Genomic DNA, 99823 nt, shown 5'->3' on the forward strand with positions numbered 1-99823 from the left:
TAAGCTATTGGGACAGCCCCCTGCTGCGTTCTTGCCGCCATTAGGCTGCCAGCTTGAGGCCAACAACGGATCCGATAATGAGGGTGATGAAGAAGATCCGGAGCATGGTTTTCGGCTCGCCGTACAGAACCATGCCTAGAACCGCCCCGCCGGTAGCGCCGATACCCGTCCAAATCGCGTAAGCGATACTCATCTCGAGAGTTTGCATGGCAAAGGACAGGCAGGCAAAGCTCATGCCGAAGCCAATTAGCAGGAGTGCAATGTTTTTTACGCTTTTCTTCGCGTTGACCTTGTTCATCATAACGACGCCCAGCATTTCGAACAGACCCGCGCAGATTAATGCCAACCAGTTCATTTGGTGGATGCTCCTTTCTTCTCGCCCGCATTGGCGTGCTCCGGCGTAATAAGCTTCAGACCGATAATGCCAATTAAAAGAAGGGCGATAAACAACAATTTAGCCGCATGAAGCGGATGCCCAAAAAAGACGGATTCCGAAATAACCGTACCGGTTGTGCCTAATCCTACAAAAACCGCATATACCGTGCCGACAGGAAGCTCGCCGCTTGCTTTGATAAGCAGGGCGAAGCTGAGCGCAATCGCAATAAACGTCCCCGTCCAGCTCCAGACATGGTCCGCATGCTTGAGCCCGGTGACCCACATGACTTCAAATACGGCAGCAACATACACTTGCAACCATTGCTTTTTCATGAAAATCCTTCCCCCTTACACGTGATGTAATATTTAAAAAGACAAAAATAAAACCCGGGAGTACACTGCTGGCGCAGGCGACTCCCAGGTTTTTATCCTTCCGTGATCACAGCTATCGCTGTGCGTTTTCCCTCGGACCAGACCCAAGCAACTCGCTTAGCGGAACCCTAGAAAACCACTAACCCGTATTATACACACTTCCTTCAGAAGATCAAGGTCAGGAAACGGATAAAAAATGGCGGTACCCACGCGGAGGGAGCTTTCAGTCGCGCCAGGACTGAGCTCGCTTCCGGTGCAGGCACCGCCAACATGAAACTGCGGATTACGGCTGAATCAAAAGCTTATCAGGAATGCTCGGCGTCGAATGAAGCCGCAAGCTCCTTGGCGCGTGCTTCATCGTTGCTGCGTACATGAAGCCGTTTCAAGGAGCCATCCAGGGTAACCTTTGATTTTAACCCGTTTGTTTTGAAATACGCATGAAGCCTGTCGATTTCATCAGCCCGGGATCCGGCTTCAGTCCGGAAGGCAGTCCATCGGTTCCACCACAGCACCATCCCTAACACACCTCCTTCGCCTGCTGATTCGCCATTCCGTACATATGTATTCGCCTCTCCCATCATCATGACAGGTTTGTTGGGAACATCCCGCTAATTTATCGTTAGCGCCTTCATTGTTCATGGCGGAAGATCAATGGTAAAATAGGGGAGCTGAGAAGCAGCATTTTAGAATGAGGGAGGAGAAGAGTTGTGAGCAAATTTACATCCATTACGCAAACCACGGAATTGAACAACGGAATTCGGATGCCTTGGCTTGGTTTTGGCGTATTCAAAACAAAGGAAGGCGCAGAGGTTGAGCAAGCGGTTACGGATGCCCTTGAGGCAGGCTACCGCAGCATCGATACGGCGGCGATCTACGGTAATGAAGAGGGCGTAGGCAACGCGATTGCCGCAAGCGGTCTAAAGCGTGAGGAGCTGTTCGTTACGACAAAGGTATGGAACAGCAGCCAAGGCTTCGAGAGCACGCTGAAGGCCTTCGAGGAAAGCCGCCGCAAGCTGAAGCTGGACGTTATCGATTTGTATCTCGTTCACTGGCCGGTGGCCGGTAAATACAAGGATACTTATCGCGCTTTGGAGAAGCTGTACAAGGAAGGGCATGTGCGGGCGATTGGCGTCAGCAACTTCCTGATTCCTCATTTGGACGATCTGCTTGGCAGCTGCGAGGTGGTGCCTGCGGTGAACCAGGTGGAGTTCCAGCCTTATCTGACTCAACCTGAGCTGCAAAGCTATTGCAAGGAGCGGGGCATTCAGCTTGAAGCTTGGAGTCCGCTGCTTCAGGGCAATCTCGATGTCCCTCTTCTGCAGGAGATCGGACAAGCTCACGGCAAATCGGCCGCGCAGGTTATATTGCGCTGGGATTTGCAATGCGGCGTCGTCACCATTCCGAAATCGGTTACGAAGAGCCGAATTATCGAGAACGCGGATATATTCGACTTCGAGCTGACCGCCGAAGAGGTGGAGAAGATCAACGGCCTCAATATCGGCCGCCGCTATGGATCGGACCCCATGAATTTCAATTTCTAACCAACAAGCATTGCGAATAAGGGGGATGCCGCCGTCGCACCCTATGACTGTGTCGGAAATCGGGCGGCCTTGCTATTGACATTGTTAACTGTAATTGATATTATTACAGTACTAAACAGGGAGGCCGTTCACATTGAACAGCGAATTTACGATTGCCGTACACAGTCTCGTTTATTTAGCCTATCTGCCCGAGCGGATGGCAAGCAGTGAGATGATCGCCGACAACGTAGGCACGCACTCCGCGCGCGTCCGCAAAGTCATGAGCGGATTGCGCAAAAGCGGCTTTGTCGATACACGAGAAGGCGCTGGAGGCGGCTACAGGCTTACAATTGATCCAGATGTCGTTACGCTTGGCGATGTATACCGCGTCATGGCGCAGGGCTCGTTTATCCCGAGCTGGTGCTCGGGTGATCCGGGCATGGATTGCGTCGTTGGCTCGAATATGAACCAGGTGATGTTCGGGATCTTCTGTACAGCCGAGAAGCAGCTGGAAGGCTACTTCAGCGGCATCACGATTTCCGATGTACTGAAGCAGATTCATGCTTGTGGTTGCGATTAGGCTACAATAAGACGGTACGTGGCGGAGTTCCCTTATCATATTATTTTGGAGAGGATGATTGACAATGGCAGTAGCATTGACAAAAGATAACTTTGCAACTAGCGTGGAAAACGGCGTTTCTCTGGTAGACTTCTGGGCACCTTGGTGCGGACCTTGCAAAATGCAGCTCCCTATCGTGGAAGAGCTCGCAACTGAACTGGAAGGCCAAGCTACAATCGCGAAAATCAACGTTGACGAAGAGCCGGAATTGGCTTCCCAATTCGGCGTAATGAGCATTCCTACGCTGATCCTGTTCAAAGACGGTCAACCCGTTGACAAAATGGTAGGCGTACAAAGCAAAGACGCTCTGAAAGCAAAAATCTCCGGCCAACTGTAAGAATTGGCTAAATAGCATGAAAAGCCAGGGATCTGCGCATAACGCAGGTTTCTGGCTTTTTTTCGTCTTCTCAATGCGGCAAGGCGCCTCTTCAGGAAGGCGCGCGACCAACTTTTTGTATGCGCGGTAACAAATGGTGCTTGCTGATAAAAAACTTGGCGGACAGCTCGCCCAGCGTAACGTTCTCGGCGATCCGTTCGTTTAAATACGCAAGGATTGGTGCAATCGATTTGGCGGCAGCAAAATCCCGCAAAGCGTCGTGATGCCGCTGAAGTAGCCGGCCATTCTGAAGACGCTTGAGCAGACGAACGCCAAGTACCTGCTTGTGGAGCAGTTCGAATGCCTGCAAACCGGCTATAACAATCTGGCCGCGCTTGGCTGCCGCTAGGAGGCAGGGAGCAGAAGTCTGTCCGGCTGGAGAGTTGAAATAACGGATAGCGGCATTCATGCGCATAGAGTCTACTGGACAAGCGGAGCGATAAGCTCCGCTTGTTTTTTCGTGGAATGGATAACATGAAAATATTGGGTTGGGACGCAACTTCCGGCGAAGCTGCCGCGTCTATTTAGCTGATTAACAAGAATGGAAAAGCATAGGAGGTTCGTTATGGTGATGAATCATCGCAAGAAGCTGGTTGCGCTGGCAACGGCGGTTATGCTGACGAGCAGTCTTCCAGCCGCGGCTTTTGCCGAAAGCGCTGACAAACCGGCAGCTTCGGCCGTATCGGCATCGGGAGATGCTGCCGGATCGGACGGAAGCGCGGTTGCTCCCGTTAATGTGAAGGTAACGAAGGAAAAAGCGGAATCGCTCGCCCGGCAGACGGTAAGCATCCCGAAGGAATACGCGCTGCAGGGGGCTTCGCTTTCGTCCGATACGCTGGCTGGCGGCAAACGCAGCGTATGGAGTCTCGATTTCGTGTACAAGGTCAACGGCAAAAACAAGGGCAGCATCCATGTAAGGCTGAATGCGGATACCGGTCAGCTTCTTGATTACGGCACCTACCTAGACAATCCAAGCGCCAAGCCTACTTACCCGCTCAAGGTCGAACGGGAGGCCGCGCAGAAAATTGCTTATTCCTTCTTGTCGGAGGTAGCGCCAACCTACAAGGATCAAGTGAAATTCAATCCGGAATACGGGGCGCAGCAGCTGCCTCCTCTGACCGGAGAAGTGCGCCATTCGCTGAGATTTGACCGTGTTGTCAATGATATCCCATACGTGGATAACTATATTGAACTGGATGTCGACAGCGATGGGCATGTTTTGCGTTACAATCTGCAATGGGATGATACAATCCAGTTTCCGAAAGTCGATGCCAAGCTTACGGCCGATGAAGCAAAGAAAAAACTCATGGAACAGGCGAAGCCGGAGCTGCGCTACATTATTCCTTATAATCCGCAGGGGTCAAGCAAGCCGATGCTGAGCTACGATATGGGGGCTTTTGCGATTGATGCGGTGACCGGCAAAGAGGTTCAGAGCGGATACATCGGTCCCGGTCAGGTATCGGGAACGCCGGTAGCGGATAAACCGCTGGGCGAGGCTCCCGGAGCGGTGAATCTGACCGAAGAGCAGGCGAAGCAAGCCGTGCTGGCCGCCTTCCCTATTCCTTCAAACGCGGTGTACGGCGGCGCCAGCTATTACGAGAACGCGGATGATGCCACCGGTGCGACGGTTGCAAGCTGGAGACTCGAATGGGAACTGAAGAACGGGAAGGACACCATTGGTTCCGCTTCGGCATTAATAAACAGCCGGACAGGATTTATCAGCAGCTTCTATTCCTATCCGAACAACCAGAATGTCGGCGCGAAGCCTGCCCTGTCCTATGACCAGGCGGAAGCCAAAGCCATTGAAGCGGTGAGAAAACAGCTCCCTTGGGCGGCCGATGAGCTGTATATCGTAAAGCGCGATAAGTCGCAGTACGATCCGGATAAAGTGCCGTATATCGATACGTATTATTTCAGCTTCGTTCACAAGATTAACGGCGCAACGGCCGATTACGATAACGTGAACGTATCCATTGACTCGAATACGGGCGCGGTGCGCAGCTACGATGCGGGCATCAACCCGTATAAATACCCGGAAACGGCGCCTAAAGTCATTACGCCGGCGCAAGCCATCGAGAAGTGGATGACCTACTACCGGACGGAGCTGACTTATTATTTGACGCAAAATTATGTGTATCAGGGCCAGCCGATTCCGGTGGAGAAATATAAATTGATGCTGGCCTCGGGCGAGATCAAGCCAACGGATGTGGAATCCAACACCGATGCCCAGCTGATCTACCGGTTAGTTCCCCGCCAGCTGGATGAATCCATCTTCCTGGATGCAGAATCGGGCAATTGGAAAAACCGCGAGACCGGAGACGTTACCCAGCTGGAGAAGCCGAAGGCTACCGATATTGACGGGCACTGGGCACAGCGCCAGCTGGAGTTGATGGTGGCTTACAAAGCGCTTGACGTGAAGGACGGCAAGGTCCGTCCGAACGAAATCGTGACCCGCGGCGAGCTGATCAAAATGCTTGTACTGGCCATGAACAGCGGTCGCCCGCCGGTATTGTACGAGGGTTCCGCCGATTCTTCGGCGTCCGCATCGTTTGCCGATGTCGGCACGAAAAACCAATATTACGCATACGTCGAAAGCGCGCTGCAGCAAAATCTGATCGACATCGGCGACGGCTCGTTTAATCCGGACGGCAAGGTGGACCGCGAAGAGATGGCGGAGCTGATTGTCCGCGCGCTTGGGTACAACTCCCTCGCCAATTACGATAATCTGTTCAACGTCAGCTTCAAGGATGCGGACAAGACGGAGAAGAAGGGCCAGGCGGCGATTGTTGTCGGTCTCAAAATCATGACGCTGTCGGGCGGCAACTTCCAGCCGGCGAAGCAGGTGTCGAGAGCCGAAGCCTCGGCAGCCTTCTTCCGCTTCCTGCAGACAAGGGCGGAGCTTCAGGAGGCGCCGCTGCGCAATTAAAGCAAGGCCAATAAGAAGCCCCCGTTTGGTTCGCTGCCGCGGCAGCCTCCAAGCGGGGGCTTTATGTTTCGATTAGTCCGTTTTTTTGTTCTTGGAGGAGAAGTTCGTAACGGACTTCGCATCCTCGATCGTATCGTTGACAAATGCCATATCTTGGTTCTTTGCCTTCATGGCCGTTGTGCCTTTATAATTGCCTTTGTGGCTTTGATTTTCCATTGTGTCGTTTTCACCTCCTGGTCCTTTGTTAGTATGGGCGCGGGGAGGGTTTGGCATGCAATCGCGTTAGACAACATAAGGGGTGCAGAAAAATGGTTAAGAAGTCAGCAATATACAAGTATCTGGTGTTCGTTTTGTTTCTCTTGTTCACCATGCTTGTCGTTTACGCAAGCAACGAATTTCTAATCCGCAACGGAGATCCGGATGTAACGGCCAAGTTCCTGTTTGTTTTGTTCGCCATTACCTTTGGCTTTGGAGCAAGTCTACATCTAATCGGCAAAGGCGAGTTCGGGTTTCGCGTGAAGGAAACGCAGTTCACGTTAATGCTGTCGATCGTCATCGTGGTCTTGAACTATGTGGCGGCCGTCAATTACGGCAATCTGTACACCGGGGCGGAAGGCGCGTACGGTACGTTTAGCCGGATTGTGCTGGATGACAAGAACGAAGCGATTTTTAATGTCCTTGCCGGTTATTTATTCGGTTTATCCTTCTATAAAAAATAACGCAGCCATGCATGAGGCGAACAGCCTTTGCAGCCGGCTCCTTCTACATATGCTGATGGCATGAATCTATGTGCCGGACGGTGAAGTGATTCGTGCAGACGAGCATGATCCTGATGACGCTGCCGCTTGCGAGGTTCAAGAGCCGCGATCCGATGTACGTGATTGCGGTGTGCCGGAAGAAGCGGACGCGACCAAAGCGGAATAAAGGCGGCAACGCCCCATTTTTGGAAGAACTGTCTACCTTGTACTAGGGCTTTTATTGTAAGCGGGCATCGGGTATAATGACGTGAGATTGTTACTTCGGAAAATGGGGTGTCTTATTTCATGGCTTTGAAAGCAGGTGTCGTGGGTCTGCCGAACGTCGGCAAGTCCACTTTATTTAATGCAATTACGCAAGCAGGCGCGGAATCCGCGAACTATCCGTTCTGTACGATCGACCCGAACGTTGGCGTGGTAGAGGTGCCGGACTACCGTCTGGACAAACTGACGGAGCTCGTGCAGCCGAACAAGACGGTTCCCACCGCGTTCGAATTCGTTGATATTGCCGGCCTTGTGGCAGGCGCAAGCAAAGGCGAAGGCCTTGGCAACAAGTTCCTTGCCCATATCCGCGAGGTAGACGCGATCGTTCACGTCGTGCGCTGCTTCGAGGACGAGAACATCACGCACGTAAACGGCAAGGTGGATCCGCTTGGCGATATCCAGACCATCAACCTTGAGCTGATTCTGGCGGACATCGAGTCCGTCGAGAAAAAAATCGAGCGTTCCCGCAAAAACCTCAAAGGCGGCGACAAAAAAATCGCCCAGGAGGTTGAAGTGCTGGAACGCGTCAAGGAAGCTCTATACAACGACCAGCCTGCGCGCAGCGTAGAGCTGTCCGACGACGAGAAGCTGATTATCCGCGATCTTCACCTGCTCACGATGAAGCCGGTGCTGTATGCGGCAAACGTAGCCGAGTCGGAAGTTGCGGATACGGATAATAACAAGTTCGTGCAAGCGGTGCGTGAATTCGCAGCTGCCGAGGGAGCGCAAGTGGTGCCAATCAGCGCGAAGGTGGAAGAAGAGATCGCTGAGCTGGAAGGCGAGGACAAAGCGATGTTCCTCGAAGAGCTGGGCCTGCAGGAATCCGGTCTTAACCGTCTGATCAACGCGGCGTACAAGCTGCTTGGCCTGTATACGTACTTTACGGCCGGCGTGCAGGAGGTTCGTGCCTGGACAATCCGCAAAGGCATGAAGGCCCCGCAAGCGGCCGGCGTTATCCATACCGACTTCGAGCGCGGCTTCATTCGCGCCGAGGTGGTGTCGTTCGAGGACCTGGCTGCCGCCGGTACGATGAACGCGGCGAAAGAAAGAGGCCAGCTGCGCCTTGAAGGCAAAGAATACGTGGTACAGGACGGCGACGTGATGCACTTCCGTTTCAACGTTTAATAGCAGCGGGAAAAAGCGGTATTGTTCTCATTGGGAGGGCAATACCGTTTTGTTCTGTTTCTGCGGGGAATGCCTTTTGCCCATGCCGTAGCTCTATCGAGTCATGCGGAAAGGGACTTGCGGTCGTACAATGGGAAGGAAGCTAAAGAATAGGAGTATGGTGTGATGACAGCAAATCTACATACGTTACCGAAACGAATTCTGGCAGCCCTCATGCTGCTTGTTGTATTGGCATTGACGCTTGCGCCGCAGGCTTTCGCGCATGCGACGCTGGAGAAGACGGTTCCTGCCGCGAACGTGAAGCTTGCCGAGTCGCCGCCTTTTGTAGAGCTATCGTTTAACGAGGCGGTCGAGCCAGGGGCGGGTTCCCTGGAAGTCGTCGATTCGAAGTCCAGCCCGATAAAGACCGGGGACCTTGTTCTGGAGAACGGCGGAACAACCCTGAAGGCCGCTCTTCCCAAGCTTGGAGACGGCGTTTATTCGGTCTCTTACCATATCATTTCCGAGGATGGCCATCCGGTCAGCGGCACTTACGCGTTTGTTGTTGGCAATCCGCCCGACTGGAAGGACGGAGAGACGTTTGCGGTTCAGGCAAACAGCTCGAAAGGGATGCAGCAAAACGTGCTGTACGCCGTGCGGGTGCTATATTATGCCGCGCTCTTGCTGGCGACGGGCATCGCTTTATGGTCGGTCTTTATCCGTAAGCCAAGCGATTCGCTGCAGTCGGCCTTCAAGCGATTGTCCGTGATCGGGATGCGGGCGCTTTTGCTTACGGTACTGGTTCATATTTTCCTGCAGGTCAACGATTTGATGAAAGGCCAGCCGATCTCCTCCTGGGGCTCGCTGTTTACGAATACGACTACCGGACGGGCATGGCTCGAGCTGATTGCGCTGGTTCTGCTTGGTTTCGTAGCCCAGCGGTTCAAAGAGAAGTTCGTCAGTCTGTTGTGGGTCGTTCTGCTGCTTGGCGTGGAAAGCTTGATTGGCCATGCGGCGGCCAACGACCAGAAGGTGCTGACGATTGCCTTTGATTTTATCCACTTGATTGCCTCCGCGGTCTGGGCTGGCGGTCTGGCCGTGCTTTTGTACGTCTGGTATGCGGACCGGAAGGAAGCAGGACGCTTTGGCGCAAGCTTCTCGCGAGGCGCTCTGATTGCCCTTGTCGTGCTCGTCATCAGCGGGGTTACGATGACGCTGCTGTTCTTGCCGAAGCTGTCGTATTTGTGGCTGACTACATGGGGCGGACTGCTCACGGTAAAAGTCGTTCTTGTGGCCGCGGTGCTTGTGACGGGTACTTTGCTGCGTCTGCGGATGAAAAAAAGCGGCTTCCCGGCCGGAAGCCTGCTGAAGGCGGATGCCGTTATGATGGCTTGCATCGTGGCGATTGCAGCCGTGTTTACTTATATGAGCCCGCTGCCGCCAAACGAGCCGTATAACTTCCACCAGATGGGCGAGGACATGCACGTTACGTTTAACGTATCGCCTAACGTACCCGGCGGCGACAATACGATTTCCCTTCACGTCTGGCTGCCGGAGGCTTCGGGGGCGCCTAAATCCGTTATTCTGCGCCTGCATTCGGACAGCAAGAAAGACGCCCCTATCGACATTCCGCTGGTCAAGGACGACAGCCAGCCTAACGATGCTTTCCCGGGCTATCTCAGCGCGTCCTATGAAGCAACCGGTCCGTTCTTGCCTTACGCCTCCAAATGGACCGCCGAGATCCGCGTGATGGATCAAGACGATAATGAGCTCGTGCGGGAAACAAAGTTCCGGAATTATTAGTACGGACCGACACATAATAGTCATATCCGGGTAGCCCTTTCGAGTCATGTCAAGCATCACGCGCGGGTTATATACTCATGTCAGAGAAGCGCGCGACAGGCTTATGATGATCCGAAAGGGAGATGTGTGAGATGAAGAAGCAGATCAAAAAATGGGCAATAGCGGGCACGATGGCCGTATGCCTTATGATGTTCGCGGGCGTGGCAAGCGCCCACGTGACGGTTCAGCCGCCATCCGTGCCGGCTAATTCGTATCAGGTATTCGCGGTACGCGTGCCTAGCGAAGAGAAAGGCTTCAACACCGTTAAGGTTCAGGTTAAAGTGGCTGACGGCGCGGTGATTTCCCGCGTAGAGCCCAAGCCGGGCTGGACCAGCGAGCTTGAAAAGGATGCCAACGGCGTTGTAACGGGCATTACCTGGACGGCTGCGGAAGGCGGCGGCCTGAGCGAAACGGAATTTACGGAATTCCGCATGAGCGGCAAAGTAAACGAGGACGCAACCCGGCTTGTGTGGAAGGCATACCAGACCTACAGCGACAACAAGGTTGTCGAGTGGGTAGGGGCGGACGGCTCGGATAAACCGGCTTCCGTAACAACGGTAACGGCGGCTGTCGCGGAAGGCGACGGACACGGCCATGATGCCGGCGCCGCGGCAGACGCCAGCGATTCGAAGGACTCGGATTCCGCGCTTCCGCTCACGCTGTCGATTATAGCGGTTGTGCTTGGTTTGGCTGCCGTTGTGCTGGCGGCTAGAAAAAACAAGAAATAAGCATAGTGAAGGGGCTCCGTTTTCCTTAGGGAAGACGCGGAGCCCCTTTCGGGCGAGTTAGGCAAATACACCAGTCGAAAACGCGGGCCCGTTGTGCTATAATGGGTGATACAATAAAGGGAAATCATAGAGGTGAATCATTGTGTTGGACCGTTTACAAGCGCTCGCAGACCGTTACGAGAAGTTAAGTGAACTGTTGTGCGATCCGGATGTAGCCAGTGATCCGAAGCGCCTGCGGGAATATTCCAAGGAGCAATCGGATTTACAAGAGGCTTATGAAGCCTTCACAGAATATAAGCAAGTGTCGGAGCAGCTGAATGACGCCAAGATTATGCAAGGCGAGAAGCTCGATGACGAAATGCGCGAGATGGTTAAGATGGAGATCGAAGAGCTGTCCGAGCGCAAGGCGGCTTTGGACGAGAAGATCCGTATCGTTCTTCTGCCGAAGGACCCTAACGACGACAAGAACGTTATCGTCGAGATCCGCGGCGCGGCAGGCGGGGACGAAGCGGCATTGTTCGCTTCCGATCTGTACCGCATGTACACGAAATACGCGGATGCTCAGGGCTGGCGCGTAGAGCTCATGGACCTCTCCGAGAACGATCTCGGCGGCTTTAAAGAGGTTATCTTCATGATCAACGGTAAGGGTGCCTACAGCAAAATGAAATACGAAAGCGGCGCTCACCGCGTTCAGCGTATTCCGGTAACGGAATCGGGCGGCCGTATTCATACGTCGACTTCGACGGTATCGGTTATGCCGGAGGTCGAAGAGGTCGAGGTGGAAATTCTCGATAAGGATATCCGGATCGATACGTTCTGCTCCAGCGGCGCAGGCGGTCAGTCCGTTAATACGACGAAGTCGGCGGTTCGCGTGCTTCACGTGCCGACCGGCATTATGGCGACCTGCCAAGACGGCAAATCGCAGAACGAGAACAAAGCGAAGGCGCTGCAAGTATTGCGTGCCCGCATCTACGATATCCGCCGCCAGGAGGAAGAAGCGAAGTACGCTGGCGAGCGCAAGCTGAAGGTTGGCACGGGCGACCGAAGCGAGCGTATCCGCACGTATAACTTCCCGCAAAGCCGCGTTACGGACCATCGTATCGGCCTGACGCTGCACAAGCTGGATTCGGTTATGAACGGCGACATGGAAGAGATCGTATCGTCGCTGACGATTGCCGAGCAGGCGGAATTGCTGGAGAGAGAGCTTAACTAAGACCTTCGAGTCCAAAGACTCCCAAGGAAGGGAAGCTAGAGAGATGAACGTTCATAAAGACGAAGAGGTGTTTTTTGCACCGTCGTTTACCATTAGGGAAGCCTGCATGCAGGCTTCTTCGTTTTTGGCGGGGCTTGGCGTTATGGAGCCGCGCTCCAACGTAGAGCGGCTGCTGATGCATGTGCTTGGCATCGAGCGGTCAGCGATGCTGCGCGACCTCGGCGAGCCCTTTCCGGCGGAACACGCCGCGGAATGGGTCGAGCTGATCCGCCGCAAGGCGGCGGGCGAGCCGGTGCAGTATATCATCGGCGAGGAATGGTTCTACGGCCGGCCGTTTACGGTTACGCCGGCCACGCTTATTCCGCGGCCGGAGACGGAGCTGCTCGTCGAGGCCGTGCTTGAGGCGGCCGATAGGCTGTGGCCGCCGGACGGGGCTGAGGCGCCGACGGTGGTTGACGTCGGCACCGGCACCGGCGCCATCGGCGTGACGCTTGCTTCGCAGCGTCCCGGATGGCGCGTAAGCGCGTCCGATCTGTCGCCGGACGCGCTTGAGGTCGCCCGCGCGAACGCGGTCCGCCATGAGGCGGCGGGCCGCATGGCGTTCGTGCAGGGCGACCTGCTGGCACCGTTTGCGAAGCGCGGCGCCGCAGGGGCACCCGATGCGGAGGACATCCGCATCGATGTGCTTGTGTCCAATCCGCCGTATATTCCGGCGGATGATCTGGCGGGCCTCCAGCCCGAGGTGCGCGATTACGAGCCGCGCCTCGCGCTGGACGGCGGGGCGGACGGGCTGGATCCGTACCGCCGCATGGTGGAGCAGCTGCCGTCGCTTGCGCAGCTGCCGCGTATTGTCGCCTTTGAGCTTGGCATGGGTCAAGCCCATGACGTTGCCGCGCTGCTGCGGGATGTCGGCGAGTGGGACGACATCCGGATCATTACCGACTACGGCGGCATCGAGCGCCATGTCATCGCCGTCCGCACAGCAAAGTAATTCTTCAAACACGCTGCAGGTGCATCATCCGATGCCGGCGGCGTGTTTTTATTTACCCGGATATCCCTCGCTGCGACACGGAAAAACCGTGTTACAGCTACCCCTTACCTTTGCTCCTCCACGTTACATTTCCCTCCTCATGCACAGGCCACTGTGTTTATGAAAACAACTCTATCATTTTCATTTCTTCTGCTAGGTTTATAGAGCCGGGAACGCGGACATAATGACGGATAGATACGTTCCGGAACGCAAGCTGACGCACCGACGGGTGCGATCGAGAGGAGCTTGTGTTATGATGAACCGCACTAATTCCCTTTTTTATTTCCGTAAATCTTATGCTTTGTTGATTATCGTTTTGTTTGTTCTTGTGATGAGCTGGGAGCAGCAGCGTACGGATGCGGCTGTGGTCGATACGATTATTCCGCAGGATTCCATTCGTCTGCGCATCCTGGCCAATTCGGACTCCCCTGCCGACCAGGCCGTAAAGCGCGTTGTCCGCGATGCCGTGGTGAAAGCGATGGACAATTGGGTGGCGGGTCCGCAAACCATTGAAGAAGCGCGCCAAATGGTGCTTGATCATATGGACGAAATCGAAGGTATCGTCGCCGACGTGCTGGCAAGCCGCGGGTTCGATTATAATTACCATGCAGAGCTTGGACAGGTGCCGTTCCCGACCAAAATGTACAGCAACGAAGTGTATCCTGCAGGCAACTATGAAGCTCTCCTGATTACGCTTGGCGAAGGCAAAGGCCAAAACTGGTGGTGCGTGCTTTTTCCGCCGCTGTGCTTCATTGACGCCGCAACAGGCGAAGCCGTTGCAGCCGATCCGGACGCCGACGCTGCAAAGGCGGAGACGGTAAAAGCCGCTTCCGCTGATCATAAAGAAAACGAAAAGGTTGAAAAAGCCTCTGACGGCAAGGAAGGCAAATCCGAAGCCTCCGTTCAAAAGCCGCAAGACGAGAACAAGCAAGGCGAAGCGCCGCAAGCAAAGTTTTTCCTGCTGGAAATCATTGAGCAATTCATCAATTGGCTGAAAAGCCTGTTCTAATGCAAGTTCCGCGCGGCGGTTCTTCAAAGGCGCATAGTCGCCCGGTGAAGGGCCGCCGCTCTGCAATTCGGAAGGTATATGCTATAATGGGGGCAGTTAGATGATGAATGATTACTTTGTATAGCAGGGATTGAAGGATAGAGATGATAACAACGAAGGTTTGGCGAGTTGCGGAGGCGGCTTCCGCCGATGCGCTGGCCGGCCAACTGGAGGAAGCGGCTGCGCTGCTGCGGGACGGAGAGCTGGTTGCTTTTCCGACCGAAACGGTATACGGACTAGGCGCCGATGCCCGCAACACAAAGGCGGTCGAAGGCATATTCAAGGCAAAAGGCAGGCCGTCGGATAATCCTCTTATCGTGCATATCGCGGATGAGAATCAGCTGGAGGAGCTTGTGCTGCCTTATCCGGAGCTTGCCCGCCGTCTGATGAGCGAGCTGTGGCCGGGTCCGCTAACGATTGTGCTCCCGGTACGCCCCGAGGCTGTTTCTCCGCTTGTTACGGCGGGGCTGGCCACCGTCGGCATCCGGATGCCGGATCATCCGGCCGCGCTTGCCCTCATTCGGCAATCCGGCTGTCCGGTGGCAGCTCCCAGCGCGAACCGCTCCGGCCGGCCCAGCCCCACGCTTGCAGCGCATGTGCTGGAGGATCTGGACGGGAAAATCAGCGGAATCGTAGACGGGGGCGCAACGGGCGTCGGACTGGAATCAACCGTTGTGGAGCTGCCCGATTCGAATACAATCCGTATTCTCCGTCCCGGGGGGATTACGGCCGAGCGGCTGCGGGCCGCAGCGCCGGAAGCGGTAATCGATGCGCCGTCGGCGGACAAAGCGGATGTATCCGAAGCCCCGCGCTCGCCTGGCATGAAATACACGCATTACGCGCCTGCGGGCGATCTTCGGATCGTACTGGGCGAGCCTTCGAATGCGGTAAGATATATTCAGGAACAGCTAGGCCGTTCAAAAACAATGTCTCAAAAGACAGGTGTTCTGACTTTCGACGAAAGAGCAAACGCTTATGATGCCGACCTGATTCTCAGTTACGGCAGCGAGCTGCATCCGGAGCAGGCGGCGCATAATCTGTATGCCGCGCTTCGCCAGTTTGACTCGGAAGGCGTGCAGCGCATATGGGCGGAAGGCTGCTCGGAAGAAGGAATCGGTCTTGCTCTTATGAACCGTCTGGCGAAGGCGGCCGGACATCAAATCGTCCGCGTATAGAATAGTATGTTTGTCCCCTTGTCCGCATATCTTGGTTAGGAATGGATGTGGACATGGGGGCGATAGCGTGACTGATGCAACTTTGCATGCCGGACAATTCGCGACACTGCTCATTATGGCGGTTGCGCTTGGCATGGATGCTTTTTCGTTAGGAATCGGAATCGGGCTGAAGGGGATTCGCCTGCGGGATGTGCTCCGGTTAAGCAGCATCATCGCATTATTCCATGTGCTAATGCCGCTTGGCGGCATCTATGCCGGACATTTCGTCAGCGGACTGCTTGGCCATGTGGCGACGGTGGCTGCGGGCGTGCTGCTGCTTTTGCTTGGCGGACACATGATTTACAGCTCGCTCAAAGGGGAATCGGTCCAAACGATGGACTACCGTTCCTCGGTCGGAACGTTCTTGTTTGCGTTCAGCGTCAGCATCGACTCCTTCTCCGTTGGCGTAACTTTGGGCATGTTCGAGGCCGATATTTTGCTGACGGTTTTATTGTTTGGTTTTTTCGGCGGCTTGATGTCCGTGCTGGGGCTGCTGCTTGGACGCCGGGTCAGCGAGAATCTGGGCGGCTACGGGGAGGCGCTTGGCGGGGCGATCCTGCTCGTTTTCGGTCTTTTATTTATATTCTAAAAATCAACAATGAAATCAGCTATACCAGAAAGGGGAATGCAGCATGACGCGCATCTTGTTTGTTTGTACCGGTAATACCTGCCGTTCGCCGATGGCGGAAGCCATGCTGAGGGCGATGGCGGAGCAAAAGGGGATTTCGGTCGAGGTCCGCTCCGCCGGCGTATCTACCATTGACGGTCTGCCGATCTCGTCGCATGCGGCTACGGCGCTGCGGGGCAAATCGGTCGAGCACCGCGGCTCGTCGCGCGCGTTAAGCGGCGAAGCCGTTGCTTGGGCGGATCTCATTCTAACGATGACAGCCGGACATAAACGCGGCTTGCTTAACTATTTCCCTGAAGCGGTGGATAAAGCGTATACGCTCAAGGAATACGTCAACCAGGACACGTCCGTTCAGGCAGACATCGAAGAACTCGAACGCCTGTATACGGAGATGCATATGAAGCAGGCGCTGGGTCAGCAGCTGTCGGCCGCGGAGCGTTCCCGTCTGCTGGAGCTGGAGCGCAGGATCCCCAGCTTCGATATCGCCGATCCGTTCGGCGGGACGCTCGGCATGTACGAGAGCTGCGCCAAAGAAATCGAAGAGAGCCTGAAGGCCCTCCTTCAAATGCTTCAAAAGGGATGAAATTCCATGCCGGAATAAGGCTCGATTTATGCGTATATTTGATTGATTTTCATGGTTGAATAAGCTATCATGAAGGTAACAAAGACGGTTTCCGATGTAACTGGCGACGGAAGTGGGTAACCACGGTGGAGCATCGGAACATACGGCCGGTCGCCTGGGCAAAGAGCAGCATGCTAGTCATAGCATGTCATGCTCTTTTTTCGTCTTTTTGAGGATTTTAGGTATAATAAGTCCGTATGATTCGACAACTAGCAGGAGGGTTTTGCGTTGAAAATTGCAATTGGTGCAGATCATGCGGGTTACCGTCTGAAAGATGAAATTGTTCCGTTTCTTTTATCGCTTGGTCATGAAATTGAAGACTTGGGCTGCGACTGCAGCCAGTCGGTGGATTATCCCGATTACGCGCTGCCTGTGGCGGACAGAGTGGCCAGCGGCCAAGCTGACCGCGGCATTCTGATTTGCGGCACGGGTATCGGCATGTCAATCGCGGCGAATAAAGTTCCCGGTATCCGCTGCGCGCTGGTGCATGACATGTTTTCGGCACAAGCAACCCGCGAGCATAATGATACGAACGTGCTTGCGATGGGCGAGCGTATTATCGGCCCTGGTCTTGCGCAGGAAATTGTCCGCATCTGGATGGAGACGCCGTTCTCGGGTGGCGAGCGACATGTAGGGCGTGTCCGGAAAGTGAAGGAAATCGAGCAGCAGTATACGGTTCATCCTTAGGTCCATGCTTTCGAGGCGAGAATTATCATTAACCGCTTAATTAACAGGCTATCGGTGTAATTAATCCTGAAGCGCTAGATGTGATCATTCTTATCTTTGAGGAGGTATCTCGGCATGAACAATCAAAAGGAAACCATTACTATTGCGGCCGATGTGGAGACGATTGTGCGGGAGCTTGTCGCGGCAGGGGGACTTAGAGCCGGACAGCTGCTTGTCATCGGCACCAGCACAAGCGAGGTGCTTGGCCACCGGATCGGCACTTCGGGAACGGTCGAGACGGCCGCGCAGATTTATGCGGGCATTGAAGCGGTCCGTAAGGATGTAGGCTTTTATCCGGTTTACCAGTGCTGCGAGCATTTGAACCGGGCGCTTGTCCTCCCTCGCGAGGCGGCGGACAAGTATGGGCTGGATGAGGTTGCGGCCGTTCCCGTTCCGAAAGCGGGAGGATCCATGGCCGCTTATGCTTTCCGGCATTTGCCGAATGCCTGCTTGGTTGAAACGATTCAGGCGCATGCGGGAATCGATATCGGCGATACCTTTATCGGCATGCACCTGCGCCGGGTTGCGGTTCCGGTCAGACCGTCCATCCGGTCGATTGGCGCAGCCCATGTCACGATGGCTTTTTCGCGGCCTAAGCTGATCGGCGGAGCGCGAGCGGTATACACCTTGGAAGACAGCGGCCTGGCGTCAGAGCAGACGTCAGGAACTTGCGAATAATTATATTTAGGAGGCTTTTCACAATGGAAAACTTACGTAACCAAGATCCTGAAGTATTGAAGGCAATGGGCCTTGAGCTGCAGCGCCAACGCGACAACATCGAGCTGATCGCATCCGAGAACATCGTAAGCGAAGCGGTTCTGGAAGCTATGGGTTCGGTCCTGACGAATAAATATGCAGAAGGCTACCCCGGCAAACGCTTCTACGGCGGCTGCGAGCATGTGGACATTGTGGAAGACATCGCACGCGAGCGCGCGAAAGAAATCTTTGGCGCCGAGCACGCGAACGTTCAGCCTCACTCCGGCGCTCAAGCGAACATGGCGGTATACCTTGCCGTTCTCAAACCGGGCGACACGGTTCTTGGCATGAACCTGGCTCACGGCGGTCATTTGACGCACGGCAGCCCGGTTAACGCATCCGGTCTTTTGTACAACTTCGTTGCTTACGGCGTAGAAGAAGATACATTTACGATCAACTATGAAGAAGTTCGCAAAGCGGCCTTCAAACACCGTCCTCGTCTGATCGTTGCCGGCGCGAGCGCATACCCGCGTACAATCGATTTCGAGAAGCTTGGCCAAATCGCTCAAGACGTAGGCGCGTTGTTCATGGTGGATATGGCTCATATCGCGGGTCTTGTTGCAGCCGGTCTGCATCCGAACCCGGTGCCTCATGCGCATTTCGTTACGACAACAACTCACAAAACGCTCCGCGGTCCTCGCGGCGGCATGATTCTTTGCCGTCAGCCTTGGGCAGCGGCAATCGATAAAGCGGTATTCCCTGGTTCGCAAGGCGGCCCTCTAATGCACATTATCGCAGCAAAAGCCGTTGCATTCGGCGAAGCCCTTCAACCATCGTTCAAGGAATACGCGCAAAAAGTGGTAAGCAACGCGAAAGTATTGTCCGAGACGCTGATCGCGGAAGGCATCAACATCGTTTCCGGCGGCACGGACAACCACTTGATGCTGATTGACACTCGGAGCCTGAACATTACGGGCCGCGACGCCGAGCATGTACTCGACTCCATCGGAATTACGGCGAATAAAAACGCGATTCCATTCGATCCAACAAGCCCGTTTGTAACAAGCGGTATCCGTCTCGGTACGCCGGCTGCTACTTCCCGCGGCATGGACGAGAAGGCCATGAAAACAATTGGCGAGATTATCGCTATGACGCTGAAGAGTCCGAAGGACGAAGCGGTCCTGGCTAAAGCCAAAGGCATGGTTCGCGACCTGACTGCTCAATTCCCGCTTTACCCGAACATGAAGTACTAAAAGCTATCTTTGCAGCATAAGAGGCTGTTCCCAAGGTCCAATTGACCGCTTGGGAACGGCCTCTTTCTTTTTTTTGCTGAGTTCATATGGGTTATTCGCGTTGGAGATATAGTAATTTCGCTATGCAAGTATAGAAGCAAAGGAATTGTTCGTTGTTTCACAGGTCTCTATGATTTGAATGAGGAGCATTTTCCGCGCGCGGTGGCCGCTTAGCCTTGATGTTATGAATAAGTTAAACCGATTGCAGCATGCTATGTAAGCGGGTTCCACGAAACTACAGATCTCGTCAAATTTCGACAAATATAGAAATGTAATTTCTGGGGCGTGACAAATGATAATAAATTATGTATATTTGTTAATGGTATATTAATTAACATTACTTTTGTACTAATTTGGCCTGAACATTTGTAAAACAGGGTGGTTGAACATATGTTCATTGATAATTATTCAATGATTCGTATTAATTCTCGCAATGTTTAATTTATGTAATGTCAAATTATTACAATAGAAAGCAAGAGGAGAACATCCAGGGGAGGAAGTAAAATGTCGAAGAAGAAGTATGGCTTTACCATGATTTCCGTACTGCTTGCACTGGCTCTTGTAGCCGTCGGCTGTACACCTAAGCAAGAGTCCGGAAGCAGCGAAGGCTCTGTATTCCGCATGAACCTTGCCACTGAACCGCCGTCCCTTGACCCGGCTCAGGTACAGGACCAAGTGTCTGCAACTGTAGTAAACGGTTTGTTTGAAGGACTGACTCGTAAGAACGAGAAGGGCGAAGTTGAACCAGCTGTCGCTAAAGAGTGGAAAATCTCCGACGACGGCAAAACGTACACGTTCACCATTCGCGACGACGCGAAATGGAGCAACGGGGATCCGGTAACTGCGGGTGACTTCGAATACGCTTGGAAGCGTGCTCTTGATCCTAACCTGAAACCGGCAGCATCCGCTTATGCTTACCAGCTGTACTACATCAAGAATGCGGAAGCTTACAACACGGCAGCTGACGGCGTAACAGCCGACGATGTTGGCGTTAAAGCCGTTGACGACCACACGCTGCAAGTTGAGCTGAACTCGCCAACTCCTTATTTCCTTGGTCTGATGTCCTTCACGGTCTTCTACCCGGTTCACAAATCGGCTAAAGAGAACGAGCAATGGGCTACAGACGTTTCGACTCTGGTTTCCAACGGTCCGTTCAAAATGAGCGATTGGAAAAAGAACAATTCCATTACAATCGCTAAGAACGACAACTACTACGCGAAAGACGACATCAAGCTCTCCAAGGTTGTCTTCTCTGAAGTTAACGACTCGAATACAGAGCTGAGCATGTATCAAACAGGCGAACTGGATTATGCAGGCATGCCTACTGGCCTGATCCCTAACGAACAATTCCCGACGCTGAAGCAAAACAATCCGGATGAGTTCAAAATCCAAGGCAGCGCATCGATCTATTACTACCTGTTCAATACAACGCAAAAGCCTTACGATAACGAAAAAATCCGTCAAGCGCTCTCGATGGCGATCAGCCGTCAAGATATCGTTGACAACGTAACAAAAGGCGAGCAAAAGCCTGCTTACGGTATCGTTCCTCCAGGTATCAAAGGCGAAAAAGAAGACTTCCGTACGGAGCATCCGGACAACTACTTCAAAGAAGACGTTGAGGAAGCGAAAAAACTGCTTGCCGAAGGTCTGAAAGAAGAAGGCCTGACTGCAATGCCAACGGTTAAAGTAACTTACAACACGAATGAGCTGCATCAAGCGGTTGCGGAAGCAATTGCCGAAATGTGGAGCAAAAACCTCGGCATCAAAACCGAAGTTAGCAAGCAAGAATGGGGCGTCTTCCTCGACAACCGTAACCACCTGAACTACGATGTGGCACGCGGCGGCTGGGGCGCTGACTACGATGATCCAATGACGTTCATCGACCTGTTCTCGTCGAAATCCGGTAACAACAACACTGGCTTTGCTAACAAAGAGTACGACGATCTGATCAAAGAAGCTTACAGCACGGACGACCAAGCTAAACGCATGGAAGCAATGTCCAAAGCTGAGTCGCTTGTAATCGGTACTCGCGCGATTATGCCGATCTACTACTACAGCACCGTTTATATGATCAAGCCTGGTTTCAAAGGCATCTTTATCGACTACAAAGGCGACATTGATTACAACCGCGGTTACTACGAAGCGAAGTAATTAAGGCTCGGCACGGATTGAGGGATATATGCGGCCAATGATAGCTGCATATATCCCCTTTCAATTTTTTAGTTTCGTTTGTTTAAGAATTTTAATTTTGAAAGCTTACGCTTTCGAAGTAATGAATCATCACAATGGCCCTAAACGCGGCTATTAGGGTGATAATTCATTTAAAGTCGATGCTTACGATGCAAGAATCATCACAAACAGCCATGGTAATGGCGCTTTGTGTGATCATTCTTTTTAGGAGGTGCCATGACGTTTGGTCCGCTATGTGCTTCAGAAGCTGTTGTTCATGATCGTATCGATCTTTGTGCTGGCCTCGGCCACTTTTTTTCTGATGAAGGCCATTCCAGGCAACCCGTTCCAAAGTGAGAAGAACATTCCTCCTGCCATTCAAGAGCGTTTGAATGAAGAGTATGGACTTAATGATCCGCTGGGCGTTCAATATTTGCATTATTTGAACAATCTGATTCACTTTAATCTCGGGATGTCCATGAAACAACAGTACGTTACTGTAGTTGATATTATTAAGACTGGTTTTATCTATTCCCTTCAAATCGGTGTCTTCGCCATTATTCTGGCGATTGCAGCCGGCGTGTTGTTCGGTCTGATTGCTGCGCTTAACCACCGCAAGTTTCTTGACGGCTTTACGATTTTGCTGGCCGTACTTGGTGTATCGATACCGAGTTTCGTTGTCGCTCCATTCTTGCAGTATGTATTTGGCGTCAAATTGCGCTGGTTCGACGTAGCCGGATTGAATGACCCGACGGACTTTATTATGCCGGTCATCGCCTTGTCTTTCCTGCCGGCCGCGTTTATCGCGCGACTTGTACGCTCCAGCATGCTGGAAGTGCTCAGCGCGGATTATATGAAAACCGCACGGGCGAAGGGCTTGTCCGGCCGCGTTATTCTGGTCCGCCACGCTTTGCGGAATGCTATTCTTCCGGTTGTCACGTACATTGGTCCGATGACGGCCAATATTATTACAGGTTCCGTGGTTATCGAACAAATCTTCGGCATCGGCGGTCTTGGCAAATTCTTCGTCAACAGTATTACCAACCGTGATTACACGCTTATTATGGGACTCACGCTGTTCTACGCCGTCATTTTGATGCTGGCGCGTTTCCTTACCGATATCGCTTACGGATTCGTAGATCCGCGCATAAAATTGACCAGCAGGAAGGGGGGCTAATCGATGAAGGAACAAGCTGTGCTGCAGCCTAATGATTTTGAAAAGCTGAGTCATGACGAGAAGCAAACGGAGACGGTTGTCCGCGAAAGCATTTCCGCTTGGAAGGATGCCTGGTTTCGTCTGAAGTCCAATCGCATGGCGATGATCAGCCTTTGGATATTAGCCCTTATCGTCCTGATGGCGATTTCCGGCCAAGCCATTGCTCATCATTTTACGGGCAACGATTTCTCCACGAATGACCTGAAGGCTACCAACCAGGCGCCATCCGGCAGTCATTGGTTCGGTACGGACGGCCTTGGCCGCGATATGTTCGCAAGAACATGGATGGGTGCGGGCATTTCGCTTCAGGTTGGTATTTATGCGGCAATCGTCGATTTGATTGTCGGCGTTATCATGGGCAGCATCATGGGTTACTTCGGCGGCAAAGTCGATGAAATTCTTAACCGTATCTGCGAAATTTTATATTCCATTCCGAGCTTGCTTGTCGTTATCCTGCTCATTGTCGTAATGGAACCAAGCATGTTCACTATTATCGTGGCTTTAAGTATTACGGGCTGGATCAACATGGCCTGGATCGTTCGCGGTCAAATTATGCAGCTCAAGAATCAAGAGTATGTTCTCGCTGCGCGCGCGCTTGGCGCAAACCCGGTTCGAATTATGTTCAAGCATCTTATCCCGAACGCGATGGGTCCGATTATCGTTACCATCACGATGACGGTTCCGAATGCGATCTTTGCGGAAGCATTCCTTAGCTTCCTTGGTCTTGGCGTTCAATCGCCGGCCGCGTCACTCGGTACTTTGATTAATGACGCCATCAAGGCGATGACTGTATATCCATGGCGTATGCTGTATCCCGCAATTTTGCTCAGCTTGACCATGCTTTGCTTTAATATTTTCGGTGACGGCTTGCGCGACGCACTTGATCCGAAGATGAAAAAGTAGGAGGTGCAACTATGGAACGTTTGCTCGAAGTGAATGATCTTCGTGTTAATTTCAAAGTTCGCGGCGGTACCGTTCAAGCGGTGCGCGGCGTTAACTTTCATATAAATAAAGGCGAAGCCGTGGCAATCGTTGGTGAGTCCGGCTGCGGTAAGTCCGTAACGGCGCAAACGCTGATGCGCCTTATCCCAAGCCCGCCCGCGATGACCAGCGGCTCGATTATGTTCAAAGGGCAAGAGATTTTGTCCAAGACGCCGAAAGAAATGGAAAGCATCCGCGGCAAAGAGATGGGCATGATCTTCCAGGATCCGATGACCTCTCTTAATCCAACGCTGACGATCGGCCGTCAAATCACGGAAGGCCTGATCAAGCACCAAGGCATGAGCTCTTCGGCTGCCCGCGCCCGTGCGATAGAGATGCTGAATCTCGTAGGCATTCCGAATCCGGCTGCGCGCTTTAACCAATACCCGCACGAGTTCTCCGGCGGTATGCGCCAGCGCGCGATGATCGCGATTGCCCTTGCGTGCAATCCTTCGCTTCTTATCGCGGACGAGCCGACTACGGCGCTCGACGTAACGATTCAGGCGCAAATCCTGCGCGTGATGAAGGACCTTCAGGAGCGAATGGGAACCTCCATTATCCTGATTACGCATGACCTTGGCGTCGTAGCGGATATTTGCGACCGCGTTATCGTTATGTATGCCGGTAAAGTAGTAGAGACCGGCACCAAGTGGGAAATCTTCAAAAATCCAAAGCATCCTTACACGAAAGGCCTGCTTCGCTCGGTGCCTCGTCTGGACCAGAAAAAAGACGAGCCGCTTATTCCGATCTTCGGCACTCCGCCGGATCTGATCAAGCCGCCTGCAGGCTGCAGCTTCTGCGCGCGCTGCGACGAAGCGATGCGCGTCTGCGTCGACAACGATCCGGAGCTTCTGCCGGTTGACGGCAACGAATCGCATAAATCGGCATGCTGGATGGCGCATCCATACGCGAAGCCCGCGAAAACGGAGGTGTCCGTATGAGCGAACCGTTAGTTAGGGTTAATAATCTGCGCAAGTTCTTCAACTTGGGCGGAGGCAATATTTTGAAGGCGGTCAACGAGATCGATTTCTCCATCGCGAAAGGCGAGACCGTTGGCGTCGTTGGCGAATCGGGCTGCGGCAAATCGACGGCCGGCCGTACGATTCTGCGTCTCTACGAGCCTACGAGCGGCAACGTTACGTTTAACGGCGAGGATATCTACAAGCTGAAAGGCGCTAAGCTGAAGCAAATGCGCCGCGATATGCAGATGATCTTCCAGGATCCTTACGCATCGTTGAATCCGCGGATGACGATTACCGACGTTATCGGCGAAGCGCTTGATATTCATGGACTTGCGGGAAGCCGCGCCGAGCGCAAGCGGAGGGTTGAGGATTTGCTGGATCTGGTAGGTCTGAATCCGGACCATGCAACCCGTTATCCGCACGAATTCTCCGGCGGTCAGCGCCAGCGGATCGGTATCGCCCGCGCTCTTGCGGTGGATCCGAAATTCATTATCGCGGACGAGCCGATCTCGGCGCTCGACGTGTCGATCCAGGCTCAGGTCGTAAACCTGATGCAGGATTTGCAGCGTAAAATGGGTCTGACTTATCTGTTCATCGCCCATGACCTGTCCATGGTTAAGCATATAAGCGACCGCGTCGCCGTTATGTATCTTGGCAAAATCGTCGAGCTTGCGGAGAGCGGCGAGCTGTATAACAGCCCTGCGCATCCGTATACGCGCGCGCTTCTGTCCGCCAATCCGATCCCGGATCCGGAGATCGAAGCCACCCGCGAGCGCATTGTGCTCGCCGGCGACCTGCCGAGCCCGATTAATCCGCCTGCGGGCTGCCAGTTCCACACCCGCTGCCCGATGGCAACGGATAAATGCAAAACCGTCGAACCTAAGCTTGTCGAAGTGAAAAAGGGGCATTATGCTTCCTGCCACTACGCATCGGTATAATTTTACAGGACGAAGCAGAGATTACATCTGTTTCGTCCTTTTTTGTAGGCAAACCGTCGTTAGATAGCCATAAAACTCTGGATGCATCGCAGGGGGCGGAGTGATATAATAAACGGGATTGTGTCCAAGACTATAGGAATAACTTATTCACACAGGAGGAATTACGCTCCATGAGCAAAGTGGTTATATGCGACCATCCATTGATTCAGCATAAGCTGACCTTTATTAGAAACAAAGATACCAATACGAAGGACTTTCGTGAACTGGTTGACGAGGTAGCCACTCTGATGGCTTACGAAATTACAAGAGACGTACCTCTTGATACCATTACGGTGGAGACGCCAGTCGCAACGACGGAAGCGAAAGTGGTGTCCGGACGCATGCTGGGGCTTATTCCGATTCTGCGCGCGGGACTTGGTATGGTTGAAGGGATGCTTAAGCTGATTCCGGCCGCAAAAGTGGGTCATATCGGACTTGTCCGCGACCACGAAACACTCCAGCCAACCGAATACTACATTAATTTGCCTACGGATGCGGCTAACCGCCAGCTGATTGTTATCGATCCGATGCTGGCTACCGGCGGCTCGGCGATCGCGGCCATCAACTCGCTGAAGAAACGCGGCTGCGACCAGATCAAGCTGATGTGCCTGATTGCCGCTCCGGAAGGGGTAAAAGCGGTGCAGGATGCGCATCCGGAAATCGATATTTACCTTGCTGCACTCGACGATGCTTTGAATGAGAAAGGCTATATCGTGCCGGGTCTCGGCGATGCCGGCGACCGTCTATTCGGTACGAATTAATAAGCGGCTACGAAGCATGAATAGTCACCAATCGCTCTGACTGAGCTCTTTAAGTAACCATTCATTAAGCGTATGCTTACGAAGCATGAATAGTCACCAATCGCTCTCGACTGAGCTCTTTAAGCAACCATTCATTTTAGGAGTGAAACGTTTTGTCTAAACTGAAAGTAATGACGATTTTTGGTACCCGTCCGGAAGCCGTTAAGATGGCTCCGCTTGTACTGGAATTGAATAAGCATGCCGATCAGATCGAATCGATCGTCTGCGTAACGGCGCAGCACCGCCAAATGCTCGACCAGGTGCTTGATTTCTTCGAAATTCAGCCGAACTATGATTTGAATGTGATGAAGGACCGCCAGACCCTGACCGAGACAACCGTACGCGTCCTGGAGGGCCTGGACCCTATTCTAACGGAAGCGAAGCCGGATATCGTGCTTGTGCATGGCGATACGCAGACGACGTTCCTGGCGAGCTATGCGTCCTTCCTGAAGCAGATTCAGGTTGGTCACGTTGAAGCCGGTCTCCGTACGTGGAACAAGCTGTCTCCCTATCCGGAAGAAATGAACCGCCAGTTGGCCGGCGTTCTGTCGGATGTGCATTTTGCTCCTACGGAATGGTCCGCAGGCAACCTGCGCAGGGAGAACAAGTCGGAAGCGTCGATTTACGTAACGGGCAATACCGCAACGGACGTTTTCCAATATACGGTGGATCCATCGTTCTCCCACCCGGTCATCGAATGGGCGAAGGGCAAGCGCATGATTCTGATGACTGCGCATCGCCGCGAAGCGCTGGGCGAGCCGCACCGCAACATTTTCCGCGCGGTTAAACGGATCGCTGACGAGCATGAAGACGTAGCCATCGTCTACGCCGTACACCCGAACCCGGCCGTGAGAGAGCCGGCTAACGAGATTCTTGGCAATCATCCGCGTATTCAATTAATCGAACCGCTTGACGTATTCGAATTCCATAATTTTTATCCTCATGCTTACATGATTATGACCGATTCCGGCGGCCTGCAGGAAGAAGCGCCATCGTTCGGCGTGCCTACCCTGGTACTTCGCGACACGACGGAACGTCCGGAAGGGATCGAAGCCGGAACGCTTGAGCTGGTCGGCACGGATGAAGAGACGGTATACAACCGTGCGCGCGCTCTTCTGAACGACGCAGTGCTGTACGAAAAAATGAGCAAATCTGCCAATCCTTACGGCGACGGACAAGCTTCTGTACGCATCGTGCAAGCGATTTTGCATCATTTTGGAAGAACAATCGTGCGGCCAGAACCGTTCACACAACGTTCATAGTTTTCGAAGCGGACAGCTGCTAGATAAGCAATGTACAGCATACAGTGGTACTGTACGGTTTGGAGCTCGGAAAATCCTTTATTTATAAGGATTTTCGGGCCGCTGTTCACTAAATGTTTGAATTTAAATGAATTGACAAAAGTTTAACAGCTTCGATAAAATAAATGAGAGTTTTGGAGTGATTCGCATGGATCCATCCAAAGAACAACCGTCCAAAGAAAATCAGAATAAGTCGGATCATGGCAGTTTCGGAGACGACCCTTGGAGAGCAATGGGATTGGTCGGCACTATTGGGGCCGATCTAGCCGCATGTCTGGGGCTTGGCTACTGGCTCGGTCATAAGGCCGATCTTGCAAACGGTACCGAATACTTTTCCATCATCGGATTGGTAGCGGGACTTGCAATTGGCATCATTACCGTTATATTCCTGATTCGGACGTTTGCGGGAGGCAAAGCGAAATAATGGACGATTTGTCGGCCCACTTGAAAGCCGTTACAAGAGTTACTTTCTTATTCATGTCCCTATGCTGTATTGCTTGGGCTGTGCTGCCCGAGTACGAGAGCTGGTGGGGCGGTCTGATGATCGGAGGAGCAGCTAGTCTAGTAAACGCAAGAATACTCGGCTGGAAGGTTGCGAAGATCGGAGCGAATGCCGCCGCGCAAGGTACGAAAAGGACGACTATCGGCTTTTTCACCCGGGCGTGCGTCGCGTTGTTGGCAGTTGTGATTGCGACACAAACATACACGTTTCAGCTTTCAGCGACTGTTGCCGGATTATTTGTCGCACAATTGGCAACACTCATACTGGGATTTTTGTCCAGAAGAAAGCTGATGGCGTCGAATCCTACCGATGAAAGGGGTGAAAATAACTAATGGATCATATTTCTCCTATCGTTCATGTAGCTGGAATCGAATTTGATTTGGCCGTAATCGCGATGATTTTGATCACTAGCATCATTGTCTTTGTGCTTGCGAGGCTCTCAGTGAGAAACATTTCGGTTACGAATCCGACGAAACTTCAGAACTTCCTGGAGTGGGTAATCGAATTCGTGCAGAACATTATCGGTACGTCTATGGACCTCAAGAAAGGCCGTCCGTATCTTATCCTCGGTCTCACCCTGATTATGTATATTTTTATCGGCGACATGCTTGGTCTGCCGCTGGGTATCGTTACTGAAGTGCATCACGGTGCGTCAATCTTCGGTATGAACCTTGATTTGGGCGGGGAAGAAGAAGCGCATATCGCTTGGTGGAAATCACCGACTGCCGACGTTGCGGTTACAGGCGCGTTGACGCTGATCGTTATCCTGCTGACGCATATCGAGGGTCTTCGTCTCAACACGAAGCATTACCTGAAGCACTACGTAGAACCGCATTGGCTCTTCCTGCCTCTGTCCCTGATCAAAGAAGTATCGAAGCCGTTGTCGCTTGCTTTGCGTCTATACGGTAACATCTTCGCGGGCGAGGTCATGATTGCCGTAATCCTCGGCATGGGCATTTGGGGTATCCCGGCGCTTGTCGTATGGCAAGGTTTCAGCGTATTCGTAGGTGCAATACAAGCATTCGTATTCTGTATGCTTACGATGGTTTACATGTCGCAAGCAATTGTGCATGAAGAGCATGGCGAGCAGCATTAAAGGCTTCAAACCGGCGGAATACCGGCGGTCAATATAAAAAACTAATTTGTATGAAAATTGAGGAGGATTTTTCTAATGGGAGCATTGGCATTAGTTGCAGCAGCAATTGTATTCGGTTTGGGCGCACTTGGCGCAGGTATTGGTAACGGTCTGATCGTAGGTCGCACAGTTGAGGGTATTTCCCGTCAACCAGAACTTCGCGGTACTCTTCAAACAACAATGTTTATCGGTGTCGCGCTCGTCGAAGCACTTCCAGTTATCACACTGGTACTCGCGTTCATCTTCTTGGGTAAATCCTAATATCACAAGCATACACATGGCGGGGAGTGTGGCTTTGCCTCCACGCCTTCCTTTTTGTTCGGCCCTGTAGGAGCCGGCAGCAATTGATTTTTGCATGAATGAAATTGTTTTAAGCTATAGAAGGGAGTGACGTTTTTTGCATATCGTATGGTCGAGTCTTGTCATCCAGCTAGTTGCGTTCCTGATCCTTCTGTACTTGCTGAAACGCTACGCATTTGGTCCGTTGCTGAGCGTAATGGAACAACGCAGACAGTATGTTGCAGAGCAAATCGCTAATGCGGAAACTAGCAAGAAAGAAGCTGAACAGCAGCTGGAGCAACAAAAACAAGCACTTCAAGAAGCTCGTAAAGAAGCTTACGACATTATTGAGCAAGCAAAAGTTACTAGCACGAAACAAGCCGAAGAAATTATTCAAGTTGCGAAATCCGAATCCACTCGTCTGAAAGACGATGCGGTTAAAGATATCGAGAGCGAGAAAAACAAAGCGGTTGCAGCACTTCGCGAAGAGGTTGGCGGTATTTCCGTCAAAATCGCGTCGAAGATTATCGAAAAGCAAGTGGACGAGAAATCCCAGGAGCAGTTGGTTAACCAATACCTGAAAGAAGTTGGAAGCAAATGAGCCGGGATATCGTCGTAGCGAAGCGCTACGCTAAAGCACTGTTTGAGCTTGCTAGCGAGCAAGGCATCGTATCGGAAACAGAAGAACAGTTAAAGGTAATTGTTCAAAGCCTGGAAAATGACGCTGATGCCCGCAAATTCCTGGAGCTTCCTAGCATCGAGCCGGAAAAGAAAATCGCCGTGCTGAAAGGCGCGTTTGGCGATCATGTTTCGGCGCTTGTCCTTCATACGCTTGAACTTATTCTTGTCCGCGGCCGCCAAGAGCTGATCCCTGACGTATACGAAGCGTATACAAAGATCGCCGGCGAAGCGCTGGGTCAGGCGCACGCAGTCGTGTATACGGCGCATTCCTTGTCCGGCGAAGAGCTGGCTGAGGTTGAAGCAAGCTTCGGCAAGCTGAGCGGCAAGAAAATTATCGCGGAACAAATCGTTAACCCGGCATTGCTCGGCGGCGTGCAAGTACGCATCGGCGATCGTCTGTACGACGGCAGCCTCTCCGGCAAGCTGGAACGTTTACAAAAATCGTTTAAAATCTAATGCATGTAGATAGGGGTGAACGAATTGAGTATCAGACCTGATGAAATCAGCACGCTGATTAAACAACAGATCGAACAATATAAATCCGAAATTCAAGTCGTTGACGTCGGCACTGTTATTAGTGTCGGTGACGGTATCGCCCGCGTACACGGCCTGGAGAATGCGATGCAGGGAGAACTGCTCGAATTCGCTAACGGCGTTGTAGGTATGGCGCTCAACTTGGAAGAAAGCAACGTGGGTGTCGTTATCCTCGGTCCTTACACGGATATCCGTGAAGGCGACCAAGTAAAACGCACGGGCCGCATCATGGAAGTGCCGGTAGGCGAAGAGCTTCTGGGTCGCGTAGTTAACCCGCTGGGTCAGCCGCTTGACGGCAAAGGCCCGATCAACACCACTCAATTCCGTGCGATTGAATCCCCGGCTCCTGGCGTAATCGACCGTAAATCGGTACACGAGCCAATGCAAACGGGTATTAAAGCGATCGACGCGATGGTACCGGTAGGCCGCGGACAACGCGAGCTGATCATCGGTGACCGTCAAACGGGTAAAACCGCGATTGCGATCGACGCAATCATCAACCAAAAAGGCAACGGCGTGAAATGTATCTACGTTGCCGTAGGTCAAAAACAATCCACGGTAGCAGGCGTTGTGGAAACTCTCCGCAAGCATGGCGCTCTGGATTACACAATCGTCGTAACTGCCGGCGCATCCGACCCGGCTCCATTGCTCTTCCTGGCTCCTTATGCAGGCTGCTCGATGGGTGAGTACTTCATGTACAAAGGCGAGCACGTTCTCGTTATTTACGACGACTTGTCGAAACAAGCGGCTGCATACCGCGAATTGTCCCTGTTGCTCCGCCGTCCGCCAGGCCGGGAAGCATACCCAGGCGACGTATTCTACCTGCACTCCCGTTTGCTCGAGCGCGCAGCTAAGCTTAGCGACGCACTTGGCGGCGGCTCGCTGACGGCTCTGCCGTTCATCGAGACTCAAGCTTCCGACGTATCGGCTTACATTCCTACGAACGTAATCTCGATCACGGACGGACAAATCTTCCTGGAATCCGACCTGTTCTACGCCGGCCAACGTCCGGCGGTTAACGTAGGTATCTCCGTATCCCGCGTAGGCGGTTCCGCTCAGATCAAAGCAATGAAAAAGGTTGCCGGTACGCTCCGTCTGGACCTTGCGGCTTACCGCGAGCTTCAAGCGTTCTCGCAGTTCGGCTCCGATCTCGATAAATCGACACTCGCTCGTCTGAACCGCGGTGCTCGTACAATGGAAATTCTGAAGCAAGGCGTTAACCAGCCGATGCCGGTTGAGAAGCAAGTTATCTCGATCTACTCCGCGGTTAAGGGTCATCTGGACGATATTCCGGTTCAAGACATCCTGCGCTTCGAGAAAGAATTCCTGGCGTTCCTGGATTCCAGCCATCCGGAAATCGGCGAATCCATCCGTACAACGAAAGACCTCGTTGCAGACAACGAGAAAGCTCTCGTTGACGCGATCACGAAGTTCAAAAAAGGCTTTTCCGTTTCGGCTTAATAGCCTCTGAATAAAAGCCTTCGAATAAATGTCTCGCGCCCGTCCTTATGTACGGGCGCAGGCGCTTAACACCAGGCTTTGTTTATGCAATGAGGTAAGGCAGGCCGTTTGTATGGAAGGGGCTGCATGAGCCGCAAAGTTTACGTGCCGCTTTTGAACCTGTATCCTCACCGCGAGGTGGATGGTTCAAAGGATACAGGTTCAATGGCGGACAAGGTGAAATGCAGACTCTGGAATACAAACAACAGCTTGCCCGCACCCCACTGTATCGGCAAAGCAACAAAGGCGGGTGACAATGCAATGGCAAAAGGCATGCGCGACATTAAGCGCGAGATCAAAAGTAAACAAAACATGAAGCAAATCACGAAGGCGATGGAAATGGTTGCGGCTTCCAAGCTCAGAAGAGCGCAGGAGGCATCGACGAAAGCCCGTCCTTATTCGGATAAGCTGAAGGAAGTAGTAGCAAGCATCGCAGCAGGCACAAAAGGCGTGAAACACCCGATGCTCGAAACGCGTCCGGTGCAAAAAACGGGTTACCTCGTTATCACCTCCGACCGTGGTCTGGCAGGCGGCTACAATGCGAACATCCTTCGTAAAGTTACGCAAACGATTCGCGAGAAGCACAAATCGAATGATGAGTACGTGTTGTTCGTCATCGGACGTAAAGGCCGCGATTATTTCAAACGCCGCAACATGCCGATCGTCGAGGAAGTAATCGGTCTGTCCGATGCTCCTACGTTCGCGGACATCAAGTCGATCGCTTACAACGCGGTCAAAATGTTCTCTGAGGGTAAATACGATGAGCTGTACATCTACTACAACCAATTCGTAAACGCCATTACTCAGATCCCTACAGAACAACGTCTGCTTCCTTTGCAGGACGTAAGCAGCAACGGCCCGGTAACTTCGTACGAGTACGAGCCGTCTGCCGAAGGCGTTCTGGAAGTGCTGCTGCCTAAATACGCAGAGACGCTTATTTACAGCGCGCTGCTGGACGGCAAAGCATCCGAGCAAGGCGCTCGAATGACAGCCATGGGCAGTGCGACGAAGAATGCAAACAAAATGATTAACCAATTGACGCTGACCTATAACCGGGCTCGTCAGGCGGCAATCACGCAAGAGATCTCCGAGATCGTAGCCGGTGCAAACGCACAGGCTTAAGGAATATGCAGGAAACAAAGAAAGTACCAGGAGGGAAAACCATGAAAAAAGGACGCGTTGTATCCGTCATGGGTCCGGTCGTCGACTTGGAGTTCGAACGCGGCAACCTGCCGGAAATTTTGAACGCTGTCAAAATCGACCAGAAGGGCCAAGCAGGCGGCATCGATATTAATCTGACGCTTGAAGTAGCTGTTCACCTCGGTGACAACTTGGTTCGCGCTGTTGCGATGAGCACAACTGACGGTCTGGTTCGCGGCATGGAAGCTGTAGACACAGGCGCGCCAATCACTATCCCGGTTGGAGCACCAACACTCGGCCGCGTATTTAACGTACTGGGCGAGCCAATCGACCAAGCTGGTGACGCAACATCGGAAATCAACCTTCCGATCCACCGTCCGGCTCCGGCATTCGAAGAATTGTCCACGCAATCGGAAATTCTTGAAACTGGCATCAAAGTTATCGACTTGCTTGCTCCATACGCGAAAGGCGGTAAAATCGGCCTGTTCGGCGGTGCGGGCGTAGGTAAAACGGTAACGATCCAAGAGCTGATCAACAACATTGCGCAAGAGCATGGCGGTATCTCCGTATTCGCCGGCGTAGGCGAGCGTACTCGCGAAGGTAACGACCTTTACCACGAGATGAAGGATTCCGGCGTACTTCCGAAAACAGCGATGGTATTCGGACAAATGAACGAACCGCCAGGCGCACGTCAACGCGTAGCCCTGACGGGTCTGACAATGGCTGAATACTTCCGCGACGCCGAAGGCCGCGACGTGCTTCTGTTCGTCGACAACATCTTCCGCTTCACGCAAGCAGGCTCCGAGGTTTCGGCCCTTCTCGGCCGTATGCCTTCCGCGGTAGGTTACCAGCCAACGCTGGCAACCGAAATGGGTCAATTGCAAGAGCGTATCACATCGACCAAAAAAGGCTCGGTTACTTCGATCCAAGCGATCTACGTACCTGCCGATGACTATACGGACCCGGCTCCTGCAACAACGTTTGCTCACTTGGACGCTACAACTAACCTTGAGCGTAAAATCTCCGAGATGGGTATCTTCCCAGCGGTAGATCCACTTGCTTCGTCGTCCCGTATCCTGAACCCGGACATTCTGGGCGAAGAGCATTACAACGTAGCTCAAGGCGTTAAGAAAATTCTGCAACGCTATAAAGAGCTTCAAGATATCATCGCAATCCTTGGTATGGACGAGTTGACAGAGGAAGACAAGCTGACTGTATCGCGTGCGCGTCGCATTCAATTGTTCCTGTCGCAACCGTTCCACGTTGCCGAGCCGTTCACAGGTATCAAAGGTAAATACGTACCTGTTAAAGAATCCGTTCGCAGCTTCAAAGAAATTCTCGAGGGCAAACATGACGACCTTCCGGAAGAAGCTTTCCGGTATGTAGGTGTGATTGAAGAGGCCGTGGAGAAAGCCAAAACGCTGTAATAGCGAAAGGCGGGAGGAATCCACATGAGTACTTTTCTGGTTGAAATCGTAACTCCGGAGCGCAAGGTATACGCGGAGACGGCTAATATGGTCAGCGTTAAAGGGATCGCGGGCGAGCTCGGTATTTTGCCGAATCACATTCCGCTGGTAACACCGCTGCGTATTGCGCCGGTCAGCATTAAGCGCGACGGTAAAGTTGATGTTCTTGCTGTAGGCGGAGGCTTCATTGAAGTCCGTAAGGACAAAGTGGTCATCCTGGCCGAAAGCGCTGAGCTGGCTTCCGAAATCGATGTAAACCGTGCACAGGCTGCAAAACAGCGCGCTGAAGAGCGCCTGGCTGCCAAACGCGACGAAATCGACTTCAAACGCGCGGAGCTTGCTCTGCAGCGTGCATCGAACCGGATCAACGTTACAGAACGTTAAGAACTTAAAGCCGTTCAAATCTCATCTAAGGAGATTTGAACGGCTTTTTCTTTTCGACAATTGTTTTCTCTTGATTTGTCATAATGCCGACTTGCGTCTCATTGACTTCAATATAAGAATCTCTCACAATGGAGGAAATAAGATGAACGGTAGAGCAGGGGGACGCTGGCATGATTGATATACATACACACATATTGCCTGGCATTGACGATGGTGCCTCGGAGTGGGATTATTCCATTCAGATGGCCCGTGCTGCGGCCGCCGAAGGGATTACGGGGATTATTGCGACGCCTCACCATTACGACGGCAAATATAGCAATGACAAAGAAACCGTATTAGAGCTGGCAGCCGAGCTTAACAGCCGATTAAGCGAGCTGGCTATTCCGCTGAAGATTCAAACGGGACAGGAAATTCGGATTCATTCCGAGTTTCTGTCCAACTGGCAAAGCGGAAAGCTCCTCCCATTGGGCGATTCCTCTTACGTCCTGATAGAGATGCCTTCCTCGCAGATTCCCAAATCCATGGAGCAGGTCGTATACGAGCTACGCCTGTTAGGCATCCGTGCCGTCATAGCCCATCCGGAGCGTAATGCGGAGATCGTTCAGAATCCGGATCGCTTGGCCGAGCTCGTGGAGCTGGGGGCTTACGCTCAGGTGACAACCCATTCCTTGCTCGGAGGCTTCGGCAGGGGGATTGAGAAATCGGCTTGGACGCTCTGCAGGCGCGGGCTTATTCATATTGTTTCTTCCGATGCCCATCATCTGGAGTGGCGGAGCTTCCGCATGAAAGATGCTTACGAACGGATAGAGTCGGAGCTTGGGCCGGTATGGAGAAGGTATTTCGAGCGTAATGCGCAGGCGATCTGGAACGCGCGAGAGCTAACCGATCAGCCGACCCTTGTACAGCCGTCGGCAAAATCGGGAGGCTGGGGCAAGCTTAAATCCTTGTTCGGGAAATAATAGATTTAGCGGTAAAAGAGTGACCTGTCAAACATGATGAAATTATGATCATGTTGTGACAGGTCATTTTCTTAGTTGAAAAGATGGTCCATTTCTATTGACTTCATCATTGATAATCTTTATCATTGAGAAAGTAATCAATGAGAATGATAATCATTATGTGGGGGTTTAACAATGAAGCAAATGAAATGGACAGGTCTCATTCTTGCGGCCATGATGGTTTTCCTCGCTGCATGCGGAGGCGGCAACAACGCAGGCAATTCGGGCAACAACAAGCAAGAGTCCGAGCAAGCAAGCTCAAACGCAAATGCAAGCACAAATACAGCAGCTGACGATACGGCAGAGCGTACGATCAAGCATGCGCTTGGCGAAACCAAAATTTCCGGAACGCCGAAAAAGGTCGTTGTTCTGGAGTGGACCTATGCAGAGGATCTGATCGCGCTTGGCGTACAGCCTGCCGGCGTAGCGGACGTGAAGGGCTACGGGGAATGGTACGGCGCCATTGATCCAAAGCTGGATGCAGCGGTTGTTGATGTAGGTACGCGCCAAGAGCCAAGCATCGAGACGATTACCAGCCTTGATCCGGACCTGATCATCGGCGTAAGCTTCCGTCACGAAGCGATTTACGATCAGCTGTCGGCGATTGCGCCAACGCTTATTTTCAACCCGTACCCGGAAGAGGGCGGACTTGACCAATACAGCGAAATGGAGCAAACCTTCAGCGCAATTGCGGATGCTCTTGGCAAAAAAGCAGAAGGCGAGAAGGTGCTGGCCGATCTGCACAGCTATTACGACGAGTCCAAAGCGAAGCTGGCAAGCGCGGGCAAAGAGGGGCAAGAGGTTGTGTTTACGCAAGCTTGGACCAACGAAGGCGTAGCTACCTTCCGTCTGTTCACCGACAATTCGATGGCTATGGCGATTCTCGCGAAGATCGGTTTGAAAAACGCGCATCAGGACAGCACGTTCCAGCAATACGGCTATTCGGAAACGGATATCGAAGGTTTGACCAAGACGCCGGACGCAAGCGTGTTGTACACAACAAGCGCAACGGATACCGTATTCAGCGAGCTGCTTCCTAAGAACGAAGTGTATAAGAACCTGAACTTTGCGAAAGAAAACCGCGTGTATGACATGAAAGGCATCTGGCCGTTTGGCGGTCCTTTGTCCGCAAAACTTCTTGTAGAACGCACGCTTGAAGCGCTCAGCTAATGCATACGAACCTTCAAACGACAACGGAAACAAGGAAGGGCATCTGGAGCCCGCTGCTGTTATCAGCGGCGGGTCTTCTGCTGCTCCTTGCTTTGGCTTCCTACCACTTGACACTTGGGGAAGCCGCTATCCCGGTGAAGACGGTATGGCGGGCTATTTTCGAATCCACTCCCGTATTGGAGCATCAAATTTTGTGGACGGTCCGGCTGCCCCGCATGGTGATCGGCATTCTAACGGGCGGGGCGTTGGCCGTGGCCGGCGCGTTATTTCAAAATGTGACCCGCAACCCGCTCGCGTCTGCCGGTACGCTTGGCATTAACGCGGGGGCATTCCTAGCTCTGACCGTAGGGACAATTATGTTCCCGGGCCTAGCCATGGGTTTTCCTCTGCTTCTTACGTTCATTGGCGCGATTGCCGCTGCCGGTGCGGCTTTCGTGATGGCGGGAGGCACAAAGGCGTCCCCGGTAAGGCTTGCATTGTCCGGGATGATCGTTACGATGACCGCGGCGGCTTTTACGGGCGTGCTTCAGTTATTCCACGAGCAAAAGACGCAAGGCTTGTTCATGTGGGGCTCCGGCTCGCTTGTGCAAAATGACTGGGGAGGAGTCCAGCATGCCTGGCCTTGGATTCTTGGCTGCTTCCTGCTTGCTTTTCTGCTAGCCGGCAAATGGGAAATGATGGAGCTGGATGAAGACACGGTTACCTCTCTGGGGCAAAAGGTTGGACGGATCCGCCTTACGGGTCTTGGCATTGCCGTGCTGCTTGCGGCAGCTGCCGTCAGCGTGGTTGGTCCAATCGGTTTCGTTGGCTTGATAGCGCCGCATCTGATGCGGATGTTAGGGGCGAAACGACATGCGGTGCTGCTCCCGCTGTCTTTCCTATGGGGAGCGATTATCGTTATTGGATCGGATGCCATTGCGATGCATTTCAAATATTCTCTTGGACCGTTGCCTGCAGGCGCCGTAACCGCGCTTATTGGCGGGCCATGGCTCGCCTGGCTTGTCCTTCGCACGGTAAAAGGCCGTAAGGAAGGGGCGCCGCAGACAGGCACTTCGCCGGGACGTTCGGCTACGAAAGTACGGTTCGGCTGGTGGGTGGCGATTTTTTCGCTGCTGCTGGCTGCAAGCCTTATTGTCAGTCTTGCTTTCGGAAGCCTGCGCATTCCGGTAGCGGATGTCGTTAATGCCTTGTTGGGCCACGGGGCAGACAGTACGCAGCGTATCGTCGAGATGAGGATTCCTCGTACGCTGGTGGCCGCGCTTGCCGGTGCCACGCTTGCCGTAAGCGGTCTGCTGCTGCAGGGCGTCGTCCGGAACCCGCTGGCGGATCCGTCCATAATCGGCGTAACGGGCGGAGCTAGCGTCGGGGCTATGCTGATGCTTGCCGTATTTACGCAGGTATCGGTGCAATGGCTGCCCGCAGGCGCTTTTATTGGCGCGGTAGGCGCAGCGGTAATCGTGTTTCTGCTCGGGCGGAAGAGCTCCTTTAATCCGTCGGTTGTCGCCCTGATTGGTCTTGCCGTCTCTTCGATGGCCAGCGCAATCGTTCAGGTGCTCGTGATCCGCATGAAGCTGACGCTGGCATCGGCACTCGTATGGTTATCCGGTACGACTTATGCGCGCAACTGGGACGATTTCTGGCAGCTGGTGTTCTGGCCGATTGTCCTGCTGCCGGTCGCCTGGTATTTGGCCCGCAAGGTGGATGTTCTTCAATTCTCGGATGCAACCGTCACGAATCTGGGCCTTCGCGTAGACCGGACGCGTCTGGTTATCGGGGGAGTTGGCGTTGCCATGGCGGCGGCAGCTGTTGCGACGGTAGGCTCGATTGGCTTTATCGGACTCATCGCACCTCATATGACGCGCATGCTGGTTGGTCCGAAATACCGCAAGCTTGTTCCTTTAACGGCGTTGCTCGGTGCTTTGCTGCTGGTTCTCGCCGATACGGCGGGACGGTCGCTGCTGGCTCCAAAAGAGCTGCCGTCCGGACTGGTTGCGGCAGTAATAGGAGCGCCGTATTTTATGTATCTGATGTATCGTTCTGGAAGAAAATAGAAGGTTATGGCAGGAAGGCTGTCCTAGGGTTCGTTATATGAGCCTAAGGGCGGCCTTTTTTCGATGTATTTAGTGCTTATGTAACAAAAAAGTTTAAAAATTTATCTAAAAAGACGAAAAATACCTTACATATCTATCAAATTTTATCAAATCTTATGTTAGTATATATGACATAAATACTAGATGACCAGGATATGGGGGATGCACATGTTCGACTGGCTGGGTACAAAAAAAGGACTGCCGCTTTGGGTCTCATGGCGTTTGAATCATGGGATGAAGAAAGACGTTGAACAGATCTTCGAAGGCATTGCGGAGACGCGCAAGGAGCTGCTTACTTCTTGGGCGCATGAATATTGGGGCTATATCGAGCGGCTGGCGGAGCAGATTGCGGCGGGAGCCGCACACGGCAAACCGGTGCATCAGGAAGAACAGATGCATGCCGTTACCCGTCTGCTCGAACGTACATACGCGAGAGGAAATGACTGGACGGAGCTGTTCCTGCTTGATCGGGAAGGACAGGTTCTGGCTTCCACTTACGAGAAGCATCGAGGGGCCGTCTATGGCAGCGGCAGCTTGATTGCGCCGGGACTCGATTACGCATGGGCGGGAAGCGCGCCGCGGCCGTGCCTGTACGGACCTTACGGCGATCCGGTTACGTTAAGCCTTGGACCAAGATCCTCTTCTTTTCACGATAAAATGACCCTGCTCTTCCTCTATCCCCTAGTTGTGAACGGAGAATATGCGGGTACGCTTTGCGGAAGGGTGCCAAACGATGTGCTTGGGGATTTGATCCAGCGGGAATCCGGCCACGTTTATCCGGACTCGGGCGACAACTATATTTTTATGGCAAAGCCGCACCTGAATCAGCATATCGCGCTTGGGACCGCTTTGTCGCGGAGCCGCTTCGAGGACCGGACGTTTACGTTCGGCGAGAATCTGAAGGATGGGGTTTCGACGGACTGGGGAACGGTGTCGATTAAGGAGCATACGGAGCTGGAGATTATTTTCACGGATCCGGCTACGAATGAGCTTCATCCCGGGGTCCGCAGCACGATTGACAACGGAAGCAACCTATTCGTTGAATTCCCGGGTTATTCGGATTATCGTCATATCCCGGTTATCGGGAAAGGCGTAACGCTTCAGATGCCGCATTGTCCGGATATATGGGGGATGATGTGCGAGGGTGACCTGGAAGAGGTGTACCGGATTCGCAGTATCCGTTGGCGCTTCAGCAAGCTTCAGCTGTGGCAGACGCTCATTCAGACGGTGCTGACGATCGCGCTCGTGGCCGTTCTTGCCGGACGAGCTCCGGTATGGGTAACCGCGGCGGCGGCAGGCGCATGGACACTGGTGTACGGACAATTTGTCGCGGGCGCCGTGCAGCGGAAGGAATCCCGACGGGTCGTTCGCAACCTGCGCCGAATTAACCGGTTCATCCGCATTAACGCGGAGGGCAAAGGGGATTTGACCCAGCGTCTCGAGCCTGCCAAGTTCGATAACGATGAGACGAGAGAGCTTGCCAAATGGATTAACAATATGATCGATTCGATTGAGGGCATCATGCTGAAGGTGAAGCTGGCCGCATCGGACGTGCTCTCCAGCCAGAATATCATGAATGAATCGGCCGCCGTTACCGCGAAGTCGACGGAGCGGGTAAGCCGCAAGGTAGGCGACATGATCGGCAGCATCCGCAATCAGCTGAAGGATATTGACATGGCGAAGCATTCCGCCGACGAGATGAGAGACACACTGCGGCTCCTGGAGCTGCAGGCTGCCGAGCAGATTGCCGTGGCACAATCGGAGGTAGACCGGATCGGGGATAAAATGCAGCATATTTCCACGAAGGTCGGCGATACGAATGATACGATCCGCCGGTTTATGCATACGGTTGAAGAGATTCGCGGCGTTCTGCAGGTCATTGAGGAGATTTCGGCGCAAACGAATTTGCTTGCTTTGAACGCCTCCATCGAGGCGGCGCGCGTAGGCGAGCAGGGACGCGGTTTTGCCGTTGTGGCATCGGAAATCCGCAAGCTGGCGGATATGACCCGTCGTTCCACGGAGGAAGTGCATCAAATTACGCAGCAAATCTACGACGAAGCGAAGCAGGCTTACGCGTCGATGGACGAAGGAACAAAGGTCGTCGAGGAAGGCACGCAGCTGGTTGCGGCCGCAGCGAGCACGCTGCAGACGGCGCAAAGCGAGGATAGCCGGAAATCGCAGGTCGTAGACGAGGTGGTCAAACTGATGGAACGGATTGCCCTCGTCAGCATGGAGAACCGCAAGGTCTCCTCCGATGTGGAGGGCAAGGTGCAGGAGCTGATCGGTGAGATGGACAGCGTGCGCCAAACCTCGGAAAGCGTAGAGTCGATCACGAGGTTCCTGCAGCAGCTGGTTGGCCAGTTCAAGCTGACGGATTCGCGGTTGAGATAAGCGTTGGCGCAGGAAGGACGCCTGATGGGTGGCGTCTTCCTGCTTTTTTGCGTTTAGGGAGGGAAGTAATTGCTTAACGATGCGGACATCGTTAAGAGATTCCCATGCCGATAGCGGCTTTTGTATGAGGGAGTGCATTTGTTTAACTTTGGGATATCGTTAGGGGTGGCGAGCATAGGCTAATAGTGTGACAGGCGGGTATCGTGCTGACCGGGTGGCCGGCGGGTGTCTCGCGGTTCCCGGGAAGCCGCGCCGTTACGGGCTTGTCCGGCTCTTCGGGGAGGCGGAGCCGAACAACTCTTTCATAGACGGCCGTGGAAGCTTTTGTTATAATTGTGAGGAAAAATGACCAAGCGGCTGGTCCGCTTTGACGGAGGCGATGGTGTGGACAATTACGTCAACCAGTATGTCGTCGTGGCTATTTTTATTTTTCTCGGGATCTTGCTCCCGGCAGCGGCGCTGACCGTCGGAAGATTGCTCAGACCGCATAAGCCGAATGATCCGAAGCGAACAACCTACGAGAGCGGCAACGAGCCGGTTGGCGAAGGACAGGTACGCTTCAACATCCGGTATTACATCTTTGCGTTAATGTTTGTCATCTTTGATGTGGAAACCGTTTTCTTATACCCTTGGGCCGTCGCATATAATAAGCTCGGCCTTTTTGTGCTGGTTGAGATGTTCATTTTTGCGGCAATGCTGTTTATCGGACTTCTATATGCCTGGAAAAAGAAGGTGCTGAAATGGAATTCAGTTTAGAGTCGATATCGCTGGAAGAACGCAAGGAACTGGAACGCAATGTGTTTATGGGAACGCTGGAGCAGCTGAAGGCTTGGGCGCGGAGCAATTCGCTGTGGCCGCTCACCTTCGGTCTGGCCTGCTGCGCAATCGAGATGATGGGTACGGGCGCGTCCCATTACGATCTCGACCGGTTCGGAGTCATGTTCCGCACCTCGCCGCGCCAGTCGGATGTGATGATTGTCGCAGGCACCGTTACGAAAAAAATGGGCCCGCTGCTGCGACGGCTGTATGATCAGATGCCTGAGCCCAAATGGGTGATTGCAATGGGCTCCTGCGCGACGGCGGGTGGTCCCTACATCAAGTCGTATGCGGTGATGAAGGGAGTCGACCAAATCGTGCCCGTCGATGTGTACATACCAGGCTGTCCGCCCAACCCGGCGGCACTGATCTACGGCATTAACAAGCTGCAAGAAAAAATCCGTTACGAAGCGAAAACCGGGAAGCGGGTGACGGACCGATGAGCGAGGAGAAGAATGAAGGGAAAAAGCCGGAAGAAGCGAAGGTTGCTTCGGAGGCGAAGACAGAGCTGCCGACAGAGGTGCCGGAGTCGGCGGAAAATACAACCGTCTCGGCAGGTGGTGCAACGCTGGAGAAGGAGCCGGAAGCGGCAGGTGCAGGCGAGCCGACAGATGACGCAGCGCCGGAGGGCGCGGTGGATGCGGAGCGGGAGGCGAAGCTGAAGGCGGCGGCGGAAGCGCGCGCGGCGAGAGCGGCGGCGAAGGAAGCCGCGAACGCGGGCGGAGCAGCGCCGGAGGGCGCGGCGGATGCGGAGCGGGAAGCGAAGCTGAAGGCGGCGGCGGAAGCGCGCGCGGCGAGAGCGGCGGCCAAGGAAGCCGCAAACGCGGGCGGAGCAGCGCCGGAGGGCGCGGCGGATGCGGAGCGGGAAGCGAAGCTGAAGGCGGCGGCGGAAGCCCGCGCGGCGAGAGCGGCGGCGAAGGAAGCCGCGAATGCGGGCGGAGCAGCGCCGGATACGGCTGAGCCGGCGCCACCGCCGGAGCCGTCGCCGAAGCAGCCGGAGCTGGATGCGGCAGCGAGACTGATTCGCAGCCTCGTGCATGAAGAGGCGCTGGAGGATGCTTATATTAACGAGATGAGCCGGCATATGCCGACGATTATCGTGAAGAATGAGCATTGGGCTGCGACGGCCGAGCTGCTGAAGCGGCATGAAGAGCTTCATTTTACCTATTTGCGGAATGTCTCCGGCGTCGATTACGAGACGCATCTGGAGGTTGTCTATCACCTGGTTCATCTCGAAAGCCGGCGCGAGCTGGCGGTAAAGGTGAAGGCGGACCGCAGCGACCCTGCCATCGCTTCGGTGACGCCCGTCTGGGCCACCGCGAATTGGAACGAACGCGAAATCTATGATCTGTTAGGAGTAACATTCCCGGGCCATCCCGATCTGCGCCGCATTATGATGTCCGACGACTGGGTCGGCCATCCGCTGCGCAAAGATTATGAGCCGCTCGATTCGGAGGTGTAGCTGCAGCGTGATTCGTACCGAAGAACTTCTATTAAATGTCGGTCCCCAGCATCCCAGCACGCATGGCGTATTCCGTATCGTTGTCAAACTCGACGGCGAAGTCATCACGGAAGCAACCCCGGTAATGGGGTATTTGCACCGCGGTACCGAGAAGCTGGCCGAGCAATTGAATTATACGCAAATTATTCCTTATACCGACCGGATGGATTATGTGTCTGCCATGACCAATAACTATGTGCTGGTTCATGCCGTCGAGACGATGATGGGGCTTGAAGTCCCGGAGCGCGCGGAGTTTATGCGACTTATTGTCATGGAGCTGCAGCGGGTTGCGAGCCACCTTGTCTGGTGGGGCACTTATCTGCTCGACATCGGGGCGATGAGCCCGTTCCTGTACGCCTTCCGTGATCGCGAGATCATTATTAATTTATTTAATGAACTGTGCGGAGCCCGTTTGACTTACAATTATATGAGGGTTGGCGGAGTGAAATGGGATGCGCCGCCGGGCTGGCTGGATAAAGTGCGGGATTTCATTCCGTACATGCACGGCAAGCTGCGGGAATACGACAAGCTGGTAAGCGGCAACGAGATTTTCCTCGCCCGGATCAAAGGCATTGGACGATACGACGCGGAAACGGCGATCGACTATGGTCTGTCCGGCGCCAACCTGCGCTGTACCGGCGTAGACTGGGATTTGCGCAAAGCGGAGCCGTACAGTTTGTATAACCGCTTCGAATTCGATGTGCCGCTTGGCAAAAACGGAGATTGCTACGATCGTTACGTCATCCGGCTGGAGGAGATTAAGCAGAGCCTCCGCATTCTCGAGCAAGCGCTTGAGCAAATGCCGTCCGGCGGAGAGACGATGGGCAAGGTACCCCGCGTTATCCGTCCTCCGGCGGGAGAAGTGTATGTCCGTATTGAATCACCCCGCGGGGAGATCGGCTGTCATATCGTCTCGAAAGGAAAAGCAGAGCCTTACCGCCTGAAGTTCCGGCGGCCGTCCTTTGTGAATCTGCAGATTTTGCCCAAGCTGCTGGTGGGAGAGACGATGACGAACCTGATTACGATCCTCGGCGGCGTCGACATTGTAGTCGGGGAGGTTGATTGCTGATGGGTGCATGGCTGCATGACTCGATGACCTGGGGCAATGCGGTTATTATTTTTCTATGGGGCGCGGTGTTTCTGTTTGTTGTGCTGGGCTTTGTTACCTACGCGATTTATTTCGAACGGAAGGTTATCGGGTGGATGCAGCTTCGGATCGGCCCGAACCGGGTTGGTCCGCTAGGCCTTCTGCAGACGGTGGCCGATATATTCAAGCTTCTCATTAAGGAAGACACGATTCCGCGCAAAGCCGACCGCCTCCTGTTTATTCTTGCCCCCATACTTTGCTACGTGCCGGCTTTTACGGTGCTCGCGGTCATCCCTTATACGGAAAAGCTATATTTTGCCGATCTGAACGTCGGCTTGCTCTATTACGCCGCCTTATCGGGTATCTCGACCCTGGCCATTGTGCTTGGGGGCTGGGCTTCGAACAATAAATACGCGCTTCTTGGCGGCATGCGCTCGGCAGCGCAAATGATCAGCTACGAGGTTCCGCTCGTGATCTCCGTCGTTGGCGTCATCCTGCTCAGCGGCAGTCTTAATCTGAGGGATATCGTGGCGGCGCAGTCCGGCGGGTGGTTCTGGGACTGGAACTTCATTCCGCAAATTATCGGCTTTGTTGTGTTCATGATTGCGGCGGTATCCGAGCTGAACCGTACGCCGTTTGACCTCCCCGAGGCCGAGTCGGAGCTTGTAGCCGGCTATCATGTGGAATACAGCGGCTTCCGTTTTGCGTTCTTTATGCTGTCGGAGTATGTCTACGTCTATGCGATTGCGGCTTTGACGACCGTGCTGTTCCTCGGCGGGTGGCACGCGCCGGCGCCGTTTCTTGATTTTGTGCCGGGAATCATCTGGTTCCTGCTCAAATTCGCGTTTATCGTGTTCTTCTTATTCTGGATCCGGGCGAGCTTCCCGCGTATCCGGGTTGATCAGCTGATGGGGCTGGGCTGGAAGGTGCTGCTGCCGGTATCGCTGCTGAACGTATTTCTGACGGCGGGTTATCTGGAGCTGTTCGTAAAATAAAGGGTTGCTTCGCAATTCTTTTTAGGAGGATCTAGCCATGAATGGACTTGTGCAAGGGCTTGGCGTGACGCTCAAATCAATGGTATCGAAAAAAGTGACAACATCTTATCCCGATGAGCCGATTCTTATGCCGGACCGGTTCCGCGGTATTCAGCATTTTATTCCGGACCTCTGTATCGTCTGCAACCAGTGCGCAAGAATCTGTCCGACCGACTGCATTACGCTGACCGGCAAGCCAAACCCCGACCCGGCCAAAAAAGGCAAAGTCATCGACACGTTTGATATCAATTTCGAAATTTGCATCTTATGCGATTTATGCACCGAGGTTTGCCCGACGGAAGCGATTGTGATGACCAATCATTTCGAGCTGTCCGCGTACAGCCGGGATGATCTGTTCAAGGATGTCGAGTGGCTGACCGACAATAACACGCTGGTCCGTCAGGATAACAACAACATCGGAGCTCCTGCGAAAGGAGGCGCCAAATAAGTTGTTCAACATTGATTTTAATGGCGAGTTCGCCGCTTTTTTTATCTTCTCGGCGATTATGATCATCGGAGCCGTCCTTATGGTCAGCCTTCAGAAGGTCGTGCATATGGTCATCTCCATGGCTGCGGTGTTTTTGGGCCTGGCCGGCATGTTTGTCCTGCTGGACGCGGAGTTCGTGGCTTTTGTCCAGGTGCTGATCTATGCGGGGGCCGTGTCCATTCTGATGATATTCGGCATTATGATGACCAATCATCAGAATAAACAGGCCGATCCGGTCAAGCCTCTCCATGAGACGCTTGCCGCTATAGCTGCGCTTTGCTTGTTCGGGATCCTGTTCTATGCCATACGGACGACGGATTTTCCCGATGCCCCGCCGCTGCAGGCGGCGGGGGATAATACGTCGAGCATTGGCCAGCTGCTGTATACGGGATACGTCGTGCCGTTCGAGCTGTTGTCCGTGCTGCTGACGGTTGCCTTTATCGGGGCGATTGCTATTGCGAAAAAGGGGGCGGATTAACATGCTTCCATCCTATCTGACGATGGCTGCGATCCTGTTTTGCATCGGGCTGTACGGAGCCCTGGTGAAACGGAATGCCGTAATTGTTCTGTTATCGATTGAACTTATGCTGAATGCGGTCAATTTGAATTTGGTCGCGTTCTCCAAATACGGGGTTGTTCCGTCCCTAACCGGCCAAGTATTCGCTTTGTTCACTATTACGGTGGCGGCAGCGGAGGCTGCCGTTGGGGTGGCGGTGCTGATCGCCCTGTTCCGCGCGAGAGGTACCGTTCACGTGGATGAATTCGACGAGATGAAGAGGTGATGTGACCCGTGGATCAATTAACGAAAGCAGCGTGGCTCATTCCGCTCTTCCCGTTTGCCGCCTTTCTTCTGCTGACGGCCCTCGGCAGGAGCTACCGGATTGCGGGCGTGCTGATCGGTTCGATTGGCTCGCTTGCGTCGCTGGTCATGTCCCTGCTTGTTTTTATCGAGAGACTAGGGCCAGACGCGGTTGATTACAGCGGCGACAGCTACAAATGGATTGGTCTTGGCGAGTATACGCTCAAGATCGGTTTCGAAATCACGAATCTGAATGCTCTTATGCTGGTTATCGTGACGGTAGTCAGCTTCCTCGTAAACGTGTATTCGGCCGGCTATATGAAAAAGGATGAACGGATCACCGTCTTCTACGGCTATGTCGCGCTCTTTACCTTTGCGATGCTGGGGCTGGTGCTGTCCGACAATATGCTGGTTTTCTATATGTTCTGGGAGCTTGTTGGCGTCTGCTCCTTCCTGCTGGTTGGCTTCTGGTATGCGAAGCCGGCAGCCCGGGCAGCGGCGAAAAAAGCGTTTATCGTGACCAGAATCGGCGACGCGGGGCTGCTGCTTGGCATTATCGTGCTGTTCTGGTATATGCCGGGCCATGCGCTTGATTTCAGCAGTATACATAACGTGTTTACCGAAGGGCAGTCCGGCACGATTACGATGACCATAACAACCTCGATTGCTCTGCTTCTATTCATGGGGGTTATCGGCAAGTCAGGCCAATTCCCGCTGCATGTATGGCTTCCGGACGCGATGGAGGGGCCAACGCCGATCAGCGCCTTGATCCATGCGGCGACGATGGTGGCGGCCGGCGTATTTCTCCTCGCGAGAACGTTTGATATCTTCGAGGCTTCCGCGGCCGCGATGCATACGGTCGCTTACTTCGGAGGATTTACGGCGATCTTCGCCGCAACCGTAGCGCTCGCGCAAAACGACATTAAACGGATTCTAGCCTACTCAACCATCAGCCAGCTCGGCTACATGGTTATGGCGATGGGGCTTGGCTCGATGACGGGCGGTATTTTCCACCTGTTCACGCATGCTTTCTTCAAGGCGCTATTGTTCCTCGCGGCCGGCAGCGTGATTCATGCGGTACATACCCAGAACATACACGAGATGGGCGGCCTTGGCTCCAAAATGCGAATCACGGCATGGACCTTTGCGATTGGGGCGTTGTCCTTATCCGGCATCCCGCCGTTCTCGGGCTTCTGGTCCAAGGATGCGATTCTGGCATCCGCGCTCGACGAAAATCCGTTCCTGTTTGCCGTCGGGCTGGCGGCGGCCTTTTGTACGGCTCTCTATATGTCGCGGTTATACTTTATCGTTTTTATGGGCAAATCCCGTCATCAGCAGCAGGCCGAGGTAAAGGAATCCTCAAAGGTAATGACGATACCGCTGGTGGTGCTGGCCGTTATTTCGATTGGAGCGGGCTTTATCGACACGCCTTGGAACGGTTGGCTGGGCAGCTGGCTGACGGACGGGGCGGAGGAGGCTCATGCAAGCGGCGCTGCGATTGTTGCTTCCATAGCCGTCGGGGTGCTTGGCATTTATGTAGGCTGGCTCATGTACGGGAAAGGCAGCATCGAGCGCGGCGCGACAGCATCCAAAATGCCGTGGCTCGTTCATCTGCTGAAGCGGCAATATTACGTTAACGAATTTTACAACGCCGTCATTGTAAAATCGGTACGCGCCTTGGGAAAAGGCTTGAATGCTTTTGACGAATACGTGGTCGGCGGCGCAGTCCGGCTGGTTGGTTTTACCGCCGGAGCGGGCGGACGGGCGCTGACCAGGCTGAACAACGGCCAGACGCAAACGTACGGCTTGACCGCCGTTATTGGTCTTATCATAATTATCGCCGCAATTGTTGGAAGGAGGTTTTGGTAAATGGCGGACCTGACCGATCTTCCGATTCTATCGATTATTCTCGCAGCCCCGCTTATCGGGCTTCTGGTTGTTCTTCTTCTGCCGAAGCACCGTAACCGGTGGCTGCAAACCGCAGCTATCGTGTTCACGTTGATCCCGCTGCTGCTGTCGCTTCTGTTATATGCCGATTACGACAAGCATCAGGGCGGCAACAACTTTGAGGAGACGGCTGCATGGGTAGAGGTTCCGTTAAACAAAGAGACGCAAGCCTCGAACGGGGTAACGAGCTATACGCTTTCGTTCCAGTATGACGTGGGCATCGACGGGTTGTCCTTGCCGCTTGTTATTCTTACGACGCTGATCACGGCGATGGCGGCTTTTGCTTCCGTTCATGTAAAAAAGCGATGGAAGGCGTTCTATGCCTGGTTCCTGCTCCTGGAGACGGGCGTGCTTGGCGTATTTATGGCGCGGGATTTATTCCTGTTCTTTATTTTCTTCGAAATTACGCTTATCGCGATGTACTTCCTGATCGGCATCTGGGGTTTCTTCAACCGGGAGCGGGCCGCGAATCAATTCGTTATCTATAACGGTCTTGGATCGGCTATCATGCTTATTGCCTTTATTCTTCTCGTTAATACGGCCGGCTTTCATATCGATCAAGATACGTCATCCTTTATTTACAGTGGCAGTTACGCGGATATTCTCCGCAATTTGTCCGATCCTTCGGCATGGGTGAACCTTGCTCCGGATCAGGCGGGCGGGATGAACCCGTTCCATATGTCGGCTTCGATGCACACGGTTATTTTCCTCCTGCTGGTGGTGGCGTTTGGCATCAAGCTCCCGATTCTGCCGTTCCACACCTGGATGCTCAAGGTTCACAGCGAGGCGCATCCGGCAATCGTCATGATTCACTCCGGCGTACTGCTCAAGATGGGGGCATACGGACTTATCCGGTTCGGCATTGTGCTATTCCCCGAGCAGGCGAAGGATTGGGCGGTCGTGCTGGCTTCTCTTGGTCTCGCCAATCTCCTGTACGGGGCGCTTGTCGCTTTCCGGCAGACGGATTTCAAGCTGGTTCTGGCGTATTCCTCGATCAGCCATATGGGGATCGTTCTGCTAGGCCTTGCGGCTTTTAACGAGATTGGCCTGCAGGGGGCGATGTTCCAGCTTGTCTCGCATGGATTGATCTCAGCGCTCCTCTTCCTGATTGTCGGCAGCCTATACGAGAGAACGAAGACGACAACCTTATCCGAGCTTGGCGGGCTGGCACGGTCGATGCCGTTTATCTCGGGTATCCTGTTAGCCGGAGGTCTTGCCTCCTTGGGCCTGCCGGGTCTGTCGGGCTTTGTAGGCGAGTTCCTGTCGCTGCTTGGGCTGTTCGACAGCCAGCCTTGGATTGCCGGCTTCTCGGTCATCGGCGTTATTCTGACCGCCGTATATATCCTGAGGGCTGTGCTCAAAACAACCTTTGGCCCTATTGAAGAGCGGTATCTCGCGGTCAAAGACGCAAGGTTGATCGAAGCCCTGCCGATGATTGTGCTGCTGGCGTTTATCCTGCTGCTGGGCTGTTATCCGTCCGTGCTGACGGATACGTTCCAATACAGCGTTGACGGTCTGTTCAAGCCGTTATTTTCGTTAAGGATGGGGGGATAAGCGATGACCGAATTTATACCGCTGACATGGCATGATACGCTGTATCTCGCTCCGGAGCTTATCCTTGCGGCAATGTTCCTTATCCTTATCGTAACGGACTTGATTCTTCCAGGTCGGACGAACCGCGCGGTTATCGGCTGGTTGTCCTTGGCGGGCTTGCTGCTGTCGCTTGCAGCCGTCATCTGGCGGGTGATCGATATGAATCCGTCCGGCGTATCGGCTGCGGAGGCAGCGGAAGCCGGTCAGGCCATATCGCTTCTCGGAGCCAGCTATCGGGTAGATGATTTCGGCAATCTGTTAAAGATTGTTTTTCTGATCGGAACGTCATTGGTGGTACTGTTGGGACTTGGCGCCACGCAAAGGGACGACGCGGTAACGGACAAAGCCGAATTCTACTATTTGCTGCTTCCCGCGGCGGCTGGGGCCATGATTATGGCCTCCTCCGGCAATCTCGTGACCTTGTACATAGGGCTTGAGCTGCTCAGCATTACGACTTATGTGCTTGTCGGCTTGCGGAAGCGTTCGTCGCTATCGGCCGAGGCAGCTTTCAAGTACGTGGTTACGGGCGGAATCGCCTCGGCCTTTGTCCTGTTCGGGATGTCCTATCTTTACGGCGTGACCGGCTCGGTAAGCCTGGCGGATTTCCCGACGGCGCTGCCGCAGGCCTTCGCGGATTATAAGGCGTTGGTCTACGTCGGGTTCTTCTTCCTGATTGCGGGCTTCGGAATCAAAATCGCAGCCGCTCCGTTCCATGTCTGGGCAGCGGATGTGTATCAAGGGGCGCCTACGCCGGTTTCGGCTTTCCTGGCGGTTATTGCGAAGGGTGCAGCGCTTGCGGCGGTATTCCGCTTCTTGTACAGCAGCGCGTTCTTCCTCTCGGGCGGTCCCGGGAAGCAAGCGGGTGACGATGTCTTCTTCGCCCTGCTGGTCATTGCCGCTGCCGCGATGATAGCCGGCACGTTCTCCGCTCTCCGGCAAAAGCAGGTGAAACGGCTGCTGGCCTTATCCGGCGTAGCCAATGCCGGGTACTTGCTTGTTCCGATTGCGATTTCGGTGACGATCATCCACAGCAATAACTTTTCGGAGTTTGTGTTTTATCTGGTAGCTTACCTGCTCATGAACGTAGGGGCATTTGCCGTTGTAACGGTTATCGCGAGCGCTGCGGGGCATGAAGAGCTGAAAGGCTTCTCGGGCCTCTATTACCGGGCGCCGTGGACAGCCGCGGCTATGCTGATCTTTATTCTGTCGCTGTCGGGCTTGCCGGTGACGGCCGGATTTTTCGGCAAGCTGTTCATCCTGCTCGGAGCGGCCAGCGTAAAGGCTTACTGGCTGGTTGCCATCATGGCGGTCAGCACCGTCGTTTCCTACTACTTCTACTTCGGCATTATCCGCCAGATGTTCATGCGGTCGAACGGCGAGGAAGAGGAGCCGGTTCATGTGCCGGCCGTCACGGGAGTCGTCATCTGGATCTGCGCGGCTGCAACGGTTGCCCTTGGCGTATTGCCGGGTCCGTTGATGAAATGGATAGACGCAGTGTTTACGATTCAGGCGGATTTGTTTGTGAAATAGTAATGAGGGGCCCAGCGGCTGGAGTGCCGCTGGGCTTTTTTTGCGTTGAGCTGTTGCTCCGCAGCTGGCGGTTATGAAACTGGGCTCTTCGCTTATGAAGCGGCATGCTCGAGTGGAATAAGACCCTACGGGTCTTTTATCGAGCTGGCAGGTGGGGAGTTGAGAGAGATAAATCCTTGGCCGAGCCTTATCTCAAAGGCAAGGCCTCCAAGGGACCTATCTCAAAGGGACAGGGTCCCCGGAGCGGAGCAGCTAAGTAGGGAGTTAAGGTCCCTTGGCGGAAGAGGCGGGAATGATGCGGAAAGGCGTGGGCTAGAGGGATTAAGGTCCCTGAGGGACCTTAAGAGGCAAGAAGTAGCTGGTTAGTTGAGGGTTAAGGTCCCTCAGGGACCTTAAGTAAAGCTGGAGAGGCGGGAATGATGCGGAAAGGCGTGGGGTTGGAGGGCTTAAGGTCCCTGAGGGACCTTAAGAGGTAGGAAGCAGCTGGCTAGTTGAGGGTTAAGGTCCCTCAGGGACCTTAAGTGAAGTTGAAGAGGCGGGAATGGTGCAGGATGGCGTGGGGTTGTAGGGGTTAAGGTCCCTCAGGGACCTTAAGTAGAATAGAGTAAGAGTAATGTGGCGGTTCGCCGAAAATGCGAGTTTAAGAGTGGAACGCCGAGATCGTGCTTGCCGAGGAATAATTCATTTTATCAGTATCTTTACAGGTAATTATCTTTTGCTAGAGACAGGAGAACGGGGGCCGGAAATCGAATGGTACTAGAAGATAAATAGAGACTATTAAACGGTCAATAGAGAAACGTGTGGCAAGAGCATGCGTATAATTTGAGACGGAGACAAATATACCGATAAAGGCAGAAACAGATGAGAAGAGATGCTCTCGGCAGCGTATTGAAAAGATCCCTCCCCGCGCTTCTCCTCGCGGGGATTCTCGCCTGCGGGGCGGCAATGCCCGCCGCCCCTGCAGGCCTTGCCCCGGCTGGGGCCGCTGCGGCGGGCAAAGCCGCCGCCGGCGCCCCCGCCGGGGCAAAAGAGGAGCCGCAAAGCTGGCTCCTCAAATGGCGCGAACCCGCGCAGGCGCATGAGCTGCGCGGGACGCGTGTGCTCCGCCGCCAGAGCAGCGAGGCGGCGGAGGTCTGGCTCGTCCAGCCCGCGGACAGCGGGGCGGACGCCAGCGCTTGGGCCGCCCGGCTGCTAAGCGAGCCGGGCGTGGAATACGTGCACCCGAATGAGCGGGTGCACGTCCTCGCCGCGGAGTCTGCCGCGGCGGATGATCCTGAAATCGGCAAGCAGACCTACCTGAAACAGATCGGCGCGCCGGAAGCCTGGAAAACCGTGCGGACGCAGACCGATCTGACGATTGCGATTGTCGATACGGGGATCGATCTGGATCACCCGGACCTGAAGAGAAATCTGGTGCCGGGCACCAACTTTGTGCAACCGAACAAACCGCCGGATGACGATAACGGCCACGGAACCGCGGTGGCTGGCGTTATCGCGGCAGCGGGCAATAACGGCTTAGGGATAAGCGGCATTCTATGGGGTGCCAAGCTGATGCCGATTAAAGCGCTTGACTCCCAGGGAGACGGCACGGAACGCGATCTCGGGGAGGGCATCCTATACGCGGTCCGCAACGGTGCCCGGATTGTTGTCATGTCGGTCGGCCTTAACCGTTACTCGCCTTATATGCTGGACATCGTCAATTACGCCGAAAGCAAAGGCGTGCTGCTTGTCGCAGCCGCCGGCAACGACGGGTTGACCCACGGGGATAAAGCGCAGGTCAAATACCCCGCTGCTTATCCGACCGTCCTTGGCGTCAGCGGAGTGAAGCCGGACAATACGCCGGATTCCCGTTCGAATCCCGGACCTGAAATTGATCTTGCGGCATCCTGGAATGTATATACTACCGCAATAGGTGGACGCTATAAAAGAGAAGAAGGGACGTCCATGGCGGCACCGCAGGTTGCGGCAGCGGCAGCATTGGTCTGGGCCCGTTATCCTTCGCTTGAGCCCTACCAGGTCAGGGAGCTTCTCCGCCAGTCCGCCAAGGATATCGGTGCGTCAGGCCTGGACGACAAATCCGGCTACGGTCTGCTGCAGGTGGATAAAGCCGTTACGATGACGGCGAAGTCCGATCGTTTCGAGCCCAACGGCACCCGCGCTAGCGCCAGGCCGCTGCCGGCAGGCAAACAAGCAACGGCCCTGCTCTCCAGCGGCAGCGATCTGGACTGGTATACGTTCGACGCTCCCTATGACGGCATCGTCACGCTGGATTTCGAAGAGCTGACCCCAGGCGGCAGCGCAACGCCGGCTGTCCGTTTATCGCATTACGCCGGCGACGCGCTGAAGGCATCCGCGGAGACCAAGCTGGGAAGCCGCGTGGTTGATTTTGCGGTGAAGAAAGGCAAGCAAGCCTTTCTTATTCAATATATGAACAAGGATATGGACCTGAAGCTGCCTTATCTGTTGACGGCAGCCTTCCGCATGGCCCCGGACAGCTACGAGCCTAACGACAAGCCGTACGAGGCGTCAACGCTTCAGCCGCGCAGCCAGAGCATCACAGGCTCCTTCGATCAGCTTGCCGACAGGGACTGGTATGCGGTGACCTTTACGCAAGGCGGCACGCTTAGTCTCCGGGTGACGACCAATACCGTGCGTATCGATCCCGAGCTTGCGGTTCAGCAGGCGGGCCAAGCGCTAATGTCTTACGACGACGAGCGGGAAGGCGAAGCCGAGCAGTCTCCCGTCCTGACCGTATCGCCGGGCAAATATTATATACGGGTGCACAATGCGATATCTTCCGAAGCGAGTCCCACCGTCGGGACCTATACGCTGAAGATGGACTACGTTCCGAAATACGCGGATCCTAATGAGCCGAACGACAAGTATTACGAGGCGCTGATGACGACCTCCGGCACGGAATACGTCGGGGTAATCGGCAGCGCAAGCGATGCGGACTGGTTCCAGATCCGCCTTGCGTCAACAAGCGTCGTAGACTTGAATTTGTTTAACGTTCCGGCAGGCAAAATGATGAAGCTGGAAGCATACGATAAGAAGCAGAAGCTGGTCTTTACTCAATTGACCGGACGAAGCGGATCGCTTCAAGCCGCGAATAAGGTTATGCAGCCTGGCGTTTACTACATAAAACTAACGGCCAACGGCGCTTTCGACAAGCAGTATTACCGATTCAAGGTTAAGTTCGATCCGCTCGTGGCCGGCTTCCGGGATATCGCCGGCCATTGGTCGAGGGACGCGATCGTGGAGATGAGCGAGCTCGGCATCGTAAGCGGCACCGGTCCTTACACTTTCGAACCAAACCGCCCGATTTCCCGAGCGGAAGCGGTGGCGATGGCGATCAAAGCCTATAAACCGGTCGTATACGGCATGCCTTCCGATGTCCGCTTCAAGGATCTGGATTACGGTCATTGGGCTTACGGGGCAATCGCCAGAGCGGTTCAGAAGGGATGGATCAAAGGATTCCCGGACGGAACCTTCCGTCCGAACCAGCCGGTAACAAGAGCCGAGATGGCGATGATTATCGGTTACGCGGATCAGGTAAAGCCCGTTGCGCCGCTGGGCAATCCGTTCAAGGATGTCTGGCGCGATCATTGGGCCGCACCGATGCTGAACGCACTGAAGCTGAAGGGGGTTATCAGCGGAACGGAGGATAACGTATACGAGCCGGGCAAAAAAGCAAGCCGGGCGGAGTTTACAACGATTTTATACCGGGTATATAGACAATAACCATCGATCAGACATATTGATGTAGAAGGGGAATTAAAACCAGATGGGTATCGATCAAATGGTGAACGATGCGCAAACCGCAACCGGGACCATCGCGTTATTTTCAATCGTCGTTAATTTATTCAGTATTGTATTCGTTTGGTATATCCTGCAGGAGATCAAGCTGGACGTATTTTTTAAGTTCCCGCGAAGTCCGAAGGCAAGGATGTTTCAGGTTGTCATGGCGGTCGTTATCGGTCATGGCTTCGCCGGTTTTATACTCGATTATTGGAACTGGACGAAGCTCCTGCGGTATTTTGTCGAATAACAACGATCAAAAAAGACAACAATGGATACTACAGGACGGTATGAAAATGACACGAGACTACGAACAACTGTATATAAAGCCCCGGATTCGGATTGAAAATGCTGCCCGCACGGCAACGGAGGGTGGTGCTTTCGACTCGGCACTAGCGGTTTTTTTAGTGCTTTTTGACGATCTTTCTGGTAATAATTTACCGCTTGTCGATTTGTGTAAATGAATGATAAGATGAAGGTTGGATAAAGCATGGAATTGTCATTTTCTTATACTAAAAATGGAACTAATGTTTGGAGAAATTCAGTTCGCGGAGGGAACTATAAGATGACCAAAATTATCGTCCGCGGAGGCCAGCGTCTATCGGGAACGGTCCGTGTCAGCGGTGCAAAAAATGCAGTACTTCCCATTTTGGCGGCCTCGTTATTAGCGGCGGAAGGAGACAGCGTCATCTGTGACGTTCCCCTCCTCGACGATGTAATGACCATTCAGAAAGTATTAGCTTCGTTAGGCGCAAAAATTACTTACAACAATGAGACGATGCAGATTTCTGCGGGGACGATTTCCTCCTTCGAGGCTCCATACGAGTTTGTTCGCAAGATGCGCGCATCCTTCCTCGTTATGGGTCCGCTGCTCGCCAGAATCGGCAAGGTTCGTATTTCGCTTCCGGGCGGCTGCGCGATTGGTACAAGACCAATTGACCAGCACCTGAAGGGCTTCGAAGCAATGGGAGCGGAGATTACGCTTGGACACGGCTTCATTGAAGCAAGTACTAAGACGCGTCTTAAAGGTGCGAAGATCTATCTGGATGTAGCCAGCGTCGGGGCAACGGAAAATATTATGATGGCCGCCGCTTTGGCGGAAGGCACAACAACGATCGAGAACGCGGCGAAGGAGCCCGAAATCGTTGATCTTGCCAATTATTTGAATGCCATGGGTGCCAAGGTTCGCGGTGCAGGTACGGGCGAGATCCGGATCGAAGGCGTTGACTGCATGCATGGCGTAACACATAACGTTATTCCCGACCGTGTGGAAGCAGGCACGTATATGATTGCTGCTGCAATCACGGGCGGAGACGTATTCGTGGAAAACGCGATTGGCGACCATTTGACGCCGGTCATCTCGAAGCTTCAGGAGATGGGCGTCGAAGTTACGGAATCGGATAACGGCATTCGTGTCCGTGCCCCTAAATCGCTCAAATCGGTGGATGTGAAAACATTGCCGCATCCGGGTTTCCCGACCGACATGCAGTCCCAGATGATGGCGCTCTTGCTTGTGTCGGAAGGAACCTCGGTCGTAACGGAGACGGTATTCGAGAACCGCTTCATGCATGTGGAGGAGTTCAAGAAGATGAGCGCGCAAATCAAGGTCGAGGGCCGTTCGGCATTCGTGACCGGAAACGTACCGCTCGTTGGCGCTAAAGTGTGCGCAACCGATCTTCGCGCCGGCGCTGCTCTGATCTGTGCGGGGCTTCGCGCAGACGGAGAGACGGAAGTATCCGGCATTTACCACGTAGACCGCGGATACGTAGACATTACAGGCAAGCTCGCCGCTCTTGGCGCGGATATCAGACGGGTTGAGCCTGAGGTTTCGGTTGCTGCCGTAGCCGCTGCTCCAGCGCCTGCCGCCGAGCTTGAGCCGGTTACCTCCTACAAGCGCGAGGCTGCTGTTTTGAAAGTACAGCCGACCTGGGCATAAAGGATAAGAATAGTAAAAAAGCTGTTTCCTCGCTAAGGAAGCAGCTTTTTTTGTGCATGTGTTCACTTTCACGATTAGCTCTATCAGCCTATGCCGATGTGCCGTTAGGCTTGTTCATGCTCCGTTCATTTTCCCGTGATATATTCGTCGGTAGATATGACCGATGGAGGGTGGAGTACAGTCAATGAAGAAGTGGACATTATGGCTTGGTATCATCATTATTCTTGCTGCCGCCGGCGGGGGCGCGTATTACTACTATTACATGCGCGACGATAAGGCAACAACCGAGACGCCGCTAGCGGTTACGGCAAGAGCAATCAAAGGCGATATTAAAACCTCGATTAGCGGTACGGGCTCGGTAGAGGCCAACTCGAGAGAGACGGTAACCGCAGGCAAGAGCGGCACCATCGCAACTCTTTCCTTCAAAGAAGGGGACAAAGTGAAGAAAGGGCAAGTGCTTGCCACTTTCGAGGACAACGATAATTACGATGATCAGATCGAATCGATCAACAAAAATATTACGAAAACGAAGGACCAGATCGCGGACAAGCAGGAAGAATACAAAGAAGCGATCGGTACCGAAAACGAGGAGCAGACGACAAAGTCCATCAAGGACGAGATTGATGATCTTCAATCCACGATTGATGACTATAACGACCAGCTTCAGGATATCTACGAAGATCAGGCGAAGGAAGTAAAACAGGTTATCGCTCCGATTGACGGCGAGGTGACAACCAGCGATATCAGCGTAGGCGACGAAGTGCAGTCCAACACCACGATCGCGGAGATAGTAGACTATACGCATCTTGAGTTTGTAACAAGCATTGACGAGCTTGATATTCCGCAGGTCAAGCTGAAACAAACTGCTCAAATTACGCTTAGCGCAATTACGGATCGTACCCTGGAGGCAACGGTATCCGAAATTGCGAAAGAGGGCACGTCTTCCAACGGGTCGGCATCCTACAGCGTAAGCTTGCTTCTGAATGACATTGACGGCGTTATGGTTGGTATGTCCGGCCAAGCGGATATCGTAACGGAGCAAAGCGCGGATGCCGTGCTAGTGCCGGTTAATGCGGTAGTTGAATTCGGCGGCAAATCCTATGTCCGCGTTCCTGGTACGGGAAGCGGAACAGGAACAGGCGCAGCGGGTTCGGGTACGGCGCCGAGCGGAACAACCGGACAGCAAGGCCAGCGCAGCCAAGGTGCGCAAGGCGCAACAAGCAATGAAGCGGCGGCTGCCGGCGGCTGGCAGGGCAGAGGCGGAGCTGGCGGCAACGGCGTAGGCAACGGCAGATTCCAAGGCGTCGGCGGCGGAGCCGCAACGGCCGAAGGCGGTCAAGGCACGGGGCGCAACATTGCGGCTGCAGACGGCGGCAATCAGAGCGGAACGGGAACGACTCCGGGAGGAGCGGCTTCAGGCGGAGGTGCTGCACCTGGAGGAGCGGCGCAAGGGACTGCTCCGGGCAGCAATGCTCAAGGAGGCACCGGCGCAGCCGGAGGCAGAGGAGGCAGCAAGCAGGGCGGAAGTGGCGCCTCGAATGGCCAAGGCGGAAGAAACGGCATGGCGAGCCAATTGAGGGAAAGCATTACGCTTGGCGGCCAATTGAAGGAAGTAACGGTGGGGATCAGCAACGAAACTTACGTCGAAATCAAATCCGGTCTCGCCGAAGGCGATCAGGTGCTTATTCCGGTCGCAACGGGCGCCCAAGGAATGGGCTCGTCTGCAACTCAGCAGCAACAGCAGCAGTTCGGCGGTTTCGGAGGCGGCTTTGGCGGCAGCTTCCCGGCAGGCGGCTTTGGCGGAGGCGGCTTCGGAGGCGGAGGCGGAAACGTAAGAACCTCGACGCGGGGAGCAACTGGCGGCGGCGGTGGTACGCGATGACCGGGCAATCCTCCTTAATTGAAATGAATGAGATCGTCAAGTATTACAAGATGGCCGGAGAGAAAATGACGGTCCTTCACAATATCTCGCTGACGGTTAACCATGGCGATTTTCTGGCCATTGTTGGCCCGTCCGGCTCGGGCAAGTCGACGCTGATGAATATCATCGGCTGTCTGGACGTACCGAATGAAGGAAGCTACAAGCTCGACGGCATGGAGGTGCGCGGACAAAGCGACAATAGGCTGACGGAGATGCGGAACAAAAAAATCGGGTTTATCTTTCAGGGGTATCATCTGCTGCCCAGGCTGACGGCACTCGAGAATTGCGAGCTTCCGCTCATCTACCGAGGGTTGTCGGCGAAGGAAAGACGCAGCCGTGCGATGGAAGCGCTGGAGCGCGTTGGACTTGGCGAGAGAATGGGTCACCGCCAGAACGAGCTGTCCGGCGGTCAGCAGCAGCGCGTAGCGATTGCGCGCGCGCTCGCTACCAATCCGCCGCTCCTGCTGGCGGACGAGCCGACGGGCGCGCTGGATTCCAAGACGGGCATGGAAGTGCTCGGCATGATGGAGGAGCTTAACCGTGCCGGACAGACCATTGTGTTGATTACGCATGACATGGAGGTCGCTCAGCGTGCGAGCCGTACGGTAATCATCCGGGATGGGGTGCTGACGGAGCAGAAAAGGAGGGACAGCCATGAAGATATCGCAGGGCCTCATAATGGCGGTCAAAAGCGTCTTATCGAACAAGCTTAGAACCATCCTTTCCATGCTCGGCATTCTGATTGGGGTTGCGACCGTTATTGCGCTTGTGGCCATGGGCAGGGCTTCATCCAACGAAGTGGCAAGCCAGGTGTCGACGCTTGGCAGCCCGGATTCGCTCTCGGTTACGATTACGGGACGCGGCACGGTCACCTCGTTATCTGTGGACGAGGCGCTCAAGCTTGGCGATTTGAATAACGTCAGCGGGGTTGCTCCTATTACAAGCACAACCGGCTATGCCAAATACGGCCGGACTCAAGTGTCCGTAAGCGTGGAGGGCATTACGCCGGAATACGAGGAAGTCAAAGACTTCAGCGTGCAGGACGGCCGGTACATTGCGGCTCCCGACATCAATAACAAGACGAAGGTAGCTCTTATCGGTACGCAGACCGCCCAGGATTTGTTCGAGGATGAGAGAGTGGATCCGGAGGATGCGGTGGGGCGCAAGATTACGATTAACGGCTATATCTTCACGATTGTAGGCCTGCTGGAATCCAAGGGCGACTCGCTGACAGGTTCCAATGACGAGAAGATTCTTATTCCGATCTCGACGGCCCAGAAAATTTTTCAGGTGAGCGGCGTAACCACGATTAATATGAAGGTTACGGACACCAAGCAAATGAGTTCGGTTGTGAGCGAGGTAGAGGCCAGCCTGTACGAGAAGTTTCGCGGCAACGAGAATGCCTACCGGGTTCTTAACCAGGAAGAAGCGATGAAGACGCTGAACTCCGTTAATGAAACGATGAACCGGCAGTTGATTTACGTGGCGGCCATCTCGCTTGTCGTCGGCGGAATCGGGATTATGAATATTATGCTTGTCTCCGTAACCGAGCGTACCCGGGAGATTGGCATACGGAAATCTCTCGGAGCGAAGAAGAGAGATATCTTATTCCAGTTTCTCGTAGAAGCCGTCGTCATAAGCGGTCTCGGCGGACTTCTCGGTATCCTTATCGGCAATATAGCCTCTTATATCATAGGCCAGGTGATGAAAACGCCAACGGAGGTGCCGATGAATACGATGCTTATGTCCTTTGGCTTCTCGGCCTTCGTAGGTGTCGTGTTCGGTTATCTGCCGGCCAACAAGGCAGCAAGTCTGCGTCCTGTAGATGCGCTTCGCCATGATTAAAAACAATAGAATATACGTCGTGCTTGAACGAGAACCGCGGGTTCTATCCTATTAATCAGGCTCATAGAATAAATCCATCAAGGCCGGCTTTAAGAGAGTCCGCTCTCTTAAAGCGGCTTATAGGCGGAGAGGAGATCTATGAGATACGTAATAGGCAGACCGAAACGGGCGATCAGGCGTCCCGGCAGCAAATGGCTGACCGTTGCATGCTGGGCAGCCTTCGGAATCGGAATCGCGATGAGTATGTCCGTATGGCTTGCGACTTCCGCATACCGGAACGCCGAAGCAAGCCGTACCGTACTTGACCGGTTCCAGGGAGAGAGCAGCGGCGTAACGTCTAGCAATAAGGCGTCTGCCGACGGGTTCGGGCAGGCGCCTTTGCCGTCACCGTCCGAAAAGCCGGCAACGGAAGCAGGCACCAAGGAAACGTATATTACGGTCTATTTAACAAAGGAGCAACGTACGGAGCGGGTTACGCTGGAAACTTACGTCAGGGGCGTGGTTGCAGGGGAAATGCCTGCCGATTTTGACCTCGAGGCGTTGAAGGCCCAGGCCATCGCCGCACGTACTTATATAGTGAGAAGGCTTGAGCTGGAGGATCACAGCGGCATGCCGGCGACGGGCGCGGCTTCCCGCGCGGATGTCACCGACACGATTGACCATCAAATCTATATTTCGCTCGATAAGCTGCGGGGTCTCTGGCCAAAGGATGAGCAGGAGTCGAGAATGGCGAAGCTGAATAAGGCGGTAACCGAGACTCGCGGGGAAGTGATCACCTATGAAGGCGAACCGATTCAGGCGGTATTTTTCTCCACGAGCAACGGGTATACGGAAAACTCGGAGCAATATTTTCGGGAAGAGCTTCCCTATCTTCGAAGCGTGGCAAGTCCTTGGGACAAACAAATTTCGCCCCGTTATCAGGAGACGGTAAAGCTTCAACTCTCTGATTTTTATGCAAGACTAGGGCTCGCGAGCAAGAAGAAGCCGTCTATACGAATATTGGACAAGACAGCGGGCAACCGGATCGCCGATATTCTGATAGACGGCAAGACGTATACCGGTCGGGAAGTGCGGGAAAAGCTTGGACTTGCCTCCTCAGAGTTTACCTGGAAGCTGGAAGGGGACGAGATTGCGATAACGACCTTCGGCTACGGGCATGGCGTAGGCATGAGCCAGTGGGGAGCCAACGGCATGGCCGAGGAAGGGAAAAGCGCGGAGCAGATCGTAACCTACTATTATACGGGGACGAAAGTCGAACAAGCTTCGAAGCTTGCGGCGAAATTTCAATAATCTCAAAAAATAGCAACCCCTCACGTATAAAGCTAGTTGTTCTGGCAACAATGGCTAGTGAGGTGATATCAAATGAATGAAAATCAAAACAAACCTAAGCAAGAATCTCCTAAAAACGTACTAGGAGAAGTATCTGCCGCTAAGTCTAGCAATGGCTTTAAAAAACTGCTGTCGAAGAAATGGGTAACCCCGGCAGCGTTCATGGCAGCCGCGGCAATCATCGTAGCCTTAATGTGGATCTACCAGGGTTCGGACAACACCAAGGAAACTTCAGCCACGACTTCCGAGCAAACAGAGACCGCTGTAGGCAATGAAGCCGCGAAGCCGGATGACCAAGCGCTCCAAGCGGAAAGAAAAGGCGAGAAACTGGAATGGCCGGTAGCAAACAAAGACAATCTGGATGAAGTGCTCCCTTACTATGATGTAAACGCAACGAGCGACGAGAAAGCGAAAGCCGTTATCCAAATCGGCGATAACACGCTGGCTCCTCACACCGGCGTTGACTTTGCGGATCCAAGCGATCAACCGTTCGACGTACTCGCTGCTCTCTCCGGTAAAGTAACCCGCGTTGAGAAGCATCCTACAAACGGCAACGTTGTAGAGATCAGCCACGGCGACGGTCTCGTAACGATTTACCAAAGCCTTAGCGACATCCAGGTGGCTGTAGGCGACGACGTGAAGCAAGGAACGAAGATCGCTGTGGCAGGCCGCAATGATCTCGAGAAGGATCTCGGCGTTCACCTTCACTTCAGCGTGCAGGAGAACGGCAAGTCGGTTAACCCGGCTTCCATCGTAGGCCAATCGCTTACGGAAGAAAAATAAGACTAAAGTCTCACAGGCAGGGGTGGAAACCCCTGCCTGTTTCGTTTTTTTATGAAAATTTTAGGCCAAACACGTCACTAAGGCTTGACCATAAAGAATATATACCCGTACCCCTCATATACTGTACCAAACTATCTCGAGTAGGGAGGCGGGAACGTGCATGATTACATCAAAGAACGAACCATTAAAATAGGTCGCTGCATTGTTGAAACCAAACATACGGTGCGTACGATCGCTAAAGAGTTCGGCGTTTCCAAGAGTACGGTCCACAAGGATTTGACCGAGCGTTTGCCGGAAATCAACCCCGACCTGGCGGACCAGGTGAAGCACATTCTCGAGTACCACAAGTCGATCCGTCATTTGAGGGGAGGAGAAGCCACAAAGATTAAATACAAGAAGACCAGCACGAAGAAACGGGAAGTTATCGCGGCTGGCAAAAGCTAAACAATTTTCGAGTTTTTGTGCGCATAAATAAGAGGAATTTTGTGGTTTTTGGCGAATAATGTACATCAGTATGTCCTATGTCGTGGGAACTATTCGTGAACGGGATGATTACATTATTCGTTGGAGGGCTATAGCCTTATGCTTAGCAAGGATATCGGTATTGACCTGGGTACGGCAAACGTATCCATTCATGTGAAAGGGAAGGGCGTTGTTCTCGACGAGCCTTCGGTAGTCGCGATTGAAAGCGATTCGAAACGGGTGCTCGCCGTTGGCGAGGAAGCGCACCGCATGGTTGGGCGTACGCCCGGCAACATCGTTGCCATCCGTCCGCTTCGCGACGGCGTAATTGCCGATTTCGAAATTACAGAAATTATGCTTAAGGCTTTTATCGACCGCGTTGAAGGCCGCAAATGGTTCAGCCGTCCGCGTATTCTGATCTGCGCTCCTACCAATATTACGTCGGTAGAGCAGAAAGCGATTCGCGAAGCGGCTGAACGGAGCGGCGCGAAGGAAGTATTTCTGGAGGAAGAGCCAAAGGCTGCCGCTATCGGGGCTGGGATGGACATATTCCAGCCTAGCGGCAACATGGTTGTAGACATTGGCGGCGGTACGACCGACGTGGCGGTTCTGTCGATGGGCGACGTGGTGACCTCATCCTCGATCAAAGTTGCGGGGGACAAGTTCGATGCCGCGATTATGAAATACATCAAGGATAAGTACCGTCTTCTGATCGGTGAGCGGACAAGCGAGGATATTAAGATCAAGATCGGTACGGTGTACGAGGAAGGACGGCATGACGAGATCGACATTCGCGGACGCGATATGGTGTCCGGTCTGCCGCTGACGATTACCATTCGTTCCGCGGAAGTGCGCGAAGCGCTGTGGGATCCGGTAATGTCCATTGTTGCCGCGGCAAAAATGGTGCTGGAGCGTACGCCGCCCGAATTGTCGGCCGATATTATCGACCGCGGCGTCATTCTGACCGGCGGCGGCGCGCTGCTGGACGGGCTGGATGCTCTGCTTGCGGACGAGCTTAAGGTTCCTGTTCTTATCGCGGAGGACCCGATGCATTGCGTCGTGAAGGGGACAGGCATTCTTCTTGATAATTTGGACAAGCTCGGCAAAAAAAGCCGGGCCTAATTTTGTGCGGGTAGGGCGCTGTGGGGGGCGTGCCGAAGCATAAATGAGTCGAAGGTCACAGAGAGGATCTATAACGGCGGCTCTGCGCGAAGCCGATATTATATATGAAGAGTTACGACTTTTTGAGAGCACGGCTTCGCAAGCGAACCGGCCGGGGAGGCGCCACATGTTAAGAGGTCTTTATACGGCTGCGGCGGGTATGACCGCGCAGCAGCGCAGACACGATACGATAACGAATAATATTACCAATATCAATACGCCGGGTTATAAGCAGACCTATGCGGTAACCCGTTCTTTTCCGGAGATGCTCCTGTCGCTGACCGGGGTGGACCAGAAAGACGAGAAACAGATCGGCAAGGTCAGCACCGGCGTATTTGCTGAAGAAAGCCTTGCGATTCACTTGCAGGGAGACCTGACGCAGACGGGCAAGTCGTCGGATTTTGCCCTTGTGTCCAATATCGATGTGCCGGGAATGGCTTTTGATGCCTCGGGCAAATACGTATCGCCGGACGGCGAAGTCACGTTCCAGCCTCAAGCGTTTTTTACGCTGCAGGACAAGAACGGCGAGATCCGCTATACGCGCGGAGGCTCCTTTACCTTGACCTCGGACGGCTTCCTGGTAGCCGGTGACGGATCGAATGTGCTCGGGACGGACGGCAACCCGATTCAGTTCCCTCCCGGCGTCAGTCTTGACGGCCTTACCTTGACGGGGGACCAGCGTTTCGTTGACGCGAAGACGGGAGCGGATTCGGGAAGACGGCTATTGCTGACCCGGATCGACAATCCCAACGAGCTGGCTCGCGAAGGAGACGGCAAATTCCGTCTGGCCGGCGATGCCCAGGATGCCCGCCCCGTTGCCGCGGGTGAACGCGTTGAGGTGCGGCAGGGTTACGTCGAGCGCTCCAACGTTGATGCCGCGCAATCCTCGGTAGACTTGATGGCCGCGCTGCGCGCTTACGAGGCGAACCAGAAGGTTATCCAGTTCTATGACGAAAGCTTGGATAAAGCGGTGAATCAGGTAGGCCGGGTATAACTCAGGCATACGAAGTGAGAATTACCACAAGCAGTTTTCAATGTTAAGCATTCTGTGTGGCAATTCTTTTTAGGAGGCATAACGAATTGAACAGCTCGATGATTAATGCCAGCGTATCGATGAATGCCCTGCAGCAAAAATTGGACATGCTGGCGGATAATATTGCGAATGTGAATACGGTAGGCTATAAACGTAAGGAAGCTACTTTCGAGGATTTGCTGAATAATACGAGGATGCAGCCGGACGCGTTCAATCAGCCCGGAAGACTGACTTCCCTCAACTTCAATCAAGGCTGGGGCTCCAGGCTTGCGATGATACAGCCGAACTTGCAGCAGGGAACGATCAAAACGACGGAAAAGGATACCGACCTTGCGATTGAAGGCGACGCTTTGTTCGAGGTTGCGGTTAACGCAAGCGGGGACCGCGCTTATACCCGTAACGGCTCGCTGCAGTTGACGGTTGCGGCAAACGGTGATACGATTTTGGCAACGCCGGAGGGATATCCGGTTGTTGCGAATACGCCGGCGGGCGAGGGACCCCTTGTCGTGCCAAGCGGTTATCATCTTCGGGTTAATCCGGACGGTACCGCGGAAGGCGTGGCTACTGACGGAAGCACGATTGAGCTTGGCTCCATCAAGCTTGTTCAAGCAACCCGTCCCGCGGCCTTAACGCTGGTTGCGGACAATTTGTACGAAATAGCCGACGGCATTAACGTGACAGACGTACTGCAGAACGTAACGCCAAACGGCGAGAATGGCATAGCGCTTCGTCAAGGCGCCCTAGAGCAATCGAATGTTAATCTGGGCGATGAGATGACGGAGCTTATTAATGTGCAGCGTGCTTACCAGATGGCCGCAAGAGCTTTAACGTCCAGCGACACCATGATGGGGTTAGCCAACAGCCTGCGCAAATAGATAGGGTGAGAGTATGACGGATGAACGGGCGGTTCTGACGCGGAGCGCGCCGAAAAATCAGGAGAAGCCGCCAGTTGAGGAGAAAAGCAAAGCGGTGGGCGGCGACCAATCCGAGAAAAAGCAGCGTTCCACAGGTGCGCGGATCACATTTTGGATTTTGCGCAAAAGCATTGTGCCGGTCATCATGGTCATTATGCTCATCACCGGTCTGTATGTCGGGTATGCGGTTGTAGGCAAGCAGCCGGGCAGCGATGTATTCCATTGGGAGACCTGGCAGCATATGTACGATCTGGTTTTCTCCGATACGTAGAACATGAATATTTATTAATGAAGGGCTGTTTCCGGAAGTCATTGTGTTATGGTGACTGGGAGCAGCTTTTTTTGGTTTCCCGCGGACGGTTGGTGCTGTTTTCATTTTCATATGGTAGTTGTATAATGATTGGGAACCTTGCATGGAAGAAACGGATAAAGGTAGAGGGGCGTGCGCGTTTGAATCTGCCGAATTTTTTAACGTCGCTGCGTTTTGCAATGATCCCTGTCTATGTCGCGATATTCGCGCAGGGACACATGATTTACGCCTTTCTGGTTGTCGTGGCAGCAGGCCTCACGGATATACTCGACGGGTATATTGCCCGGCGCACAGGGCAGGTAACGACAGTCGGCCAAATGCTCGATCCGCTCGCAGACAAGCTGATGTTCGTTTCCGTCATCTTATCGCTACTCCTTGCCGACCACATTTCGTGGGCAGCGGCAGCAGCGATCTTTTTGCGCGATTTGGGAATGATAGCCGGAGGCATGGTATTTCACTTTAAAGGGAAAAAGACCGTGCCGGCGAATTGGATGGGCAAACTGACAACGGTGTTGTTTTATATCGGCATCATGTTTGTATTTCTGGAAGCACCGTTTGCAGCAATGTACTTGTGGGCAGTTATTGCCTTCTCGTTCCTTACGGCGATCGTGTACATCATTTTGTTCCAGGCGCTGAACAAGCCGGGCTCGGGTCCGAACAAGACCATCGGGCCGGAGCAATAGGGAGCAGGCAGCAGGCACACAAAGAGGCTTGGCCCGTGGATTATCGATATCCGCCAGCCAAGCCCCCTTATCTTAACCTTCACAACCTGCAGTTTGATGAAGGGTACTACTAGTTTTCGTAATGTAAACGTATTTTATACCTGTTAAACCGTGAAAGGAGCGAATATTCATGCTCGACATTAACCAAATTCAAGAAATCATTCCTCACCGTCCGCCGTTTCTGCTCGTGGACCGCATTACGGAGGTAGAGCCGGGCGTCCGCGCCGTAGGCATCAAGAACGTAACGATGAACGAACCTCATTTCGTGGGACATTTCCCCGGATATCCGGTTATGCCGGGCGTACTGATTGTTGAGGCTCTTGCGCAAGTAGGCTCCGTTGCCATGTTGATGGTTGAAGCAAACCGCGGCAAGCTTGGCTTCTTCGCCGGCATTGACGGTTTCCGTTTCCGCGGTCAGGTGAAGCCGGGCGACACGCTTGAGCTGGAAGTGGAAATCACTCGCCTTAAAGGGCCGATCGGCAAAGGGAAAGCGACAGCGAAAGTGGACGGCCAAGTGGTTGCGGAAGGCGAGCTTATGTTTGCCTTGTCGGAGCGCTAAAACATAGCGGAAACCGAATTTTTTCTGGTGATAAAACCTACCTCTAAACGCGGTCGCTCATCTTGAAAGGGCCTCGATAGAGGTTTTCTCACCACAATATAGAATGAATAAGTTCCAGGATAGTGGAAATTGACATTCAATTTGGCGATAAAACCTACCTCTAAACGCGGTCGCTCATCTTGAAAAGGCCTCGATAGAGGTTTTCTCATAAAGAACTTTCTAATTAAAAAGGAGTGAGGCTGTTTAATGAATCAAAATGAAAAAGCAATGGAACGCTATCAGGCTTGGTTGATCGACGCGATTATCGATGAGGCTACGAAGGAAGAGCTTCGCGGTATCGAAGGACATGAAAAGGAGATTACGGACCGCTTCTACCGCGATCTGGAATTTGGAACAGGCGGCCTCCGCGGCGTCATGGGCGCGGGCACCAACCGTCTGAACGCTTATACCGTAGGCAAAGCTACGCAAGGTCTCGCGAACTGGCTGCTCTCCCTTACGGAAGGACAACCTTCCGCGGTAATCGCTCACGATTCGCGCAACAACTCGCCCGAGTTTGCGCTTGATTCCGCTCTCGTCCTTGCCGCTAACGGCGTAAAAACCTATCTGTTCCCGTCGCTTCGTCCAACGCCACAGCTCTCCTATGCGGTACGCGCGTTAGGTTGCTCCACGGGCATCGTCATCACGGCGAGCCACAACCCGCCGGAATATAACGGCTATAAAGCATACGGCGCGGACGGCTGCCAGCTGATCCCCGAAGACGCCGAGCAAGTTATCGCTTCGATCGGCCGGGTGACCGGTTTTGATCAAGTGAAAAGAATGAGCCGCGAGGACGCGGAAGCGCAAGGCCTTCTCGTATGGCTTGACGCGCAAGCAGACGAGCAATACACGGATACCGTTGTTGCGCAAAGCTTGAACAAAGAGCTGCTGCAAAGCGGCCTTGGCGAGAAATTCAAAGTCGTCTTTACGCCGCTTCATGGTTCGGGCAACCTGCCTGTCCGCGAGGTGCTGCGCAAAGCGGGCTTCAGCAATGTTCATATCGTAGCCGAGCAGGAGCAGCCTGACGGTTATTTCAGCACGGTCAAATCGCCGAATCCGGAAGAACGCGAAGCGTTTACGCTTGCAATCAAGCTTGCCCAAGAGATTGACGCGGACATTATTATGGGTACGGATCCCGATGCCGACCGCATGGGTGCGGTTGTCAAAAACAATAATGGCGAATATGTCGTCCTGACAGGCAATCAGTCGGGCGCCCTGATGATTGAATATGTGCTCAGTCAATTGAAGGAGCGCGGCCAGCTGCCGGCTAACGGCGTCGTAATCAAGACGATCGTTACCAGCGAGATGGGGGCCGATATCGCTCGTTCTTACGGCGCTGCCGTAGAGAATACGTTGACTGGCTTCAAATATATTGGCGAGAAAATGACTTCTTACGAGCAAACGGGCGAGCATGCTTTCCTGTTCGGCTATGAAGAAAGCTACGGTTATTTGACTGGCGACTATGCCCGCGACAAGGATGCGGTTGTTGCTTCGTTATTGATTTGCGAAGCGGCGGCATACTATAGCAGTCAAGGAAAAACGTTGTACGACGTTCTACTCGAGCTGTACGCCAAGCATGGCTTCTACCTCGAGGGCCTGGAGTCGCGTACGCTGAAGGGTCTTGACGGCGTGCAGCAAATTGCCGGCATTATGAATGACTGGCGCAACAATCCGCCTGCCGATATCAACGGGGTGAAGGTGGAGAAGGTGCTTGATTACCTCGGCGGACTTGACGGTCTTCGTCCGGAGAACGTACTGAAATACATGCTCGCCGACGGATCGTGGTTCTGCCTGCGTCCATCCGGCACGGAGCCTAAGATTAAAGTGTACTTCGCCGTTCGCGGAGAGTCCACGGAGCATGCGGCCGAGCTGCTTGGCAAGCTCCGCGGCGCCGTCATGGAACGCGTAGACAGCAAAGCGTAATCCGCGCGCCGGGTTATGACTGATCAGATAGGGATTACATTCGCAAGTGATTGAACGGAGGATTATTGTGCTTCAACGTTGGCAGCAATGGAACCGCAAAGCGATACTCTGGCTGTGGGTTATTGCAATTATTGGCGTGATCGCCGCAATGCCGATCGGTATGAATCGAATGAATATGGAAGCATCCTCGAAGTCCGTGGAATACGTATTCGATTATCGCGATCTGGTTGAAATCTCGGAATACCAGACGCGGCCGCAGCAGTTTATCGACGAGCAGCTTGAGAAAATGAAAGGCGCCGGCATTACGACAATGTCCCTGTACGAAAGCTCCCTGAAGGAGCTTTCCCAGGCCGGACGCCTGAAGTATTACAGCTCGAAGGATATCGCTCTGCTTCAAAGCAAGCTGGAGCCGGTAGGGCAGAACTTTACTTACATTCTGTTCAGCGGCCCGGAAGAAGAAGAAAAGATTGGACCGATCATCCGTCAGGCGATGGATCATGCCGGTGCCACATACCGCCCTTGGTCCTTTGACGGCCGCAACGGCCTTGTTGTTGAACTGCCGCTGCAATCCGTGCAGCTGCAGCCGATGGATTTTGACCCGATGACGCTTCAAACCCTGCATGACAAGGGCTTTCACATTCTGGCCCGTTTCTCGGACCGCGTGCTGCCTTACGATGAGGCCGCAACGGATGCGCAGCTGGCCCGTCTGAAGGAAGTCGGCGTAACGCGCGTATTGTTTGACGGCGCTACGGTGAAGGGCTATAAGGATCAACCTGTGCTCCACAGCCTCAATTCGTTCGCTGAATTGCTTAACAAATACGGCATGGGAATCGCAACGATCGAGAACTTGAAAAAACCTCAATCCGGCATAAATAAATTAGCATATATTACAAATTATAATATCGTGCGCTTGTATTCCCTGTCGGCTGAAGACGCTATCGGCAAATCGCCGGAGGTGCTTACCGACCGCTTCCTGCTTGCCGCGAAGGACCGCAACATTCGGATGTTCTTCCTGAATGCCGGCGTGCAGACAAGCCTGGAGAAATCGGCCGTCGTAAGCGGTCTTGATAATCTCTACATCACGATGAAGGGCAAAGACGGCCTGGTGCAGCGTTTGACCGATGCCGGCTTCTCGCCGAATCTGGCGCAGCCGTTTGACGTGAAGCATCCGTCTTATATCAAGCCGCTTAAGATGGTCGTAGCCGCTGGCGCGGTCGCTCTGATCGCGCTGCTGATAAACGTATTTATCCCGGGCACGCTGATTCCGCTTTATTTGATCGGTCTCGTGGGCGCGGCTGGCCTGTTCCAGATTAACAGTCCGCTTGCCGAGCAGGCGCTGGCGCTTGGAGCGGGCATCAGTGCCCCGACCCTTGCGCTAGTCTGGGTCATGAATCGCGTCTATGCCCGTACCGAGGGTAGTCTCCGCACGGTGGGCGGAGCTGCTTGGAATGGACGAGCCGGCGCTTCCGGCGAAGGCAAATGGGTGTTCGAGGGGCTGACAGCCCGCCGCCGCCTTGGCCTCGCGGTCACCTGGTTTATCGTAACCGCGCTGATTTCGCTGATGGCGGTACCGTTTGTATTCGGTCTTTTGAACAATATTACGTATAGCATGGTGCTGCAGCAGTTCCGCGGCGTCAGCCTGCTTCATTTGGCGCCTATCGGCCTTACGGCGATTTACGTGCTGCTCTATACCGGCAACTCTCCGGTACGCCGCATCCGCAAGTTTGCCAATATGCCGATTACGGTGTTTATGGTCGTTGCTCTCGTGGTAATTGCCGTAGTAGGCATGTATTACCTGTCGCGTACGGGCAACGAGGGCTCGGCTTCGTCGCTGGAGCTGACGTTCCGCAACTGGCTGGAGCAGACGTTCGGCGTTCGTCCGCGGAGCAAGGAATTCCTCTTGGCGCATCCGCTGCTCCTGGCCGGTCTGTTCCTGGCGCTTCGTTACCGCGCAGCGTGGGTGTTCATTATTGTAGGCTCGATCGGACAGCTGTCGATGGTCGATACGTTCGCTCACATTCATACGCCGCTGTACATTTCGATTATCCGCGTCTTCCTCGGTCTTGGTCTTGGGGCGATTATCGGTCTGATCTTGATCGGAGTGTGGCAAGTGGTGGAAGGGGTATGGCGTAAATGGTCACCGGGACTGATAAAAAAACTTTCCGAGTAGTGATCTCCGGCTATTACGGTTTTCGCAACAGCGGCGATGAAGCGGTCCTCCGCTCCATCCTGCTGGCGTTAGCCGAGCAGGGCGAGGCTAACGGTATTCGCATTCAGCCGGTCGTGCTGTCGGCCGACCCGGCTTGGACAAGCCGCATGTACGGCGTGGAAGCCGTCCGGAGGATGCATCCGAAGGACGTGCTGAACGCGCTCCGTGCAAGCGACGGGCTGATCAGCGGCGGCGGAAGCCTGCTGCAGGATGCCACAAGCGCCAAGACGATTCCGTATTACACCGGAATCATCAAGCTTGCCCAATGGCTTGGCAAGCCGACGTTTATTTATTCGCAAGGGATCGGGCCGGTAAACCGGCGCTGGATGGATCCGCTTATCCGCTCGAGCATGCGGAAAAGCGCTTATGTGTCGGTGCGGGACGCCGAATCCGCCGAGCTATTGAAGCGGATTGGCGTTGCGCCTGGCCGGATCGAGGTTGTACCCGATCCGGTAATGGGGCTGCCGCTGCCGGCTGGCGCGGCAGCGGGGCGGGCGCAAGCCGCCGATGATGCGGCGGCTGTGCCCGTGCTGGGCGTGTCCTTGCGGCATTGGCGCAAGGACGGCGCCGATCTTGGCCGCGCGGCAGACGCGCTGGCCGAGCTTGCCAGCCGCCGCCCGGTGCGGCTGCGGTTCCTTCCGTTCCATACGCCGGACGATGCGGAAGCATCGAAGCTGGTTATGGAACGGCTCAGCGGCAGGCTCGCCGAAGGAAGCTCGGCGGAGCTGGCCGCCTCTGGCGACGACCCCCAGCAAATGCTGCTGGAGGTAAGCCGCTGCGACGCGCTGTTCGGCATGCGCCTGCACGCGCTCATCTACGCGGCGAACCAGATGGTTCCGATGCTTGGCTTATCGTACGATCCGAAGATCGATCAGTTCCTTCACCGTCTTGGTCTAACGGCGGTCGGAACGACCGAACAGCTTGATCCGGCTGCCTTCGCGGACAGCGCCGAACGGCTGCTGGGCGACGCAAACGGCTGGAAAGAGAAGCATCGCGAAGCGATCGAACGATTAAGACAACAATCGCAGCAACCGGCGCAACAAATCGCGCAGTTATTGCGTCAAACCATATCGAGGTGATTTTCACTTGTCGAAACAAGTCCCAACGGTGCCGATTTACGGAATTCCATTCTCCAAGATGAGCATGGACGAGACGGTCAGTTATCTAACAGAAGCAATTGTACAGAAGCGCCAGACGCATGTCATTACGGCTAATCCGATTATGGTAATGTCGGCTGTGGAAAGCCAGGATTACTACAAAATGATGAGAAAAGCCGAGCTTATCGTACCGGACGGTGCGGGAGTCGTATGGGCGGCCAATTATGTTGGAACCCCGGTGACAGAACGCGTAACGGGCTTTGACCTGTTGCATCGTCTTATGCAAGAGGGCGAGAAACGGAAATGGACAGCTTATTTGCTTGGCACCTCGCAGGAAATTATTGAAGCGGCGGCCGAGAAGCTTCAGCTGCAATATCCGCAGGTTCGCATCGTAGGCTGCCGCAACGGCTACTTTGGCCCCGACCAGGACGCGGAAGTAATCGAAGCGGTTCGGCAGGCAGCACCGGATTTACTGTTTGTGGCAAGGGGTGCGGATACGCAGGAGCCTTGGATTGCCAAATATAAGAAGCAGCTTGGCGTCCCGCTTATTATGGGAGTTGGAGGAAGCTTCGATATTATTGCAGGCAAGCTGAAAAGAGCGCCAGTCTTGTTCCAGAAGCTGCGTTTGGAGTGGTTTTACCGGTTATTACAGGAGCCGAAAAGGCTGCCAAGAATGATGGTATTGCCGAAATTCGTCGTGAAAGTGGTTCGCGATAAAGAAAACGTCAAGAAACCACGCCCTACTACGTAATAACCTCCCAAAACCGTTGAAAATACGTGAAAACGGGATTTGGAGTTTCTTCTTCTGTCGGAGTATAATTCACTTCGGTAGAAAGAAAAAGGGGAGCTGCACAATATGCCAGCAGGCTTACTGTACACACTAGGATTTATCATATCTCTAATAATAGCTCTAGTTATGACACCGCTAGTTAAAAAATTCGCTTTCAAGGTTGGAGCGATCGATAAACCGAATCACCGCAAGGTACATACGCGGATTATGCCCCGTATGGGCGGTCTCGGGATCTACCTTGCATTCGCAGTCGGATTTCTCATTCTGATGCCGTTTATTCCGGACGGATTGCTGAACCACGAGGGAGAGAATCTGATCCGCGCCGTTCTGGTTGGCGGTACGATGATTATCCTCATCGGCGCGTTTGATGACCGCTTCGAGCTGTCGGCCAAGGTAAAGCTGGTTGCTCAAATCGCTGCGGCATGCGTAGTTGTGTTCGGCTTTGGCGTCAAGATCGACCTGCTGAACGTACCGTTTGGCGCAACGATGCAGCCGATCGAAGCATGGGTATCCATTCCAATTACGATTTTCTGGATTGTGGGCGTTACGAACGCAATCAACCTGATCGACGGTCTGGACGGGCTGGCAGGAGGAGTCTCCGCCATTGCGATCGGTACCATCCTCGTGATGGCGATCATCATGGGCAACGTGCCAATTATCTTGCTCAGCGTTCTGCTCTTGGGCGGTATCGTTGGATTCCTGTACTTCAACTTCCATCCGGCCAAAATCTTTATGGGCGACTCCGGCTCCTTGTTCCTGGGCTTCTGCCTGGCGATGCTGTCGATGACGAGCTTTAAGCAGATTACGATCGTATCGTTCGTAACTCCGCTGCTTATCATCGGTGTACCGCTGTCCGATACGTTCTTCGCGATCATTCGTCGTCTTGTGAACAAACGTCCGATCTTTGCGCCGGACAAAGGACATCTGCATCATTGTCTGCAAGAGCTTGGCTTCAGCCATCGCAAGACCGTTCTTATCATCTGGAGCGTGGCTGCGGTGTTCGGCGGATTTGCGGTTCTGCAATCGACCGTCGTGCAATCATCCTCCGCGAATTGGATTACATTTATCGTGATCTGTCTGGTCATCTTCAGCCTTCAGATTGGCGCAGAGCTTATCGGGATCGTGGACAAAACGCGCCGTCCGCTTATCAACTTCTTAAACCGCATGTTCCGTCCGAAGGTAGATGCGAGAAGCTCGAAATAATCGTTATTTTATTACATGTGTGCAAAAAGGTTGTTCCAAGCGGCAAACGAAAGTTTGCTGCCGGGACAACCTTTTTGCCGTTTTAGTGGATAAGGCTCTGCTCGGGTCTTATGGTCACCCCACAGGGTCCTATCTATTTGTACGAAGAATTTAGCCTAGTGATTGATAATCATTAAAATTTCTTTATAATTCCAATCTGCCAAATGAACTAACATTTTAGGGCCAGGGGACCGATAACAACAGTACAGAACTATTCTTCAACCGAAGACAGTGAGGGAGGAAATAAATCGGAACATACAGCTTACTTACAATCGGCCTCTAATTGCAATGTCAACCAGTTGGAACCGTCGATCGTTCAATTATTCATTAACGCTAACAGCCATTACATAAAGGAGGATCATCGTTTTGAAAAAGCTATTATCCCTTGTGCTGTCACTGGCGCTTCTAATTACGCTGCTGCCGCCGTTTAGTACACCGCACAAAGCATCTGCAGCGGGAACGTATTTTATGTTCAACAACGAGATGTATGCAGCTAAGGACGCACGCATGACTACCGATAAGTACGTCACACTGACAGGTACGATTAATAGTGTTGTAGGCAACTCGATTAGTTATAGTGTCTACAATATTAAGAGGAATGACCCGACTGAGGCTCCAGTCAAAAGTATTGAGAATCAGACCTCCAACATCAAGCTGACTGGCAACAATCTCACTGTGACTAACTTGGAGCTTTATCCGGGTCTGAACAAGATTACCTTTAAAGGGATTTATGGTACGTCAACCGTCACAGAATCCATTTACATCGAATATCGCGATAACCCGTTGTTATATGACTTGACTGCGAATATCCGCGGTGTTCAATATAGCATTCTGGAGGACGCAACAACGATTCTTCAATCTCCTATGTCGGAAGGCAAAGATAGTGAAGATATTTCAATCAGTGGTGTAGCGCCGAATGCAACGAAGGTTACTGTTGTCATGAATGGCAAGAGTTACGAATACCGGGTTTCCGACGCGGGAGATTATAAGTTTATCGCCTCTCCGCTCAATATCAAGGCGGGTAAAAACATTGTCACGATTCGTGTCTCGAATGATAGTCAGACCATTGAAACGACAAGAGAGCTTGCGTTTTATAACGGTAGTGTTACCTTTTACGATGTGAATTTGACGGACGGAACAAGTACGGCTGACCTTTCACAAGGACCGGATCTTTCCGTTGATACGGATAGTACTGATTCTTTAACACTTACAGGCAAAGCGATTGTTCCTGTGCAGCAGGTTTCGGATATAGCCGATGTTATATCGAAATTTATATTTGCACCTGACGCTCAATTTACTTCTACTCCGACGATTAAGGTTACTCGAACTACTCCGGATGCGGGAACATATAAACCATCGGATAAATTTATTACGGTCGAGTTCTCGTCGGACCTTGGAAGCATTAATGCTTTTACTGCAGAAAAAAATTATACCTTTAATCTGAAAGGATATAACGTCGTAAAGAAGCAGACCGAACAGTCCGATACGATGACGTTCAAGCTTCATAACAGTACCAATCCTTATATTTACGACGTCAATTATTTGAATGGATATACGTCCGATATGAGCACAAAGGCATCGCAGCTTCAGTCGCTTGTTGGCACGGATATCGAGAACGCTAATATTTTCGCGCTCCCGATGGGCGTTGAAGTTTTGATCGGCAACTATTCTTCGTTAAGCGGTTCTTATACGGGTATTATGAGCCTCGCAGACTCTTCGGGAGCTGTACAAACAGGTTCCTTCCGTCAGCTCGGCTTTGAACAAGTCGTTTACCGCAATGTTAATGGAGTATCGCGTCCGTTCCTTCGCGTATTTATGGAAATATCCAAGATGCCGTCCGCCGGTACGCAGAATCTGTATTTTAAATTAAAAAACGATACGGCTGGCATGAAGAAAGTAACGGTTAAGCTCCTTTATGGCCCTTTTGCGAAGTACGACAGTATTTATGATGGTTTAGTTGTTAAGTATGATACAACTTTGGGCGATGATGCAGGCAAAACCTTTTTGCTTAGTCAATTAGGTCAATTTGCAGGACAGTTCTCCAACGTAGCTAACGAGAGTGATATCGTATTTTCGAAACAGGCCACTTCGACCAAACCGCAAACTGTATATTTCTACTTAAATAATGTTGCAATCGGTTTGACTCAGGGTTCGTCTTTGTCTCAATTCAGAATAGATCCTGCAGACGAGGAGCTTGCATTTAATATTTTGAACAAGACAGGCGAGAATACGATTCGTATTGTATTCAACACCGCGAAGAACAATTACGAGAATACAGTCAAATTTAATATCGTGCCGACTAATTTGCCTACCATTCCGGCACCGAATACGGATGGGGTTTATCCGTACAGTATCAGCAGGACTGAACCTTTACCCAACGATCCGAACTTTACAAAGGTATCAAGCTTCTTCTCCACGAAGGAAGCTCAGATGAAGGTATATGGTACATTTGCCTTTCTTGACCTGGGCGAAAGACCTGATCTTATTCAGAGTAAAGTAACGGCTTTGGGAGGGTCGAGTACCAATTACATCTTGCAGATCAGCTCTCCGAATTTCAAAAGCGATATCGAATGGAATTTATCCAAGGAATTCACAGTGGTATCAAATGGCGTACGAATCCAAATCGTAAATCCAAGCACGCCAAGTCAAGATAATACAATACCGAATCTTCAAGTTTTCTATGATGTGAACGGCAAGTATTTCTACTTTATCCTGGACAATCAGGAAGTTCCGGATGATGGCAGTTCGCAGATTTATTTGATAACCGTATTTAATACCGGTAAAACCGGTCCTCGCGCGACGTATCGCCTGCAGGTGGATCCGATCGCTATTCCTTATACGGTACTCGCGCCAGTCTTGGAAGAGCGTAATCTGAATCAGAACTATGTGGATGTTATTATCACATCGCCTGGCGCGGAAACGATGACTATCAACAAGATCGCCGCGAAGAAAGTTAATTATTTGGATTATTCTAATGATCCGGTTAATCCGACGCCTATTGAATCGTTTAAGGTACGCGTAACGGGATTGAAAGAGAATAAGGAAACAGCTATCCCAATTGTCATTACGAGAGGTAAAGACAAGATTACCGATACGCTTAAAGTAAACTATCAGCCTGCTAATATTCCAGGAGCTCAGTACACGGAAACAATGGCGACTTCTCACAAGGCTTTTAATGGCAGCCTGGCGCTTACTTTTCCAAAGAATACAAAGCTGATCCGTCCTTCCTACAATTCGACGGCAAGCAACTCGAGTCAAATTTACAGCGGCAATCAGCTGCTGTTCGGTATTGCCAATCCAACTGACGGTATTGTCAATCGTTATGAATATCGGAAACAGCCGGCGGATTTCTGGCTGGAGAACCAAACGGGTAGCTATATTATGAGTAAGTATTTCTCGGAGCGGTTTATTAAAGTCAGCCCACTGTTCTGGATTGACGGTGGACAGGCTGATGATAACAGCACGCCTGGGTATGATCCGATTACGACAGGATTAGATCCTTATCCGTATCCGATGGTGCAGGGAGATCCGGATAAACAATTCTTTTTAAGACGTAATAATAGTAGAGAAGTGGTTCCTTCTCAGATTGGTTCATTAACATTGTCCTATGATCCGAGTATTGCGCAGGGAGCGGGTACAGCCGTAACCGTATTCCGTTACGATCCGGTAGAAGATTTGTGGGAGAATATCGGCGGCACAGTTGATGAGAAAAAACATACGATTAAAGTTCCATTCAGCAAATTTGGTTATTATGTGGTAAGCAAACTTACTTATGGCTACAACGATATTAATGATCATCCTTATGCCCGTGAAGCAATGGAAGCCATCTTCTCTAAGGGGATTATGAATGCTTCTGATCCAACCGGTATTTTTGGGGCTGATCAATATGTGACCCGCGGCGAATTTGCGCGAATGATTGTTAAGGCGCTCAACATTCCTCTGAATTATGCGGGGACTCAGCATTTTAGCGATGTGATCGTGGATACAAATATCAATCCCAAAGCACTTTATGATTATCGTTTTATTGAAACAGCAGCAAGAGCCGGTATCGTCAGAGGCACGCAACCTAAGAGCTTCCAGCCTGATTCGAGCTTGACACGTCAGGATGCTACGGTTATTCTTGCTAAGGCGCTTAACCTGAAGCTTGAGACCAATGCAGCCAAAGCGAAAGCAGCTTTGGATAAAGCTTTCAAAGATTCGGGAAATACAGATTACTACGCTATCCCATCCATTCTTGCCATTCAAAAGAAAGGCTTCATTCAGGGTTCGATGATCGATCCGAATGATAAGAAGGCGGGATATGTATTTGAACCAAGAGCAAGACTTCTGCGGAGTGACGCAGCAATCATAATGGCTAAAGTCATGGCGAGCAACAAAACATTGCCTGCTATTTACGCGAATTAATGGGGTAGAGCAGCTCGGCTCTTGCCGATCTGCTCTATTATTAATTTTTATTAATTGCTACTAATTTCTAAAGCAATATTTTCTATAGTAAGTTTATCCTTGGTAAATGTTTTGCAATGACGAGATTGATAGGCCAAGCTATACTAAGTACATACCTAGGGAAGGGTAGCAATACATAAACAACCGAATCGAAAAAAAACTCAGAACTTTTTTTGAACTGAGCGCAACTTTTTGAGCTACTGTGCGTTTAATTACATGACATTGCAAAAACGAGGCATGTAGTACCTTGGGACTACTATTCTTGCTCCAAGTGGAATGATTTCTCAACTTCCTCTTTACGCTGTGGGTAGCCCATTGTATAATGTTAAAGTGGTAGGTCTTCTCTAGTAATATATTTATATGGTTTTTTCGTAGGTTTACGAGTTTCTGCGACATGTTCTTACATAGGGTTGAAGCATGGAAGCAGACATCATTTATATTATTTTATTAATTTATGCTCTTAACTCGGGGAAGGGGGTGAATCGGCTATGAGAAAAACGAGCAATTCATTTTCTAAACAAAACTCTCAACAACCGAAGGCATTTAGAGGAGGAGAAAAAAAGGTTATGAAGAAAAGTTTACTTTCGCTGGCACTCGCTGGCTCCATGCTTTCCGCTTTGGCAGTTCCTGCATTTGCAGCTACTCCATCTGACGTAGTTGGCAAACCAGTACAATCCGCAGTTGAGCAACTGACTGCACTGGGTATCGTTCAAGGTTATGCTGACGGTACTTTTAAACCGGACAACACGATCACTCGTGCTGAGCTGGCTAAAATCGTTATCGTTGCAACTGGTAACGAAAGCTCCGCAAACCTGATGGCTAACACAGCTCCTGCGTTCAAAGACGTTAAAAAAGGCGCTTGGTACACAGGTTACATCAATGCTGCTGCAGCTAAAGGCTTCATCCAAGGCTACAACGGCAAATTCCGCCCTAACGACACTATCAAGTTCGAAGAAGTAACTGCGATCCTGGTTCGTGCTCTTGGATACCAAGACAAGTACCTGTCCGGCTCGTGGCCTTACAACGTGTTGCTTCAAGCTGACGAAGTTGGTCTGTTCGAAGGCGTTGATGCAGCAAACGGTACAAACGCTACTCGTGGCGTAGTTGCTGAACTGACATCCAACACTTTGGATAAACAACTGGTATCTTACAATGCAGACGGCGATCTTGGCTACCTGCTGGTTGATACTGACGGTGACGGCAAAGGCGACGCTGCTAAACTGTTCATCAGCAAACTCGGCGCGTTTGAACCAGCTAACGTATTGACAGCTGGCGCACTGAACTCCAGCGGCCAAATCAGCCTTGGTGGTAAAAGCGTTGCAACTGCAAAAGAATTCTTCGTTACTGGCGGCAAAAAACTGTCTGAACTGTTGGGTCATACAGTTAGCGTCCTGAAAAACAAAAACGGCGAAGTTATTGCGGTAACTGATGCTCAAGAAGCTGGTAAAATCGTTAACGCTTCAACAGATGTGGACACAATTACGCTTGGTAGCACAACTCCTGCAGTTCCTGCTGATCTTACATTTAAAGTAAACAACGGAGCTGCTACTTACACAGCTACTGCTGATGTGAAAGTGTTTGTGAACTCCGTTGAGCAAAACTTGCCTTATACATTCACTAATGACCAAGATGTTCAATTGCTCTTGAACAGCAAAGGCAACGTTCAAGCGATTCTCGTGAGCACTTGGAAATCTGACAATGTATTTAAAGAAGTAGTTTCCTACTCCACATACAGCAGAATCATCGGTAAAGACGGCTATTCCGTTAAAGTGGATGCTAACACAGCAATCACTCTTGACGGTAAAGCAGCTAAACTGGCTGATCTGAAAGAAAACGACATTGTTAACTATGTTGTTAACGGCGACACTGCTCTGCAAGTAGTTGCGACTCGCAACGTTGTAACTGGTAAACTGCAAGCTGTTGGTAATGACGGCAAAGGTAACGCAACTTACACAGTTAACGGCACAACTTACACTCAAGCTGGCACTCAAGTTTCAGCTCTGACTGCATCCGCAATCGGTACTGAATATGCGTTTAACCTGAACAAAGATGGTAAAGTGGTATACTACGCAACTACAACAGCAACAGCTGCTGCTAACTATGCAATCATCTTCACAGCTGATAACAAAGCTGACCATAGCGGCTACTCTGTAATTAACAATGGTGTAGTTGAAGGTGGCTACTATAAAGTAGTTTACTATTCTTTGAAAGATAACACTAAAGTTACTGCTTACACTAAAGATGAAGACTACACTGCTGGTACACTGGTACCTCTGAAAACAGATAGCAATGGTCTTTTGACTCTTAATGTAGGTGATAAAGATTCTAACAATGTTGCTATTGCTGATGACGTTGTAACTAGCCTGACTGGTACAGCTGTAACTGCAGTTGATTCGACTAAAGTAACTGCTGGTACAACATATCGTCTGGATAGCAGCACTGTTTACCTGAAATTGGGTGTGAACGCAACTACTCCAGCTGACTCTACAGTAACTGCTGCTACGGCTGCTGACGTAACTAAAGGTGCTACGATTGCTGTTCGTTCTAACGACACTGGCGTTGCTCAATACGTAATCGTTCTGGGCAGCGGCTCTGTAGACCAGTTGGCTCAAGCTCAAGGTCTGTTCATCAGCAAATCCTTGACTGCTACAACTACTAACGAAGCTGACAATGTTTACACTATTAAATTGAATGTTAATGGTGAAACTAAGTCGTTCAACGTAGACAAAGCAACATACCTGGCAACTTACGCTGATAACGATGTGGTTACTCTGACTGACGCTGCTACAGGCGCAGGCGCTGGAGACGGTAAATACGATGCTAAAGCAATCGCTACTGCTGTAGCTAAGACTCCGTATAAACCAGCTGTTGTAGATGATCCTGCAACTCCAGCAGACGAAACTGCACCTGCTGTTCCTGCAGATTTGTCGGTAACTGACATCAGCGGTAAAAAATTGAACTTCCTGGGTGCTCCATATGTTGTAACTGGTGCTACTCAAATCTTCATTAAGAAAACTGATGGTACTATTGCAACTACGAACTTTACCGATGTACTTGTTGCAGCAGATAACCTCGGTGTAGGTTCTGGTAAGTATGAAGTGAAACTTGCTGGTACTGGTACTTCTTACAACGGTAACAATGAAGCTGGCGTGATCCTGATCACTGCTCACTAATTGCTTCTTCGTAACCATCTAGAAAGCTGAGAGCTTTGCTCTCAGCTTTCTTTTTATTTTCTAGAGAATCGTTCATACATAGTTCATATAAACACGTTATAGTTACTTGTATAGGCGGATTCAGAATGCAGAGGGCGAAACATTTTTGAAAGTGCCGAAACTTATAGGATTCCATTCTCGTCTATTTAAGTAAATCTAATTATACGGAGTGAATGTGACAATGCGGAAAAGCTTTAAACGATCGACAATGCTCGTATCTCTCTTCGTCGCTTTTGTGATGCTTCTAAGTGCCATTCCGGTATCTTTCGCGGCTGCGACAACGGCATCATCGGTTAATAAGAAGGTGTACATATCAGGTAATTCCTATGTGCAGCTTACGGATGCCAGCTTGATCCCAAGTGTTAACGGCGCTACGGCCAGCTTCACATTTGAATTTTATAACGGAAGCAGTAGTCCTATTAATCTTGTCGATTACTGGGCACGATTGAAAACAAAAAGCGGCACAAAATATACTCTCACGCTGCTAGATAAAGCAAACAAAAAGACGGTTAGTCCAAAGTCGAGTACAACTCTTACTTTCTACAGTGCCGTAGGCTCGAAAGTGACAATGGATCAACTCATTCTTAACTTTGTGAAGTTTGACTTCTCTGTTTCCGGTTATGAGAAAACAATCGGTCAATTTACATTCCCTGCTGGCTACACAAATGACGTAAAGGCTGGTGGATATCGAGCGGTTAAAGTTGGCGGCTCCAGCGTGAACATGCGCGTGAATAAAACAACGGTAGGCAAGACAGTGGATAATTACTCGGTCAATCTAACTTATGTAGCACGTAATACAAGCCAATTTGGAGTTAACCTCCCAGAGTATAACTACTATATTAAAACTTCGGTAGGCCTTTATAAATTGACATTGAAAGATACGACAGATCAAAATCTGCTTTTGGCCCCCTCGGTACTTAATACAATTGAATTGACAGGATCTATCCCTAATACCGTACCGACATCCGGATGGAAATTCATTGTTACCCAAAAAGTAACGGCTGCTGATAATACGCAAGTTGAGTTGCCTGTCGTTTCTTTCGTAACACCAGTATCCGTTGGTAATACCAGCACTGGCACAGCAAAACAAACCTTTACGGATGCCAATGGCACTTATAACATTGAATTACAATCTGTACAACGCATGCCTTGGAATAATGAAGATAACGTAGTAGCTAAACTTGCAGTGAAGAATAGTGGTACGACATACCTGCCATTGCCTGATCTTACAGGTACCATGCAGCTTGATGACTCGATCACACTGACTAGCCAAACGGTTAAAAATGCCGGAGATATCAGCATCGCACCAGGCGCTACTACTACGATGACTTTCATAGGCAAACTGCAAACCGGATATAACTGGAAGAAGTTCGAGCTTCAATTAAACGAGAAATCCGGTAATGATACGGTCGAGGTAGCCGAGGTTACGAAGTCTGATATTACACCTATCTATTCGGTATCTTCAGGCAGCGTGTATACTCAAAAATCGATTGGATCTGAAATGAGCGTGAAAGTAACGGATGTGCGTACTTACAGTGGAGATACAAACGATCTTTATGCGGTATATCTTGATGTTACGAACAACCAGTCCAGAAGCAAAACAATGCCGCAATGGACGGGATACTTCAAATCGGCGAACGGTAATTATTACGACGTTACTTTTGTAAAAACAGCTACGACAGTCTCACCAGGCTATAAAGAGCAGGTTATTGCTTATACACAGCTTCCTTCGAATGTAAGCCGCGAAGGCCTACAACTGTTAATGGGTGAAGCTATCGACACAAATGGATTGCTGAAAGGTGCAACAGGAAATCCTACCGGTTATATCCGCGGCGTTTTGTTTGGTCTACCGGCCGAAACGGCAATCAATAGTAACAAAGGAATCAAGATTGGTCCATATACAGTAGATCTTACTCAATTCAGTATCTTTGTTCAAAATGAACTCAATGTTGTTATCAATCTGGCTAGCACAGTTAATCGAGATTACAACTATGATGGATTCACGCAATCCAAGCTGCAATACGAATTGGTATATGAGCCAACTGGCGATGTATTGTGGACGCAAAATGTTAGCCTGGAAGGCAAAGCAGATAACAGCCTGCAATGGAAAGTCGGCAATAACATGAACGAGATTACTCAAAAGCAAACCGAAAATAAATATTGGAGCAGCTATACTTTAAATGTGTATGAAGTGCTAAACGGCAACAAGAAAAAGCTGTTCTCCAAAGATGTGAAATTTGCTCCATCTTATAACTGGTTAGATGAAACGAACAACTAATCTAGTTTATGAGGAAATTTTAAAGTAAGAAATAACTGGTTAATCCCATTCAAATCTAGTATCTTAATAGAAGATACTAGATTTGTTTGTGTAATTTTGCGTAATTGCGTTATGAAAGGAGCTTGTCGAAATTGAAGAAGTATGCACTACGGATTGTACTCGCTGTTGTTCTTGTAGGAGCAGGCATTATTGCTGGGGTAAACTGGCCGACAACCCTTGAGGCGGAATCCAATGCGGCTGTGCCGGGTTCTGCCGATGATCCGGTCGTAACCAAGAGCTATGTGGATGAACAGATTGCCAAAGCTGGTGGTTCTAACGGAGGCGGAACAACGCAGCCGGAAACCGGCGGTGCAAGCGCGAAGCTTAACGTTGTATCTGTCCCTAACGGAAAAATCCTCATTGCGAACGAAGGTACGGAGGTTGTCGTGCGTTCAGGTAAAGCCGTTGTATATAGTACGGACGCTAATGGTATTGCGGATTTGACGGATGGCAAAGATTTAACGAACGGCAAATCGATCACGGCTAACCATCATATTTTGTTCCCGCGCGCAGGACGTGGTATTACTACTGCTCCTACCTATAAAGGTTCGTTGACTGTATTGGTACGCGGCAGCTACGTAATTCAATAAGCTTGGATGTTATAGAACATTTTACCCGTACAGTAAATAAGTTATACGCTTCAAACCGCCCGGAAGAACACACAATAAAGCCACGTTCCTAATTTAAATGGAGGTGTTCTTATTATGAATCGTCGTTCTTCCAACAGAGTGGTTGTACCGGAGTGTAAGGAAGCGCTGAATCAAATGAAGTATGAGCTTGCAGCGGAGCTTGGCTTATTTGCTTCTCATGGTGTGAGTGTTGGTGCTGACACAGAGTTTGCTGACGAGCTTGGCGGAGTAAGCGGCGGTACTCGGATCCAGTGGCGGGAAGTGACTAGCCGCGATGTCGGTTCGATCGGTGGCAGCATTACACAGCGTCTTGTTGCCCAAGCCGAAAAAGTGTTGAACGGCTACGTTTAAATTCTAAGCGTTATAAGTTTCTTCTTATAAATACAGCTTAAATTCTCCGGTTTGAAACGCGTTCTGCCGGTTAAGGCCGGCGAAGACGTTTCGACCTTGAGCGGAATCTTATATTGTATCAAAAATTGGTATCCGTTGACACCAAGCGACATTTTCGGTATTATACTGTTTTAGAGAGTTGTCTAACAACCTTTTCCTACGGGAAAAGGTTCATTTTTTGTGTAGGATGTCTGCACTTATTTCATACTAGCTGTAGGAGGTTGATACGGATGTCTGTAAAAGGTCGTCACTTGTTTACATCGGAATCGGTTACAGAAGGCCACCCGGATAAGATTTGTGACCAAATCTCGGATGCTGTTCTGGACGCGTTTCTGGAAGCGGACCCTTACGCTCGCGTAGCTTGCGAAGTTTCGGTTGCAACTGGTCTTGTACTTGTTATTGGAGAAATCAGCTCCCGTGCTGATTATGTCGATATTTCCGCTATTGCTCGCCGTACAATTAAAGAAATTGGTTATACGCGTGCAAAATACGGTTTTGACTCCAGCACTTGCGCGGTGTTGACATCGCTGAATGAACAATCCGCGGATATCGCGCAAGGCGTTAATGCTGCGCTTGAGAGCCGCGACGGTAAAGACGTTCAGAAGGAAAACGAAGATATCGGTGCCGGCGACCAAGGCCTGATGTTTGGTTTTGCTACGAACGAAACTCCTGAGCTGATGCCTTTGCCAATCGCATTGTCGCATCGCATCGCTCGCCGCCTGTCTGAAGTTCGTAAGAACGACACGCTGGGCTACCTGCGTCCGGACGGCAAAACGCAAGTTACAATCGAGTACGTGGACGGTAAACCGGTTCGCGTAGACACAATCGTCGTATCGACTCAACACGCTGAAGAAATCTCGCTGGAGCAAATCCAGAAGGATATCCTTGAGCATGTTATTAAACCGGTTGTTCCTGTTGAATGGCTGGATGAGCAAACGAAATACTTCATTAACCCTACAGGCCGTTTCGTAATCGGTGGTCCTCAAGGCGATGCTGGTCTGACTGGCCGCAAAATCATCGTTGACACTTACGGCGGTTATGCACGTCATGGCGGCGGCGCATTCTCCGGTAAGGATCCAACGAAGGTTGACCGTTCCGCAGCTTATGCAGCACGCTATGTAGCTAAGAACATCGTTGCAGCAGGTCTGGCTGACAAATGCGAAATCCAATTGGCTTATGCGATTGGCGTAGCGCAACCGGTATCGATCAACGTTGACACTTACGGCACTGGCAAAGTATCCGAGGAGCTTCTGGTTGACGTGATCAAAAAGAACTTTGATCTTCGCCCAGCGGGCATTATCAAAATGCTTGACCTTCGCCGTCCAATCTACGCTCAAACAGCTGCTTACGGTCACTTCGGCCGTACGGATGTGGATCTCCCTTGGGAGCGCGTGGACAAAGCAGAAAACCTTAAAGCAGACGCGCTTGCTGCGAAATAATTGCTTTTTAAGCAAAGTCTTGAATCTTCGGATTCAGGGCTTTTTTGTTGTTCATTTTTTGGGAAGTGCAACCTTTTCGACTCCGTTATCGACTAATACCTAGTTAGCCTAAATTTTTCAAGTTGATTTGCCGACAAATAGGGTACAAGTGTATTTAGCTGGGGAGTGATTGCGGGAAATGTTAGTACGAAGCCGATTAAGTTTCATGATAGCTGTCTTATTAGTGCTCCAACTCGTTCTTACGGGTTGGTCAGAGAACACTCGCGTAGCACAAGCTGCATCAAGCGGGCCTATCGTTGTAGGCATGAGTCCGGCGGATAATGCAATTGGGGTCACGCCTGCAAGCGATTTGACGCTGACGTTTGATGAGGCCGTTACGAAAGGCGCCGATTCAGCGGTTATATCCATTTATAACTACAATACAAGCGATATTGTCGAGAGCATTCCGATGTCTTCTTACAAAATTAGACTCGATGCGACAGGCCGAACAGCTACCATTAATCCGGATGCAATCTTAAATGTAAATACGGATTATTACGTATTGATCGATTACGGCGCTTTTGCCAACGTATCTAACGGTGCTTATTATGCCGGCATTTCCAGTGCGACGACATGGAACTTTAGAACAGCAGCCGTTGTGGATACCGCTGGCCCAACGATTGTTGTGAAATCGCCGGATGCGGGCGCAACGAAAGTGGCTGTGGACAGTAAAGTGATCCTTCAGTTTAGTGAACCTGTCTATGCCGCAAGCGGCAGCGTGACATTAAGCAGCCTGACCGATACGAAAAATATTCCGGTAACCTCAAGCATGGTGCAAGGCAGCGGTACAAGCACGATTACAATTACGCCAAATACTCCGCTGGACTCCAATACCGACTATTCGGTTACGATTCCGAGAACGGCTTTCCAAGATGGCGCAGGCAATGTGATGGAGACGGGTGGCGCTTCGTATGTCAATTGGAGCTTCCGTACGGATCTGGCGCCTCTTACTATCGTCACGGCTACGCCGGCAAATTATGCGACTTCCGTATCCGTCTTAACGGATAAGCTGACCATGACGTTCGACCACAATATTGCGGCCGGAACTGAAAAGTTTATTGAAATCAGAGACGTGAAGAACAACACGACTTTTGCCAGAATCAAGACTAGCTCATCGCAAGTGGCGATTACGGGAGCGACAGCAACCGTTACTTTGCCGGCAAGTCCTAGATTTAACGCTAATACCTCTTACTATGTGTTAGTGGATGCGGGAGCTTTTATCGAGACGGACTCGGGCTCGAATTATCCATTCCCGGGAATTGCTAATGCTGCGGCGTGGAATTTTACAACCGGGTATGGCAATGATACGACCAAGCCGGCTCTTAAGAGCCTCACGCCAACAGCTGGCGGTATTCTGACCGCTACAACAGGCAAGCTTGTATTAACGTTTACGGAGCCTGTCTTTCAGGACAGCGGTACAATCGAGATCCGTACGGTAACGAGCGGCACCTTGTTCCGCTCCATTCCGGTTACTTCCGGCCGGGTATCCGGCGGCGGTACGGACACGATTACCATTGATGCAACAAGCGCATACGGCGGCGAAGCGGCAAAAGCTTTTGTGAATAATACCTCTTACTACGTAACTTTCGGAAGCCGCGCTTTTAAGGATGGAGTAGGGTTGTATTATGACGGGTTAACGAGCTCATCCAGTTGGAGGTTTACGGTTACGCAGGATAATGTGAAGCCGACTCTGGCCGCTACTTCACCAGCCAACAGTTCAACCTCGGCTGATCCCAATGGGACTTTGTCCGCAACGTTTAGCGAAGCCGTACAATCGGGCAGCGGACAGATCTGGATTCAATGCGTGAGCAGCACCAGCAGTCAATGCGCGACACCGTCGGTAGGAACCTCGGTATCCGTAGATCCGCTGAACAACAAGAAGCTTATTATTACACCAAACCAGGCTCTTCAGGCAGGAACGGCTTATTACGTCGTTATTGACCCGGATGCGGTAACCGATCTGGCGGGCAATACGTTTAACGGCATTCAGAACGAATACCAATGGGCATTCAAGACGCTTGGCGGGGATACAACGCCTCCGGCGATTTCGAAGCTGGAAGCCAACGGATCAACGATCGTTATGACTTATAACGAAGACTTGATGGAGAACTCGATTCCTACGGCCGGTAGCTTCTATATCACAGTTGATGGCGCATACCGCTCCGTTATCGGCGTTTCGGTATCCGGACCAAAGGTTACGTTAAAATTGTCCAGCAACATCGTAGACGGGCAGCAAGTGAAGCTGTCGTATTCCAAGCCTTCGGTTGCAACGCTGGGCATTCGGGATCTTTCGGGCAACCAGGCGCTTAGCCTGGCTTCCCAGACGGTAACGACCGCCGTGGACACAACCCAGCCGCAGCTGACGGGAGGGACCGCTGCAGGCGGGATCGTAACCTTGATCTTCTCGAAAAATCTGGCTTCGGTCAGCAGCTATGCTTATTCACAATTCAGTGTTTATGTTGGGGGTAATTACTACACGCCAACATCTGTGTACAGTACGGCAAATAAAGTTATCCTAGCTGTGAATACTTCAATTGATTCAAGTTCGAGCGTTCGAGTATCCTACAGTGCCGGTTCTTACCCGCTGCAGGATGCTGCAGGCAATAAAGTAAGCAATTTCAGCAATATTTCATTATCCAGCACGGTGGATACCTCGCTGCCAACGGTGCAAACCATTGACGCTTACGGTTCTTCCATCATCATTACTTATAATAAAACGCTGGATTCGACCAGAAGACCGTCAACCAGCCAGTACAGCGTACTTGTGAACAACTCGCTGCGCAGCGTAACGCAGGTAACCGTCTCCGGTCCACAGGTCCTTCTTACGGTAAGCCCGGATATTACAACCGGTTCGACCGTTAAAGTGTCCTATTCCAAGTTATACACAGCCTTATCAGACCTGTCCGGCAATGAAGCGGCAGCATTTACGAATGCGACGGCTTCGATAGGAAACGGTTCGTCTACGGATACCGGGTTATACGGGGCGGTGGTCAAAGGAACCAAATTGACCTTGTCCTTCTGGAAAACGCTCAATTCTTCCTATGCGCCATCCTCCGCCTACTTCTCGGTGAAGGTTAATAATTCGGCGGACCCGGCCACTAACGTAACCATTAGCGGCAATAGCGTTGTACTGACCCTTGCCCAAGCACCTGGCGTTGGCGATGCGGTAACCGTTACTTATTACGCCACTTCTACTAACAGCTTGCGCACGTCAGACGGCACGGTGATCAACAGCTTTACAAATGTGACGGTAGCCAATCAGACAACGCTAATTGATTCGCTGCCTGGCGGTTATGAAGAAGCTAGCGGTGGAGGCATCGGATTAACGACTTCGATGGCCACGCAGACATCGGATATTTCGCCTGCAGGCTATACGACTACCCGTTATACGATCCAAGCCGATAAGCTGTCTACCGCTTTTTCGGCGGCCAGAAGCGCGGGAATCAGCAATGCGCGGGTTGTTTTTGAGGTGCCAAGTTCCGAGAGAGCGGCGGTTGTAGCCGTTCCGTTAACGGTATTGGAGACGGCTTACCGTTCAAGTAACGGATCGTCTTTTGTCGTACAGTACGGAACAAGCTCCTATGAGATTCCGCTTAGCGCGCTGGCTTTCAAGAGTATGGCGTCCCTGATCGGATCAAGCTCAACAACAGGCAATCTTTTGATTAAAATTGAAAAGGGCTCTAACTCGAATACCAGTGGTTTAACTTCGGCTATCAGTAAAGCGGGGGCATCCCTCTTGTCGACGCCAATTACGTTCGAGACCTCGGTAGTGAACGGGACGACCGAAAAGAATCTTTCGGAATTTGGCGGCTATGTCAAACGGAGCTTTGAGTCGTTAGTAGCTGCAAATTCGAGCAACAGCGCGGTTGTGTGGCTGGACCCGCAAACCGGCAAGCTATCGTACGTGCCAACCACATTCTCTACGGAGAACGGTACGAATATGGTAACGTTCAAGCGGAAGGGCAACAGCTCTTATGCTCTGATCAGCGGTTCATCGAGGTTTACCGATATCGGCTCGCATTGGGCGGGTTCGACGATCAAGATGATGTCGAATAAATTCATTATCGAAGGTCGTTCGGGATCCACAACGAAGTTTGATCCGCAAAGCTCCATTACCCGCGCGGAATTTGCGGCGTATATTGTTCGCGGTCTCGGTTTGTCCGGAAGCCGGAGCGATGCTTCGAAGTACAGGGATGTAACAGGGGGAACCGTTACAGCGGCTTATATCGGCGCTGCGTCCAAAGCGGGCATCGTAACGGGCAACACGGACGGTACGTTTAAGCCGAACAGCCCGATAACTCGCCAGGAGATGGCGGTTATGATGTCCCGTGCCACAAAGGCTGCTGCGGTGACAATCACTCTGCCACAGTCGGAAACGACATACCTGTCCAAATTCAGCGACCGGACGAAAGTAGCGTCCTGGGCGAAAAGCGATTTGGCTAAAGCCGTATATATGGGGGTTATCACCGGCCAGACCGAAACCACCTTTGGCCCAACCAAAAACGCTACTCGCGCCGAAGCGATCGTTATGATCAAACGCTTGCTGGAGTATGTAGATTTGTTAGATTAATTTAATCTTTCTAGAGCCCCGTCACTGCGACGGGGCTTTTTATGTGCAGGAGTGGCAGTGTGGACGTTGGACATGGGCGTGGCGTAGAAGATAAGGTCCCTAAGGGACCTTAAGCGTGAAAAAAGAGTAGCTAGATAGTAGGATAAGGTCCCCAAGGGATCTTAAGATGGCGAAAGTGGCAGTGTAGGCGGTTGAAATGGCCGGTGGCGTAGAAGTTAAGGTCCCTATGGGACCTTAAGTGTGAAAAAGGAGTAGCTAGATAGTAGGTTAAGGTCCCTAAGGGACCTTAAGATGGCGAAGGTGGCAGTGTAGGCGGTTGAAAGGGGCGGTGGCGTAGAAGTTAGGGCCCCTATGGGACCTTAAGAGATAGAACCTGCGGGTCATCAGTGGGCGGTAGTTTGGTCCACGCGATGACCCACTTCATTCGGTCCGCCCTCCCAAGTGCTGGGGGATGGGGCGGCCAGAGGGGCGGAGAGAAAAGGTCATTCTGGAGAAAAGCATATGCTTACGAAGCAGCTTTCTTTCAGAAAGCTTTTAAGCGTTCGCCTTTGCAGGACGAATTCTAACGATAGCATCGTTATAATTCAAAAGAATTCGTCTGCAACAGCGATCGGAAGAATGACCTTTTCTCGCAGCCTTGCTCTTCCCAATAGTCCTACTAACACCCAGCACTTCCCTCCCATTTTATTAAGAAATTTTTATACTCGGAACTTTTCTCCCCTTCTAATAGTCTATAATAGGTAGATTAATAGATTAGGAGAGTTGCTATAACGATGAGTAAGGTACATAACAGCAAAGTCCGGCAGACGGGAAGTCTAGGCAAAAAGATCGCGGTTGTCGTAATCGGTGGCACATTGCTGGCTCAGCCAGTCTCGTCAGCTATTTCTTTTGACTTAAACCCGTTCCAAGCAGGTACAGCGGCTGCTGCTACGGCAGAGCCATCCCTTAAGCTTCTTCAACAGTCGTATATTACGGCTGGCGCGCAAAGAATGGACTATCTCTGGACGACCACACGAAGCGGCAAAGCTGCTCAAGCGAATATCCATGTTATTCAAGTGGATCTAACCAATCCGTATGTAAACTTGAACACCATGAGCGGCAAGAACGATACCGTAGGCAAGCTGAATACGGTTATGAATATGACGAAAGAGAACGGCGCGGTTGCAGGCATCAACGCCGATGTGTTTATCACAACAACGGAAGGCTCGCCAATGGGCGCGCAGGTAACAAGCGGAACGCTGATGACCAGCCCGATGCAAATTAAGGGCATGTATGCTTTTGCCGTGACAAAAGACCGCAAGCCGGTCATCGACAGCTATACCTTCGACGGTAAGGTTACGTCCGCGGACGGCTCCAGCTTTACGCTTGCAGGGCTGAACCAGTCAGCTTATATTCCGGAAGGCGGCTTATCCAGCTACAGCCACCTTAATGCTCTCTATATTTACAACAGCGCCTGGGGCGGCGCGGAGCGCCCTAAGAACTCGTCAACAACTCCAACGGAAGCACTGGTCGTAAACGGAGTCGTTCAGCAAATCTCGGACGGCAAGCCGTTAACCGGGGCGATCCCGGCAGACGGTTATATCCTGCGCGGCCATGGGACTGCGGCCCAATTTATTCTCGAGCATTTGCAGGTCGGCCAGTCGGTAACCTCCGATTACTCGCTCGTATCCGCCACATCCGGGCAAAAGGTAGATCCTGCATCTTTTGAAATGCTGGTAGGCGGACATACGATTCTCGTAAATAACGGTGCGGCTGCTACTTTCTCTCGCGATATTACGGGCGTCAGCGGCTCTTCCTACGTATCCCGTACGGCGGTTGGTTATTCCAAGGACGGTACGAAGGTTTATCTGATTACAAGCGAGGACTACGGCGACAGCACGGGGCTTAATCTGAAAGAACTCCAGCAGGTCATGGTGAAGCTTGGCGTGTACAAAGGGATCAACCTCGACGGCGGCGGTTCAACAACGATGATTGAGCGTCCGCTTGGCGAGACTTCGCTTCGTTTGGCGCATTCCACGCAATACGATACAACGCAGCGCAGCATTTCCAATTCGATTGGCGTATTCACGACGGCGCCGCAAGGCAATCTGAAAGGGATTGCGGTCAGCGGTTCGAATATTCTTTTTGTCGGACAAAAGACAACCTTCTCTGTAAAAGGCTATGATACCTATTACAATCCAACTACGGTAGACGGAACGAATGCAAGCTGGAGCAGCACAACGGGCGTTGGTTCGTTCAGCGGCAATACGTTTACGGCTTCCAAGCCGGGTATAACCAACATTACGGTGAAGTCCGGCTCCGTTACGGCTACTTATCCGGTTGAGGTTATCGGCAAAGATCAGATTGCGGAGCTGAAACTCGATACGGCGGCAGGCGTCTTGTCGAAGGGGGCAACGGTATCCATTCCGGTTAAGGTTACCCTGAAGAACGGCAAAACCTACAAGCTGACCGGCGACTCGCTGCAATGGGAGTTCACTGGCTTTACCGCAACAACAAGCGGCGATACGCTCACGGTAAACTCCGTCGATTCGGGCGCGACATCGGGCTACGCGATTGGCCGCTACGACGGCTATGCGACCATGCTTCCGTTCACGCAGGGCGGCTCCGAGAAAACGCTGGAGACATTCGAAAATGTATCCTATGCGATCAGCCCGCAGGTGACGCCGGCCGCGACAACAACGGGCAGCGTCAAGCTGGTGGCGGACCTGCCGGGCCAAACGTCAGGCAAAGCGCTGCAAATTTCCTACGACTTTAGTGCCGGGACCGGTACAAAAGCGGTATACGCGCAGTTTAACGGCACCTCCGGAAAATCGATTGACGGCTCCCCGGTATCGATGACAATGGACGTATACGGCGATAAGAGCTTGAACTGGCTGCGCGCCGAATTCGTGGATGCCAATGGTACGGTTCACCTCGTGGATCTGGCTAAGCAGCTCGACTGGACAGGCTGGAAATCGGTTAAGGCCGATCTGTCTGCCAAAGGAATGGCGTATCCGGTTAAGCTGAAGCGCGTTTACGTGGTGACAACGCCGGACGGTCAGGATGAGCGTGCAGCAACAGGCGCGGTAGGCATTGATAACATCAAGCTGCAATATGCGGCTTCAACGACAACACCGACTAAGGGCCATATCGAAATGACGATCGGCAAAAAGTCGGCCGTATCCAACGGCAAGACGATTGCGATGGAAGTCGCTCCGCTGGAGACGGGCGGTACGACTTATGTACCGATTCGGTTTGTTACCGATGCGATGGGCGTTACGCTGAAATGGGACAATAAGCTCAATCGCGTGACCGTTCTGAACGGTTCCAAAATGCTTGAAATGGTCATCGGCAAAAAGGAAATTAATATCAACGGCGCGCTTTCCCAGACGGAAGTGGCTCCTATGATCAAGAACGGAAGAACGTTAATTCCGATCCGTCTCGTTTCCGAAAAATTGGGTCTAAAGGTCACCTACGATAACAAAACGAAAAAGATTGCCATCGATTAATGGTGGACGAGCGGCAACCAACCTGTGTTATGATAAAGGGGAATAGCCTTTAACCAGATGAAACGGCCTCGTTGTCCTAGGGTAGCGGGGAATGTTTCATTCCGAGAATTCTAAGCGCTATTTATAAGGTGAAACTTATATATTCTTAGAATTTAAGAAAGGTTGCCGATTGTTTTGGACCAGCACATCGTGGATATTAATAGAGTGATTACGAATGCGATCTCCGTTATGGAGGACAGCAAACTACAAATTTACGAAATATGCGAATCGGCGCGCCAGGAGCTCGAATCCCTTGGTCAGGAGCTCGAGATTGTTCTTGCGGAAACGTTAACGACAATCGAAAGAGTAGACCAGCTGGAGCAGGACTACCGGCGCGCTCGCATTCGGCTGACTGAAGTTAGCCGAGACTTTGTTCGATATAAAGAAGAGGACATCAAAACCGCCTACGAAAAGGCGACTCAAATTCAGCTCGACCTGATGGTTTACCGGGAGAAGGAAGCGTATCTGAAAACTCGCCGGGACGATCTGCAGAAGCGGGTCCGCAATGTCGAGAAGTCGATCGAGCGGGCGGAGACGATTGCCTCGCAAATCAATGTGGTGCTCCAGTATTTGTCCGGCGACCTTAACCAGGTATCGCGCATATTGGAGTCGGCGAAGACGAGACAGATGATAGGTCTCAAGATCATCGTGGCGCAAGAAGAAGAACGGAAGCGGATTTCGCGGGAAATTCACGACGGACCGGCTCAATCGCTTGCCAATATCGTGCTACGAACGGAAATTGTGGAAAGAATGCTACTAAAGAAGGAATTTCAATTGGTGCAGGACGAATTATTAGATCTGAAAGGTCAGGTTCGTTCCGGACTGGAGGAAATAAGAAAAATTATTTTCAACCTGCGTCCGATGGCCTTGGATGATTTGGGTCTTGTACCTGCACTTCGCAAGTTCGCTCACGACTTTGAAGATAAGACAAAGATCCGGACAATCTTTGAGCTTAACGGTAAAGAAGTCAGGATGCCGTCAGCCATGGAGGCTGGTGTTTTCCGTCTCGTTCAGGAAGCGTTCACCAATGCTCAGAAGCATGCAAGAGCATCCTTTGTTACGCTGGAGGTTGCTTTTACGACTGAGACGGTCACGATTACGATCGTGGACAACGGTATTGGATTCCAGAGCGAGCAGGCGGAAGCCCATGCGCAGAACAACTCTTCTTTCGGCTTGATTGGCATGCGCGAGCGTGTAGATCTTCTTGAAGGGAGGATGGAAATCGACTCAAAATTAGGACAAGGGACGAAGATTATAATCAACATCCCAATTACCGTAGAGAGTAGAAAGGAGTAAGATGACGATGAACCAGGCTGCGCCGGGAAGTAAGCGCAAGATAAAAGTATTGCTAGCGGATGATCATCAACTTTTCCGCGAAGGACTTAAACGGATTCTGAACATGGAAGACGATCTCGAAGTTATTGGGGAATGCGGAGACGGCATACAAGTGCTTGAGTTTTGCAACCACACGATTCCGGAAATCGTGTTAATGGATATTAACATGCCCATCGAGAACGGCGTTGTAACGACCGAGAGGCTGAAGACGATTTTCCCCGATGTAAAAGTTATCATTCTGTCCATTCATGACGACGAAAGCTATGTATTCGAGACGCTCCGCAAAGGGGCTACCGGTTACTTGCTGAAGGACATGGAGGCGGAGTCGCTTATTAACGCGATCCGTTCCGTGGTGAACGGTCATGCTTACATCCATCCGAAGGTAACAGGAAAGCTGATCAACCAGCTGCGCCGCATGACTTACCTGGATGAGATGGGCGTGATTTCGGGCGCTGCGGCTGGCATGGAGCCAGGCGTGAAGTTCATAGCGGGCGAAGACAATCCGCTTACTCGCCGCGAGGCGGAAGTGCTGCGTCTTATGGCGGAAGGCAAGAGCAATAAGATGATTGGCGAGTATTTGTTCATTAGCGAGAAAACCGTTAAAAACCATGTAAGCAGCATCTTGCAGAAGATGGAGGTTGACGACCGCACGCAAGCGGTTATTCAATCCATCAAATATGGCTGGGTAACGCTGTAGCCGGGCTAGCTTTATTCACACGCAAAGCGCGCGGTGCTCAACCGGCGTGCAGAAGGCGAGGGGCTCGATCGAAGGCAGACCAAAGCTGCATGCGAGAGGCAGGAACCCGGTGAAAAGCGGCCCGCCAACAGGCGGCCGAAGTCAGATCAGGTCTGGTTACAGGTGCATAATAGAGTCCCGTGTCGTAGACGCGGGATTTTTTGTGTTCAGGGGGGGAAGTCGGGTCTTATCGAATGGGAATGGCGACTGGAGCGTGAAAATGGTGGAGTTGTGGGGACATAAGACCCTGCGGGGGTCTTATTGGGGTTGAGACTAGCTAGTTTGGTTAGGATAAG

At 52.2% G+C, this 99823-nt stretch carries 85 protein-coding genes and 2 riboswitches; of the genes, 80 read left to right on the forward strand and 5 right to left on the reverse strand.

Annotated features, from left to right (window positions below; genetic code table 11):
* Positions 1-40: 40 nt before the first annotated feature.
* From EV294_RS16695 to EV294_RS16705, 3 genes are all read right to left on the reverse strand, one after another.
* Positions 41-355, reverse strand: a complete 315-nt coding sequence (locus tag EV294_RS16695) for a DMT family transporter (RefSeq protein WP_132308720.1) — start codon at positions 353-355, stop codon at positions 41-43.
* Positions 352-708 (reverse strand): DMT family transporter, encoded by a 357-nt coding sequence (locus EV294_RS16700; RefSeq protein ID WP_132308722.1) that lies wholly within the window; start codon positions 706-708, stop codon positions 352-354. The genes EV294_RS16695 and EV294_RS16700 overlap by 4 nt, the downstream gene beginning before the upstream one ends.
* Before the next feature lie 79 nt (positions 709-787).
* Positions 788-890, reverse strand: a riboswitch (guanidine-I (ykkC/yxkD leader).
* Positions 891-1052: 162 nt separating this feature from the next.
* Entirely contained in the window at positions 1053-1262 is a 210-nt protein-coding gene (locus EV294_RS16705; protein ID WP_132308724.1) for a hypothetical protein, read from the reverse strand.
* A 246-nt stretch (positions 1263-1508) separates the two neighbouring features.
* Between EV294_RS16705 and EV294_RS16710 the strand changes: the two genes are divergently transcribed.
* The 3 genes from EV294_RS16710 (at position 1509) to trxA (ending at position 3223) form a co-directional block, all read left to right on the forward strand.
* Positions 1509-2288: an aldo/keto reductase gene (locus EV294_RS16710; RefSeq protein ID WP_132308969.1), complete on the forward strand. Its 780-nt coding sequence runs from the start codon at positions 1509-1511 to the stop codon at positions 2286-2288.
* A 133-nt stretch (positions 2289-2421) separates the two neighbouring features.
* Positions 2422-2847 (forward strand): RrF2 family transcriptional regulator, encoded by a 426-nt coding sequence (locus EV294_RS16715; RefSeq protein WP_015847399.1) that lies wholly within the window; start codon positions 2422-2424, stop codon positions 2845-2847.
* 64 nt (positions 2848-2911) lie between these two features.
* Positions 2912-3223, forward strand: a complete 312-nt coding sequence (trxA, locus tag EV294_RS16720) for a thioredoxin (protein WP_015847398.1) — start codon at positions 2912-2914, stop codon at positions 3221-3223.
* Between the two features lie 91 nt (positions 3224-3314).
* Here trxA and EV294_RS30315 read toward each other — a convergent pair whose 3' ends face one another.
* Entirely contained in the window at positions 3315-3671 is a 357-nt protein-coding gene (locus EV294_RS30315; RefSeq protein ID WP_165930704.1) for a hypothetical protein, read from the reverse strand.
* A 156-nt stretch (positions 3672-3827) separates the two neighbouring features.
* On the opposite strand from EV294_RS30315, the gene EV294_RS16730 reads away from it, so the two are divergent.
* On the forward strand, positions 3828-6188 hold the full coding sequence (locus EV294_RS16730) for an S-layer homology domain-containing protein (RefSeq protein ID WP_165930705.1): 2361 nt from the start codon (positions 3828-3830) through the stop codon (positions 6186-6188).
* Positions 6189-6260: 72 nt separating this feature from the next.
* Here the strand turns inward: EV294_RS16730 and EV294_RS30320 are convergent, their stop codons facing one another.
* Complete coding sequence (locus tag EV294_RS30320; protein WP_015847389.1) at positions 6261-6404, reverse strand: hypothetical protein; 144 nt, start codon at positions 6402-6404, stop codon at positions 6261-6263.
* 92 nt (positions 6405-6496) lie between these two features.
* Here EV294_RS30320 and EV294_RS16735 point away from each other — a divergent pair, with 92 nt between their 5' ends.
* The 76 genes from EV294_RS16735 (at position 6497) to EV294_RS17105 (ending at position 99488) form a co-directional block, all read left to right on the forward strand.
* Positions 6497-6907, forward strand: coding sequence for a hypothetical protein (locus tag EV294_RS16735; RefSeq protein ID WP_132308728.1), 411 nt, complete (start codon positions 6497-6499; stop codon positions 6905-6907).
* 92 nt (positions 6908-6999) lie between these two features.
* Positions 7000-7158: a hypothetical protein gene (locus tag EV294_RS30325; protein ID WP_165930706.1), complete on the forward strand. Its 159-nt coding sequence runs from the start codon at positions 7000-7002 to the stop codon at positions 7156-7158.
* A 73-nt stretch (positions 7159-7231) separates the two neighbouring features.
* A complete protein-coding gene (ychF, locus tag EV294_RS16740; RefSeq protein WP_132308730.1) occupies positions 7232-8332 on the forward strand; it encodes a redox-regulated ATPase YchF in 1101 nt (366 codons plus the stop codon).
* A gap of 165 nt (positions 8333-8497) precedes the next feature.
* Positions 8498-10114, forward strand: coding sequence for a copper resistance CopC/CopD family protein (locus EV294_RS16745; protein ID WP_132308732.1), 1617 nt, complete (start codon positions 8498-8500; stop codon positions 10112-10114).
* A gap of 131 nt (positions 10115-10245) precedes the next feature.
* Positions 10246-10881: a YcnI family copper-binding membrane protein gene (locus EV294_RS16750; protein ID WP_132308734.1), complete on the forward strand. Its 636-nt coding sequence runs from the start codon at positions 10246-10248 to the stop codon at positions 10879-10881.
* A 142-nt stretch (positions 10882-11023) separates the two neighbouring features.
* Positions 11024-12094, forward strand: a complete 1071-nt coding sequence (prfA, locus tag EV294_RS16755; protein ID WP_132308736.1) for a peptide chain release factor 1 — start codon at positions 11024-11026, stop codon at positions 12092-12094.
* A gap of 43 nt (positions 12095-12137) precedes the next feature.
* Positions 12138-13085, forward strand: a complete 948-nt coding sequence (gene prmC / locus EV294_RS16760) for a peptide chain release factor N(5)-glutamine methyltransferase (protein WP_132308971.1) — start codon at positions 12138-12140, stop codon at positions 13083-13085.
* 295 nt (positions 13086-13380) lie between these two features.
* A complete protein-coding gene (gene spoIIR / locus EV294_RS16765) occupies positions 13381-14133 on the forward strand; it encodes a stage II sporulation protein R (protein ID WP_132308973.1) in 753 nt (250 codons plus the stop codon).
* A 143-nt stretch (positions 14134-14276) separates the two neighbouring features.
* Positions 14277-15347 carry an L-threonylcarbamoyladenylate synthase gene (locus EV294_RS16770; RefSeq protein ID WP_132308738.1) on the forward strand — a complete coding sequence of 357 codons (1071 nt, stop codon included), beginning with the start codon at positions 14277-14279 and terminating at the stop codon, positions 15345-15347.
* Between the two features lie 115 nt (positions 15348-15462).
* On the forward strand, positions 15463-15975 hold the full coding sequence (locus tag EV294_RS16775; RefSeq protein WP_208403496.1) for a manganese efflux pump: 513 nt from the start codon (positions 15463-15465) through the stop codon (positions 15973-15975).
* 43 nt (positions 15976-16018) lie between these two features.
* Positions 16019-16597 carry a low molecular weight protein arginine phosphatase gene (locus tag EV294_RS16780; RefSeq protein WP_132308742.1) on the forward strand — a complete coding sequence of 193 codons (579 nt, stop codon included), beginning with the start codon at positions 16019-16021 and terminating at the stop codon, positions 16595-16597.
* A gap of 86 nt (positions 16598-16683) precedes the next feature.
* A riboswitch (ZMP/ZTP riboswitch) is annotated at positions 16684-16764 on the forward strand.
* Positions 16765-16864: 100 nt separating this feature from the next.
* Positions 16865-17323, forward strand: a complete 459-nt coding sequence (gene rpiB / locus EV294_RS16785) for a ribose 5-phosphate isomerase B (RefSeq protein ID WP_132308743.1) — start codon at positions 16865-16867, stop codon at positions 17321-17323.
* Positions 17324-17437: 114 nt separating this feature from the next.
* Entirely contained in the window at positions 17438-18040 is a 603-nt protein-coding gene (locus EV294_RS16790; RefSeq protein WP_132308744.1) for a TIGR01440 family protein, read from the forward strand.
* A 23-nt stretch (positions 18041-18063) separates the two neighbouring features.
* The gene (locus tag EV294_RS16795) at positions 18064-19311 is read left to right on the forward strand and encodes a serine hydroxymethyltransferase (RefSeq protein ID WP_132308746.1); all 1248 of its coding nucleotides are present in this window, start codon (positions 18064-18066) and stop codon (positions 19309-19311) included.
* A gap of 543 nt (positions 19312-19854) precedes the next feature.
* Positions 19855-21501, forward strand: a complete 1647-nt coding sequence (locus EV294_RS16800) for a peptide ABC transporter substrate-binding protein (RefSeq protein WP_132308748.1) — start codon at positions 19855-19857, stop codon at positions 21499-21501.
* Positions 21502-21763: 262 nt separating this feature from the next.
* Positions 21764-22696: an ABC transporter permease gene (locus EV294_RS16805; RefSeq protein ID WP_132308750.1), complete on the forward strand. Its 933-nt coding sequence runs from the start codon at positions 21764-21766 to the stop codon at positions 22694-22696.
* 3 nt (positions 22697-22699) lie between these two features.
* Complete coding sequence (locus tag EV294_RS16810; RefSeq protein ID WP_132308752.1) at positions 22700-23638, forward strand: ABC transporter permease; 939 nt, start codon at positions 22700-22702, stop codon at positions 23636-23638.
* An 11-nt stretch (positions 23639-23649) separates the two neighbouring features.
* The gene (locus EV294_RS16815) at positions 23650-24657 is read left to right on the forward strand and encodes an ABC transporter ATP-binding protein (RefSeq protein WP_132308754.1); all 1008 of its coding nucleotides are present in this window, start codon (positions 23650-23652) and stop codon (positions 24655-24657) included.
* Positions 24654-25616: an ABC transporter ATP-binding protein gene (locus EV294_RS16820; RefSeq protein WP_132308756.1), complete on the forward strand. Its 963-nt coding sequence runs from the start codon at positions 24654-24656 to the stop codon at positions 25614-25616. The genes EV294_RS16815 and EV294_RS16820 overlap by 4 nt, the downstream gene beginning before the upstream one ends.
* A 170-nt stretch (positions 25617-25786) precedes the next feature.
* The gene (gene upp, locus EV294_RS16825) at positions 25787-26416 is read left to right on the forward strand and encodes a uracil phosphoribosyltransferase (RefSeq protein WP_127497908.1); all 630 of its coding nucleotides are present in this window, start codon (positions 25787-25789) and stop codon (positions 26414-26416) included.
* A 152-nt stretch (positions 26417-26568) separates the two neighbouring features.
* Positions 26569-27717 carry a non-hydrolyzing UDP-N-acetylglucosamine 2-epimerase gene (gene wecB, locus EV294_RS16830; protein ID WP_132308758.1) on the forward strand — a complete coding sequence of 383 codons (1149 nt, stop codon included), beginning with the start codon at positions 26569-26571 and terminating at the stop codon, positions 27715-27717.
* Positions 27718-27904: 187 nt separating this feature from the next.
* Entirely contained in the window at positions 27905-28180 is a 276-nt protein-coding gene (locus EV294_RS16835; protein WP_132308760.1) for an AtpZ/AtpI family protein, read from the forward strand.
* A complete protein-coding gene (locus EV294_RS16840; RefSeq protein ID WP_132308762.1) occupies positions 28180-28590 on the forward strand; it encodes an ATP synthase subunit I in 411 nt (136 codons plus the stop codon). Before EV294_RS16835 ends, EV294_RS16840 begins: the two co-directional genes overlap by 1 nt.
* Positions 28590-29354, forward strand: a complete 765-nt coding sequence (atpB, locus tag EV294_RS16845; RefSeq protein ID WP_132308764.1) for a F0F1 ATP synthase subunit A — start codon at positions 28590-28592, stop codon at positions 29352-29354. Before EV294_RS16840 ends, atpB begins: the two co-directional genes overlap by 1 nt.
* A gap of 75 nt (positions 29355-29429) precedes the next feature.
* Positions 29430-29654, forward strand: a complete 225-nt coding sequence (gene atpE, locus EV294_RS16850) for a F0F1 ATP synthase subunit C (protein ID WP_015847364.1) — start codon at positions 29430-29432, stop codon at positions 29652-29654.
* Positions 29655-29790: 136 nt separating this feature from the next.
* Complete coding sequence (gene atpF / locus EV294_RS16855; protein ID WP_132308766.1) at positions 29791-30273, forward strand: F0F1 ATP synthase subunit B; 483 nt, start codon at positions 29791-29793, stop codon at positions 30271-30273.
* On the forward strand, positions 30270-30809 hold the full coding sequence (locus tag EV294_RS16860; RefSeq protein ID WP_132308768.1) for a F0F1 ATP synthase subunit delta: 540 nt from the start codon (positions 30270-30272) through the stop codon (positions 30807-30809). The genes atpF and EV294_RS16860 overlap by 4 nt, the downstream gene beginning before the upstream one ends.
* 24 nt (positions 30810-30833) lie before the next feature.
* A complete protein-coding gene (gene atpA, locus EV294_RS16865; RefSeq protein ID WP_132308770.1) occupies positions 30834-32348 on the forward strand; it encodes a F0F1 ATP synthase subunit alpha in 1515 nt (504 codons plus the stop codon).
* Between the two features lie 300 nt (positions 32349-32648).
* Positions 32649-33509: an ATP synthase F1 subunit gamma gene (gene atpG, locus EV294_RS16870; protein ID WP_132308975.1), complete on the forward strand. Its 861-nt coding sequence runs from the start codon at positions 32649-32651 to the stop codon at positions 33507-33509.
* A 41-nt stretch (positions 33510-33550) separates the two neighbouring features.
* The gene (atpD, locus tag EV294_RS16875) at positions 33551-34954 is read left to right on the forward strand and encodes a F0F1 ATP synthase subunit beta (protein ID WP_132308772.1); all 1404 of its coding nucleotides are present in this window, start codon (positions 33551-33553) and stop codon (positions 34952-34954) included.
* Between the two features lie 24 nt (positions 34955-34978).
* The gene (locus tag EV294_RS16880; protein ID WP_132308774.1) at positions 34979-35377 is read left to right on the forward strand and encodes a F0F1 ATP synthase subunit epsilon; all 399 of its coding nucleotides are present in this window, start codon (positions 34979-34981) and stop codon (positions 35375-35377) included.
* Between the two features lie 170 nt (positions 35378-35547).
* Complete coding sequence (locus EV294_RS16885; protein WP_132308776.1) at positions 35548-36336, forward strand: tyrosine-protein phosphatase; 789 nt, start codon at positions 35548-35550, stop codon at positions 36334-36336.
* A 174-nt stretch (positions 36337-36510) separates the two neighbouring features.
* Positions 36511-37545: an ABC transporter substrate-binding protein gene (locus EV294_RS16890; protein ID WP_132308778.1), complete on the forward strand. Its 1035-nt coding sequence runs from the start codon at positions 36511-36513 to the stop codon at positions 37543-37545.
* Positions 37545-39596: a Fe(3+)-hydroxamate ABC transporter permease FhuB gene (gene fhuB / locus EV294_RS16895; RefSeq protein WP_132308780.1), complete on the forward strand. Its 2052-nt coding sequence runs from the start codon at positions 37545-37547 to the stop codon at positions 39594-39596. The genes EV294_RS16890 and fhuB overlap by 1 nt, the downstream gene beginning before the upstream one ends.
* A gap of 207 nt (positions 39597-39803) precedes the next feature.
* On the forward strand, positions 39804-42026 hold the full coding sequence (locus EV294_RS16900; protein WP_132308782.1) for a methyl-accepting chemotaxis protein: 2223 nt from the start codon (positions 39804-39806) through the stop codon (positions 42024-42026).
* A 345-nt stretch (positions 42027-42371) separates the two neighbouring features.
* Entirely contained in the window at positions 42372-42782 is a 411-nt protein-coding gene (locus tag EV294_RS16905; protein WP_132308784.1) for an NADH-quinone oxidoreductase subunit A, read from the forward strand.
* A complete protein-coding gene (locus EV294_RS16910) occupies positions 42767-43285 on the forward strand; it encodes a NuoB/complex I 20 kDa subunit family protein (RefSeq protein WP_127497877.1) in 519 nt (172 codons plus the stop codon). The genes EV294_RS16905 and EV294_RS16910 overlap by 16 nt, the downstream gene beginning before the upstream one ends.
* Positions 43282-44304 carry an NADH-quinone oxidoreductase subunit C gene (locus tag EV294_RS16915; protein ID WP_132308786.1) on the forward strand — a complete coding sequence of 341 codons (1023 nt, stop codon included), beginning with the start codon at positions 43282-43284 and terminating at the stop codon, positions 44302-44304. The genes EV294_RS16910 and EV294_RS16915 overlap by 4 nt, the downstream gene beginning before the upstream one ends.
* Before the next feature lie 7 nt (positions 44305-44311).
* Positions 44312-45412, forward strand: coding sequence for an NADH-quinone oxidoreductase subunit D (locus EV294_RS16920; RefSeq protein ID WP_132308788.1), 1101 nt, complete (start codon positions 44312-44314; stop codon positions 45410-45412).
* On the forward strand, positions 45412-46425 hold the full coding sequence (nuoH, locus tag EV294_RS16925; protein WP_132308790.1) for an NADH-quinone oxidoreductase subunit NuoH: 1014 nt from the start codon (positions 45412-45414) through the stop codon (positions 46423-46425). Before EV294_RS16920 ends, nuoH begins: the two co-directional genes overlap by 1 nt.
* Before the next feature lie 37 nt (positions 46426-46462).
* Positions 46463-46912, forward strand: a complete 450-nt coding sequence (nuoI, locus tag EV294_RS16930) for an NADH-quinone oxidoreductase subunit NuoI (RefSeq protein WP_132308792.1) — start codon at positions 46463-46465, stop codon at positions 46910-46912.
* A 1-nt stretch (position 46913) separates the two neighbouring features.
* Entirely contained in the window at positions 46914-47429 is a 516-nt protein-coding gene (locus EV294_RS16935; protein ID WP_132308794.1) for an NADH-quinone oxidoreductase subunit J, read from the forward strand.
* A 1-nt stretch (position 47430) separates the two neighbouring features.
* Positions 47431-47733, forward strand: a complete 303-nt coding sequence (gene nuoK, locus EV294_RS16940) for an NADH-quinone oxidoreductase subunit NuoK (RefSeq protein WP_132308796.1) — start codon at positions 47431-47433, stop codon at positions 47731-47733.
* A gap of 8 nt (positions 47734-47741) precedes the next feature.
* Entirely contained in the window at positions 47742-49619 is a 1878-nt protein-coding gene (gene nuoL, locus EV294_RS16945) for an NADH-quinone oxidoreductase subunit L (protein WP_132308798.1), read from the forward strand.
* Positions 49620-51251, forward strand: a complete 1632-nt coding sequence (locus EV294_RS16950; protein WP_132308800.1) for a complex I subunit 4 family protein — start codon at positions 49620-49622, stop codon at positions 51249-51251.
* 3 nt (positions 51252-51254) lie between these two features.
* The gene (locus tag EV294_RS16955) at positions 51255-52820 is read left to right on the forward strand and encodes an NADH-quinone oxidoreductase subunit N (RefSeq protein WP_132308802.1); all 1566 of its coding nucleotides are present in this window, start codon (positions 51255-51257) and stop codon (positions 52818-52820) included.
* An 861-nt stretch (positions 52821-53681) separates the two neighbouring features.
* Positions 53682-56561: a S8 family serine peptidase gene (locus EV294_RS16960; RefSeq protein WP_132308804.1), complete on the forward strand. Its 2880-nt coding sequence runs from the start codon at positions 53682-53684 to the stop codon at positions 56559-56561.
* A gap of 43 nt (positions 56562-56604) precedes the next feature.
* Complete coding sequence (locus tag EV294_RS16965) at positions 56605-56868, forward strand: DUF1146 domain-containing protein (RefSeq protein ID WP_132308806.1); 264 nt, start codon at positions 56605-56607, stop codon at positions 56866-56868.
* 315 nt (positions 56869-57183) lie between these two features.
* Complete coding sequence (gene murA / locus EV294_RS16970) at positions 57184-58554, forward strand: UDP-N-acetylglucosamine 1-carboxyvinyltransferase (RefSeq protein WP_132308808.1); 1371 nt, start codon at positions 57184-57186, stop codon at positions 58552-58554.
* 184 nt (positions 58555-58738) lie between these two features.
* On the forward strand, positions 58739-60436 hold the full coding sequence (locus EV294_RS16975) for an efflux RND transporter periplasmic adaptor subunit (protein WP_165930707.1): 1698 nt from the start codon (positions 58739-58741) through the stop codon (positions 60434-60436).
* Positions 60433-61188: an ABC transporter ATP-binding protein gene (locus EV294_RS16980; RefSeq protein WP_132308812.1), complete on the forward strand. Its 756-nt coding sequence runs from the start codon at positions 60433-60435 to the stop codon at positions 61186-61188. The genes EV294_RS16975 and EV294_RS16980 overlap by 4 nt, the downstream gene beginning before the upstream one ends.
* Positions 61130-62320: an ABC transporter permease gene (locus EV294_RS16985; RefSeq protein ID WP_132308814.1), complete on the forward strand. Its 1191-nt coding sequence runs from the start codon at positions 61130-61132 to the stop codon at positions 62318-62320. The genes EV294_RS16980 and EV294_RS16985 overlap by 59 nt, the downstream gene beginning before the upstream one ends.
* Positions 62321-62458: 138 nt before the next feature.
* The gene (gene spoIID, locus EV294_RS16990) at positions 62459-63610 is read left to right on the forward strand and encodes a stage II sporulation protein D (protein ID WP_132308816.1); all 1152 of its coding nucleotides are present in this window, start codon (positions 62459-62461) and stop codon (positions 63608-63610) included.
* A gap of 72 nt (positions 63611-63682) precedes the next feature.
* Positions 63683-64432: a M23 family metallopeptidase gene (locus tag EV294_RS16995; protein ID WP_132308818.1), complete on the forward strand. Its 750-nt coding sequence runs from the start codon at positions 63683-63685 to the stop codon at positions 64430-64432.
* A gap of 156 nt (positions 64433-64588) precedes the next feature.
* Entirely contained in the window at positions 64589-64876 is a 288-nt protein-coding gene (gene spoIIID / locus EV294_RS17000; RefSeq protein WP_015847336.1) for a sporulation transcriptional regulator SpoIIID, read from the forward strand.
* A 138-nt stretch (positions 64877-65014) separates the two neighbouring features.
* Positions 65015-66016 (forward strand): rod shape-determining protein MreB, encoded by a 1002-nt coding sequence (mreB, locus tag EV294_RS17005; protein WP_132308820.1) that lies wholly within the window; start codon positions 65015-65017, stop codon positions 66014-66016.
* 166 nt (positions 66017-66182) lie between these two features.
* On the forward strand, positions 66183-67049 hold the full coding sequence (locus EV294_RS17010) for a flagellar hook-basal body protein (protein ID WP_132308822.1): 867 nt from the start codon (positions 66183-66185) through the stop codon (positions 67047-67049).
* 86 nt (positions 67050-67135) lie between these two features.
* The gene (locus tag EV294_RS17015) at positions 67136-67963 is read left to right on the forward strand and encodes a flagellar hook-basal body protein (protein ID WP_132308824.1); all 828 of its coding nucleotides are present in this window, start codon (positions 67136-67138) and stop codon (positions 67961-67963) included.
* Positions 67964-67976: 13 nt separating this feature from the next.
* Positions 67977-68273, forward strand: a complete 297-nt coding sequence (locus EV294_RS17020; protein WP_132308826.1) for a DNA-directed RNA polymerase subunit beta — start codon at positions 67977-67979, stop codon at positions 68271-68273.
* Positions 68274-68452: 179 nt separating this feature from the next.
* Complete coding sequence (locus EV294_RS17025; protein WP_207918158.1) at positions 68453-68995, forward strand: CDP-alcohol phosphatidyltransferase family protein; 543 nt, start codon at positions 68453-68455, stop codon at positions 68993-68995.
* A 169-nt stretch (positions 68996-69164) separates the two neighbouring features.
* Positions 69165-69593 (forward strand): 3-hydroxyacyl-ACP dehydratase FabZ, encoded by a 429-nt coding sequence (gene fabZ / locus EV294_RS17030; protein WP_015847330.1) that lies wholly within the window; start codon positions 69165-69167, stop codon positions 69591-69593.
* 246 nt (positions 69594-69839) lie between these two features.
* Positions 69840-71552 carry a phospho-sugar mutase gene (locus EV294_RS17035; RefSeq protein ID WP_132308830.1) on the forward strand — a complete coding sequence of 571 codons (1713 nt, stop codon included), beginning with the start codon at positions 69840-69842 and terminating at the stop codon, positions 71550-71552.
* 67 nt (positions 71553-71619) lie between these two features.
* Positions 71620-73722 carry a DUF5693 family protein gene (locus tag EV294_RS17040; RefSeq protein WP_132308832.1) on the forward strand — a complete coding sequence of 701 codons (2103 nt, stop codon included), beginning with the start codon at positions 71620-71622 and terminating at the stop codon, positions 73720-73722.
* Positions 73686-74840: a polysaccharide pyruvyl transferase CsaB gene (csaB, locus tag EV294_RS17045; RefSeq protein WP_132308834.1), complete on the forward strand. Its 1155-nt coding sequence runs from the start codon at positions 73686-73688 to the stop codon at positions 74838-74840. The genes EV294_RS17040 and csaB overlap by 37 nt, the downstream gene beginning before the upstream one ends.
* A gap of 58 nt (positions 74841-74898) precedes the next feature.
* A complete protein-coding gene (locus EV294_RS17050; protein ID WP_132308977.1) occupies positions 74899-75609 on the forward strand; it encodes a WecB/TagA/CpsF family glycosyltransferase in 711 nt (236 codons plus the stop codon).
* Positions 75610-75714: 105 nt separating this feature from the next.
* Complete coding sequence (locus EV294_RS17055; protein WP_132308836.1) at positions 75715-76851, forward strand: glycosyltransferase family 4 protein; 1137 nt, start codon at positions 75715-75717, stop codon at positions 76849-76851.
* 405 nt (positions 76852-77256) lie between these two features.
* Complete coding sequence (locus EV294_RS17060) at positions 77257-81294, forward strand: S-layer homology domain-containing protein (protein ID WP_132308838.1); 4038 nt, start codon at positions 77257-77259, stop codon at positions 81292-81294.
* 527 nt (positions 81295-81821) lie between these two features.
* Complete coding sequence (locus tag EV294_RS17065; protein ID WP_132308840.1) at positions 81822-84506, forward strand: S-layer homology domain-containing protein; 2685 nt, start codon at positions 81822-81824, stop codon at positions 84504-84506.
* Between the two features lie 220 nt (positions 84507-84726).
* Positions 84727-86823, forward strand: coding sequence for a hypothetical protein (locus tag EV294_RS17070; protein ID WP_132308842.1), 2097 nt, complete (start codon positions 84727-84729; stop codon positions 86821-86823).
* A gap of 131 nt (positions 86824-86954) precedes the next feature.
* Entirely contained in the window at positions 86955-87452 is a 498-nt protein-coding gene (locus EV294_RS17075; protein ID WP_132308844.1) for a hypothetical protein, read from the forward strand.
* A gap of 114 nt (positions 87453-87566) precedes the next feature.
* Complete coding sequence (locus tag EV294_RS17080; RefSeq protein WP_132308846.1) at positions 87567-87842, forward strand: alpha/beta-type small acid-soluble spore protein; 276 nt, start codon at positions 87567-87569, stop codon at positions 87840-87842.
* A gap of 269 nt (positions 87843-88111) precedes the next feature.
* The gene (metK, locus tag EV294_RS17085; RefSeq protein WP_015847319.1) at positions 88112-89320 is read left to right on the forward strand and encodes a methionine adenosyltransferase; all 1209 of its coding nucleotides are present in this window, start codon (positions 88112-88114) and stop codon (positions 89318-89320) included.
* A 178-nt stretch (positions 89321-89498) separates the two neighbouring features.
* Positions 89499-93929, forward strand: a complete 4431-nt coding sequence (locus EV294_RS17090; protein ID WP_132308848.1) for an Ig-like domain-containing protein — start codon at positions 89499-89501, stop codon at positions 93927-93929.
* Between the two features lie 773 nt (positions 93930-94702).
* Entirely contained in the window at positions 94703-97417 is a 2715-nt protein-coding gene (locus EV294_RS17095) for a stalk domain-containing protein (RefSeq protein ID WP_132308850.1), read from the forward strand.
* 174 nt (positions 97418-97591) lie between these two features.
* Positions 97592-98752, forward strand: coding sequence for a sensor histidine kinase (locus EV294_RS17100; RefSeq protein WP_132308852.1), 1161 nt, complete (start codon positions 97592-97594; stop codon positions 98750-98752).
* Between the two features lie 7 nt (positions 98753-98759).
* Entirely contained in the window at positions 98760-99488 is a 729-nt protein-coding gene (locus EV294_RS17105; protein ID WP_127499480.1) for a response regulator, read from the forward strand.
* The last annotated feature ends 335 nt before the right edge of the window (positions 99489-99823 follow it).

This window comes from Paenibacillus sp. BK033, from assembly GCF_004345425.1.
Lineage (GTDB): Bacteria > Bacillota > Bacilli > Paenibacillales > Paenibacillaceae > Pristimantibacillus.

Excerpts from the sequence above, each read along its gene's own strand:
- EV294_RS16695 (WP_132308720.1), bottom strand. The coding sequence starts at position 355 with ATGAACTGGTTGGCATTAATCTGCGCGGGTCTGTTCGAAATGCTGGGC.
- EV294_RS16700 (WP_132308722.1), bottom strand. The coding sequence starts at position 708 with ATGAAAAAGCAATGGTTGCAAGTGTATGTTGCTGCCGTATTTGAAGTC.
- EV294_RS16705 (WP_132308724.1), bottom strand. The coding sequence starts at position 1,262 with ATGGTGCTGTGGTGGAACCGATGGACTGCCTTCCGGACTGAAGCCGGA.
- EV294_RS16710 (WP_132308969.1), top strand. The coding sequence starts at position 1,509 with ATGCCTTGGCTTGGTTTTGGCGTATTCAAAACAAAGGAAGGCGCAGAG.
- trxA (WP_015847398.1), top strand. The coding sequence starts at position 2,912 with ATGGCAGTAGCATTGACAAAAGATAACTTTGCAACTAGCGTGGAAAAC.
- EV294_RS30315 (WP_165930704.1), bottom strand. The coding sequence starts at position 3,671 with ATGAATGCCGCTATCCGTTATTTCAACTCTCCAGCCGGACAGACTTCT.
- EV294_RS16730 (WP_165930705.1), top strand. The coding sequence starts at position 3,828 with ATGGTGATGAATCATCGCAAGAAGCTGGTTGCGCTGGCAACGGCGGTT.
- EV294_RS30320 (WP_015847389.1), bottom strand. The coding sequence starts at position 6,404 with ATGGAAAATCAAAGCCACAAAGGCAATTATAAAGGCACAACGGCCATG.
- EV294_RS16735 (WP_132308728.1), top strand. The coding sequence starts at position 6,497 with ATGGTTAAGAAGTCAGCAATATACAAGTATCTGGTGTTCGTTTTGTTT.
- ychF (WP_132308730.1), top strand. The coding sequence starts at position 7,232 with ATGGCTTTGAAAGCAGGTGTCGTGGGTCTGCCGAACGTCGGCAAGTCC.
- EV294_RS16745 (WP_132308732.1), top strand. The coding sequence starts at position 8,498 with ATGACAGCAAATCTACATACGTTACCGAAACGAATTCTGGCAGCCCTC.
- EV294_RS16750 (WP_132308734.1), top strand. The coding sequence starts at position 10,246 with ATGAAGAAGCAGATCAAAAAATGGGCAATAGCGGGCACGATGGCCGTA.
- prmC (WP_132308971.1), top strand. The coding sequence starts at position 12,138 with ATGAACGTTCATAAAGACGAAGAGGTGTTTTTTGCACCGTCGTTTACC.
- spoIIR (WP_132308973.1), top strand. The coding sequence starts at position 13,381 with ATGAACCGCACTAATTCCCTTTTTTATTTCCGTAAATCTTATGCTTTG.
- EV294_RS16770 (WP_132308738.1), top strand. The coding sequence starts at position 14,277 with ATGATAACAACGAAGGTTTGGCGAGTTGCGGAGGCGGCTTCCGCCGAT.
- EV294_RS16775 (WP_208403496.1), top strand. The coding sequence starts at position 15,463 with ATGGCGGTTGCGCTTGGCATGGATGCTTTTTCGTTAGGAATCGGAATC.
- EV294_RS16780 (WP_132308742.1), top strand. The coding sequence starts at position 16,019 with ATGACGCGCATCTTGTTTGTTTGTACCGGTAATACCTGCCGTTCGCCG.
- EV294_RS16790 (WP_132308744.1), top strand. The coding sequence starts at position 17,438 with ATGAACAATCAAAAGGAAACCATTACTATTGCGGCCGATGTGGAGACG.
- EV294_RS16795 (WP_132308746.1), top strand. The coding sequence starts at position 18,064 with ATGGAAAACTTACGTAACCAAGATCCTGAAGTATTGAAGGCAATGGGC.
- EV294_RS16800 (WP_132308748.1), top strand. The coding sequence starts at position 19,855 with ATGTCGAAGAAGAAGTATGGCTTTACCATGATTTCCGTACTGCTTGCA.
- EV294_RS16810 (WP_132308752.1), top strand. The coding sequence starts at position 22,700 with ATGAAGGAACAAGCTGTGCTGCAGCCTAATGATTTTGAAAAGCTGAGT.
- EV294_RS16815 (WP_132308754.1), top strand. The coding sequence starts at position 23,650 with ATGGAACGTTTGCTCGAAGTGAATGATCTTCGTGTTAATTTCAAAGTT.
- EV294_RS16820 (WP_132308756.1), top strand. The coding sequence starts at position 24,654 with ATGAGCGAACCGTTAGTTAGGGTTAATAATCTGCGCAAGTTCTTCAAC.
- upp (WP_127497908.1), top strand. The coding sequence starts at position 25,787 with ATGAGCAAAGTGGTTATATGCGACCATCCATTGATTCAGCATAAGCTG.
- EV294_RS16835 (WP_132308760.1), top strand. The coding sequence starts at position 27,905 with ATGGATCCATCCAAAGAACAACCGTCCAAAGAAAATCAGAATAAGTCG.
- EV294_RS16840 (WP_132308762.1), top strand. The coding sequence starts at position 28,180 with ATGGACGATTTGTCGGCCCACTTGAAAGCCGTTACAAGAGTTACTTTC.
- atpB (WP_132308764.1), top strand. The coding sequence starts at position 28,590 with ATGGATCATATTTCTCCTATCGTTCATGTAGCTGGAATCGAATTTGAT.
- atpE (WP_015847364.1), top strand. The coding sequence starts at position 29,430 with ATGGGAGCATTGGCATTAGTTGCAGCAGCAATTGTATTCGGTTTGGGC.
- EV294_RS16860 (WP_132308768.1), top strand. The coding sequence starts at position 30,270 with ATGAGCCGGGATATCGTCGTAGCGAAGCGCTACGCTAAAGCACTGTTT.
- atpG (WP_132308975.1), top strand. The coding sequence starts at position 32,649 with ATGGCAAAAGGCATGCGCGACATTAAGCGCGAGATCAAAAGTAAACAA.
- atpD (WP_132308772.1), top strand. The coding sequence starts at position 33,551 with ATGAAAAAAGGACGCGTTGTATCCGTCATGGGTCCGGTCGTCGACTTG.
- EV294_RS16880 (WP_132308774.1), top strand. The coding sequence starts at position 34,979 with ATGAGTACTTTTCTGGTTGAAATCGTAACTCCGGAGCGCAAGGTATAC.
- EV294_RS16885 (WP_132308776.1), top strand. The coding sequence starts at position 35,548 with ATGATTGATATACATACACACATATTGCCTGGCATTGACGATGGTGCC.
- EV294_RS16890 (WP_132308778.1), top strand. The coding sequence starts at position 36,511 with ATGAAGCAAATGAAATGGACAGGTCTCATTCTTGCGGCCATGATGGTT.
- fhuB (WP_132308780.1), top strand. The coding sequence starts at position 37,545 with ATGCATACGAACCTTCAAACGACAACGGAAACAAGGAAGGGCATCTGG.
- EV294_RS16900 (WP_132308782.1), top strand. The coding sequence starts at position 39,804 with ATGTTCGACTGGCTGGGTACAAAAAAAGGACTGCCGCTTTGGGTCTCA.
- EV294_RS16905 (WP_132308784.1), top strand. The coding sequence starts at position 42,372 with ATGACCAAGCGGCTGGTCCGCTTTGACGGAGGCGATGGTGTGGACAAT.
- EV294_RS16910 (WP_127497877.1), top strand. The coding sequence starts at position 42,767 with ATGGAATTCAGTTTAGAGTCGATATCGCTGGAAGAACGCAAGGAACTG.
- EV294_RS16915 (WP_132308786.1), top strand. The coding sequence starts at position 43,282 with ATGAGCGAGGAGAAGAATGAAGGGAAAAAGCCGGAAGAAGCGAAGGTT.
- nuoH (WP_132308790.1), top strand. The coding sequence starts at position 45,412 with ATGGGTGCATGGCTGCATGACTCGATGACCTGGGGCAATGCGGTTATT.
- nuoI (WP_132308792.1), top strand. The coding sequence starts at position 46,463 with ATGAATGGACTTGTGCAAGGGCTTGGCGTGACGCTCAAATCAATGGTA.
- nuoK (WP_132308796.1), top strand. The coding sequence starts at position 47,431 with ATGCTTCCATCCTATCTGACGATGGCTGCGATCCTGTTTTGCATCGGG.
- EV294_RS16950 (WP_132308800.1), top strand. The coding sequence starts at position 49,620 with ATGGCGGACCTGACCGATCTTCCGATTCTATCGATTATTCTCGCAGCC.
- EV294_RS16955 (WP_132308802.1), top strand. The coding sequence starts at position 51,255 with ATGACCGAATTTATACCGCTGACATGGCATGATACGCTGTATCTCGCT.
- EV294_RS16960 (WP_132308804.1), top strand. The coding sequence starts at position 53,682 with ATGAGAAGAGATGCTCTCGGCAGCGTATTGAAAAGATCCCTCCCCGCG.
- EV294_RS16965 (WP_132308806.1), top strand. The coding sequence starts at position 56,605 with ATGGGTATCGATCAAATGGTGAACGATGCGCAAACCGCAACCGGGACC.
- murA (WP_132308808.1), top strand. The coding sequence starts at position 57,184 with ATGACCAAAATTATCGTCCGCGGAGGCCAGCGTCTATCGGGAACGGTC.
- EV294_RS16975 (WP_165930707.1), top strand. The coding sequence starts at position 58,739 with ATGAAGAAGTGGACATTATGGCTTGGTATCATCATTATTCTTGCTGCC.
- EV294_RS16980 (WP_132308812.1), top strand. The coding sequence starts at position 60,433 with ATGACCGGGCAATCCTCCTTAATTGAAATGAATGAGATCGTCAAGTAT.
- EV294_RS16985 (WP_132308814.1), top strand. The coding sequence starts at position 61,130 with ATGAAGATATCGCAGGGCCTCATAATGGCGGTCAAAAGCGTCTTATCG.
- spoIID (WP_132308816.1), top strand. The coding sequence starts at position 62,459 with ATGAGATACGTAATAGGCAGACCGAAACGGGCGATCAGGCGTCCCGGC.
- EV294_RS16995 (WP_132308818.1), top strand. The coding sequence starts at position 63,683 with ATGAATGAAAATCAAAACAAACCTAAGCAAGAATCTCCTAAAAACGTA.
- mreB (WP_132308820.1), top strand. The coding sequence starts at position 65,015 with ATGCTTAGCAAGGATATCGGTATTGACCTGGGTACGGCAAACGTATCC.
- EV294_RS17010 (WP_132308822.1), top strand. The coding sequence starts at position 66,183 with ATGTTAAGAGGTCTTTATACGGCTGCGGCGGGTATGACCGCGCAGCAG.
- EV294_RS17020 (WP_132308826.1), top strand. The coding sequence starts at position 67,977 with ATGACGGATGAACGGGCGGTTCTGACGCGGAGCGCGCCGAAAAATCAG.
- fabZ (WP_015847330.1), top strand. The coding sequence starts at position 69,165 with ATGCTCGACATTAACCAAATTCAAGAAATCATTCCTCACCGTCCGCCG.
- EV294_RS17035 (WP_132308830.1), top strand. The coding sequence starts at position 69,840 with ATGAATCAAAATGAAAAAGCAATGGAACGCTATCAGGCTTGGTTGATC.
- csaB (WP_132308834.1), top strand. The coding sequence starts at position 73,686 with ATGGTCACCGGGACTGATAAAAAAACTTTCCGAGTAGTGATCTCCGGC.
- EV294_RS17050 (WP_132308977.1), top strand. The coding sequence starts at position 74,899 with ATGAGCATGGACGAGACGGTCAGTTATCTAACAGAAGCAATTGTACAG.
- EV294_RS17055 (WP_132308836.1), top strand. The coding sequence starts at position 75,715 with ATGCCAGCAGGCTTACTGTACACACTAGGATTTATCATATCTCTAATA.
- EV294_RS17065 (WP_132308840.1), top strand. The coding sequence starts at position 81,822 with ATGAGAAAAACGAGCAATTCATTTTCTAAACAAAACTCTCAACAACCG.
- EV294_RS17070 (WP_132308842.1), top strand. The coding sequence starts at position 84,727 with ATGCGGAAAAGCTTTAAACGATCGACAATGCTCGTATCTCTCTTCGTC.
- EV294_RS17080 (WP_132308846.1), top strand. The coding sequence starts at position 87,567 with ATGAATCGTCGTTCTTCCAACAGAGTGGTTGTACCGGAGTGTAAGGAA.
- metK (WP_015847319.1), top strand. The coding sequence starts at position 88,112 with ATGTCTGTAAAAGGTCGTCACTTGTTTACATCGGAATCGGTTACAGAA.
- EV294_RS17090 (WP_132308848.1), top strand. The coding sequence starts at position 89,499 with ATGTTAGTACGAAGCCGATTAAGTTTCATGATAGCTGTCTTATTAGTG.
- EV294_RS17095 (WP_132308850.1), top strand. The coding sequence starts at position 94,703 with ATGAGTAAGGTACATAACAGCAAAGTCCGGCAGACGGGAAGTCTAGGC.
- EV294_RS17105 (WP_127499480.1), top strand. The coding sequence starts at position 98,760 with ATGAACCAGGCTGCGCCGGGAAGTAAGCGCAAGATAAAAGTATTGCTA.